The organism is Fervidobacterium sp. 2310opik-2 (assembly GCF_011057735.1).
Lineage (GTDB): Bacteria > Thermotogota > Thermotogae > Thermotogales > Fervidobacteriaceae > Fervidobacterium > Fervidobacterium nodosum.
Map to the genome: position 1 here is coordinate 115,343 of NZ_LNGG01000012.1, position 92,106 is coordinate 207,448.

The following is a 92,106-nucleotide window of genomic DNA, read 5'->3' on the forward strand; positions in this document are numbered from 1 at the left end:
AAAAGGAACAGGGAGTGCATATATATTATCTTTTTTAATTACACCTAATGAGACTGTCTGAAATTCATAAACCGAAGACCTCTCAAACACATTTACAGTGATCCTAACTCCTTTTGGAATAGGAACAAACCTTCCTTTGAAAGAAGGTATTGAAAGGAATAGTATTTTCCTATCCATATCTATATCTATTATATTACTTTTATAGGTTCCTTCCAGCTCTTTTACAAGAGTAATTATTACGTTAGCAGGCAAACCTATTTTTAATACCTTTGTAGCTTCAACAAGTTCAATGTAAGGCATTACAACAGCTCCCCAATGTTAAAGTATCTTAGATATAATTCGTTCCACTTTAGTGAAGGTTCAGGTATCCAAATACCATACCTATAATTTTCCTCTTCTTCGACAAACCACATTACTTTGCCATTCTCAGAGTGGTCACTTATAATAATTTCAATAGTCTCATTTAGATTTGGTTTGTAATCGGATAGTATTTGGCATCCATTTTCAGATATATCTATTATTATACCTTTAAAATTGTTGTATATTGAGCAATTTTCAAATGATGCATATCTTGGTTTAGTCCTTCTTTGCAAAATTCCAGCTTTTTCTATAGCAATATACACATACGTATTTTCCTCAACATTTAACAATTTTCCAACAAATGTGATTACATATCCCTCAACCGGAATATCCACACGCAAAACTTCCGGTATATTCGTAAATTTTATAAACGAAACGTAAAATTGTCGACCATTCAACTTTTTTAACTTTAATGCCACTTCTCCATCTTTAGTGAATCCTTTTAACACAGCACCAGATAGATTATTGTTCACGTACTCTTCAATAGTCATATCAAGCACCTCTGAACAATTTGATAAATTTATCAAATAGATTTTCGCGTTGTCTAGTACTTTGTGAAAGTTTTAATATATTCGACGCTATTCTTATCACAGAAAAAGTTGGTTGAATATTTCTGTACTTTTTTACAAATAGTTCTCTATCGTATACACTCTTCAAAACAAGCGGATGATCTTTTACAATAGTTACCGAAGATATTTTACTGTTGATAAATTTTTCTGTAACTTCTATAAATCTTTCTAAAAGTTTTGTTGCATCTTTCACATCCTGAACCATGTTTGCTACAACATGTATATTTTCACCTGTAACTCCTTTTACAGTTAAAAGCTTTATGATTGTATAAGTATTAACAACTGATGTAGGTTCGATAGTTGTTAAAACTACAAAATCTTGGACAAGTGATAAAAATGGCATGTAAAATTCTGAAAAACCCGGTGGCATGTCCATGATGACAATATCATAGCTATCTAGTAATTTAAGAAAATTTATAGCAAAGTCTCTTAATACTATCTCATTTGCTGTTATTATATCCCCAACATCTCCACCTAATGACACAAAATCTATTCCATATTTTGTTGGAGTAATTAAATTATCAATTGAACATTTATGATTTACAAAATCTTTCAATGTGTACTTCGGATGACTACCCAAAAGTATGTCAGCGTTTGTAAATCCAACATCAGCATCAAGAAGAAGAGTTTTTTTACCATATTCTAAAAAAACTGCGGAAAGGTTCGTGGCTAAAATTGTCTTTCCTACACCACCTTTTCCGCTTATGACAGCTATAATTTGACCACTTTTCAAACTGCTAGCTTGATTTTGCATATTTCAACACCTCTCGGGAAAGCAAGACAGCAAGCTCTCTGTTATTAGCTTCCAATATGTCATCAGGTACTCTCTGTCCATTCGTAATAAAAGCAATAGGCGCTTTCAAAAAATTCGGAACATTTACAAAGTGACCCAATGCCGATGTTTCGTCCATTTTTGAAAGGATAACATGCGTTGGGGAAATCATCGAAAATTTTGTAAGAACTTCTTTAACATCCTCACTTCTATACTGCATTCCAATTACCAAAAACGTGAAATCGGGGCTTACGATCTCAGACATTGCCTTTATTTCTGACATATGTAGGTCATTTTTTTGACTCCTACCAGCAGTATCAATTAAAATAACATCATAATCAGAAAGAGCTTCAACTTCAAGTTTTGCCTCTTTAGGTGTATATGCCACTCTTATGGGAACATCTAAAAGCATTGCATAAGTCTTGAGTTGATCAACAGCTGCTATCCTGTAAGTATCTAATGTTATAACCGCTACTCTTTTCTTTTCAGAAAGCTTCAATTTTGCAGCAAGTTTGGCAAGCGTTGTTGTTTTACCAACACCTGTTGGACCAGCGAATAACACTCTTCCTTTTAAGTCAGGAACAGACGTGTTTATGAAAGGTAAAAACATCTCAGATAATATCAATCTTGTATTTTCATTAGAAAAGTCTAATTCTTGATATTTCATCTTTGAGTACTCGATAAGCTTATCTGAGATTTCATCATCGATATCTTGTTTTTTAAGTGCTTTCCTGAAACTTTCAACCCATTGAGGTTCGTTTGTTCTCTGCGATGAAATCATTGATTTTAACTCTACCATCATTTTCTTAATTTCACTTATTTCTTCAACATTTTGAGAGTTATTTGCTTTACTCTTCGATAGTATCTCCTGGAGTTTGTAAATTTGACCTTTTTCCTCAGATTGTTGTTCTTTTTTATCTGATGCAGCTGCAGTAACTTCTATATAGGTTTTTGCACCTATTCCTAAAAAACCACCTTTTTTAATTTTCCTTGTACTAAGTATCACAGCATCTTTTCCAAGTTCAACTCTGATTTTTTCAAACGCCTCTTTAATATCAGTAACCACGTATTTTTTTACAATCATAACCTCACCACACCTTCAATTGAAAGGTTAATATCTTCCGGAATTTCTTCGAAAGAAATGATTGTTACTCCAGGAATAAACCGAACAACCATTCTAGAAATGTAAGGTCTAATTGTACCAGATACAACAAGTATTGGAATATACCCCTTTCTCATAAGTGCCTCCAACTCTATTGATATCTTTTCAATTAACTCTCTCATAATCTGAGGGTTTATGCTTATGTATTTTCCTTCTTCACTCTCCGAAATTGATTCTGTTAGAGTTTGTTCTAACTCACTGTCTAAAGCTATCGCGTGAATTTGTTTATCCATAGCAAGAAGCTTCGAAGCAATTTGCCTTTTTAAACCCCTTCTAACATACTCAACCAATGTTTCAACATCTCTTGCTTTGTCAGCATTATCAAGTATTAATTCAAATATGTAAGGTAAATTTCTTATGGAAACCCCTTCTCTAAGCAATTCTTGAAGCACTCTTTTCACAGCTGACGGTTTTATAACATTGAAAACATCATCAACAAGTTTATCGAACTTGTTTCTTAATCCATCAACAAGTAATTGGAATTCTCTATTCCCAAGGAGTTCAGGAGCGTATTTTCTAAGTATTTCTGTTACGTGTGTTGCAAAAACCGTTGGAGCGTCAACTACTGTAAAGCCTTTTTGTATTGCCTCATCTTTTTTACTCTCGTCTATCCAAAAAGCTTGCAAACCAAATGCAGGTTCTTTAACCTCTATACCAGCAATCCTTTCGGTAACAAAACCCGGGTTTATTGCAAGAAGACGATTTGGCACCAATTCGTATCTTGAAACTTCCGCTCCTCTTATAAAGATTGCATATTCATTAGGCTTTAAAATAACGCTATCTCTGACTCTTATAGGTGAAAGAACAAGTCCAAGTTCCTGAGCTAATTGTCTTCGTATCATTGTAAGCCTTTCTAACATATCGCCGCCTTGAGATAAATCAGCAAGTGGTAATAATCCGTATCCAATATTTATTTCAACAGTATCTGACTGTATCACTTCGGATACTTCTTCTGGTGTTGAAAGAATAGGTCCCGCTGGTACCGAAGGAGCAGGCCCCTGAACCATACCAGGAGCAGTACCAGCGCCAACTATCTGTGGCTGCTCTAACTCTTTTCCTCTGATTAATAAACCAACGGCTAAAAAAAGACCTCCGATTAGTAAACTTGTTAATGTTGGGAGCGGAGTTACTACTCCAAGGAACATTATAACGCTTCCAGTAAGTATTATAACCTTCTTTTCACCTGCTAATTCTTTAATTAGTTCCATTCCAAGGTTGTCTTCTGCTGCACTTCTGGAAACAATTATTCCAGTTGCTGTAGAGACCATAAGAGCTGGCAACTGACTTACAAGCCCATCACCTACGGTGTAAAGTAAAAACTTTTGAGCAGCATCTCCTATTCCCATTTTGTGCATAAGTATACCTATTATTATACCACCAAGGCTGTTGACAATTGTTATTATTATACTTGCTATAGCATCTCCACGAACAAATTTTGAAGCACCATCCATTGCACCGTAAAAGTCTGCTTCCCTTCTTATTTGTTCTCTTCTTCTTCGTGCCTCTTCTTCTGTAATAAGTCCTGCATTCAAATCTGCGTCAACACTCATCTGTTTACCAGGCATTGCATCTAATGTAAAACGTGCTGCAACTTCCGCAATACGTTCTGAACCTCTTGTTATGACTATAAATTGGATAATTACAAGAATCAAGAATACTACTATACCTACAACATAATTACCACCGACAACAAAGTTTCCAAATGTGAGAATTACTTTTCCACCGAATTTTGGTCCCTGAAGAAGTATTGCCCTTGTCGATGCGACGTTCAATGCCAATCTAAAAATTGTTATTATTAAAAGTAACGTTGGAAAAGAAGCAAGTTCAAGAGTATTCTTAATATACATTGTAGAAAAAAGCAACACAAGAGATATTGAAATATTGAGAAGCTGAAAAAAATCGAGTAAGAAATTTGGAATAGGAATAATCATTAAAAATATAATTGAAACTATTAACAGCGCAACAGCTATATCCGCCTTCATCAAATCACCTCTTAAAAAACCTAAAAAATTTTTGAACGATTTTTATGTATACGTTGTCTAAATGTATAGAAAGATGGGAAAAAACTAAAAATATGTACAAAAACCTAATTTTTACTACATTAAAAATAACTTAACACAATTGTATTTGGATATTATAAATTAAAGAGCTAATAATTTAACAAAAAAGTGATAAAATTATTCCAGAGAACCCCCTATCCCCCTTGAGATACACCCCCCACGGCTTTATGCGGGCAGAAAAAGCCCGCTTTTTTTATTACTTTCCAACACAAAAATTTGAAAAGATATTGTCCAGCAAGTCCTCTGTAAAATTTCTACCCATTAGTTCATCTAATTGTTCTAAACCATTTCTTATATCTATTGATATTATATCTAGTGGCATATTTTTTTTCAGAGCATTTATGGCTTTTATAATATTGTATTCGACGCGTTTAAGATATTCTAATTGTCTTTTTGACGTGACATGAGACAATTCGCCATCTTCTACTAAAACTTTAACAGATTCAAGTATCTTTTCTTCAAGCTCTCTCATTCCTCTACCAGTTTCAGCACTTATCACTACACTATTTCTCAAGAATACTATGTCTTTGTCTACTTTCTCAGCTATATCAATTTTATTCCAGACAGGTATGAAATTACAATCTTTGATTAAATTATATATATATTCATCTTCCTTAGTAAAACCGGTTGTTGCATCTAACAAAAACAGAACGACATCTGATTTTTTTGCTTCATTTAGAGCTTTTTCAATACCTATTTTTTCCACTTTATCTTCGGTCATTCTTATACCAGCGGTATCTGATATGATAAAATGGACGCCTTTTATCTTCAATTCACCTTTTATAACATCACGTGTTGTACCTGGCATATCCGTTACTATGGCACGATCTTCAACTAACAATCTGTTTAATAAAGTACTTTTACCGACGTTAGGTTTTCCGACTATTGCCATAGTTACACCAGTTGAAATATGTAAACCTTTATCGGCATGCTTAATCTTTTCTTTCAAAAAAGATTGAACATTTATAAGATCGTTAAGTATCTCTTCTTTGGGAACGTCTATGTCATCACCATAATCAATTGAAACTTCAATCTTTGACAAAACGTTTATTAAGCTGGAGCGTAAATACTCAATTTCATTTGAAAGTTTACCTTTCAGATTATCAAGAGCGAGTTTAAGACTCTTTTCGCTCTTTGCTTCAATTATTTGGAGTATAGATTCTGCTTTGATTAAATCAATTTTACCATTAAGAAATGCTCTTCTAGTAAATTCACCGTTTTCTGCAAGTCTTGCGCCAAGTTTTAATAGTGTATCTATAATTTTATTTGTTACAAGTATCCCACCGTGACAGTATATCTCTACCATGTCTTCTCCTGTGTAACTTCTTGGAGATTTAAAATAAACGAACATTATCTCATCTATAATTTCACCATTTTCATCGTAAAAATATCCATGATTAATTCTTCTTTCTTCCAATGTTTTTATGTTTATTTTTTTATTTTTTATTGTTTTTTCAGTTAATTCCAGACTTTTATTACCGCTTATTCTAATTATTGCTATAGCTCCGATTCCTGGTGGTGTTGAAAGTGCAACTATAGTATCTCTAGTATCTCTGTTCAAATTATCACCTCTCAAAATATTCATTAAACAATTCTCATTTTAGATTATATCATAATTTTCCACGATAAAAAAGATGGTCCTAGGTTAAGATTATTTTCCCAGGACCATCATTAAATCCATAAAAATTATTTAAACCATTGCGCAATTTGTTGCATTTTCAACGAAATTTCCTTGAGTTTAGTAAAACTACTAGATAAATCGCTAAATAGTTTTGTTAAACTTTCAAATTCATTATTGAAAGTTATAAGTTCTTGAGAAGATTTTACCACAGATTGCGATATTTCATCCATAATTTCTTCTATACTTCTAAAAGCTTCTGTGTTTTGACTAATCTGACTGCTTAATTGAGCACTCAAAGAACCAATATTTTGAATTTTTTCTATAACAGTGTAATAATTTGTCGAAAATTCGTTCTTTGCTTCATTGAGCTTTTTAAATTTATCCTGAGAGCTCACATAAAGTTCATCTAATTCTTTCAAATCATTTGTATACATATCCACTTCTTTTACAAGATTTTTCGATAAGCTATTTATTTCCACAGAAAGTTTCATTACCTCATCGGCAACTACTGCAAAACCTCTTCCTACCTCACCAGCTCTTGCAGCCTCAATTGCAGCATTTAACGCTAACAAATTCGTTTGTGAAGCCACATTCTGGATTTTTGTTATTGCATCTTTTATAGAAGAAAATTTATCGATTGTCCTTTTAACCGTTGAACTGAATTTTTCAAATATTTCAGAATTCGCATTTACTGAATCGTTCATTTCTTCTATCAAAACAACGTTTTTGAGTATTTCCGCCTGGGTATTTTCTATATCTTTAAGTAAATCGGTTAGTTGTAACGACATACTGTTCATATTCTCGACAGATTCTTCGACAGTATTTCCCAACATTATTATTTTATTTTTTATTTCGTCTACACTTTCTGTGTAACTTTGAGAAAATGCCTGGAATCTTGCTACTGCATCGCTTAGAGTCTCATTAATTTCAGTGATTTGTTCCACTTCGTAATTAAGCTCTATGGAACTCTTTTTCATATCATCTGCGTAATTTTTCAAATTTTCTGATAATCTTCTCAATGAGGAAATAATTCTTTGAAACTCTCCGGATGCTTTTATGTCCACATTTATAAGCTCACCATTTGAAAACTTTTCAATTATCTGAGCAGAGTTGAGTATCTCTTTTGAAATAGAGTTAACAAGTGGAATTGTGATAACAATAGCTATTATTAGTATAACAATGCCTATAATTATATTTGTAATTATAACTCTTCCTAGCTTTAAGTCTACTTTTACATCAATTTCGGGCAATTTAATCTCTGGTAAAGTGAATTTTTCAGGTTCAGGTATTTCAATTTCTGCTTTTACACTCTCTTTCTTTACACCTATTTCTAAATTTCCTACTGAATTGCCCATAACTGAAAAATCGTATTTTTAGCAAAGTAATCTTCGTTTCCTATACTAAATGAATATTTCTCCTCACTTGGTTCTTCTATCCCGATTGTTCTTTCACCGTTCTCATTAACCCTTGTTGTTGCAAATGCCTTTTGTTTAGTATACAAAGTTAATTCTGCATTTGTGAGTCTTTTTACTTCATCTAAAAAATTTTCTCCTAATTTACCAAACGCAACTATGAATCCGTTAATTGTGTTACCAAGTTGCGGATGCATAACCGGTTGAATAGATATCGAATACATATTTTTTTCACCAATGTATACGAAAGTATCTGTGTACGGATTCGAAGACGATAATATTTTTTCCATCCTATTTTTAAGTTCGTCAGCAAATTCAAAATTTTTGTATTCATTTCCAGAAAGACCAGGGGCTAACGAATAGGCATACTCAACTAAGTATCCTTGGTTTACTTTATAAAATGGCCTTATTTTCAATTTTGGCTCACTTTTATCAATCGTCCAAAGACCAATGTAATCAAAGATTCCTCTTTCAACATAGCTGTTTAGAAGCCCTCTTTTCCCTGCAACATCGAGATTTTTGTTGTTGGCTGCATTCACGACATCTTTTGAAGAGGCACTAACTTTAACTATATTCTCAATAAAAGATAACCTATCTTTAACAAGATTTTCCACTATATTTTTTATAGATTCCGTTTCTTTTTCAAGTGTGGAAAGGTATACATTTTCAAAGGCCTTGTCAACAGACTCTTTTTGTTTCTCAACGGAAGACTTCAATTTTTCGTTGTAACTTTCAATATGTTTAGTTAATTCATTCGAAAAAGAATCAAAAAATCCTTAAATATAACTTTTGGATCACCTATTTGTTTTTTAATGTCTTCTTCAACTCGTTTTGTCTCACCAGAAAGGTTGAATATTATGAATATAAGAGAAAGCGTTAGTGGAATCGTTACCAATAATATTTACAAAACAATGAGACGAGTTCTAATTGACATTTCCCGTCACCCTTTTTATTCTTGCTTTTACTTATATTCGTTTAACAACTTCCGAAAGTATCTTTGCTATCATTTTCCCGGTTCTATTAGCTACTTCAAGAACTTCTTCAGCTGTTAATGGTTTTAAATCATCAGGCACAGCTCTATCTGTAATTGCCGAAATTGCTAAAACTTTTGTGCCAGAGTGGGCTGCTGCGATAACTTCAGGAACTGTTGACATTCCAACTGCATCTGCGCCCATCCATCTAAGCATTCTTAATTCTGCTGGAGTTTCAAAGTTAGGTCCAGCAACTGCAACGTAAACTCCCTCATAAACAGGTATATCAAGTTCTTTCGCAACTTGCTTTGCAATTTCTCTGAGTGATTTATCGTAAGCGTTTGACATATCTGGGAATCTTGGTCCCCATTCTTCGATATTTGGACCAATAAGAGGATTATCTCCCATCATATTTATATGGTCAGAAATAATCATAGGTCTTCCAACTTCAAAGTCTGGATTCAAACCACCCGCAGCGTTTGTAAGGAAAAGGTATTTAACTCCCAATTGTTGCATGACTCGAACCCCGAACGTTACATCTCTCATATGATAACCTTCGTAATAATGAAATCTTCCATTCATTAGAACTACGTTTTTACCATTCAACTTTCCAAAAATTAACTCTCCTTTATGACCAGGTGCTGTTGAAATAGGAAATTCTGGTATGTCTTTATAAGAGACTCTAACAGGGTTTTCAACACTTTCAGCGATAACATGTAAGCCTGAACCAAGAACAATACAAATCTCTGGCAATTCTGAAATCTTGTTTTTAATGTAATCAGCTGCTTTTTTTACTCTTTCAACGTAAAGCTTGACATCTTCATTAACCATACATCCTGCCTCCTTTGTTTGTTTTAAGATTTGATGAAAAGTTCTTATTGCGTATCAATTATATGATATACCTTACATATTTTCTTAAGAATATACTTATAAAAATTGTTCCAACAAGAAGTAACGTAGATATAGCATTTATAACAGGGGAAATACCAAATCTAACCATGGAAAAGATTTGTAATGGTAATGTCGTTGAACCTGGCCCGGCGACAAAGAATGTTATGACGAAATCATCTATAGATAAAGTAAAAGCCATAAAGAATGCAGCTACAATACCAGGTAGTGCTATGGGTATTATAACTTTTCTGAGCGCGACAAAACTTGTTGCACCAAGATCGTAGGCAGCTTCTATAACGCTTTTATCAAAATCTTCTAATCTTGTCAAAATAATCATCATAGTGTAAGGAATCGAAAACGTCACGTGAGCTAAAAATATTGTGAATAAACTAAGCTGAAGCTTTATTGCGCTGAAAAATACTAAAAGTGAGACACCAATTATAATATCAGGTATGACAAATGGTATATAAGTGGTTGTCCAAAGAATTTTTTTGAATTTTTTCGAACCGAGATACATCGATATAGCTCCAAGCGTACCGATGATGGAAGAAATTAAACTCGCTGAAATTCCTACTATTAGCGAATTGAAAAAAGTCCTCCAAATATGTCTAGAAGATGTGAATAATTGGTAGTACCATTTTAAACTAAATCCAGTCCATTCTGGAGATTTGGAAGAGTTGAATGAGAAAATAACTAATATAAATATCGGAATATAGAAGAAAAGCAATATTAAAATAAGAACTAACCTAGCAAAACTACCTGGTTTCACGTTTTTCGCCTCCATACATGAAGAAAAGCACAGCAATTATAGTTATTACTAAAAGTATAGAGGATATCGCCGCAGCGGCTGGCCAATTTTTGGCAGTTGTTAATTGCCTTGCAATTTCATTACCAATCATTCTGGAATCTTTGCCTCCAACCAATTCTGGTACAGCGTAAGTCCCAAGTGAGGGTATAAAAACAAAAACAAAAGCAGATACTGTACCTTGCTTTATATTAGGCAATAAAACTTTGAAAAACACTTGTCTTTTTGTACAGCCAAGATCCATAGCCGCTTCAAAAATCTGTTTGTCGAGCCTTTCTATTGAAGAGTAAAGTGGAAGTATAGCAAAAGGAAGATAAGTGTAAACAAGAACAAGTATTACTGCGAAATTATTGTACATGAATTTTATAGGCGTTGAAATAAAGCCAATTTTTAAAAGGGTTTGGTTAATCAATCCGTTATTTCCTAATATAAATATCCATGCGTATATCCTTATAAGTGAATTTGTCCAAAATGGTATTATAACCAAAAGTAATAGAAAATTTTTCAATTTGCTGTAAGCTATGTAATAAGCAACAGGCACAGCAAGGATAATTGAAACAACAGAAGATGCAAAAGAAATCCAAACAGTTCTAAAGAATACAGTTAAATAATTAACGTTCAATATATCTTTATAACCTTGAAGTGAGAATCTGTGAACAATTCCACCTTGAAAATCCCTTGTGTAAAAACTGTAAGCGAGTATTACAAAGACAGGTATTACAAAAAACAAAACAAGCCACATAAAATAAAAATATCCATATTGCTGAAATTTTTTTAAAGTCCTGCTTGTTTTCAATCTTCTTCTACCTCCACTATGAAACTGTCATCCGGATTCCAATATAAAAACACTTCATCTTTCCATTGAATTATCTTTTCATCTAAAAGGTAGCTTACATGTTGTTTGTAAACTCTTAGTATAAAGCCATTGTCAGTTTTAACAAAGTATTTTGTTTGGTATCCCATGTATATCGTTTCATCTACAATTCCGTGGATAACATTCGTAAAGGAATCTTCCGACAACGTTGGTTTAGTGTGGGTTATCCTTATCTTTTCTGGTCTTAAAGTAACGAGTACGGAATCTCCTTCTTTTACCGGTTTATCTCTATAGCAAATTATTTCACCAAGTGATGGAAATTCTATTAGCACGTAATTCTCTGAGATTATATTTTTTACAATACCTTTCATAAGATTACTTTCACCTATAAACATCGCTACAAATGGGTCGGCTGGGCTTTCATAAATTTCGTATGGTGTACCGTATTGAACAATGATACCGTTATTCATTACAGCCACATGATCTGAAACACTTATTGCTTCTGATTGATCGTGAGTTACATATATAAAAGTGATGCCAACTTTGTCATGCAAATTATCAAGTTCGATGAGTAATTCTTGCCTTAATTTGGCATCAAGTGCACTAACTGGTTCATCTAACAGCAAAACTTTTGGTTCGTTAGCTAACGCTCTTGCCAACGAAACTCTTTGCTTCTGCCCTCCAGAAAGTTGGGATGGTTTCTTTCTGGCATGTTCTTCAAGTCTTACAAGGTTTAAAAGCCATTCTACTCTTTGCTTTATCTCATTTTCACCTAATTTTTTTAATCTTAAAGGAAAGGCTATGTTTTCATATACATTCAAATGGGGAAATAATGCATAACTCTGGAATATTGTGTTCACAGGTCTTAAATTTGGTGGAATATCGACTATACTCTTACCATCGAGAAGTACATCACCACTATCAACATCCTCAAAACCGGCGATTATTCTCAAAAGCGTCGTTTTACCACATCCTGATGGACCAAGGAGGGAAAAGAATTCGTTCTCCTTTATCTCAAGATTTATATTCTTTAAAACGTGAAAATCATCGTAAAACTTCTCAACTCCAGATATGGTAACACTACTTCCAGGCAATTTTAGTCACTCCCTAAAAGAATTTAAATCAATGCCTCAATAAAAACTTACAATCCAAACATGTAGAGCATAACTAAAAAGAATATTACAATAAAAACTATTGAAGTAGTTAAAAAAGCGTAAGATAAGGAAAAAGATGCAAGCAAATGAAAAACCAATGAAAGGACAAAGAAAATATTAGAATATCTCATTTTCAATGGAAGTATTTTAATTCCTATGTACACAAGAAGCAAAAAACCAACGATTATGAGTAATGCCTTCAGGGTAAACACCTCCGTGATTGTAAATTTATACTAATCACAAAAATAATCATAGAACTATATTTAAAAACTTTAATCTAATTTTGTTTGGCATAACTTCTAAACCAGATATAGAAGCATTATCTAAAGAAAAATTCAAATGGTGCGGAGGAAAAACGTTTAAAACCTTACTTATTAACATTCTTAAGGCAATTGCGTGCGAAACAATTATAACATTTTTATCATGAAATTGAATCTTTTTTTCTTCCAAAAATTCATACATTCTTTTCTGCACACTTTTAAGAGATTCCACGTTATCTATTTTAGAATCTAAATTATTTTGCCATTCGATAAATTCTTTATAATGAATTTTCAAAACATCTTTTATATTTTTCCCGTTCCAAAGAACGATTTCGCACTCTCTCAGCCTTTCATCAACAAGTATATTCTCAGTATCGTAACCTATCTTCAACGCTATCTCTTGGGCAGTTTGAATGGCTCTTTTCATGGGACTAGAATAAATAATGTCTATTTTAATATCGTTCATTTTAAAAAAATGACCTATTTTTCTCGCCTGCTCAATACCTTTCTTTGAAAGGTCAGTATCAACTACACCTTGCCAAAGTTGCTTCTCATTCCATTCAGTTACCGCATGTCTGATTAAGTATATCACTTATTTTTTGCTCCTTTCTAAATCCTTGTTTATAACAATTTTCATAGAAAAATTTTTGAAATTCTGATGATAATTCTTCCAATTTCCTTATTTTCATAACCTTATCTCTAAAATCACGGGCTCCTAGCATATTTTTTGTGTATCCTGCAACAAATTTTCTAAATACAACTGCACCGTAGTCTTTGTATTCATCGTATAAATATTCCAAATGTTTTAGAATAGTACATAATCTTTGCTCACAATTTGGTTCGCCTATTTCACTGAATATCCAAGGGTTACCGATACTTCCTCTTGCAACTATAACACCTGTTGCCCCGCTTTGTTCCATTGCATTTTTTATATCTTCTTTCGTATAAATATCACCACTTATATACAAAGGTACAAAGCCAGGATTATAAATTTTCCAAGTTGCCTTTCCTGAGTACATTTGTTTTGCCGTTCTTCCGTGAACAAATACTGCATCCACATTTTCTTCAAGTAAGATATTGTATATCTTCTCAAATTCGTCTTTTTCCCAACCTATACGGGTTTTCACGGTAAATCTTTTTAGGACCGAACGCATAGCCCTGACAACTTTTCTAAATTCTCCAAGATCTTTTAACAGTGCGCTTCCTGCACCTTTTTTTATCACTTTACTAACAGGACATCCGGCATTCAAATCTACCCATAGCCCTTTCTCTTGAACTATAGCCGCCGCTTCAGATAATTCTGCGTAATCTGAACCAAATAACTGTACACCAACTCTATCTTTTTCGTCTTGTCTTGGAAAGTAAATTTCATTTATTTTAACATTGATAATTACACTCTTAGCACTTATCATCTCAGTGAAGGCAAAGTACGCGCCATGTTGTAAGCACAATTTTCTAAACGGATAATCTGTTACACCAGCCATCGGCGCTAAGCCTATATTACCAGGTAAAAAATTAGCCTTACTCATTCCAATTTCCTCCATGACTTTTATGATGCATTAGATATGTGTTTGTCACATCTTCTAATATTTCGCCGTCCACAAATCCTATTATACTTTTCCCTTCAACAATGCGTTTTCTTATATCCGACGATGAAATTTCGATAAGTGGAAAATCTCTAAGCTCAATAACATTTGAATAAAGATTTCCGAGAATTTGTTGCCCTCTTTTATATAAGCTCCCATCTCGTGTTCGCGGATAAATAGCAAAAGTGGTGATATTCAGCAATTCTTCGTATTTGTACCACTTTTCTATGTTTCCAAGAGCATCTTCTCCGACTAAGATTATTGTATTTGAGTAATATTTTCTGAAGTACTCAACATTTTTAATAGCGTAATTTACACCAAAAATATGTTTTTCAAGGTCCCACAAAAATATTTGATTTTTCTTATAAGTATCAAAACATTTAAACGATTTCATCACCCACTCAAATCTTTTGTCAAAATCAATATCCACCACTTTATGTGGTGGGGTCTTTGTCGGAATTATGTAAAAATCTGCATTGAAATAGTCAAGAGCGTAAGAAAGTATCACTGTATGTCCTATATGTGGGGGATTAAAAGATCCACCAAAAATGACACATGTGTCACTCTTTGAAAATGAAGTCAACTCCTTCAACCCATACAGTATCTCCATCTTTCGCACCAGCTTTCTTCAACTTTTCATCAAGTCCGTTTTTCTGAAGAATGTCAAGCACATCCTCCAACATAAACTTGGCTTCCATTTTGTACTTTTCCAAGTAACTCTTTATATATTCACTTTCCACTATAAATTCGCCTTTGTCGTTCTTTAATATTTTAATGTCAACTCTATCCGGAAGAACAAGTCTTACAGGACTTGGTTTTTCAAATTCGATTTTCGTTATATCTATAGTTCCAACGTACATCTTCTTACTCTCTTTTATTATATCCCACATTGCGTATTTTAACTCATTTATTCCTTGACCAGTCACTGCAGAAATTAACAATATACCTTCACCAATTTCTTTTAAAAACCTATCTTTCACAGCATTTATTTCCTCTGGTGTGAGTAAATCTGATTTATTTCCCACGATTAATTCTCTCTTTTTTGCCAAATCTTTACTGAAGAATTCTAACTCTTTTCTTATATCAAAATAATCTTGAATAGGATCTCTTCCTTCACTTCCAGATACGTCGATTACATGTACGATAACACTACACCTTTCAACATGTTTTAAAAATACATTTCCCAGACCTTTACCTTCACTGGCACCTTTTATTAATCCAGGTATATCTGCAACTACAAAAGAAGTTTCCGGTGTACCATTTATAGAAACAACTCCTAAGTTTGGAACAAGTGTGGTAAATGGATAATTTGCAATTTTCGGTCTAGCATTGCTTATTTTAGATATAATAGAACTTTTACCCACATTCGGGTATCCTATTAATCCTACATCTGCTAGTAACTTCAATTCCAACTGAATATGCTTCTCTTCACCTTTTGCACCTTGTTCAGCAAATTTTGGCGCTTGGTTTGTTGAAGATTTAAAATGTGTATTTCCACGTCCACCTTTTCCACCACGTGCAACACAACAGTACTTTCCAGGTTCATCAAGATCTGCAATTATCTCCCCTGTATCATAATCTTTAACGATTGTTCCAACTGGTACTCTCAAAACTAGATCTGCACCGTTTTTACCATTTTGCTTTCTACTTCTACCATTTTGAGCGTTTTCGGCAAAGTATTTTTTCTTTTCAGTTAAGTGATACAAAGTAGATAATGTTGGGTCAGCAACTAAGAAAACGTAACCACCATCCCCACCATCTCCACCATCTGGACCACCAAATGGTATGTACTTTTCTCTTCTAAATGTAACTGCTCCATTGCCACCGTCACCTGCTTTAACGTATATATCCACCACATCTATAAATTCTATCCTTTCCATAATTCCAACTCCTTTTTTCAAAAATACGGGGACCCTCAAACTTAGGGTCCCCTGCACCTTCTTTTTCATAGACTTTACTACCTTTGGAGCCAGCGGAGGGACTCGAACCCTCAACCTGCGCATTACGAATGCGTCGCTCTACCGATTGAGCTACGCTGGCATAAGGAAAAAAATAATACAAGGTATATTTAAAAAAACTGGTGGCGGCGAAGGGACTCGAACCCTTGACACGATGATTATGAATCATCTGCTCTAGCCACTGAGCTACGCCGCCACTCCTAAACGCGATAATGATTTTATCATACTTGTTTTGAACTGTCAAGAATTAAATTTTCCTAAATTTTGTATATACTTTTACACATTTTTTGTGATATAATAATAAGCTCTAACAAAATCAAAAAATTAGAGGGAGGTCAAAAGTTATGAGTTTTAAAAGGTTTTCCTTTACTATTTTTTTAGCCTTTTTTATACTTACTTTATTAGTAACAGTCGGTTTTGCTGAAGAACTCAAGATATTTTATGGTAATTTACACTCACATACTTCATTTTCAGACGGAAGAGGTACTCCAGAAGAAGCTTATGATTATGCAAAAAAATATGGTGATTTTCTAGCCGTAACTGATCACTGTTATTTTTTGAAAATACCGGTTGACGGTCAGAAGAAGACAGTAATCACTCAACAGGCCGCACGAAATGCAACAGAACCAGGAAAATTCGTTGGTCTTCAAGGATTTGAATGGACAGCAGGTTCTGGTCACATCAACGTTTTTGAAACTATCGATTTTATAAGCAGGGATGAGAAAGGCGATTTAAAAGATTTTTACGAATGGATTGTAAAGTCCAAAAAACTTGCTCAGTTTAATCATCCGGGTATGACTTTTGGAAACTTTCAGAATTTTTGGTTTGTTCCAGAAGCTGATAAATATGTAAATTTAGTAGAAATTGGAAATGGAAACAGTACGAGCAATGATACAATATCCGAAGAAATGTACAGTAACTTTATACTTGCACTAAACCGAGGTTGGCATGTAAGCCCAACGGCAAATCAGGACAATCACAAGCAAAATTGGATAGGAGCTAACGATTCACGAACAGGTGTATTAGCTAAATCCTTGACATACGATGATATAATGGATGCGCTTTGGAATAGAAGAACTTTCGCAAGTGAAGATAAAAACGTTAAGTTATACGTTTTTGGAAATAATAGAATTATGGGAAGTATATTGTATGATTCAACACAGATTACGTTAGCTGTAAAATATGAAGATAAGAATGACCCTGTTGAGCAATTTTCTATAGTGACACAATCAAAAGTTTTTGAATTTAAGGAAGTAGTTGGCAAGGATTCATTTGAAATCACAAAAACTTTTGATGTATCAGATGGTTACGAATGGTATTTTGTTTATATACGTCAAAAAGATGGAAACGAAATTGTTTCAGCACCAATTTGGGTTGAGTCATCTGAACCTGTTAAAGCTAACTACGTAAGAATTGGACCCGAAAAACCAAGATACGGTCAGCAAGTTATAGTTAACTTTGATTTATACAATCAAAGTGAATCAGATGCTTCTGGGGAATTGAATATATATTTAAATGGCAATTTAATTTCATCCGAAAAAGTAAATCTCAAACCTTACGAGATCATTTACGATAAATCAATATCTCTAAACAATATTCCTATAGGTAATAACAAAATAGAATTTTACTTTAATAACAAGAATATACAATCTTCCTACTTTGAAGTACTTGAAGACTCAGGAGTAACAGTCCTAATTGATAGATTACACGAAAATGATATAAGTGAGAATTTTAAAAAATTTCTGAAAGATTTAGAGAATGAAGGTAATCAAGTTACCTATTCTGAAACTGTACTTGCTGGATACGAGAACGTAAACGCAGTTTTAATTTCTACTCCAAAGCTGGATGGATTAAGTTTCTTCAAGGATTTAACACCAGAAGAAGTAGAATGGCTTAACGAATTCAAAGGTGATGTGTACCTTATACGTGGTAGCGATGATGAATACTTTGAAATGTACAAATCTCTCCTGAAAAACGCCATAGTGATTGAAAGTATAGATGAGTTATACAAAATTTTCAATATAAACAAATCAAGTGAGGCTGAAAAGAAAAGTTTAAGTAAAACAGTTTTCATCGATCAAGGTCATTCAAACGATTATTACAAAGATAAGCTTACGCTTCTTGAAAAATATTTAAGAAGTATAGATTACAAAGTTGAGTACATAAACAAAATTGAAAAATTAGATGGAAGTTATCTTGTCATCATGAACGGCAAAGGTTACACCGATGAAGAAATTAAAAATATCGCCGATTTTTTAAAAATGGGCGGAACTCTTATAATTACTTCAAAAAGCGATTACCAAAATGGTGGAAATACGGAAGATTTGAATACGCTTTTAGATTATATCAATTCACCTGTTAGATTTAACGACGATCAAGTAATAGATGAAATCAACAATTACGGCGCAAATTTCAAAGTAATCGCTAATAACATTAGGTTTTATTCAGCTTGTTCATTAATTTTGTACGGTAAAGCTGATATATTAATATCATCTGATACTGCAAAAAGTATAGATTCTGATGGGAAAAACGATGCCGAAACTGTTGATAAGGTAATTCTCGCTGCTTCATTTAATTTTGTCAATGGTAAGGTAATTCTTTTGGGAAAGGCTATATTCTCTGACTATGATTTCACATTAAACGTAGATTTTATAAAGAGTTGTTTATTTAAATAATTGCACAACTATGCATTTACATAATTATGTTAGCTTTACATTCACGTATTCATGCGGGGAATAAATGCCCCGCTTTATTTTTTTTATTAGATATGGTATAATTGAATTGAAATTTTGGAGGTGAGCATATGTTTGATAGGTTTTCTGAACGATCTGCAAAGGTATTTGTAACCGCGCAAGAAGAAGCGAAAGATTTAGGTCATTCTTACGTTGGAACCGAGCACTTGTTGCTTGCAATTTTGAAATTGAATGATAAACCATTATCAACTATTCTTGAAAGATATGGTTTAACATACGCGCGTGTTAAAAATGAGGTAATATCTATTGTTGGACTTGGAATGCGCGGTTTTATAATGTCTCCTCAAATGACACCAAGGGCAAGGAAGGTTACAGAAATAGCTTTTGAAGAAGCTCGGATCTCAGGGAGTGATAAAATAGATCCGGAACATTTGCTTTTGGGAATTTTACGCGAAGGAGAGGGCATAGCGATACACATACTAAAGAAATTGAATGTAAATGTACAAGCACTTAGAAAAGAAATTGCAGACAACATAAATTCGGAAGAGGATTATTACGAAGAAACACAGCCTTTACCTTCGATCGAAGAGCCTGTTTCTTCACCTGCAGTTAGACAATTGGAAGGATTTGGTGTTGATCTCACCGCACAAGCAATGAAGGGTGAACTTGATCCTGTAATTGGTAGGGAAAATGAAATAGAAAGGTTAATGCAAATACTTGTAAGAAGAAAGAAAAATAACCCAGTGTTGATAGGCGAACCTGGTGTTGGAAAAAGTGCTATAGTTGAAGGACTTGCACAAAAAATCGTATCAGGCGAAGTACCTGAACCATTGAAAGGAAAGACTATCTTTTCATTGGATGTCGCAGCGATAGTTGCAGGTACAAAATATCGTGGTGAATTTGAAAAAAGAATGAAAAAGCTACTCCAAGTTGTTAAAGGCAATAAGGACATAATACTATTCATAGACGAACTTCATATGATTGTTGGTGCTGGCTCGGCCGAAGGAGCTGTAGATGCTGCCAATATCCTTAAACCTGCACTCGCACGTGGCGAATTACATTGTATTGGTGCAACCACACCAGATGAGTACAGAAAATACATAGAAAAAGACGCTGCACTCGAGAGAAGATTCCAAAAAATATACGTTCAGGAACCAACACCACAAATGGCTCTCGACATACTTAAAGGTCTTAAAGCTAAATATGAATCTCATCACAAAGTAAAATATACAGACAAAGCACTTGAGGCAGCTGTTTACCTTTCACAAAGATACATAACAGATCATTTCTTACCAGATAAAGCTATAGACGTAATAGATGAGGCTGGTTCAAGGGCAAGACTAAAATTGTTTGTTATGCCAAGTGAATTGCAGTTGCTTAAACTCCAAATTGAAGCTGTAAAAAATGAAAAAGAAGAAGCTGTAAATAACCAAGATTACGAAAAAGCCGCTGGGTTAAAAGAGAAAGAACAGGAATTAAGAGAAAAATTCAATGAAGATTATAACAAATGGAAAAGAGAAATAGAATCTGTGATAGCCATTGTTGATACACCAGACATCGAAGAAGTTGTTGCCGGATGGACAGGTATACCGCTGCAAAAACTCGAAGAAACTGAAAGAGAAAAACTACTTAAACTTGAAGAAGCGTTACATGAAAGGGTTGTTGGGCAAGATGAAGCAATTAACGCTATATCAAGAGCAATAAGAAGGGCGCGGAGTGGCTTAAAAGATCCAAGAAGACCTGTTGGCGTATTTTTATTCCTCGGACCAACCGGAGTTGGTAAAACTGAGCTTGCAAAAGCATTAGCTGAATACTTATTCGGCGATGAAAAGGCTTTGATAAGATTTGATATGAGCGAGTATATGGAAAAATTCTCTGTCTCAAGGCTTATCGGTGCACCTCCTGGATACGTCGGATACGAAGAAGGTGGAACTTTAACGGAAAAAGTGAGAAGAAGACCATTCTCTGTCATATTATTTGACGAAATTGAGAAAGCACATCCAGATGTTTTTAACCTGCTATTACAGATTATGGATGATGGTAGACTTACAGACTCACAAGGTCATGTGGTTGATTTCAGAAACACGATAATAATCATGACAAGTAATATTGGCGGCGCAGAGATCGTTACTTCTAGAAAGAATCTTGGATTCGTTGATAATGAATCTCACGAAAGAGAATTTAACGAGATGAAAAACAAAGTCATAGAAGAAGTTAAAAGAGTATTCAAACCAGAATTTATTAACCGTATCGATGAATTAATAGTATTCCATAAACTCACAAAAGAACACATTGAGCAGATAATCGACATATTACTTAAAGATATAAGAGCAAGGCTTGCTGAAAGAAAAATTACGCTTACACTTTCTCAAGAAGCAAAGGATTTCTTAGTAAGTATGGGCTACGATTCCGTTTATGGCGCGAGACCTTTAAAAAGAACAATTCAAAAATACATAGAAGACCCACTTTCAGAAGAGTTGTTGCGTGGCGAAATAAATGACGATAGCGAAGTCTATATAGTACCAGAAGATAACAAATTAGTTTTCATCAAACAAAAAAATGAGGTGCAAAAAGTTTAACTCATATAAGGAGTAAACCATGGCAAAGGCAAAAACAATATACGTCTGTGACAAATGCGGTTACGAATCTCCAAAATGGTTCGGAAAGTGCCCAGTTTGTGGTGAATGGAATAGTGCCAAGGAATTCAGTTTAAAAGACCATTCTGAAACAAAATCAATAAGGGCAAACGAAGCGGGGATGGAAGCACCTCATCCTCGCTTTTTTGATATAAATTCTGCAACAAAACTTTTAGAAGAAGAAGAACGTATAAAAACCGGTATAAATTCTATTGATGAACTTTTGTCTGGAGGGCTTGTAAAGGGGCAAGTAATATTACTTGGTGGAGAGCCTGGGGTTGGAAAAAGCACTATCGCACTTCAAATATGTGATTCGATAGCTCGAAATTCTAATAATGACAAGAGAATTTATTACATATCTGGTGAAGAAAGTGTTGGACAAGTTGGATTACGTGCAAAACGTTTGGGAATAAATAATGAAAAATTGTTAATTTCTTCGGAAACGCAAATCGAAGATATTTTAAACGAGATCGATCCAAACAAAGCTCAACTCATCGTTGTAGATTCAATACAAACACTGTGCAGTGTTGATATTGATTCCCCAGTAGGTGGTATCGTACAAATAAAAGCTGTAGTTGAGAAAGTTAGAATTTTCTCTAAGAAATATGGTATACCTTCTATTTTGATAGCGCATGTGACAAAAGAAGGTACGATTGCGGGTCCTAAACTAGTTGAACACGTCGTAGACACTGTAATTTATTTTGAAGGCGAAAGAACAACGGATTATAGAATACTAAGGGTTCAGAAAAACAGATATGGTCCAAGCGGAGAAATAACCGTTTTTCAAATGACAAGTAATGGCTTGCAAGGTCTCTCTGAAGATACGTTTTTAACCTACTCCAACACACCTGGCAATATTTTTACAAGCATATACGAGGGTACCAGACCTTTTAATGTACAGATTCAAGCTTTGGTTTCAAGAGTAAAAACGACGTCTGGTAGAAGAATATCCCACGGAGTGGATGTCAGGAAAGTCATAATAATTTCAGCCGTATTGTCAAAACATCTGAATTTACCATTAGATTTTCATGATATATACATGAACGTTTCTGGTGGCGTAAACATAACAGATCCAGGTTGCGAACTTTCTATCGCTGGAGCAATATTATCCTCATTCTTGGATGCTTACATAGGAAACGTATTTATGGCAGGTGAGATAGGACTTGATGGAAGTATTAGACCTGCCGTAAATATACAAAAAAGAGTTGAAAACGCTAAAAAACTCCCTATAGATTTAATTGTAATACCAAAAGCGAGTATAAAAAACACAAACGTTAAATCTACACAAAATATAAAGATTGAAACAGTTGATAATATAAGGCAATTGTTTAATTTAATATTAGATCTTAAGAAAGGGGATTAAAGCATGGAAAAGATAAAAATATTGGTAGATAGTACTTCCGATTTCCCTAAAGAGCAAATGAAAGAATGGAATGTTGATATTGTGCCTTTGTATGTTAATTGGCCTGATGGTACAAGTGAAAAAGACGATACGAGAGATTTTGAAGAGCTGAAAAGATTTTACGAGAAACTGAAGTCCGCTCCGGAACTTCCTAAAAGTTCACAACCATCGGTAGAAGACTGGAAACAAAAGTATAACGAGTTAAAAGAACAAGGTTACGATGGTGTTTTGGTAATAACGATTTCAACAGCTATGTCTGGAACGTTTAACAGCGCATCTCTTGCGGCAAAAGAAGTTGATATACCTGTGAGAGTAGTAGACTCAAAAATGGCTTCCACAGCTATATCACCAATGGCAAGATATGCAAGAGAATTAATTAATTTAGGTGTCGACTTAGAAACAGTAGCACAAGAATTAGAAAAAAAGATTGCTGCAAAAGGTTTCGGCGCATTTTTCTATGTTCAAGATTTCAATTTCCTTGTCAAGGGTGGAAGAGTAAGCAAATTTGCAGGATTTGTTGGCTCATTACTAAAAATCAGGGTTGGGATATACATAAATGAAGAAGGGAACATGGTTCCATTTACAAAGACACGAGGTTTCAAAGCTATCGTTGATGAATTAATCAAAAAAGCGGAGAGTGAAGGTTTTACAAAAGATAGTGTTGTTGACCTTTACATGGTAAGTTGCGATAATATGGAAGAATTGAAAGAAATAGAAAAGATTCTTAGAGAACATTATAGAGTCAACAATGTGTACTATACACCTACTGGAAAAGTTATTTCAACACACGTGGGACCTGGACAAGCCGGATTTGGGATTGAAAAGTATTAATCATTTTTCTGATTATTTCGATTGTATAGTGCTTTTATATAGTGCTTTGGGAGGGATTTCTGTGTCTGATAATCAATTCAATACCCTTGAAGAGTTCAAAAAATTCCGCGAAAAAATGAATGAAGAAATACTTAAAAGAGGAACAACTAACACAAAACGCTTTTGGGCACTTGATAGCGCAGTATACAAAGAGGGTGCAATTGATAGCAAAACAAAAGAATTAATGGGACTTGTTGCTTCTATGGTATTAAGATGTGACGATTGTATAACTTACCATATGATAAGATGCGCAGAACTTGGCACAAGTGATGAAGAATTTTTCGAAGTATTTGATGTGGCACTTATAGTCGGTGGGTCAATAGTTATACCACACTTAAGAAGGGCTGTAAACACATTGTTAGAAATCCGGAGGATGCAATTGAATGGCGAGAGTATTTCTATTTGATGGTACAGGATTATTGTACAGAGCATATTTTGCAATAGACCAATCATTAACAACTACATCTGGCGTTCCTACAAACGCCCTCTATGGTCTTTCAAGAATGCTTGTAAAATTTTTGAAAGAACATGTGATTATAAATGAAGATTATTGTGCTTTCATGTTAGATGTTAAAGGTGGAAGCACATATCGTAAAGAACTTTATGCTGATTACAAAGCGCATAGACCAGAAACCCCAGAGCCATTGTTAAAACAAATATCTTTAGCTGATGAACTAATCGAAGGCTTTGGAATAAAGCTAATAAAAGTCCCTGGTTATGAAGCTGACGATGTCATAGCAACTCTCGCAAAGAAATTTGAGAAAGAAAAGCAAAAGTATAATATTTCAGAAATCAATATAATCACAAGCGACAAAGATATGCTCCAGCTAGTTAACGAAAACATATTCGTATGGCGTGTTGAAAAAGGTGTTACAGACTTAAAGAAGTACACAAACAATGAAATTATAGAAAAGTATGGCATAACTTCTGAACAAATAAAAGATTATTTGGCTTTAGTTGGTGATGTATCAGATAATATACCTGGCGTTAGTGGCATAGGTGAGAAAACGGCTGCAAAAATCCTTAACGAATTTGGAAGCGTTGAAAATGCATTGAAGAATATCTCAAAATTACCTGAAAAAATAAGGAATGCTATCGAAAATAACATAGAAGACTTTGAATTGAGCAGAAAGTTGGTAGAATTAAATACAAACGTCGAAATAAAAATAGATATCGAAGAGTTACTTTATAAAGGTTACGATCAAAAAAAGCTTTTGAATGTGCTCAAAAAATTTGAATTTTCAAGTGTAATAAAGGAACTTAATCTTTCAGCAGAGCTTACTAATAAGGTTGAATATAAAGTTATTGAAAACGAACGAGCGCTTAGTGACTTACTTGAAACAATAATGAAATCAAAAAAAATTGCATTAGATTTGGAAACTACATCACTTGATCCATTCGAAGGAAAAATTGTAGGTATTTCTATAGCCGTTGATGAGGGCAAAGCTTTCTACATACCAATTGCGCACGTTGGAGCTAAGAATATACCTATAGAATCTGTTAAAAAATTTCTAAGAGATTTATTTAACAGTGGTAAAACTGTTGGCGGTCACAACATAAAATTTGATCTTAAGTTCATCTCAAGATTGGGAATTGAGCCACAAATACCATCTTTTGACAGTATGATTGAAGCATATCTACTTAATCCAAATGAGAAAAAATTTAACCTTGATGAATTATCGTTAAAATTGCTTGGACATAAAATGATTTCATATGAAGATCTGGTCAAAGACACAATCCCACTTTTCGCAGGAGACTTTTCTTATATTCCTGTAGACACAGCGGCTAAATATTCTTGTGAAGATGCAGATATGTCTCTTAGGATACATAATTTGCTCCATCCTTTGATTTATTCAAATGAAATGAATGAATTATATGAAAAGATAGAATTACCTATGATTTTAGTCCTTGCAAATTTGGAACTAAATGGTGTCTATTTTGATATACAGTATCTAAACAATTTATCACAAGAAATGGACAAAAAACTTTTAGCACTTTCGAATCGAATCTTTGAAATCACAGGCGAGGCATTCAATCTAAATTCTCCAAAACAACTTGGATACATACTATTTGAAAAATTAAAGTTACCAAGTGTAAAATCCACATCAACCGGTGCGTATTCAACGGATGTCGAAGTACTTGAATATCTTGCCAACGAATACGAAATTGCAAAGCTTATTCTTGAATACAGAAAGATACAAAAGTTAAAGAGTACTTACGTTGACGCAATTCCGAATATGGTCAACAAAAATACAAAACGAGTCCATGCTTCTTTTAATCAAACAGGTACGGCAACCGGTAGATTGAGCAGCTCTGACCCCAATTTACAAAATTTACCTGGAAGAAGCGATGAAGGAAAAGAAATCCGAATGGCTGTGAAACCACAAAAAGACGGTTGGTATATATTAGGAGCTGATTATTCACAAATAGAACTACGTGTACTTGCGCATATAACCGAGGATCCAAATTTAATCAATGCATTCAAAGAAAACAAAGATATCCACCTTGAAACTGCTAAAAAATTATTCGGTGTCAGTGAAGAATTCATAACTGAAAACATGAGAAGGATAGGCAAAATGGTCAATTTTGCGATTGTATATGGTGTTTCACCTTATGGACTTGCAAAAAGAACAGGATTGGACGTAAAAGATACGAAAAAAATGATAGAGGCTTACCTTGATTACTATAAAAATGTTCAAGAATACATGGCTAATATAAAGGAATTCGCAAAGAAAAATGGATATGTAAGAACTATGTTTGGAAGAAAAAGAGATATACCACAAATTAACTCAAAAGACCAAAATATAAGAGCAGAAGGTGAACGAATAGCTATTAATACTCCTATCCAAGGCAGTGCTGCTGACATAATGAAAATTGCGATGATAAGGATATATGAACGACTAAAAGACGAAAAATTGCAAAGTATGATGATACTTCAAGTGCATGATGAACTTGTCTTTGAAGTACCAGAAAACGAGGTTGAATATGTTAAAAAACTTGTTAAAGAAGAAATGGAAAACGCTGTGAAGCTTAAAGTTCCATTACTCGTAGATATTTACGTGGAAAAGTATATGCTTTAAAGATTAAAATCAATATATTAAAATTACTCCAACAAATATCAATAAAGCTGCTATAACCCGAATTCCGATTTTTTCCCTTAAAAATATCCTAGCGAAAATCATAGTTACAAAAACAGAGAGCATCGATAAAGGTTCGGCAACACTAACTCCAAAATAATTAAATGCTTTGAGTAAAGCAACATAAGAATATGCATTGCAAATTCCACCAAGTATAAGGTAAATAAATCTTTCTTTTACAATCTTTGAATAATCCTTAAGTTTGTGACCTGAAATTAAGCCATATATGAATATATAAAAACTTATGACAAGGTAAATCCCAACAGAATAACCAATTGGAGAGAGTTCAGAAGTTATTTTTCTATCAATTATCCTTCCAAATGCCATCAAAATTGATGAAACAATCATAGATAAAGAGCCTTTACTTTTTATTAGGTTTTTGTATGAAATTACAAAATTCTCACCTTTTTTCAAGTAACTAACACCGTAAATCATAAGAATAGCACCTAATAATTTTTTTAAGCTGAACGATTCACCGAGGAACAATGCGGATAAAATAACCAAAAAAATAGCATTTAAATTATAGAGTGGTGCAACTACGGATGCTTCTTCATGTCCAAGCGCGTATGTGTATAACGAAAACGACAGAGAATATATTGTACCACTGATTAGCGACTTCAATAATATATTAAGTGATAAACTACCGATGAAAGGAGCAAATGAGAGAAAAGAAAAGAAGAAAAACGCCCAAGCTGCAACAAAAGTTGGCGCATTTTTTGAAATTTTGTTACCAGCAATTCGTTCGTAACCAAGTAATACTATACGCAATGTCATCCACAACAGTCCCATGAACAATCCCCCTAATTCACCAAAATTTAAAGATATTATACCAAGGAGGCATTAATTTTGGTTAAACGCGAAATTTCTATTTGGGAAATATTTTTAACTACTGCAAAAATAGGTGCAGTTACTATCGGCGGTGGATATGCAATGGTACCAATCATCAAAGATGAATTTGTAAGAAAGAAAGAGTTACTTTCAGACGATGAATTTACAGCTCTCTTAGTTATAGCACAATCTTTACCAGGACCAATCGCGGTCAATACATCAACTTTGGTTGGCTATAAACTGAAAAAAGTACCAGGGTTGATTGCTGGAGTTTCAGGTGCAATATTTTTTCCAACGATTATAATAGTAGTAATTGCGTCGTTGCTTTCTAAGTTTTACAACTACATGGAACCTTTTTTAAACGGAATGAAAGCACCCTTATTTGCTGTTTTATTAGTCGCCGTTATTAAAATGTGGAAAACAAATATTAACAGTATAGAAGATTTCATAATATTTATTGTCTCATTTTCTTTGGTAAGTTTTTTGAAGTTAAATCCTGTGTATGTAATCTTACTTGGAATTTTGTATGCGATTTTAAGAAATAAAAAACAAAAAAAGGATGATGTGAAATGATATACATTAAACTTTTTCTAACATTTTTGCAAATTGGTGCTGTAAGTTTTGGAGGAGGATACAGTATTCTCAAAGTAATCAATCATTACACAGTTGATATAAATAAATGGATAAGCACAGATGAATTCAATGATATCGTTGCAATATCACAATCAACGCCGGGACCTATAGGTATAAACGCAGCAACATTTGTTGGATACAAAGTTGGAGGATTATTTGGTTCAATTACTGCCACTTTTTCTGTTATTCTAATACCAATAGTTCTTTCTCTAACTGTATATCTTTTCTACAGAAAGCACCGCGAAAGTGGAAAAATTCAAAACATAATTCTTCGCTTAAAACCTATAATTTTAGCGCTTATAGCTTCAGCTGCATTGAGTTTTTTAAAAAACGCTTTTGGAAATTATCTATCAATTGCTATAACTTTAATTTCAACATTTGTTTTATTATATCTAAAATTTGACGTGGTTCTTTTACTTTTGATTTCGGGCACCATAGGATATTTTTTCTTCAAATGATTTTTTGAATTTTATTTTTAAAGTGATATAATTTAAAGTGTTAGAGATTTACGAACAGAAAGGGGGAGAATTATGTCAAATAAAGAGGGTATAGAAAATATAACATTATACGATGATGGTGTTCATAAATTCATATTCTTGGCGTGGGAAGAGACAGAAGAGGAAGGTATAGTACAAACAAACCAATACATAATAATAGATGGTAACGAAGCTATGCTTCTTGACCCTGGCGGCGCGCATGTTTTTCCAAGAGTTCTTGCAAACGTTTCCGAGATAATAGAACCAAACAAGATAAAGTATATATTCTTCACGCACCAAGATCCAGACGTAACTTCCGGTATAACACTTTGGTTATCAATAGCTGAAAATGCCAAGATATATGTATCTGGTCTTTGGACAAGGTTCTTACCGCACTTTGGTGTTTACGACCAAAGAAGGGTGGTTGCTTTACCAGATAAAGGGGATAAATTAAGATTGCAATCAGGTACTGAACTTGAGTTTATACCTACTCATTACCTACATTCGACTGGTAATTTTACACTTTACGACCCACGCGCTAAGATACTTTTCTCTGGAGATTTAGGTGTTGCAGTTTTCCAAAAAGGACAAAGGTATGTCTTTGTTGAAAATTTCAACGAGCACGTTAAGTTAATGGAATTATTCCATAAGAGATATATCACATCGAGTATCGCTCTAAAAAAATGGTTGAGTATAGTTGAAAAAAAGGAGATAGATATCGTTGCACCACAACATGGTGCTATATTCAAAGGAGAAAATGTAAAGAAATTATTCGATTGGTTTAGAAATTTAAAATGTGGAATTGATATTATAGATGAAATATATGGCAGGTGATTTCAATGCCAAAAGTTGATAAAAACACTTTAGAAACTATGTCTTCTGCTTTCTTTGCAGAAAATCTTATGACTTCGTTTATGTATCAACTCGATGAAGCTCTTATTTCAAGGGTAAAAGATGTTCAAGAAGGCATTAGAGATATAACCAAAGTTTTTGGAGAGATGCAAAAAAGGCTGAATAAACTTGCTGAAGAATTTGATAAAGAAGTAAAAGACCTATTTTTCAGTATAAACGAATCACAAAAAGTAAACGATGAAATCACTAATGAGCTAAAGAAATCCGGAGCAGATATAAATAAAATAAATGAAGTAGTTATGAGTTCTGTTAACACGACAACAAAGACTCTGGAAATGTTTAATAACATAGAAAACATGGTCAATGAAATAACTAAAATTGCCAAACAAACAAATCTCTTAGCTCTAAATGCTTCGATTGAAGCAGCTAGAGCTGGCGAATTCGGTAGAGGCTTTGCCGTAGTTGCTTCAGAGGTTCAAAAATTAGCTAACGAGTCTAACAAGGTGGCAAAAGACATCACAAACCAAGTGAAAGAACTTTCAAAATCTGTTTCAGATGCTCTTGAAAGTATAAAAATAGTTGGCGAAATATTTGTTACCGTCCAAAATTCATTCCAACAATTGCTAGCTTTTATGCAGCAAAATTCAACGCTTTTATCACATGTTGCTGGGCTTTTGGTTAATACAAAGAATGACTTGTTATTAGAAAACGATAATTTCGTCAAAGCAACTGAAGTTATGGATAGCGCAACTGAAAAATTCGAAACACTTTCAAGAGTCATAAACTCTATAGTAAAAGCGCAGATAAAATTGAAAGATTTGAAACTTTGACCTTTGGAAGTGATGATTATTTTGGTATTAAGAAATGTTCAGAAGTTTTTAGTAATACTCTTAATTTTATCATTTTGTAGCTTAAGTTTTCCAATTTCTCAAATAGCTATAGAATATTATTCCGCTGGAGAACTTTCTTATAAATCCGGCGATTATGTTAGTGCGCTGAGAAATTACGAAATGGCAATTTCAAATGATCCAACAATCGAAGGGTACGATCCTTACATAAAATTCAAAATGGGTATATCCGCATACATGATAGGAAACTACGACAAAGCCAAAAGTTATCTTTCTGGTTACAATTCAAATTTTGTAGAGGAATTACTACAATCTATAAATAAACGTCAGGCTCAAGATGAGTGGAAACGATGGATATTAAAAAATAGGCCTCTTTCATCGGAAGTTTCAACCACTGTTACTAATTATAATTTACCTCAAGGACAAAGTTCGGCAAAAACATATTTAATTGTTATAATTGTATTTATTACTATTTTTTCGATACTAATTTTTACAGAGTTAAGAATTTTAAAATTAAAGAGGGCAATAATAGAATTACCTAAACCTGTACCTGGTGAAAATTTAAGTGATGGTTCTAAAGGAATAGAAATGCCTATAGAAAAAACTAAAGAAGAAACTAAAGAGGACGAAGTTCTTAAATTAATACCCAAAGACGCCAAAATTATTGACTTTGAAAAGCTTATTAATAGTGAAATTGATATATTCAAAGATTTACTTGAAGAAAATGTAACTAACGAAGATAATAAAGTTGAAGCTGAGGAAAGAGTTGAAACTGAAGAAGAGAGAACCGCCGTTGAATCAATATTTGAAGAACAAGAAAACTTGGAAGATGTGCTTCAAGAAAGCCGAGAGATAATAAACGAACTTGAGAAAGAAAATGGGACAAAAGTTGAAGCTAATCCAATCAATGTTACCAACGAGTTATCTATAATAGAAACAGAATTAATTGAAAGGTTGCATAAGTACAGTGAAACAAACCCTTCTGAAAGTAATCTAAGTGTTGAAATTTTTGAGGAGCTACAACGTGATTTTTCTTATTTTGATGATATAGATAAAATAACACAAGAAGTTACAGAGGTTCTTGTTGAAAAGCTTATTATAATGAGTAGAGGTGAAAATAGTTGAACTTCTTAGTTTTCTTATTGTACATACTCGCTTACCTCCTGATAATATTCCGCCCCAAGACAGCTTCCGTTACAACTTTTTTGATTGCTATATCATCCTTGATAGTTTTAAATAATACCAATTTTGAAAATATAGGTGAAATTGTTGATTTTAATACACTCTTGATACTTTTTGGGATGATGGTTATTGTATCCGTAATGAAAGAAAAAGGTGTATTTATAGGTGTTTCAAATGCTATAATAGATTTTAGCAAAGGGAACTTTTTCAAAATGCTTGTGCTAATTAACGTCGGTGTTTTCTTTCTTTCTGGATTTTTAGATAACGTTACAACAATTCTTATATTTTTCCCTATATTATTTTATTTATCAGATGTGCTGAATTTAGATTCAAGAGTATTAGGCCTTAATGCCATTTTATTTTCAAACATCGGTGGAATGTCAACTGCAATAGGAGACCCTCCTAATATAATTATATATTCCGTTTCTAAAATCCCCTTTTTAGATTTTATTGCGAACATAATGCCTATCGCTTTAATCCTTCTCATTATTCAACTAGTAATTTTGAGAAAAGGTATAAAATTTGAACAAACATCCTTTCAAAGGCAAGAAAGAAATGTTGTAAATAAAAACTGGAAGTATTATCTTCTTTACTTCATCGGAGTCATTTTTCTAATGGCATTTCACGATAAATTTAAACTAGAATTAGGATTTATAACCATATTGTCTGGTTTAACCTTGCTCTTTTTTGAGAGTGAAGATTTTAATTCTAGGATTCAGGATATAGATTGGGACATGCTATTCCTCATCTCTGGACTTTACATTCTTAACTGGTCAATTGAACACACAAAAATATTTGACATACTTGTTTTTTATTTAATGCCATTAAAAGGAAGCGTAATTCTACCTTTGTTAATACTATGGGTTTCAATCTTTTCAAGTGGGTTCATCGGAGCTTTACCAACTACACTTATTTTTATCACAATAATAAAGAAATTAACATATCATATGCCAGTATCTTTACTTTATTGGTCATTAGTATTGGGGGTTGGAATAGGAGGCAATCTTACACCAATAGCTTCCATGTGTAATATTATTGGTAACAATTTAATAAGAAAATTAAAAAATGAGTACATAAGTTTTTCAGAGTTTACCAAAAATATGTTGAAGCCCGTTTTATATGGTGCTATAATCTCAAGTGTCTTTATAGTTTTTAAATGGTATATTTAAATCGCTACCTTAAAATATTATTGATATTGCTGAGGTGAGTTTTGTGAAATTAGTGGTGGCATTGATTTTTGGTTTGGTGCTCTACTTTGTTATAACGGGTAAATTGAATAAGACCATTGCAGCGATGGTTGGTGCGTTAGCACTACTTGCAATAAGGGTTTTCCCAGATCCGTATGAGGGACTTAAAAATTCTATAGACATCAACACAATATTATTTTTAATAGGAATGATGATATTTGTCAGAGTAATCGAAGTTTCTGGGATATTCCAATATATAGCTATCAAAACATTAAAACTAACAGGTTCAAATTTGAAAAAGTTGTTTTTTTCCATGACCTTTATAGTTGCTTTAATATCATCTTTCATTGATAACGTAACAACTATTTTAATTTTTGTCCCTGTTACTTTTGCTATAACCGATATTTTGGAAATAGATCCTGTGCCATTTATTCTCGGAGAAATATTCGCTTCTAATATCGGTGGTACAATGACCCCAATTGGTGACCCACCAAACATTTTAATTACCTCTGCAGCGAGAATACCATTTGCCGAATTCGCGAAATACATGGTTCCAGTTAATTTAGTTATATTAGTTATCGTTGACCTTGTTATAATATCTATTTTCAAATCTTCTATGAATAAAGTATTTTCGAAAGAATTCCTTAGTGGTTTCGACGAACAAAAAGTTGTTACGAACAAAAGAAGATTTATCATGTCTGGAATATTTATGATATTTATAATAAGCCTTTTCCTATTTCAAAAGCAGCTTAAATTAGAAAGTGCAATAATTGGTCTCATAGCTGGTTTCTTTGGACTACTATTATTTGAACAACATGAGATAACACCGTTCTTAGAAAAGGTCGAGTGGGATGTTATTTTTTTCTTCCTTGGTTTATTTATAATCACTGGTGCTATGGAACATGTAGGATTGATGAACGATATAGCTAATTTTTTGGTAAGGATATCAAAAGGCTCAAGCGTACTTTTGGTTTCAATAATAGTATGGGCATCTGGAATCCTTTCTGGATTCATTGACAATATACCATTTGCTGCTACTATGATTCCTGTAATTCAAAATTTGCCAAAGATAAATCCTCAAGCATTTTCAAATATCACACCATTCTGGTACGCACTTTCTCTTGGAGCATGTTTAGGTGGTAACTTAACCCCAGTTGGTGCTTCAGCTAATGTCGTTGGATTATCCTTACTGAAAAAATATAAAGGGAAAAATATTTCATTCGCAAGTTTTATGAAGTATGGTATCATAGCTGTCATAATAAGTCTTGTTATCTCGAATATATATACAATCATCCTTATGAAAATACTCTAAGAAGCACCATGAGGAATGAATTTATCAGTGAAGAGTTAATCCAAAAATTAAAAAAAGAACAGAACAATCTGAGACAAAAAGTTACCATAACAGAACTTGATATATCTAAAATAAATATCATTGCCGGTGTTGACGTAAGCTATTTTGAAGACAAAGCTCTTGGTGTAGTTGTAGTATTAAATAAAGATTTAGAACTTATCGATGTTGTTTATAGTATAGATAAAGTAACTTTTCCTTACATACCAGGTTTTCTTGCTTTTAGAGAAGCACCTATTATTTTTAAATGCTTTGAAAAGCTGAGAGAAAAGAATATAGTCCCAGATATAGTTTTATTTGACGGACATGGAATTGCACATCCACGCGGTTTGGGAATAGCAAGTCACATAGGTGTGCTTCTTAATATCCCAACAATAGGAGTGGCCAAAAGAAAACTTTATGGCAAATGCGTCGAACCTAAGCGCGTTGGTCAATCTACACCTTTATTTGATGAAGAAGGCAAAATAATTGGATACTGTTACCTTCCAAAGAAAAATTCCCATCCTATCTATATCTCGCCAGGTCATCTTTCCAGTCCTGAAACTTCTTTAGAATTCGTTAAAAGCCTGATTAAGAAACACAAACTTCCAGAACCCACAAGGTTGGCACATTACTATACTCAAAAATTAAAAGAAAACAAAAATATTTAATTTGATTTTGTAAATCTTATCCTGACGAAAAATTCTAAGGATTTTTTAAGTTTGAATTTAATACAATATGAATAGATAAAAAATACTCCAAAATCTCAAACTCGGGAGGTGAGGAGTATGAAAAAACTTTTGAGTACCTTGTTTCTAATTACTATTCTTATACTAGGTTTCTCTATAACAACACTTTCTAAACCTTTCGAACCTCTTAAATCTATACTAACATTGGAAGAAAGTCAGTTTGAGATTTCGGGTGATATAAAAGAAGTTGTTATGAACTTCCGTGGGAATGGATATATAGTTGTTTCTACAGGTGAAGAAGATATCAGAGTTTCACTTTCATTTGCTAATCCCACTGCAGTAAAAACTGGAGAAAGAGTAACAGTCAAAGGAGAGAAATTAACATTCTTAGTACCATTGTATATTGAAACTGGTGGATATAAAATCCAGGTTCAAAAACAAATTATTGGAGAAGATACGATAAGTATCGAATTCGAAATCAAGAATATAGAAATTACAAAAACATCATCAACAATTGTACTTATAGACTCAGAAAATAAAGAATACAAAATTCCTGCCCAAATAATACCGATATGGAAGAATTTGAAAGCTGGCGATTCATTTAAAATTACAGGAGTAAAAAAGACAGTGAATATACCTACAGAATTGACAATCAGTGGAAAAACATTCAAAATTAATACTCAGTTAGGCTTCAGAATAGAAAAAAAATAATTTCTATCCAAAGTTTTTAAGCAACTTCGGCGGGTTTTTGTTCCGAAATTTGAAAAGAAATTTAGGAAAGTAAAATCAAACCTTCTAGAAAGAATGAGGAGTGACCTAAATGGGTACTCCTCTTAATTTTTTATATATTTTAAAATTTTTGATTAGGGCCAAATTTTAATGATTAAAAAAATTAAGCACATTGAATTGTCTTTTAAAACTCTCAAATTTATATTGCAGAAATTTTTAAATATGTGGTATAATAATAAAGGTTAGAAAAATTTTTGTAAAAAATTTTTCCCAAATCACATCCTTTTTGAAGGGGGGATTTTTGTGAAAAAGTGGTTAGTAGTTATCCTTGGTATTTTTGTGGCAATTTTGGCACTTGCGGCATTTGACCCAACAGTATACGTTGAAGCAACGATCGGTGAACCAGATACCCTCGACCCACATCTTGCTTACGATACGTCAAGTGGTGAGGTACTTTACAACGTTTACGAAAACCTTATTGCTTACAAGGGTAGAAGCGTTAGCGAATTCGAACCAAGATTGGCAACAGAAGTTCCAACAGTAAAGAACGGACTTGTCAAAGACGGTGGAAAGACATACGTATTTCCTATTAGAAAGAACGTAAAGTTCCACAACGGTAACCTACTAACACCAGAAGATGTTGAGTACTCATTTGAAAGAGGATTGTTGTATGATCCAGAAGGCGGTCCAATGTGGATGCTCTGGTACGCTATTTTCGGTGTTCATTCAAGAGATGAAGCACTTGAAGAATTCGTTGGTAAACCTGTCAGTGAAATATTTGATGCAAAAACCGGAGAACCAAAAGCAGATTACAAGCAAAAAGTTATCGATTTCTATAAAAAAGTAGTTGACCCAGCAATTGAGGTCCAAGGTGACAATGTAGTAATTAAACTTGTCAGACCATACGCACCATTTATGAACATCATAGCGCAAAGTGCACACTGGGCAGCTATTCTTGATAAAGAAACATGTATAAAACTTGGTTTGTGGGATGGAAAAGCTGAAACATGGTGGAAATGGAAAGGCATGCAAAAAGAAGAATCACCACTTTACTCATACGCGATGGGTACAGGACCATACAAATTCGTAGAGTGGGATAGAAAGCAACAAAAAGTTACATTGGTAGCAAACGAAAACTACTGGAGAGAACCAGCAAAGATTAAGAAAGTTATCATCTGGGGTATCGATGAATGGTCAACAAGAAAAGCAATGCTTGAGAAAGGTGACGCAGATTCTATAGCTGTTGTTCTTGAATACCTCGATCAACTCAGAGGAAATAAAGATATTCAAATCATCGAAAATATACCAACACTTTCCGTTACAGTTTTAGCATTTAACTGGTCAGTTAACACATCAAGTAAGTACATCGGTAGTGGTAAACTTGATGGAAATGGTATAAATCCAGACTTCTTCAGCGATATATATGCAAGAAAAGCAGTTGCCGCAGCAATTAACTACGATGCACTTATTAGAGATGTTTTGAAAGGCTTCGGTAAGAGAATACCAACAGCTCTTCCAGAAGGATTACTCGGCTTTGATCCATCATTACCACTCTACAAATTTAACGTTAAAACTGTACAAGACAACTTGAAGAAAGCATGGAATGGTCAAGCTTGGGCAAAAGGATTCAAATTCAGCGTTGCATATAACCAAGGTAATGTTGGAAGACAAAGAGTTGCCGAAATGGTTAAGATGTACCTCGAAATGGCAGCGCCTGGAAAAGCAAAGATAGATGTGCAGCCATTGCAATGGCCAACATTCCTCGATGCAACAAAACGTGGTGAGTTGCCAGTATTCATCCTTGGATGGCTTGCCGATTATCCAGACCCAGATAATTTCATCTTTACATATTATCACAGCAACGGTGATTACTCTGGCAGACAAGGTGAAGGATTTAGAAAATTTGTCAGCACACCAAGAAAAGAACTTGGCGGCAAGAGTTTAGATCAACTTATTGAACAAGCAGCCGCAGAGACAGATCCACAAGCACGTGCAAAACTTTACGTACAGATTCAGAAATTTGTAGTTGACAATTGTATCAGCGTACCAGTTTATCAACCAGTTGGCGTACGTGTACAAAGAACATGGGTCAAAGGTTGGTACGATAACCCAATGAGACCTGGTATGGACTTCTACTCAGTATACAAACAACAATAACAACTTTAAAAAGTAAAATAAGTAAAAAATAATCCGCCGGATTAAACCGGCGGATTATTTTTTATGTTTATAATATTTTTGCCTTTTTCCCCTGATAAGTATCTTTTTCTTTCAAAAGATTTTCTATCTCCAAAATAATCTCGCTTTTTGTCTTCCCCCAATTCCCAAAAAGTGTACCATTTAGTGGAGGATCAGCCACAAGCCTGTGAATAACTATATGAGGCGACAACCATTCAAGAAAAGTTATAACTCTATTAACATACTCATCGAAAGTACATATATTCAATTTGCCTGATTTATACATCTCTCCAAATATTGTACCTTCTACTATGTAAAGTGAATGTATTTTTACACCATCAACTTTCAGCGCAGAAAGTATTTTTGCACTCTCTATAACATCCAGCATATTATCTCCAGGCAAGTTGAGTATAACATGCGAAACAACTTCAAAACCATAATTTTTTATGAGATTAACCGCGTATATGTATTCTGCAAGGGTATGGCCACGATTAACTTTAACCAACGTATGGTAATTTGCACTTTGAAGACCAATGTCTAGAGAAATACTTACATTGTATTGTTCACTAATTTCTTTCAAAAGTTTTAGCACATTTTCATCAATGCAATCTGGCCTTGTAGCTATATCAAGCTGTACAATATCATCATCGATGGCCTGAATGTAAATTTGCTTTAAAATATCTATAGGTGCGTATGTATTTGTATAGTTTTGAAAGTATGCAATAAATTTTGTTATGCCTTTTTTCTTATATTTTTCTTTCATAAGTTCAATTTGTTTTTTTATATCGTAACCCGCAAATGTACTAAATCCACTTCCTGTTTCGTCACAAAATAAACATCCTGGTCTTCCGTTTGTTCTATTCGGGCATGTGAAACCTGCGTTTAGTGGTAACCTTTGCACGCGTTGGCCATATCTTTTTTTCAATTCCACACTTAACTTTCTATACCTGTAACCTTCCTCGAGAAAATCGAAAATTTTTTAAGCACCTCCTGAACATCTATCGTTGGAAATTTTCCATCTATGTATACAAATTTTCCATTAACCATTGTTGCATAAACGGTATCTGTATAAGAATGTATTACGTTTTTCAAAATATTATCCAAAGGTTGTAATTGTGGATGAGCTGTATCTAAGAAAATCAAATCAGCTGGATAGCTTTTTTCTACCTTACCACCTTTTAATTTAAGTGCTTCATAACCATTTACAGTAATACTATCAAATGCTTCTTTAACACTAAATTCAGCTGGAGAAAACATCTTTTGACTTAAAACAGAAACCCTAAGGTCGAAAAGTACACTTTGAGAATTGTTGCTTGCAGGACCATCTGTTCCAATTGTTATCTTTATACCATTTTTGAGCATATTTGAAATAGGTGGTATACCATTTCCAAGTTTCATATTACTCACAGTGTTTATAGATGGATAAGAACCATTTAGAAGTTTCATAGATTCTTCATCAAGCTGAGTGCAATGAACTGGTATAAAGTGAACATCGTTAAATCCGATTTTTAATATCTCTTGCGGTGTATATTTTTCCCACTCCCATTTATTTTCAAAAAAGTGCATTGTTACTGGAACATCGTAAGTCTTCGCAATATCAATCACTCTAATTAAATAGTCTTTTGAACAACTGTAAGGAGCATGCGGACCTAATCCAATATAGATTCTATTATCATATCCATGCCATTTTTTATAAAGCTGTATATTTTCTTCTAACCTCCCGTTATCATCTCCGTTCTTATCCACAAGTCCCCTTGTAAGGAGAGCTTTCATACCAAAATCTGCCACCGCTTTTGCAACCATATCTTCGTGAAAGTACATATCACAAAAAGCCACAACACCGTGTGAAACCATTTCCATCATAGATACGATACTACCGTAATAAACTGCTTCTGGAGTTAAGCGTTCTTCAGCTGGGAGTATTTTTTTAAATAGCCATTCGTTAAATGGTATATCTTCGGCAAAACCTCTAAAAAGTGACATAGCAACGTGAGAATGAGTATTAACAAAACCAGGCAAAACGATCTTTCCTGAAAAATCATATATTTCTTCATTTAATTTAGGGAAAATCCGGTCTGAAATCTCCTTGATTACGCTATCTTCAATACGGATATCTCTTTTTACTAATTGCTTATCACTTAATATGTAAACATTCCTTATTAACATTTCACCACTACCTTCCACAAAATCAAGTACATAATGCTAAATTACACTACAAACTAATCCTCTCGGCATCTATCCACAAATGCTCGATATCATAAAATTCTCTTGCGCTTTTTGTGAAGATATGCACGACGATATCACCAGCGTCAACTAAAATCCAGTCGTAACCTTCACCACGGTCGTAGTAAATAAGTTCTTTGCCGATTTCATTGAAAAAATCAACGATTTCATCTCTTAAACTTTTCATGTGTATATTGCTATTCGCAGTACATATTACAAAATAGTCTGTTAAAAGTCTTGTTTTGGACATATCTAATACAACAGGCTCAATTGCTTCTTTCTTTTCCAACAGTTTAATCAAATTTCTCAGAACGTCGCTTATTTTTTTCTCACTCAGAAAAAATCACCTCCACAAATACTTATCAATTACTTATGGTTAATTCCTCACTAACGCAACCATTTTTCAAATAATCTCTTATCAATCCTATTAGATAGAAAGAACCCGTAATGAATTTAACATCACCATCAATTTTTTTAAGTAATTCAACACCTTTTATAGGATCCGGTTCTAAAATAACGTTTTTACAGTATTTTTTGGCTATTTCGTATGTTTCATCAATTTTTTGAGCCCTTTTGTTTGGTGGCCTTGTTATTATCAAAGTGTCAAATTGTGGACCTATCTTTTCTAAGACACCCATTTTGTCTTTGTCATCAACGATGCCAAATAAAGCCACGCGTTTTTTGTTAGAAAAGTAAAGTTCAATGTTTGAGACAAATGCTTCCGCAGCTTGTGGGTTATGAGAGCCATCAAGAATAAGCCCATCAAATAACTCAAATCTACCTGGTATAAAAGCATTACTGAAAGCATTTTGAACTTTCTCTTCGTAAAGTTTTTCAACAGTTTCATAAGCTTTCAAAGCTATGGCCAAATTGTAAAGCTGATGAACTCCGTTTAATCGAACTGGTATATTCTTTACTGTTGAGTCTCCGTAATAATTGTAGATATTGTTGTTAAAATCATATTTTACAACTTCAGCTGAAAAATCTTTACCATACTCGTAAACCTTTGAACCACGTTCTTTGGCAATGTTTTTGATTACAATTTTCGCTTCTTCTGGCATTTCACCTATTACTACAGGAACTCCGGATTTTATTATACCAGCCTTTTCAAAAGCAATTTCTTCATGCGTGTTACCAAGTACGTTAGTGTGCTCTAACGAGATGGTTGTGATGACTGAAACAACAGGTGTAATTACGTTTGTTGAATCAAACCTACCTCCAAGTCCTACTTCAACACTTCCAAACTCTGCATTTTTAACTTTTGTTAAGTGAAAATACATAGCGGTCATATATTCAAAAAAGCTTGGTGAGAATTCTTCGCCAATTTTATCCATTTCTTCCGCATATTTTTTGACGTATTCCGCTGCATCGACAAATTCTTCTTGATTTATCAAATTTGTATTCCAATGAAATCTTTCAAGTATAGTTGAAAGATGTGGTGAATAAAATCCCGTAACGTTGTGACCATGGTAATACGTTAAGTTTTCAAGAAATGTTGTTACGCTACCCTTACCATTTGAGCCTGTTACGTGAAAAAATTTAACTCCAAGATGGGGATTTCCCATCTTGGAGAGAAGTTGTTCTATTCTGAAAAGCCCTAACTTCATTGTATTGTAAGGCCTTGTTTGATAAAGATATTTTAGTATATCTATGAATTTATTCTCACTCACGCTTTTGCCTCCAAATCCGAGATAATTTGTTCAATTCTTGCAATTTGTTCTTGGAATAGCCTTTGCTTTTCTTTGGTTTCTTCAACAATATCTTCTGGTGCATTCTTCAAGAAATTCTCATCTTCGAGCTTCTTAGCAAATTTTTCCATATCGCTTTTGAGTTTTTCAACTTTTTTCCTAAGCCTTTCAACTTCTGAATTCACGTCGATTAATGTTCCAAGTGAAACATAGACTTCGTTTTCCAAAGAAATGTAAGCGGTTGCGCTAAGTTCTGGCCTTTTTTCAACAAACTCAATGCTCTCAACATTGCCAAGGAATTTAATATATTCCTGCTCTTCATCCGTTAAAGTACCTTTGACAAATGTTTCAACCTTTGTAGATTGAGGTACATTGACTTCAGCTCTTATATTTCTAATTCCTCTGATAATATTCATTAATTGCATAAATCTCTTCTCTGAATTTTCGTCAATAAAGTTTTCTTCAATTTCTGGCCATTGAGCAACAACTATCGATTCTCCACTTGTCGGTAACTTTGTCCAAAGTTCCTCAGTTAGGAATGGCATGAATGGGTGGAGAAGCCTAAGGCTCATATCTAGAACGTAAACTAAAACGTTTTGTACAACTTTTCTTTCTTCTGTCTTTAGTCTGTTTTTAACGGCTTCGATGTACCAATCGCACAACTCATCCCAGAAGAAATTGTAAATTTCATTTGCCGCGATGTTGAAATCGTAACTGTCAAGTGCTTCCGAAATTTTTTGAATAGTTTTCTGCAGCCTTGAAAGTATCCATTTATCAGATAATTTAAGCTTAGAAAGTTTGATATCAACTTTCTCAAAATCTTCAAGATTCATCAGCACAAATCTTGTAGCATTCCATATTTTATTTGCAAATTTCTTGTATGTATCAAAAAATCTTACGTCAAGTTTCAAATCTCTACCTTGCGCAGCTAGAATAGCGAGTGTAAATCTCATCGGATCGGCACCATATTCATCTATAACCTCTAAAGGATCTATTCCGTTACCGAGAGATTTACTCATCTTCCTACCGTATTTATCTCTTACAAGCTGGTGTATGTATACTTCTTTAAATGGTTTTTCGTCCATAAATTCATAACCCATCATAATCATACGGGCAACCCAGAAGAATATTATGTCAAATCCCGTAACAAGAACATCTGTTGGATAATACCTTTCAAGGTCAGGAGTCTTTTCTGGCCACCCCATAGTACTGAATGGCCACAATGCTGAGCTGAACCAAGTATCTAAAACATCCTCGTCTTGCTTAAGATTTGTACTTCCACACTTTTCACATTTCACAGGTTCATTTTCAGACACATTGTAATGTCCACAATCTTGACATTGCCAAACAGGTATTCTATGTCCCCACCACAACTGTCTGCTTATACACCAATCCCTTATTTCATACATCCAATTTAAATAAACTTTCTTCCATCTATCTGGTATGAAAGTTACTTCTCCATTTTCAACCGCTTCGATTGCCCTTTTTGCAAGTGGTTTCATACTTACAAACCATTGGTCCATTAACCTTGGTTCGACAACAGTATCGCATCTATAACATCTTCCAACAGAATGCTTTATTTTTTCAATCTTAACTAAATACCCTTGCACTTCTAATTCTTCAACAACGGCCTTTCTGGCTTGTTCTGCAGTCATTCCTTTGAATTTTCCACCATTTTCGTTAATAATGATATTTTCGTCAAATATATCAACAAACGGTAAGTTGTGTCTCTGACCAATTAAGTAATCGTTAGGATCATGCGCAGGGGTAACTTTCAGAGCACCTGTACCAAAAGATGGGTCAACATAATTATCAGCTATAATTGGAATTTCTCTCCCAACTAACGGTAGTATCGCAACCTTTCCGACGTATTTCTTATACCTTTCATCCGATGGGTGGACTGCAATAGCCGTATCACCCAACATTGTTTCAGGTCTTGTTGTTGCTATAACTATGTAATCATCTTCACCTTTAATTGGATACTTGATGTGGTAAAGCGCTCCTTCTTCCTCATGGTAATCGACTTCCTCGTCGGAAAGAACGGTACCACATCTATGGCACCAATTAACAATGTATTTACCTTTATAAATCAAACCTTTTTTGTACAATTCAACAAAAACTTTTCGAACCGCTTTTGAAAGTCCTTCATCTAACGTGAATCTCTCACGAGTCCAATCAACGGAAGCACCTATGGACATTATTTGGTTTTTTATCTCTTGCCTGTATTTATTTGCCCACTCCCAAACTATATTCAAAAATTCTTCACGAGAAAAATCTCTTCTGCTTTTTCCCTGAGTTGATAAATATTTTTCAACGGCTGTCTGCGTAGCAATACCAGCATGGTCTTCACCAGGCAACCATAAAACATCAAAACCTTTCATTCTTTTGTACCTACTGAGTATATCTTGAATTGTAATATTCAAAGCATGTCCCATGTGAATTTTACCAGTTATATTTGGTGGAGGAATAACTATCGAATATTTAGGTCCAGTCCCTCTTGGTGTGAAATAGCCCTTTTCCAGCCAATGTTTATACCATTTCATCTCAATATTTTTCGGATCATACCGTGTACCTATCTCCATCAAATGCCACCTCCAATAGTCTCTATTTCTATCTGACAATTAATTTGAATTTTTTCATTACCATATGTTAATAGTAAATAATGAAGTGAATCTTTTATTCTAATTGCAATTTTTTGTACTTCGCTTTCCGTTATTCCATGAACAACTATGCAAAAATCATTTCCATCTAATTTACATACAAAATCTTTAGGAATTCTTACACTATGCTTGATGACTGATGAAATCCTGGATAGAACAAATGCTGTTACATTTTCATTTGAGGCAGGAAAATCTATAATTAGTTTTAAAACATAAAATGTGTCTGAAGAATTCTTGATTTCCTCAAATACCTTTTCTGCAAATTCTTTATTAGGCAAACGTGTGATTGTATCGATCCATTTTCCATTTAAAAGATTATAAATTTCTGGCATAACTTCCAACCTCCTGTTTTTTTATTATTTTATCATATTTACCCTTTTGTGAGAATATATATTATCACTTTATTATTAGAATTCACAATATGCCAACTGTTGAACTTAAACAATAAATATGATAAAATTTTTAAAATTCGTATATCGAACTAAATGAAAGTTATAAAAATCTATCGACTGGAAAAAATAGCTAAAAATATTTTTTTGAAGAGGTGATTTGCTTGAGTATATCTGTACTTTCTTTTCTTTCCATAGCATCACATTTCCTATTGGATTTTTTAGTTTCGTTTTTCAACCCATTAGGACCATATTTGATTCAGAAATTTGGTATAGAAATAAAACTTTTTACAACTTTTTTAACCTTGTCTTCAGCAACAGCGAGTTTATTACAGATTTTTTTTGGATTCTGGTTTGATAGAGTCACTTCAACAAGAAAATACTTGATAGCGATGTACTTTTTAGAAGCTCTTGGTATTGCCATACTTGGTATTGCAACGAATTTTTGGATAGCATTGATATCAATATTCGCTATAAGAATAGCTAATTCGGCATTTCATCCACTTGGTGCGGCAATGGCTGGTGAAGGTACAGGTAAAACGGTGGCAATATTTTCTATAGCTGGGACGTTTGGTGCTGCCTTAGGACCTGTGTTTATTTCGTATTATGTATCAAAATTCAATTCTACGCAAACACTCTGGATTATATCTATTCCATTCGTAATTATAGCTTTTATAATTCTTCGGATAAACTTACCGCAAAAAACTTCCAAGAAGAATGAAAAGATAACTTTAAAAGAGGCATCAATATTGCTTCCAATACTATTGGTAGTTACGATTAGAAGTTTTCTAATGTCGATCGTGCACACGTACACTCCTATTTTTGTGACAAATGTCTTGAAATTTCCGATAACCGTATCCGGAACGTTAATAACATCAGGCATGATAGCTGGTGTTCCTGCAAACTATATAGGGGTTTTACTAATGGAAAAAATAGGTGTCAAAAAACAAGACTTAGTAGCCTTTGCGGGAATGGCACTTTCAGTTTTCTTCTTAGTTTTTTCAAAAACATTAATAGCAATCTTCGTTTCTTTTATAATGTTTGATTTCTGCGGCTTTCTCTTAATGTCAGCTAATGTTGTCCAAGCTCAAAAGATAATGCCTCACAGAAAGGCATTTGCATCTTCAGTCGCCATGGGATTTGCTTGGTCAATTGGTGATTTCATTGCTTCAGGATACAATTCGATATTCGGAAATAATGTTAAGCTCTCGCTGATACTTGTTATCCCCATAGCTATAGTTTCTTCTATCTACTTTGGAATAACCCAAAAATTTGACACAAAATGATTTAAAAGATATACTAATTTGATAGAACAAATCAAAAAAATGAGGTGAAAAATCTATGAGTGAAAATGTCAATACTATATATATAGAAAAATGGGCTTATGGCGGTTACGGCCTAGGAAAATTGTCAGGTGGAAAATTAATATTTGTTGAAGGGGCTTACCCAGGAGAGTTAGTAACTGTCAAAATAACAGAAGAAAAAAGCGATGTTGCGTTTGGAAAGGTGGAGGAAATATTAGAACGAGCTAATTACAGAAGAGTTCCTAAATGTAAATATTTTGGTGTCTGTGGTGGATGCCATATAATGGATATTGACTACAAAAAGCAACTTGAATTAAAAAGGGAAGTTGTTGTTGACCAACTCAAGAGAATTGCAAAATTTGATGGAAAAGTTAGCGATACAATTGAAAGCGATATCGAGTTTGGCTATAGAAACAAGATGGAATATACTTTTACTTATGAAAATAATAAAGTCAAGCTTGGATTAAAAATGAGAAATTCAAATAAGGTAGTCGATATAGATGATTGCCCAATTTCGCCAACTTCGTTTAACAAAGCGCTGCAAGAAATACCAGAAATAGTTGAGATAAGCAAAGTAAAGATATACAATCCTAAAAGTCGTGCTGGAACTCTAAAGCACTTGGTTATGAGATATTCTCATTCAAATAATCAAACAATGGCAATTTTTGTAACGAAAACCGAAAGATTCGAAGAAGCAGAATTCATACGCACTCAAATTTTAAATAGAATTCCTCAAATTAACTCAATTATCCACGTTATGAATTCATCAGATGAGATAGTACTCAGAGGACCGTATAAAACTTTATATGGTTCTGGTGTACTTGAAGTAGAAATGGACTATGAAAAATTTCAAATTCCACCGACAGCTTTCTTTCAGAACAACTACAATGTTGCGGTAAAGATGGTAGATTTTGTAACCAAAAATCTAAATTTAACAGGTTCGGAAAATATTTTAGACCTTTACGCTGGTATAGGAACGTTCACTATGCGGCTCGCAATGCTTTCAAAAAGTGTTGTTGCGGTTGAGAGTTCGCATATATCTGTTAAAGCGGGGAAAGCGAATGCAAACATAAACAATTTAAGGAACATAAGATACGAAGAATCTGACGTTGTAGAATTTTTGAAATCGTACACAGGAAATGCAGATATAATTATTCTTGACCCACCAAGAAGTGGTGCGGGAAAAGAAGTATGTAAAGAAATATTACGTATTAAACCTCACAAAATAGCTTACATTTCTTGTGATCCTTCAACACTTGCAAGGGATATAGCATTGTTAAAAGAAGACTATAACATAATTGCAGTACAACCGTTTGATATGTTCCCACAAACTTATCATGTTGAGACTGTAGTTTTGATGGAAAGAAAAGAAAGATAATCGTACAGTAATTTTTAATCTTAATCCAAAATACGAATACGTGGGATCATCCCCACGTATTTTTGTTTTTCATTAAGAGTGAGTTATAATTATTTATGTAATATATCTTTATACTTTTCAATTGACCAAAATTATACTTGATATATTTTTATAAAATGTTAAAATAAAAAATGAAGTAAAATAGTTTATTTACATCAAAAAGGGAGGGTATCATTATGGAAATTGTTGCAAAAATCGTGGATGGTGTTTACTACGTTGGAGTAAACGATAGAGATACTCATCTATTTGAAAACATTTGGCCACTCACAAAGGGTGTTTCGTACAACTCCTATCTAATAGTAGATGAAAAAACTGCGCTTATCGATACTGTAAAAGTCAATAAAATGAAAGAGTACATCGAAAAGATAAACCAAATATTAGATGGCAAATCTCTTGATTATCTAATTATTAACCATATGGAACCAGACCATTCCGGTGCAATTTCTTCTATTGTCCACGCATTTCCAAATGTAAAAATTGTGGGTAACAAAAAAACGTTCGAATTCATAAAAGCCATGTATCATTTAGAAGGTAATTTTTATGAAGTAAAAGAGGGAGACGAAATTAATCTTGGAAACAAAACGTTAAAATTTTACATGACGCCGATGGTACATTGGCCTGAAACAATGATGACTTACGAAGTAAATAACAAAATACTTTTCGCCGGTGATGCCTTTGGTGGCTTTGGATCTTTAGACGGTGGAATATTTGATGACGAAGTTGACGTAAATTATTTCGAAAACGAAATCAGAAGGTACTATTCAAACATAGTGGGAAAATTCGGCCCAATGGTTCAAAAGGCTCTTCAAAAGCTTAGTTCTTTAGAGATTAAAATCGTATGCTCGACACACGGTCCCGTTTGGAGAACCAATCCCGGACATATCATATCAGCTTACGATAGATGGAGTAAATACGAATATGAAGAAGGTGTTGTCATAGCTTACGGTACAATGTATGGCAATACGGAAAAGATGGCAGATTATATAGCAAGGGTACTTGCTGAAGAAGGTGTGAAGAATATAAGAGTCATGAACACATCAACAACGCATGAATCATTTATAATCAACGAAATTTGGAGATTCAAAGGCATTATTCTCGGTACGTGTACATATAACAATTGGATATTCCCTCCAATGGAAAATTTAATTATAAACCTTTCCCACAAAGGACTTCCAAATCGCGTTTTCGGTGTTTTTGGAACATATGGATGGAGTGGCGGAGGAGTTAAAGGTATCGTGGAATACATTCAAAAGAATAAATGGGAAATGGTTGGAGAACCTGTAGAAGTGCAGTTTTCACCTAAAGAAGAAGATTTTGAAAGACTGAGAAAATTAGCTGTAGAAATGGCAAAAGCGGTAAAAAAATAATATTCAGTTCGGTTTCAATTAAAAAGCCGAGCTTTAAGCTCGGCTTTTGTTTTTTTCGAAGTATCGGTTTATTTTTCTCCCCACCATTCTATCTCTTTACCTTCGATAAACACCTTTTCAACCTTTGCCTGTGGAAGGAATGGGTCGTTATCCCAAATAACTATGTCCGCATCCTTACCTACCTCGATGGAACCAACTTTATCATCTATTCCAAGAATTTTTGCAGGGTTAATTGTGAGCATTTTGAGAATATCATCTTTATTCGCACCATATTTCATGGCAAGTGCAGCATGCATATTTGCGTACTCGAGATGAACCACAGGATGGTCAACCATTATAGCTGTCAAAACTCCTTTTTCATTAAGTATTTTTACATTTTCGTACGTCTGGTCTTTGAGTTCTATCTTTGTTCTAAAACCAAATGGTCCAACCACAACAGGTATATTATTTTCAGCCAAATAATCGGCAACCTTGTACGCTTCAGTACCATGTTCAATGACAAGTTTAAAGTTAAATTCTTTGGCTATCCTAACTGCTGTTACAATATCCTGAGCTCTGTGAGCATGTATTCTTGCAGGGATAACACCTTTAAGAACAAGTTCCCCGACTTCAAGTTTAGGGTCTCTATCTAGAAAAACTCCGTCTTTTTCAATTGCTTTTTTCTTTTTCTCAATATAATCTTGTACTTTCATAAAATACGATCTCATCAAAGCAGCAATTCCAAGTCTTGTTGATGGAAGTTTTTTAAGTTCTCCGTAAACTCTCTTTGGATTTTCACCTGTTGCCATCTTTAGTCCAGCTGGTGATTTAACTATACAATAATCAACGATGTGAGATTTAAACTTAATAATCGCCCCTTGCCCCCCAATGACATTTGCACTGCCCGGAACAATCATAACTGTTGTAAACCCACCATCTAGTGCCCTTTTGATGGCAATATCATAAGGATTAAAAGCATCTATAGCTCGCACTTCTGGAGTAATAGGCTCTCCTATCTCATTACCATCCTGCATGGCTCCAACTGCCTCTTCGTACAATCCAATATGTGAGTGAGCATCGATAAAACCGGGCAAAACATACTTCCCGGATAAATCTAAAACTTTATCCGCTTTCACCTTAATACTTTTACCAACCTTACTAATCTTTCCATCCTCAATTAATACATCTCCAACAAATGTACCATTTGTAACTGTAACAACTGTTCCACCTCTTAAAAGCATCTTTCCCACGATTACCCCTCCTCGAATTATGAAATACAGAACTCACGTATAATTATACCACAATCTTGTTCGTAAAGCGAACAATGACATACTTTGTTTTTGAAATTTAACATAAGAATTTAACCAAAAAATTCAAATCCGTGATAAAATTTCTTGTAGAATGAAAAATTTAAAATAGAAAGGTTGAGGAGCTGATGAGATGGGAATTAAGGCAGGTAGATGAACACCTTGTTCAAGAACTCTCTGAAAGGCTGGGTGTAAATAAGTTCGTTGCAAAGTTATTGGTACTGCGTGGTATAAAAACAGAAGAAGATGCCAAAAGATTTCTTAATCCAACGCGTCAAACACTACGTTCTCCATTTTTATTAAAAGACATGGAGAAAGCCGTTGAAATATTGTTAAGAGCAAGAGACAACGGCGAGAAAGTTATAATCCACGGCGATTATGACGTGGATGGTATTACTGGTACGGCTGTACTTTACACTTTTCTTTCAGAAAATGGATGGAACGTAGATTACTACATTCCAAAGCGTGTGGATAATGGTTACGGTATCCAACCACAATTTGTCGAAGAGATTGTTCTAAAGGGATTCAAAACAATCTTAACGGTAGATTGTGGCATAACCGCTTTTGAAGCCGTTGATAAGGCTAAGGAACTTGGTCTAAACATTGTTATAACAGATCATCACCAACCAAAAGAAACCCTTCCTAACGCCGATGCGATTGTTAATCCAAAAAGACCAGACGACGAATATCCTTTCAAGGAATTTGCAGGAGTAGGAGTCGCCTACAAACTTATTACCGCACTAGCAGAAAAAATGAATATCCCACCATCTGTAACCGATGAATTGTTAGATTTAGTTGCCCTTGGTACAGTTGCAGATATGGTTGAACTTTTAGACGAAAATAGGTACATTGTTCGAGAAGGCCTAAAAAGGCTTAACAATACAGCTAAACTCGGCATTGTTCGACTTATTCAAAAAATAGGTATTGCCACGATAAGTACGCGCGATATTGGTTATAGAATCGCTCCAAAACTTAATGCAGCTGGCAGGCTCGATTCTCCTGATGATGCATTTAAACTGATAGTCACCAAAGATGAGGCAAGTGCGACTGAGCTTGTAGAGATTTTGTTAGGATATAATGTAACAAGGCAGGGTATCGAAGCAAAAATATATAACGAAGCTGTACAGATGATTGAATCAAATAACCTTGATAGTTTACCAATAGTTGTTGCTTACGGTTATGGATGGCATCTTGGTGTTATAGGGATAGTCGCCACAAGACTTGTGCATTTGTATAACAAACCTGTTATGGTGATATCCATCGAAGATGGAGTAGGAAGAGGTTCTGCTAGGAGTGTTCAAGGTGTTAACATAATAGAATTACTTGAAAGATTTAGAGATATATTTGAAGATTTTGGTGGGCACACAATGGCACTTGGTTTCAGCTTGAAAGAAGAAAAAATTCCAGAGCTGATAAAAGCAATACGCGAAAAAATAAGAGAAGAAGATATAAAAGTAGAAGAAGTAATTGCCGTAGATGAAAAAATATCTGTAGATGAAATAAATGAAGATTTATTAAAATCAATAGAATTATTAGAGCCATACGGACATGGTAATCCTGAGCCAGTATTTTTAATACAAAACAGCCCAGTTGAACGATTTAAAATCTTTGGTGAAACAGGTTACAACATTCGATTAACTCTAAAAGGTAATAGCAATAGCATAGAAGGTGTAGGGTTTGGACTAAAATTCTCACCAAATGAAATGTATGGTATTCAACCACAATTTATACGAATGGACGTTGTTGGCAACTTAAGGACTGGAGAAGCTGGTCCTCAGCTTAATGTTTTGGATTTAAAATTTTATCATATAAGTGATGATGATGTTATGGATAGAGCCTTTTTGCATTCATTTAGCGTGAACTGGAAACAACAGAAAGAAGAAGAGTACAGTCAAAAACATATAGAAGATGATATATTCTCCAGAATTGAAAAAGTAAGCAATTTATACAAAATACAAAGGCCAGCAGTTATTAGATTTAAGATGCACTATAGGAATGCATTTTTATATGATTTAATGAGAAAAGGAAGAGTATTAATTATAAATCCGTCGAGTATCGAAGCCATGCATATCTATGAAAGTTTACAGAGACATAATATACAAGGCTTAGCATTACTTAATTCTGTTAACAGAGGTAATGGAAGACACATTGTGACAAACGCGGTTTACGCTGATAATTTCATCTCCAACCTAGATGATTTTGATTTTATAGTTTTAAACGAAATTCACTTCTTGAGAAATTTTGATGAAGAACTATTTGAAAGAATAATCTATAAATTTGGTAAGCAAGCATTTTACACAACAATATTTAATTTCGAAACCAATCTTCCAATTTATGAAGTTGAAGGTAAATCTGAATTCTCAATAGAAGATAAGAGAAATCAGCCAAAGTCTCTCAACAATACTGTTTCTTCACTTGTTTATCTATTCTCAACGCATAACTCTGTAGAAATTTTCTTCAACAATTACGTAAAAAAGATGTCCGCTCGAGATACGGTCTTTTACTCTTCACAGCTTGCCCCATTCCAAAGACTAATTATATCCAATCTTGTAAAGAAAAGAAAAATAAAGAGGCTTATTTCTTCAACGAATACAGATGGATTACCTGGTTTATTTGGAAAGGTCGAAGTGAGACTCTTTGACTTCCCTTATACTCTGAGTGAAATAATTGATGCAGTAAGTGGAGATGGAAATGTGCTGCTGCAGTTAAATTATTCAACACAAGACGTGAATAAAAGATACGAATCACTGAAAAAATTATTCCCTCCGCTTGAAAACTTGGAAAAGATAGTTGAAGAATTAAATATATATCTTCCGATGAAACAAGATGATTTTGAGGCTATATTATCAAATTACGATATACCAAAGGGGGTTGTAAAGAGCATTTACAAAGATCTCGGCGGAATAGTTGAAAATATAGTTAAACCTGTTGATTTTATTCCAGAAAAAATAACAAGGCTTAAAGAAAGAGAAATTGAATTACCTTATTTTGAAAGATACACTCTTCAACTCGAGGCCTTATCTATGAAAGAAATATACAGACTGATAGAGGAGAGATATATGCATGACTCAGAACTTAAAATATATTTTAAGGACTGAAAAACCTATTGAAAATCTCATTGAGCTAAGAAAAAAAGGAATACATGCAAAATTATTCCCCGATCCAAAAAATCCGTCAAAGATGGTTATAGCACTAGATGAAGTTACTGAAAACGAAAGCAAGATTGGAAATATCGAAAAACTTGGAGGAAATATTATAGATGAGTATTATAGCCATTGATTATGGAAAAAGTAAATGTGGCTATGCCATTGGAAACGTTTTTGTTTCTGAGAGCGGAACAATTAAAACCTCGGAAATACATACAAAGATATCGTCATTCAAAAAAATAATTTTAGGTATACCATTATCCATGAGTGGAAATTATTCTACGCAAACATTTGAAGTTATAAAGTTCGGTATAAAACTTTTAAAGCAGGGTAAAGAAGTACTTTTTATAGACGAAAGATTGACAACTCAGATGGCAAAAGCATACCAAAAAAAAGACGATGACCGCTTCAGTGCCGAACAGCTTTTATTAGACTATATTAATAATCCACAAAGGGCAAAGAAACTCGAAATAACCAAAATAAAACAACCACAAGAGATAAAAGCTGAATTTGCAATTATAATAGAAGTTCCATTCGATGATAAATTCAATATCTCATCTGGAATCGCGTTCTCCGAAGATCCGTACACAGCTTATACGTTGTTTTCAAAAGGTTTTTTTGTATATAGAATCTTTAAAGATTTTTTCAAATCACTTTCTGAGATTGAAAAAAAGCCAGAATGTATTATAATTAACAACGAAACTAGACAAATGCTGTCTAATTTAGAATTGAAAGATACGCAAATTGCTCAAATACCTGTTTATTCATTTAATGTTACAAAAGAATAGTTTTTTCAGTGCTCGTAGCTCAATTGGATAGAGCGTCGGACTCCGGATCCGAAGATTGCGGGTTCAAGTCCCGCCGAGCACGCCAAGTGTAAAATATTAATAATTTTTTTACCATAAATTTGAATGATTTTTGAAGGGGGTTACTTAAATGAATACACGTTTAGAAGAAGTCAAAGCAAAAGTTTTTGAGAGGAATGTTGATGGAATATTGGTTTTGAATATTGAGTCGTCAAACACTGTTACAACAAGATATCTTTCAGGTTTCACTGGAAGTTTCTCCGCATTGCTTATCACACCAAAAAGACATCTTATTGTCACCGATTCACGCTATTGGACACAGGTAAAAGAAGAAAGCACGTTTGAATTAGTTAAATACATACCACCCAAAACATTTTTAGATACCGTCGCTGAATTAATAAATTCTATGGAGTTACAAAAGCTTGCTATTGAAAAAGACAGGATATCAGCTAGCTATTTTGAAGCCTTGAGAGAAAAATTAAAAATCGAATTTGAAGATGTTTCTTCTTTATTGCTTGAGGTACGCTCAAAAAAAACAGAAGAAGAAATTGAAAAAATAAAAGTAGCAGTTGAAATCGCTCAAGAAGCGTTCAAAAAGATGCTTGAAATAGCAAAAGCTGGTATGAAAGAATATGAGCTAGCAGCTTATTTAGAATATCAAATGAAATTACTTGGAGCAGATGATAGAGCTTTTGATACAATAATCGCATCTGGCTATAGAGGGGCATTACCACATGGTAAAGCATCGGAAAAGGTTATCCAAAAAGGAGAGGTAATTGTCGTTGACTGGGGAGCAAGGTACAAAGGATACAACAGTGATTTGACAAGAGTATTTTCAATTGGTGAACCTTCAGATAAAGTGAAAGAGGTTCATAAAATAGTGTACGAGGCTCAACAAAAAGCACTCGATGCGATAAAAGCTGGAATTACAGGCAAAGAAATTGATTCACTCGCAAGAAATCATATTGCTGAAAGTGGATACGGTGAATATTTTGGCCATGGCTTAGGCCATGGACTCGGTTTAGAAGTACATGAAAATCCAAGTCTAAGTTATAGAAATGAAAAACCTCTTGAGGATGGACATATTGTGACGGTTGAACCTGGAATATATCTCGAAGGAGAGTTTGGAATAAGGATAGAAGAGGATGTTGTGGTTAGGGAAAATGGATGTGAAATATTATCAACTCTACCAAGGGAGATAATAATTATTTAAATTAAACGCTTCTCAGGTGAATTTAATGTCGAAGAGAAAAAATAACAGTGTAGGTGCTAATATAGGAAAAGAAATATCAAAAATGAATATAGTCACAGGCTTTGGATTTACGATTATCGCGAACATATTAGTTAGTATTATAATAGGGATGTTCTTAGATAATATGTTTGGTACGGGTAAAATTTTTCTGATAATATTTGTATTCTTAGGTTTAGCTTCAGGTATCTACAATGGTATAAAGTATATACTGAAAGAAGTTGAAAAATATGAAAAAGAAGAACAAAGAGAACAAAAATCAAAAAATGATGAAAAGTAATGAAAAAGTACCACTAAGAGTCAAAAAGTCAAAAGCTTATCAAGAATTACTAAAATTGGCTCAGGATAATGATAATGAAGTAAACGAAAATAATAACAATAATATTGAAACAAATTATCTCATCACAGATATAAAATTTGATGAAAATTTACGTAAAACATTAAAGGGAATATTAAAAAACATAATAAAGTATTCTATACCTTTTATAATAGTTGAGTTAACATTATTCATAATATTTGGTCTTTGGAGCGCAATAATTGGGCTTTTCTTTGGGACTATAGGTTCATTGCTCGGACTTTTGTTTATTGCAAAAAGTTACGAGAATTATGATATAATAACTTTAGGTTCATTTAAAATTCCAAAAATGTATGGTTTAAGATACATATTTTATGCTTCGCTCTTTCTTTTATCCACTCTTATAACAAAAGAGCCTATGTGGGGAATAATAGGTACTTTCATAGGAATGATTAATTTAAAAATGGTTATCTATTTGTTCTCTTGGAGGTGGTAAAATTGACAAAAAAAAGGAAAATGAGCACAAAAGCTAAAGTTCAATTGCTGTTTTTTTTGGTCGCTTATGTAACCATTGGAATACTTAACATAAAATTAGGCGGACTTCCACCCACTCCAGGTGATGCCCTTAAAAATGTTGCAAATAGATGGATCGTTGGTCCATCTACAGGTGCATGGTATCAAAGGATAAATCCTATGACAATTGTCATGTCATTTGTAATTATCGGAATTATCATTTGGTTCGCAAAGCAAGTTAACAAGGACTATTCCATTGTTCCTACAAAGAAACAATCATTTGCTGAGTCGATAATGGAATTTATTTACGATATTGTACAGAGTAGTATTCCTGATGAAAAGTACGCAAATATAACTTTTAAAATTGCTACAACACTTTTTATATACATAGCCGTTTCGAACTTGATAGGTGGTTTTATACCAGGTATCTCAGTCGATGTATCCAAAACAATTACAGATGGTGGAGAAGTAATAAGAAATGTTAAATTCGTCTTATTTAGTGACACTTGGTTCCCTCCAACATCGGATCTTAATACAAATCTAACATACGCTGTAATGGTATTCCTAATTAGCCAATACTTTGGAATAAAAGCAAAGGGCATAAAAGAATGGTTCAAAGGTTTTCTTGAACCAGTACCATTTCTTTTACCAATGAATATAATTGGAGAACTCGCAAAACCAGTTTCACATTCTCTACGTTTGTTTGGAAATATAACAGGCGGAGGAATACTTGTTTTAACACTAAGCTACTTTGTAAAATACTTATTCCTACCACCATTTTTATGGGGATATTTCGGAATATTCTCTGGGTTAATTCAAGCGTTTGTTTTTTCAACGTTGACTGTTGCATATATATCTTCTCAAGTGTCGTAAATTTGAGCAAATATCATTACACTTAACACTTAAAGAGGGAGGTATTTACGATGGATCAAGAAAGCGTAAAGATTATTGCGGATGCTATTATAACTGCTGGTAAAGCTATTGGGGCAGGACTTTGTATGGGACTTGGTGCAATTGGTCCTGGTGTAGGTGAAGGTCACGTTGGTGGACACGCAATGGATGCTATCGCAAGGCAACCAGAACTTACAAACGTTATTGTTACAAGGATGTTGCTTGCAGACGCTATCGCTGAAACAACAGGTATTTACTCATTGCTTATTACCTTTTTGATACTATTCGCTTTGTGAGGCGAGGTATATGGACTTTTTTGAAATTAACTTAACTGCTGTAGTACAATTATTAAATTTTCTATTTTTACTATGGATTCTTAATAAGCTTCTTTATAAGCCTTTCCTGGGAATGATGGAAAAGAGGAAAGAGAAAATTGAAGGAGAAATTGTAGAAGCTGAAAAACTTAGGAAACAAGCTGAAGAAATAAAGAAAAATGCCGAAGAAGAGCTTAAAAATGCTCGTATAAGAGCTGAACAAATAATCGCTTCTGCAAACTCAGAATCTGAAAAGATAGTTGAAGAAGCCAAACAAAAAGCCCAAAAAGAAGCTGAGAAAATTTTACAAAACGCTTACTTAGAAATCGAAAAGCAAAAACAAGAAGCGCTCGCGCAAGTACAGACAATTGCTACGGAACTTGCTATTAATCTTGCAATGAAAGTGCTCAAAGGCACACTTGATGAAAAAGCAAAGAGAGAATATCTTGCTAAGGTTATAAAGGAGTATGAAAAATGATGTACTCGGCAATTGCGAGCAAATATGCGTTGGCTTTGTACAACATATCTAAAACCAACGGAAAAACTGAGACTTACAAAGAACTCCTAAACATTCTTGGAGATATTTATAACTTAGCATCAGTATATCTAAACAACCAAGCGATTAAACCTGAAAATCGTGTTCAATTTGTTTTGAATATCATGAAAGAGTTGAAAATTGAATACGACGAAATTTTTCGTAAGTTTATTAACTTACTCATCGTAAATAAAAGACTAAAGTATATTAATCAAATAATTTCTTTCTTTGACTATACTATTCTTGAAGATAAAGGACTTATACCAGTTAATGTTACCTCGGCCATGGAACTTTCAAAAGAGGAAGAAGAAATTCTTTCAAAATTTGTCGAGAAATACACTAACAGAAAACCGGTCTTTAATGTTACAGTGGATGATAGCCTAATAGCTGGTGTCGTCATGGAATTCGCCGGTAAAACATTTGATGTAACGGTTAAGGGAAGACTTCAAAATATCGCAAGAAACGCTCTAAATAGAGAGGGGTGATACCTTGAGATTAAACCCTGGAGAAATCGTAAGAGTTTTAGAAACAAAAATATCTGATTACAAAGAAGAAATAAGACTGGAAGATACAGGAAAGGTTATACAAGTTGGTGATGGTATAGCAAGGGTATACGGTTTAAACAATGTAATGGCGAATGAAATGGTTGAATTCGTCGAGACAGGCACGAAAGGACTTGCATTTAACTTAGAAGAAGACAACGTCGGTATAATTATACTCGGTGATTATAAAGATATAAAAGAAGGACACACGGTTAGACGTTTAAACAGAATAATGGAAGTTCCAGTTGGCGAAGGTTTACTCGGCCGCGTTGTTAATCCTCTTGGTGAACCTTTAGATGGACTTGGACCAGTAGAATATAAAGAAACAAGACCTATAGAATTCAAAGCACCTGGTGTTATTTTCAGAAAACCTGTAGATACTCCTCTACAAACTGGCCTAAAGGTTGTTGATTCACTTATTCCAATTGGACGAGGACAAAGAGAGTTAATTATAGGTGACAGACAGACAGGTAAAACAGCTATAGCTATCGACACCATAATAAACCAAAAAGGTAAGGGTGTCTATTGTATTTATGTTGCAATCGGTCAGAAGGCATCCGCCGTAGCAAGAATCGTTGAAAAACTTAGACAAACTGGCGCAATGGAATACACTACTGTTGTTGTTGCCGCGTCATCTGATCCAGCAACATTACAATACATAGCTCCATATGCTGGATGTGCCATGGGCGAGTATTTCATGTTCAACGGAAAAGATGCATTAGTTGTATACGATGACCTCTCCAAACATGCGGTCGCATATAGACAAATTTCTCTGCTCCTTAGAAGACCACCGGGAAGGGAAGCTTACCCTGGCGATGTCTTTTACCTACACTCTAGACTTCTTGAAAGGGCAGCCCGATTAAATGAAAAATACGGTGGGGGTTCGTTAACCGCTCTGCCAATTATAGAAACGCAAGCAAACGATATATCTGCATATATTCCTACAAATGTTATTTCTATTACCGATGGGCAAATATATCTTGAACCAGGTTTATTCTACGCTGGTCAACGTCCAGCAGTTAATATCGGTCTCTCTGTCTCACGTGTCGGTGGTGCAGCACAAATAAAAGCAATGAAACAAGTTGCTGGTTCCTTAAAACTTGATTTAGCACAATTCCAAGAACTTGAAACGTTCGCACAATTTGCAACGGAACTTGATACAGCTACACAAGCGCAAATTACACGTGGGCAAAGATTGATGGAATTAATGAAACAACCACAGTACAGTCCTATGGAAGTAGAAGATCAAGTAGCGGTACTATTTGCCGGTATAAACGGATACCTTGATGATTTACCCATCAGTGCAGTTAGAGCTTTTGAAGAAGGGCTATTGAAGTTTATAAAAGAGAGATACGTTAATATTTTAAATGAAATAAGAACAACAAAGCAACTTTCAAAAGAAAACGAATCAAAATTACATGAAGCAATAAAGGAGTTCAAAGAAGAATTTGTTAAACTCTATGGGAAGTGATAAATAATGAGTCGTGGTAAACTATTACAAATCAAAAGACGCATAAATGCCACGCAATCTTTAAAGAAAATAACAAAAGCAATGGAAATGGTTTCAACCGCTCAAATAAAAAAAGTTGAAAAAAGGTTGAAGATGGCTCGTGAGTTTCTCAACGAAACAAAAAACATAGTTGAGAAAGTTCATTTTGATGTTAAGCATCCATTCATTAATGGCGAAGGTAAAAGTGCACTTGTTGTAATTGGTACAGATATGGGACTTTGTGGTTCTTTCCCATCGGAAATTGCTAAGAAAGCTTTAAGCTTGGATAAAAAAGAAAACTTTGACTACATATACGTAGTTGGTACAAAACTTGCTCCTATATTTAAGAAGCATGAAAAAATTCAACGTATATACGAGCATGCTTACGAGGTACCAACATTTGAATTCGCACAAACGCTAATTAGTGATTTAGTTTTAAATAATGTCTCAAAAGTAAAGGTAATTTACGGAAAGTTTAGAAGTAAGCTTGCACAAATTCCTGATGTTTTTCAACTTGTTCCATTTACTCAGGAGAATGAAAAAAAAGGTGATAGGTACGAATTTGAACCACTTGAAGATGAATTTCAAATTAAGCTTATAGAATTCTACGCTGCATCAGTATTGTTCTCTTTAGCATTTGAGACTAAGATAAGTGAGCTATACGCAAGGCAAAACGCAATGAGAAATGCGACAGAAAATGCAGAAGAAGTTGTTAGACTTCTAACGATAGAATATAACAAAGCGAGACAAGCGTCTATTACTCAAGAACTCATAGAGATAGTAACAGGAGCAGACGCACTCAAAGAAGATTAATTGAGAGTGATGGAGTGGTATACAAGCCACGAATCAGGAGGAGTGATACGTGTGTCCAAAAAATCTATTGGAAAGATTGTGAGAATAATTGGTCCTGTCGTAGATGTGAAATTTTCAGAAGGTGAGTTACCTGACATATACGACGCGCTTGTTGTAAATAATCCTCAAACAGGCAAAAAACTTATACTTGAAGTTGAACAGTTGATTGGTGATAATACGGTAAGAACAGTTGCTATGGATAGTACTGATGGGCTCATTCGTGGAATGGAAGTTGAAAACACAGGAGAACCTATAAAAGCTCCAGTTGGTCGCGGAATCCTTGGAAGAATGATTAATGTTATAGGCGAACCCATCGATGAAAATGGAGAATTAAAAGATGTAGAATACTGGCCTATCCATAGACCTGCACCATCTATGGCTGAACAAAAAACAGAAATTGAAATTCTTGAAACTGGTCTGAAAGTCATAGATTTACTTGCTCCATTCCCAAAAGGTGGTAAGATAGGTTTCTTTGGTGGTGCTGGTGTTGGTAAAACCGTTCTTGTTATGGAAATGATTAGAAATATCGCAATCGAGCACAAAGGTTTCTCAATGTTTGCAGGAGTTGGAGAACGTACAAGGGAAGGTAACGACTTATACCTTGAAATGCAAGAAGCTGGTGTTTTAAATAATACGGTTCTAGTTTTTGGCCAGATGAATGAACCACCGGGAGCAAGGTTTAGAGTAGCACTCACCGCACTTACCGTCGCTGAATATTTTAGAGATGTTGAAGGTAGAGATGTCCTATTATTTATAGATAACATTTTTAGATTTGTACAAGCAGGTAGTGAAGTTTCTGCATTGCTTGGTAGAATGCCTTCAGCGGTTGGTTACCAACCAACACTTGCAACTGATATGGGCGAACTTCAAGAAAGAATTACTTCAACCAAGCGCGGATCTATAACTTCAGTTCAGGCAATTTACGTACCTGCTGATGATATAACCGACCCAGCACCTGCAACAACATTTACACACCTTGATGCAACAATAGTCCTTTCAAGGCAGTTGGCTGCACTTGGTTTGTATCCTGCAGTTGACCCTCTGGATTCCACATCAAAAATACTCGATCCAAATATAGTTGGTAAGGAACATTATGAAGTTGCGCGTGGTGTTCAAGAGGTCCTACAAAGGTATAAAGACTTACAGGACATCATTGCGATCCTTGGTATGGAAGAACTCTCTGAAGAAGATAAATTAATTGTTCAAAGAGCAAGGAAAATTCAAAGATTCTTGACACAACCAACGCACGTTGCTGAAAGATTTACTGGAATGCCCGGTGTGTACGTTCCTATTAAAGAAACGATAAGAGGATTCAAAGAAATTCTTGAAGGTAGATACGATGACCTTCCAGAAGCCGCATTCTACATGGTTGGTACGATAGATGAAGCCGTTGAAAAAGCAAAGAAATTAACCCAGGCGGTTGTAATATAAAGCATTAAATATTCGGCAGTCATTGTTGGCTGCCGGTTCCTTGTTATTATGATGAAAGATGAAATACAAAAGATAGGAGTGTTGCTTTATGAAAATAAAAATTGTGACACCATACAAAATTATGGAATTTAGTAACGCAAAAATTCTTGTTTTCAAAACAGTTGAGGGGGAAATGGGTGTTCTTGATAAAAGGGCTCCATTAATTGCTAAATTGGCTGTAACAGACGTTAGAATAAAAACAGAAGATGGAGAAGAAAAATATAGGGTAGTAGATGGTTTCATCCATTGTGATGGAAATAGCAACGTTACTATACTTACTGAAGAGGTCGGGAAGCCTGAAGAATTTGATCCACACAAGTATCTTGGTGATGGTATAAGCAGCGGTAAAGCAGATTAAAGCTTTGGTTCGAAATTTGAGATATTTGCTTTGGAGGTGTAAATTAATTTGAAATATGCTGTTGTTGTTGACAGTACAACAAAGTTAAGAAAAGAATTCTTAAAGAAAATTGAAGATAAAGTAGAAGTGATTACAATACCCGTCAGAGTGTATATTGATGATAAAGAATACGAAGACAGTGAAGAAGTATCAGAAAAGATAATAGAAGCACTTAAAGAAGAAAAAAAGTTAGAAACATCTCTTCCATTGATAACCAAAGTTGAAGAAACTTTCGAAGAATTATCAAACAAATATCAGTATGTTTATGTTCTATCAGTTTCTTCGCTTTTGAGTGGAACTTATAACTTATTCAACACAATAGCGAGCAAATATGAAAATATTATTGTTTTCGACTCGAAAACGGTTAGTATTCAAAATACTTACATTTTTGAACGAATGATTACAGATATTTTGAATGGTAAAATATTGGAAGAAAATGATATAATATCTTATAGAGATGATTCTTTGTTCTTAATTTCGGTCTTTGATTTAAAGCGACTCAATAAAAGCGGAAGAATTGGAAAAATTAGTTCAATTATAGGACAAATGATACACATAAAACCAATACTAACTGTTGCACGTACAGGAGAAGTAGAATTAGTCGGTAAATCCTTGAGCACGAAAAAATTGATTGAGCTAATGATAAGTAAATTTGAAAGTTTCATCGAAAAGAATAAAGTAGAAGGACAAGAAAATTATGTACTTTATGCTGCTGTTGGTTCAGATGATTACAAGCAATATGTGTATGAAATCTTTAATCACTTTAATATAAAACCTGTGTTTTTAGAAATCGGACCTGCGATTATGGTACACGTTGGTTTACACGGTTTTGGTATTTTGATTGCCAGGGGTGTTTAAATATGAATAACATTTACATTTTCGACAGTTCTGCTGATTTTCAAAATGATTTAAAATTCAATGTTCCAACAGATATATTTCCACTAAGAGTATATGTAAACGATAAAGAATATATAGACAAAATTACTATAACTGATGAAGAATTTTATAAACATTGTCTTTCTGGTGCAAAAATCGCTACATCTCAACCCAAAACCGAAGAAATGCGTGAAAAACTTTTAAAGTATTCAAAAGAATACGATAATGTTTATGTCGTAACAATATCATCAAAATTAAGTGGCACTTACGATACCATAAATTCTATAATTAAAAACGAGAATTTAAAAAATATCCACTTGTTTGACTCAAAGAGCGGAAGTGTTAAAACAACTTATGTTCTCTATAGAATTATAAACGCTGTTGAAAATGGCATAAAAGTTACTCAGGAATTAGTAGACGAGTTTGTAAAGAAAAGCCTTTTAGTTTTCACTGTTTCATCACTCGAGTACTTAGAACGTGGTGGTAGAATCGGTAAAGCCAAAGCACTAATTGGAAAATTACTGAAAATCAAGCCTATTTTATCCACAGATGAAGAAGGTTACACATTTTCTATTGACACATCACGTACGCTAGATGGTTGTGTTTCAAAGATGAGAGAAATTGCCCAAAATTTTGCTCAAAATATAAATAACCCTATTGTAATTGGAGGGTTAGGTGTTAGTACAATGAAACCATATTTTGATAAGCTTTTGGATGGCTTCCACGTCCATTCAATAGCTAGGATAGGGCCCGCCATTGCTGCTCACGTTGGCCCTGAAGTATTTGGATTTGTAATTGGGGAAAAAATTTAACATATAATTACTGATAGGGAGGTTCAGCGATGATAAAAGACTACTTAAACAGTATCGTCGAAGAAAAATCTTCAAAGGATTTCATAATATTCTCTTCTTTGTTGTTTTCGATTGGGTTTATCATGTCTATAATTTCAAACGCATTTTTCTTTATAGATCACGTTGCCGTCAAGGTATTCATAGGCATTGCAAACACTGCATTCTTCATTGGAATAATAGGACTTACCATAGTAATAAGCAAATGGTTTAACGTCGATGATGAAAAACTTCGTGCATTATCAAACCTTTACATGATATTTATGCTCATTTTTACCTTTATTGGTTATTTCATACCATTTCTATTTTTGATTTCGACAGCTCTTTTGATTTCTCTTATTTTGACAGCGAAAAAATTTGTTTTATCGGATGAGAAATTAGTGATATCAAAAGTAGTAAGTTATTTCCTTATCACTTTGTCTTTCTACACAATGGAGCTTGTGACGGAGCTAAACGAGGAAATCACTCGGAGGTGATTATATGGAGATTAAGACTTTTTCCAAAGGTATCGAACTTTCAGATGCTGTTGTTTCTTATCTTGAAGAAAAGTTAGAAAAAGTAAAGAGAGTGCTCAGCTCTTTTAAAGACAAAGCAAACATCAACATCGAAGCGCGTTTTGACAAAGATGGTCCATATTATACTCTCTTACTTAAAACACATTTTAACGGAAAAGATATTGTTGTTCAAGAGAAGGCAAATGATATTTACGGTGTTATTGACAGTGCATCGGACAGTTTTGAAAAATCGGTAAAAAAAGAAAGAGAATATTACAAATCTCACCACAAATCAAATGTAAAAAGTGCAATTGAAGTAATTGCTGAAGAACTAACACCAAGAGACCTCTCAGAAGAGGAAGAAGAAAAGATAGACACAGTAAAAAGAGTATTTTTAGCAAATATCTCTCTTGAAGAAGCACTTGCCCAAATGGATGTTATGAATCACGCTTTCTTTGTTTTTAGAAACGTAGATACAGGTGAAATCAATCTATTATACAGGAAAAATGGTAAGTACGGATTAATAGAGTTCCAAGACTAAAAACGCTAAAAAATAAAAATAAATTTCTATAAATCACAAGTGCCCCGATTTGGGGCACTTGACTTTTTTTATCCAAGGTATTATCATAGAGCTGGAATTATCGTGAAATAATTAACGAAACAAATCAAAAATTTTTGGAGATGGGAGAGCATATGGAAAGTGAAAAAGATTTAAAAAACGAAAAATTCGTAGTTAGTATATGTTTTGGTAGTTCATGCCATTTAAAAGGTTCGTACTCAATAGCAGAAAGACTCAAAGAATTTATCGAAAAAAATAAATTAGAAAACTCAGTTGAACTCAAGGGTTCACTATGCCTCGGGATGTGTGTAAATGGGGTAAATATACTAATTGATGATAAACTATTATCAAATATTAATTGTGAAAACATAGAAGTTGTATATGAATATCTAAGAAATAAATTCATAAACGAAGGTGATAAATAGTGAAGGAAAGTCTATATATTATTTCAAATCGTGCCAATTGTAAATACTGTTACAAATGTCTTAGAAATTGCCCTGTAAAAGCGATAAGTTTTCAAAATGATGTATCTTTCGTCATAGAAGATGAATGTATTTTGTGTGGAACATGTGTTAATGTATGTCCACAGAACGCAAAAAATTACCGTGATGATATAACAAAATTTGAATCTTTAATAAATAAACCTTTCATTGTTTCTATCGCACCGTCATTTTATGGAAATGAGGATGCTCCATTAAAGATTTTATCTATTCTAAAGTCACTGGGCGCCGTTTACATCTCCGAAACAGCTGTCGGTGCAGAGTTTGTTACGGAAGAATATATTAGAATATACGAAAATTCTAATCACTCGTTGATTACAACATCTTGCCCGGTAATTGTAAATCTAATAGAAAAACACTATCCGCATTTGATACCGTACATGATGCCGATTGTATCACCTGCAATTGCACATTCTCAGTTTTTAAACCAACTTTTTGGCGACCTTCCAAAGCTTTTTGTCGGACCGTGTATAGCAAAAAAAGAAGAACTTGAAAATTATTACGACGTTGTTCTAACATTTGAAGAACTTGAAAAATTTATAAAAAAAAGAGAAATAATTGTTGATGATTACAAAGAAAGGTTACCAGATTTCCCTTATCCAAAAAGAACACGTTTTTATCCAACATCCGGTGGAATATTATTTTCAGCTCAACAAAATACTTATAATCATTTGATTTTAGAAGGCGTAAACAACATTATCGATTTTCTTGAACACTTCAATGAAAATATAAATGAAAAAGTAATTATAGAAATGTCTGCTTGTCACGGTGGATGTCTAAATGGTCCAGCAACCGATAGAAATGTTAATATTCTTGAAAAACGCTTCAAATTAAATAGTGTAATCAAACAAATTAACAATACATCTATTCAGCCTAAGTATATAGATTTAAAGGAGTATAATTTTAGTTTAAAAAAACAATTTATAAATAAATCTAAAAAGGTAGAAATCAGTAAAGAAAAGATAGAAAATATTCTGAAGTCTATGGGAAAAGATTCTCCAGAGAAGGAACTAAATTGTAGCGGTTGTGGATACGACACTTGTGTTGAGAAAGCAAAAGCTGTTTATCTTGGTAAGGCAGAAAAAGATATGTGTTTTGCTTACCTTATTGAAAAAGTTTCATCAGTTTCCAACAAAGTTGTCGATGAATCACCCAATGGTATATTGATATTCAAAGATAACGATTTACTTTACATCAACGAATCAGCTAAGAAGTTATTTGTAAATTACGAAAAGGAAAGACTCATTGAGATTTGCGAAAGAATATTCAACGATCCAAACAGAATCCACGAGATTTATATAAATGGGAAAAAGTTTTATTTCTATCCAAAAGCGTTCAGTTTACCAGAAGATAGTGGAAACGTTATATTACTTGTCGACATAACTGAGTTAATAATCCAAAAAGAACGAATGAATGAATTAAAAAGTAAGACGATAGAAAAGATAGAAGAAGTTTTAAATAATCAAATGAAACTCGCGCAAGACATTGCAAGCATTCTCGGTGAGTCTATAGCTGAGACAAAAGCCCACTTTTTAGAATTTAAAAAGTACATGGGGGAAGAAAATGCTGACGTGTGAGATACATTATGCGCAAAAAAACAAAGCAGGCGAAGAAGTTTGTGGTGATACGATAAAGATAAAAAGAGACGAAAAAAAGACAGTTGTTAGTGTTTCAGATGGTCTCGGAAGTGGCATAAAGGCAAGCATACTATCCACACTCACCGCTTCGATGGCAACAACTATGGTATTTAAAAATGTCCATATTTCAGAAGTTTTCAAATCCATTATCTCGACGCTTCCAACGTGTAAAGTACGTGGAATAAGTTATGCAACATTAGCAACTTGCCATGTTGACCATGAAACAGGTGAATGTGACATATACGAATACGATTTTCCTGTTGTCTTGGTATACAGAGGAAACGAGATGGTAGAGCTTACTAAAAAACATATTGAAATAGAAAATAGAAAAGTGTATTGTTCACAATTTAGCGTCCAGCCGGGTGATTTCATATTTTTAATGACCGATGGAATTACTCAAGCTGGAATGGGAACGAAAAGATTTCCTTTTGGGTTCGGATTAGAGAATGTAAAATTCGAATTGATTAACTTGATAAAGCACAAAGTTGATCCGCAAAGCATTGCTTTACACCTTGTAAGACTCGCAGAAGCTCTTGATACTGGAACGAAAGGTGATGATGCAACAGTTTGCGTAATTAAAATCAGAGAGAGAAGGAACTTGACAATAATGATTGGTCCACCAGAAAGGAAGGAGTTAGACGAGATTGTTGTAAAAAGATTAATTGAATCAGAAGGTAAGAAAGTTATCTGTGGCGGAACAACAAGCCAAATTGTTGAAAAAGTTCTTGGAAGGAAAGTAGAAATAGATTTTTCGAGTATCTCTGAAATTTCACCACCAATAGGATATATGGAAGGAATAGACCTTGTAACGGAAGGCATAATAACTCTTTCTCAAGTTTTCAGATATTACGAATCTCAAGAAACTCAATTGGGAGTTGGAGCTCAAAAATTAATAGATATGTTCGAAGAATCCGATGTTATAACTTTCTTGGTTGGGCGCGCTATAAATCCTGCTCACCAAAATCCTCTATTTTCACATGACATATCACTCAAATTCAGATTAATACATGACTTGGCACAGATATTAGAAAAGAAAGGAAAAATAGTAAATATAGAATATTTCTAATTCAAAATCGGTTTAAATAAACTCTAAAAACAGGCAATGGCTTCTGTTACCCATTGCCTGTTTGTTTTTGTTAACACAAATTGGAATTTATAATTCGTAAGCTTCTTTATGATTTGAGTTTCCTTTGCAATTTCTTCATAAGGTGATATAATTAAAAAAGAACATCAAAGAAATTGTTAAAAAATACCAAATGGAGAGTGTTTAAATGATATGGAATTGAATCATTATATTCAAAAAATCGATGAAAAGATAGAAACTCTTTGCGAAGAACTTAAAAAAATTGCACCAGAAAACTTAAAAGAGTTAATAGAAAACTTCAATGAATTCACTCTAAGACCTGGAAAGAGAGTAAGGCCACTTCTTTTGTTACTCTCTTACAACGGATACAAAGGGAAAAATATGGACGATGCCATTACATTTGCCGCGGCAATTGAAATTATGCATTCATTCCTTTTGGTCCACGATGATATAATCGATAACGCTGATTTGAGAAGAGGGAAACCTACTTTACACAAAATCTATGAAAAATCATACAACTCAAGCAAGTTAGGAACCGACTTAGCAATAGTTGTCGGTGATATAGTTGCTTTTTACATATTTGGAATACTATCTGAATTGAAAGTAAGCGAAAGTACATTGAAAAAAATCGTAAAAAATTTCTCTAAGTGCTATGTTAACACAGGCTTTGGACAATTACTGGACATTTTATACGCTGGCAGAATAGATGATAAAATCGTAAACGAAGATATTCCAGAAAAGATAAGCGAGTTAAAAACCGCTTATTATACTTTCGTTTATCCTATGTTATTTGGATACTATCTTTCTGAAAATAATATAGAAAAAGAAGAAGAAAAGATATTAATTGTTGGGAAAAATGCGGGAATTGCATTCCAATACAGAGATGATATAATAGGCATTTTTGGAGGGGACGCAAAAACTTTAAATGACTTACACGAAGGGAAATTCACCTCAGTAATTAAATTAACTTACGAACTCTTAGATGAAAATGACAAAAAAATATTTTTAAATTTAATCTCTAAAAATCCAAAAAACGAATCAGATATAGAGAAACTTTACGAACTCATTAGAAAAACAAATTCAGTATCCGTTTTACAAGATAAAATAAATACATTGATTGAAGCAAGTCTTAAATACACAGAACAACTTACTATGAACGAAGAGTCAAAAAGCTCATTAAGACAACTGATTTCTAAGATTAAAAGTATTCCATTGTAATTTTCTAACTATTGTAATTAGCCTAAAAAATTTAGGAGGGATAATTTTGGCAGATTATCCACTTCAGTATAAGAACCCTCCAGCGTCAGAACAGTTAAAAACCAAAAGAGGCTATCCAAGGCTTGGTGCAACGCCTGATGAAACAGGTGTTAACTTTGCTATATTCTCAAGAAATGCAACAAGTGTTACGCTTGAGCTATACCAAAACTATTACGACCAATCACCATCGCACGTTTTTGTTCTTGATCATATTAAGAACAGAACAGGTGATATTTGGCATATTTACGTGTATGGCGTGGGGCACGGACAATACTATGGGTGGAGAATAGATGGTCCGTATGACCCAATAAATGGGAAGCGTTTTAATAAAAACAAATTGCTCATAGATCCATACGCAAAAGCTATAACAACATTTTTTGATTGGGATGACGATGCGGTATATGGATACGATAGAAAATCCCCTCTTCAGGATTTGTCGTTTTCAACAATTGATTCGGCTCAAAGCATGATCCGTTCAATTGTAATAGATGATTCAAAATACGATTGGGAAGATGATAAACAATTACACATTCCTTGGAACGAAACAATAATATATGAAATGCACGTTAGATTATTTACAGTAAGTCCAACCTCCAAAGTAAAATTCCCCGGTACGTTTTTTGGTATAATAGAAAAACTTGACCATCTTAAAGAATTAGGTGTTACAACGATAGAATTAATGCCCATATTTGAGTTTAACCTTGACTCAAATCCTAATATAAATCCACTAACAGGTGAAAATCTAAAAGATGTCTGGGGTTATAATCCTTTAAATTTCTTTTCGGTTACTGGAAACTATTCAGTTGGTTTGAAACTTGGTGAACAGGTATTTTTATTCAAAGATTTTGTAAAAACACTCCATAAGAATGGCTTTGAAGTAATTTTAGATGTCGTATACAACCATACAGGCGAAGGTGGAGAAAAAGGTCCCACGTTATGCTTCAAAGGTATCGATAACGAGATATACTATATGTTAAACCCGACGAATAAAAGGTATTATCTAAATTACTCAGGTTGCGGTAATACATTGAATTGTAATCATCCCGTTGTAAAAGAAATGATAATTGACAGTCTTAGATATTGGGCAACGGAAATGCACGTAGATGGATTTAGATTTGACCTTGCCTCTGTGCTTGGTAGAACACCGGATGGAAGATGGGTTGGCGATTTATCACTTCTTAAGGATATCGCTGAAGACCCTATCGTAGGAAAACTAAAACTCATCGCCGAAGGTTGGGATGCCGCCGGTGGCTATCATTTGGGATTATTTCCAGAAGGTTGGGCAGAGTGGAATGGCAAGTACAGAGACTGTGTAAGGAAATTTGTCCGTGGTGATAATGGAGTTATCCAAGAATTAATGCTTAGAATATCCGGTAGTCCTGATTTGTACGCAAATAGAAAACCACACGCGAGCATAAATTTCATAACATGCCACGATGGATTCACAATGAGAGACTTGGTATCATATAATCGCAAACATAACGAGGCAAATGGTGAGGGTAATAAAGACGGGACGGATGAAAACTTTAGCTATAATTACGGTGTAGAAGGTGATACTGATGATCCACAAATTCTAAAAATTCGAAAACAACAGATAAAAAACTTTTTTACAATTCTCATGGTTTCTCACGGAACACCTATGATACTCATGGGTGATGAGATGTTTAGAACTCAGAAAGGTAACAACAACGCTTATTGTATCGATAATGAAACAACATGGGTTGATTGGACATTGAAAGAACAGCACAGGGACTTGTTTGAATTTGTGAAAAAGATTATCCATTTCAGAAAAACACATCCTGCACTGAAGAGAGAATGTTTCTTTGAAAAATACGATAAATTTGGTAATTTGATAACCGATATAACGTGGCATGGTGTAAATCCGTTCGAACCAGACCTTGGCTATTATTCACACTCCATAGCCTTTATGATTTCTGGTTTTGACCCAATTAAAGGTGTCCAAATAGATAACGATATATACGTTATCCTTAACCAATGGAAAGAACCCTTACAATTTATTTTACCACCTCTGTATGGCAAGAAATGGTACAGGATAGTCGATACATCTTTAGAATATCCATATGATTTTTTGGATAATCCAATTCCAGTTGATGGACATTACATAGCCCAACCACATAGCTCCATCGTAATGATTTCTTATTAAGGAAGGTGAAAATATTGAAAACGCTGATAGCTTTAGTAATAACTATACTTGGCTCGTATTTTAGCAATAAAATAAATAACTTATTACTTTCTCGTTTGGTGGTTGTATGCGCTTTAATTGGAATCGGTTTTTTAATATCTAATCCTGTTCTTGGTTCATTGTTAACTTTAATCCTTCTTTTTTCAAGGGTCATTTACACTCAAGTGAGAAAAGATATAGTTGAAGATTTAAAAATGTACTTGTTCAATAAGGCGATTTTAAAAAGTCAAACGTACCTAATGTTACTTTTTACTGGCGGAATAATTCTTGGTTTTGTATTACCTGCAGTCAAAAATTACAAAATTAGTATATCGATAGTCATATTCGTTTTTGTAATGCTCATATACCTTGTCGAATATTCAAATTGGAAGAGCTTTGAGGATAAAATAAATAGGGCCAGAGAAATATCTGACCATATTGAATCATTAAAACATGCGTTCGAACTTATGATACCATTCAAAGAAATCAACGCAGACGAGATTGTTAAAAATAGATTGGAACTGTGGAAAAACGTCCATCAAAATAAAACAAACACTTAATCAATTAGCATTCAACGATGAATTCAATCTCAACTGTTGCACCTTTTGGGAGACTTTGAACACCAACTGTACTTCTCGCAGGATAATTATTTGTAAATTTACTAAAGAATTTCTCATAACATTCATTGATTTGAGCGAATTCCTCAAGTTTCGTCGTAAATATAGTCGTCTTAACGATGTTCTTTGGAGAGAGGTTAATTTCTGATAGCATATTTTCGACATTCTTAAGAATTTGCTCCGTTGCTTTTTTGATATCGTCTGTTATTAGTTCACCTGTTTCTGGTACAATTGGTAAAATACCTGAGAAAAATATGAGATTTCCACTCTTAACAGCTGAAGAATAAGGTCCAACTGCTTTAGGCCCAGTTAAGAATTTTAATGTTTCCATAAAGTGCGTACCCCCTTTTTAAAATTTAATTCTTTTAAACCTCTAAAAATTCTCTCTTTACCTTTTCTTTGTACAACTTGACACCATCGTGTACATCTCCATCAAAAACTATTTTTCCTTTATCTATGAATATACATCTATCGCAAACTTCCGAAAAAAGATTCAGTTCATGTGTCGCAACAAGAATCCCTTTTCCAATTTCTCGAAGCTTTGAGATAGCACTTAAAACTTCTTTTTTCCCGTTTTTATCTAACATTGCTGTCACTTCATCTAAAAGTAAAAACTCTGGCTCAAGCGCAAGTACTGAAGCTATTGCTAAACGCTGTTTTTGACCACCAGAAAGATAATACGGGTCGTAATCTCTCAATTTTGAAAGTTCAAGTAAATCTAAGACATAATTTGCTCGTCTCTCCATCTCTTCTATGCTTAACCCTATATTTTCCAAACCAAAAATAACATCTTCCCAAACAGTGCTTCCAATAATCTGTGTTTCTGGATTTTGAAAAACATAACCGGTTAATTCTGAAATGTCTTTGTACTTATCTGGAAGAAATATATTACCGCTTGTTGGCTCAAAAAGTCCAGCAAGTAACTTCAACAACGTTGACTTGCCTGAACCATTTGAACCAACAATCATAACAACTTCTCCATTACTAAAAGTTGTTGAGATATCGTTTAATATTACTCTACCGTTCAAAATTACTTGTATATCCTTTAAAATAATCTCCAACTACCACCACGCTCCAATTGTTCAATTTCTTTAAAATTTCACATAATTATGATATCATAAAATAGCGAAACATTCCACTGGTGAAAAATTTCAGCATAATAAAAATTATCAGCATGGGAGGGATGGTATGAAGAGGGAAAATTTAGACATTAAGGAACAAATTAAAGAGTATATCCTTTCAACGATAGGAGTACTATTGACCGCCCTTGGACTTGTTATATTCTTTATTCCTAATAACATCGCAGCAGGTGGGGCAAGTGGTATGGCGATGATACTCCACAGGTTTATACCTGCTATCTCCGTTGGAATATGGATGTATGTTATAAATATCATTTTATTTATCCTCGGTTTTTTACTTGTTGGCAAAGATTTTAGCTTTAAAACTATTTATTCAACATTTGCTTTGAACTTTTTCGTTGATTTATTCGATAGAGTTATAAACATTCCTAAGTACCAAGGTAACGATTTAATGCTTGCAGTATTTTTCGGAAACGTACTTGCTTCTGTTGGTATGGCTATCGCATTTGCAAATAATTCATCAACCGGAGGTACAGACATCTTAGCAAAGATAATCTCAAAGTATTTCCACACACCGTTGGGTACCACTTTGTTGATGGTCGATTTTTCAATAGGTATTCTCGCTGGTATAACCTTCGACGCACGAATAGGTATGTACGCGCTTTTAGCAATAATTATCAATGGAATCACAATTGATTTTGTAATGAAAGGTCTTGAACTTTCAACAACCCTAATGATAATTGGTAACAAAACTGAGGAGATAAAAAAGTACATACTAGAACATATGGAAAGAGGTGCAACCATACTAAAAGCTAAAGGAGCTTACTCAGGAAAAGATATTGATGTACTTTACGTTGCACTCAAAAGAAGAGAATTAGGAGAGGTTTTAAATGTTATAAAGCATATAGACCCTGATGCATTTGTTATAGTAACAGAAGCAAGGTATGTGTTAGGCGAAGGGTTCAGGAAAATAGATAAGGTTATATAAAATTAAAAAAGCTCGGGTTTAACCCGAGCTTTTGTTTTTTATTTTTCAATTTTAATATCAAACGGCTATATTTTAAACTTCTTAACTTCTTCTACTAATTTTTCCGCTATATCATCTAATTTTTCTGCTGTTCTTGCTACTGTACTTATAGCGTCCGCTTGTTGTTTTACCGCCATTGTTACTTCGTTCATCTGTTCCACTACTTCTACCATCGACCTGCTAGCACTATCCATCGCACTGCTCATCTCTTCAGCCGCTGCACTCTGCTCTTGCGCACTCGCCGCTAAGTTCTCCACCATTTGTGACATCTTTAAAATACTATTCAGTATCTGGTCAAATTGCCCTTTCACTAAATTTGATTGCCCAGCCGCTTGGTTCACTATCTCCACAGTTTCCCTCGTTGCTTCACTTGCTTTTACACTTTCATCAAGTATCCCTTTCAATATATTCGCTATATTTTGCGTCGCTTGTTTACTTTCCTCCGCCAATTTCCTTATTTCGTCCGCAACTACCGCAAATCCTCTTCCAGCTTCTCCTGCCCTTGCCGCTTCTATCGCTGCGTTCAACGCAAGTAAATTCGTTTGTTCTGCTATCGAGTTAATTGTATCCACTATCTCTCCTATATTCTTCGCACTATCTGACAATTTTTCAACCGTTTCAAACGTTGTGTTCGCTTTTTCTTTTGTTTGGATGATAACGTCGGCTATGTTTAATATAGCTTTTTGACCTTCGTTTGCAAGTGTTGAAACTCTCTGCGCTTCTTCGCTTAATTTCTGCGAAGCATTTGCAACGTTTTGCGCACTTGCTGCTACTTCCTCTATTCCACTTGTCAATTGTTCTATTGCTGCCGACGCGTTGTTCACATTTGAGCCTACACTATCAACCTGCGCTGTGAGCTCTTCAATTGTTGCACTAACTTCTTCCGAAACTGCCGCAACTTGACTTGCTTCTTGTTTCACTGTACTTGATTCCTCTTGTATTTTCTGCGCCATGCCTCTTAAGGATGTTACCATCGAAGAAAGAACATTTCCAAGTTTACCTATCTCGTCTTTTGTATCCAATGAAAAACTAACAGTTAAATCACCTTGCGCAATTTTTTCAGCAATACTTGAAAGTTCTTTGAGTGGTTTTACAACATATCTTCTTGATATGAGAAACGCGAAAACAATTGAAATTATGATGGCTAACGCGATTATTATAGCAAAAATCAAAGTAAGTTTGTTCACTTCGGACATTAACACCTTTTCGGGAACGATAGTTGCGTAAATCCAGCCATTTGGCAATCTTTTGTAACCTGTTATTCTTGGAACATTATCAAATACATACCTAAATACACCACTTTCTGGACCTGTTTGCCACTTTTTGAAAAATTCTGTGTCTTTTACACTCTTACCTACATAGTTTTTTACACTATGAAGAATAATTGTTCCATTTTCACTAACAACTGCATGCAGATAACCAAGTTCCTTACCTTTTTGGAGAAGCTGGTTAGCCAATTTTGAACAATCAAAGTCAATGGCAACTACACCAACAATTCCTTCATCTGTTTGAACTGTTTTAGCAATGGTTATAACGAGCTGTCCTGTTGACGCATCTTCGTAAGGTTCTGTGATAATAACTTGTCCTGGTTTTGCAACGGCATCTTTGTACCAGGGCCTTGCTGTTGGGTCATAGCCTTCTGGAAGCTCTGATTCTGGAATCAAATACATTCTTTTATCTTTTAAGCCAACGTAAACGAACAAAACATTTGGATAGCTCTTTATAACTTTGTCAAATAGTTTTTTCATCCATTCCTCTTCGTTGAACTCATTTTTATAAACACCTGTTACATTACTTTCTCTCGAAAGTAGTTCAACAAGCTGGACGTGACCCTGAATGAAATTCCAAAACTCACCCGCACTGTTTTCCGCAAGTGCTTGCAAATTTTGTTCAGTCTTTTCAATTGTTTTGCTTCTTAAAGTAATAACACCAAACACACCGATAAATACCATAGCGATACTAAGAATCACTACAATAACAAAAATCTTCCAAAAAATAGATAAGTTTTTCATAAAGTTTCCTCCTTTCTTTAGATTAAGAATATTACATTATCAATGTCTATCACAAAAATATTAACAACGGAAAAACTGTGATAAATAAGCTTTTATAAATGGTTAAATTTATAACCAAAAACTGAACACTTACAATTATATCATAACTTTTGTTTAATCAATGAATTTTTCTATTTCCATTTTTTAGATATACACCCAAAAGAATAATAAAACACCTTTTAAAATCTTAAAGCTCTTTCTATTGAGTTTATGTTTTATTTTTTTAGCTCATACTATTTTTGACATCGATATACTAAAAATGGTTTAATATATTATATGGCTAATCTGAAAGGTGATTCATTTATATTGTTTTATTGATTCACTTATAAAATAAGGAGGTGTGGTGCTTATGGTTTACATTCTTGGTGCAAAAAGGACAGCGATAGGTACTTATGGTGGTTCATTAAAAGATATTCCTGCAACACAACTTGGAACTATAGCAGCGAAAGCTGCTTTGAATCAGGCAAATGTTTCTCCTGAAGAAGTGGATGAAACAATAGTGGGTTGTATTTTGACTGCAGGCCAAGGCATGGGACCAGGTAGGCAGGTTTCAATTTATACAGGTGTACCAGCTGAAAAACCCGGTTACACTGTTAATATGCTATGTGGTAGTGGCATGAAAGCAGTTATGATAGGTGCAACGGATATCGAGCTTGGTGAAGCAGATGTTGTTTTAGCTGGCGGTATAGAAAGTATGTCACAAGCTCCTTTCTTACTGAGCTACAAATCAAGGTTTGGATTAAAATTTGGTACACAAGAATTACAAGACCATATGATTTTAGATGGTTTAACCGATGTATTTAACAAAGTCCATATGGGATTAACCGCCGAAAAGCTGGCAGAGGAATTTGGGATTTCAAGACAAGAGCAGGATGAGTTTGCATATAACAGCCAAATGAAAGCAAAAGCAGCTATAGAAAACGGAAAATTTAAAGATGAGATTGTGCCAGTTGAGATACCAGATAAAAAAGGCGTAAAAATTTTCGATACAGACGAACACCCAAGATTCGATACTACTTTGGAATCACTTGCGAAATTAAAACCTGCGTTCAAACCTGATGGCACTATTACAGCTGGAAATGCGAGTGGTATTAACGATGGTGGAAGTGCTCTCGTACTTGCCAGTGAAAGATATGTTGAAAAGAAAGGTGTAAAACCACTTGGAAGAATAGTTGCTTGGGCACAAGCTGGTGTTGACCCAATGAGAATGGGAATAGGCCCAGTGCCAGCAACTGAAAAGGTTCTTAAAAAAGCTGGTCTTTCATTCCAAGATATCGAACTTATAGAACTTAATGAAGCATTCGCCGCGCAGAGTTTGGCAGTAATAAAAGGTTGGGAAAAATTGTTTGGAGTTTCGAAAGAATGGATTTTGGAAAGAACAAATGTTAACGGCGGTGGTATAGCATTAGGTCATCCAATCGGTGCAAGTGGAAATAGAATAATTGTTACACTGCTTTACGAAATGAAGAAGAGACATCTAAAATACGGTCTTGCAACGTTGTGTATCGGTGGAGGAATGGGCACAGCGGTTATAGTTGAAAATATCGAGTAAATTTTTAAATGAAGGGGGAAAGATTTATGAGACTAGCAGGAAAAGTTTGTATAATCACGGGAGCAGGTAGTGGTATAGGTCGTACAGCGGCAGAATTATTCGCTAAGGAAGGTGCAATTGTAATAGCTTGCGATGTTGGTGAAGCAACTTACGATAACCCAAATATCCATTTTTATAAACTCGATGTCACCGATAGAGCACGGATAGCTGAAGTCGTAAAAGATGTTATAGAAAAATTTGGAAAGATTGATGTACTCATCAACAATGCAGGTATAACAAGAGACGCGCTCATTCAAAATATGACAGAAGAAGATTGGGATAAGGTAATTAACGTAAACTTGAAAGGTGTATTCAATATGACGCAAGCCGTTGTACCATACATGTTGGAAGCTGGAAAGGGAAGTATTATCAATACTTCGTCAGTTGTCGGTGTATATGGAAACATAGGACAAACAAATTATTCGGCAACAAAAGCCGGTGTAATAGGTATGACAAAGACATGGGCAAAAGAATTCGCAAGAAAAGGTGCACAAATTAGAGTTAACGCGGTCGCTCCAGGTTTTATCAAAACACCGATGACAGAAAAAGTTCCTGAAAAAATATTAACAGCTATGGCAGAAAAAGCTGCTCTGAAAAGACTTGGTGAACCAATAGAAGTCGCTTACGTTTATTTGTTCCTTGCTTCTGATGAATCGTCATTTGTAACGGGACAAGTAATTGGCGTTGATGGTGGGTTGATAATTTAGCAAAAATTTAAAATTAAAAAGCGGTGGTTTTTAAAGTTAACCACCGCTTTTTATTTAAATTATTTCCAACTTCCAACATAACTTGTTAAAACTCGTTTTACATAAGTATCCAAGAGCTTTTTGAGCTTTTCGTTGAATTCTTTTTCTATAGATTTGTTGAGAATTATATATCCAACATCAATTTTGTATATTAAATCTTTATAAACACTAAATCCATAAACTCTTGAAAAGTACAGTGCATTAATGTAATCAAAAAAAGCTGCATCGATTTTTTTAGTCAGCAAATTTGCAAGTATTTCTTCATTTGAGACAAAAATTTTGTATTTAACCTTTTTGCCCTCTTTCAGCCAATCCTGGATTACTTTTTGACCAGTTGCACTTTCTTTAACAGCAAATGTTATCTTTTCAACATCGCCATTCCATTGCAACCCATTTCTTAAAACAATAGCGAGTCCAGATTGAATATACGGAATGGAAAAAGAAAATGTTTTTTTGCGTTCTTCGGTCATATGTATTCCACCAGCCACGATATCCAAATTAAGAACATTCAAAATCTCAGGTTTTAAAGCGGTAAATGGGAGAATGTATATTTCAAGCTGATAATCCATATCGGAGACAACCTTTTTAAGAATATCGTAATCTATACCACCAAACTTTTCACCTTTCCAAAACGCGTAAGGTGAGCCTAGCAAAAATCCCACCTTTAAAAATTGAGAAAAAGTACTAAGAAATGTTAATAATATAACAATTATAACGATTAACTTTCTCAAATTTTAATCCTCCTTTCGATTTTTATAATCCTATTATTTTAGACCTTACCTATCTAAAGTTTGTTCATCATTTTATAAAACTAAATAAAAATGGGCTGCGATATTCAAAAGGCAGCCCATTAATTATGATTACCTAAACTTATTCATCTTCTAGCCAATCACAGCCTTTTCCCATTTTTTGAGTACTTCATCTATCCTGTCGTTGACATCTGGCTTGACTTTGAGAATTTTCTTAAATGTTGGTACATATTTGAAAACTTCGGGAAGCTCGACATTTATAACCGGCATCATCCATTGATTAAGAGGCACTTCTTTTTGAAAATCTGGTGTTAGTATAAACTCTAAAAATGTCCTTGCAAGTGCGAGATTCTTTGCACCCTTTACAATTGAGGCATACTCTTCAAGCACGTATGCTCCTTCTTCGAATATAACGGGCATATACTTTATTGAACCGTACTTGTACATGCTGTAAGCACCATCTGTGGCATAGCTTACTATTATATCTGCTTCCCCTGTTTCAATCATCTTAAACGCTGCACTCCAACCACTTGTAAACATTAAAACATTATTTTTTAATTGTTTCCAATATTCCATAGCATCATCTTCGCCGAATGCAGCGATAGTCCACATAAGAAAAGTTAAGCCAGTACTTGATGTTCTTGGATCGATAAGTACTATCTTACCTTTATATTCAGGCTTGAGTAAATCTTTAAAGGAACGTGGTGGGTTTTTAATCTTTTCTACGTTGTAAATCATGGCAAGTGCACCGTAATCGTAAACAGTACCATAATCTGTAACTAAAGACTTATAAACAATATTTTTTGAGTTAACTGGTCTATATTTCTCAAGAACACCTTCCTTAATGGCCTTTTGTAACTGTTGAGGATTTAAGCCTATCACTACATCAGCTTTAGGTGAATTTTTTTCGGCGATAATTCTTGCTAAGACATCTCCCATCGAACCAAAACTTATCATTTTAACTTTGCATTTGTAGACCTTTTCGAACTTCGGCGCTATAACTTTTCCTATACCTCCAGCAAAGCTATCGGACGTGTAAATAACAAGCTCTGCAGCAATAATCACTAAAGAAACAACTAAAAGTAGAGAAATAACCAAGAACTTTTTCATCCTCCCACCTCCAAAAATAAATCGTCCCTCCGCATTTTTTCGGAGGGACGATTTTTAATTGCTTATTCCAGAACTCAAATTTTTGAGTCACCTGGTCCCTCCGCCGGTATTACCCGGATCAGGTTCGAAGGGTCGAAGGATTGACTCCTTCCTCTCAGCCCCGCATTTTGGAGCTCCCCTCCAGGCATTATTAAATTCAATCCTATTATAACCCTTTGTTAGACTGTGTCAAGTATTAAATTGTATCTTTAAAAGATTCTTTTATAAAATTTCCCACTTTAATATTCCTTCTTCCCAAATAAACTTTACAGTTTGGCCTTCTTTTACTTTTTCATCAATTATGAGTTCTGCAAGCTTAAATTCTACAGTATTCTCAAATAATCTTCTCAAAGGCCTTGCTCCCATTGACGGAACGTACCCCTCAGTTGCAAGGTATTCTCTCATACTCTCATCAAGAACAACCTTTATATCTTTATCTGAATCGATGAGTCTTTCGTTTAATTCCTTTGTGTATATTTCGATTATCTCCTTGATGTGTTCTTTCTTAAGAGGCTTAAAGACTACAGCCGCATCTATTCTGTTTATAAGCTCTGGGCGGAAGTATTTCCTCATTTCTTCTTCTATATGTCTTGGTATCAAGTCTTCGAAACCCTCTTCAATGTCTTGCATTATAACATCTGAACCAATGTTACTTGTCATTATGATTATGGTATTCCTAAAGTCAACTGTCGTCCCTTTACCATCTGTAAGTCTTCCATCATCAAATAACTGTAAGAGTACATTGAACACTTCTGGGTGCGCCTTTTCAATTTCGTCAAAGAGCACTACACTGTAAGGTCTTCTTCTAACTTGCTCTGTTAATTGACCACCTTCTTCATAACCAACGTATCCCGGAGGTGCACCTATAAGTCTGGCTACTGAATGCTTTTCCATATATTCGCTCATATCGATTCTTATAAGCGCTTTTTCACTACCAAATAGTACATCCGCTAATCTCTTAGCAAGCTCTGTCTTACCAACTCCGGTTGGTCCGAGGAACAAGAACACACCAAGTGGTCTTTTTGGATTTCTAATACCTGCACGGGACATTTTGATTGCATTCGAAACAATCTTCACTGCTTCTTCTTGGTCAACAAACTTTTCATGTATTATCTTTTCAAGGTTCTTTATCTTTTCCTTTTCATCACCCATTATTTTACCGACGGGGATACCCGTCCATCTTTCAATAACACTTGCGATATCTTCTTCAACTATTTCTTTCTTTCCATCAATTTTTGCCCTTGCCGCAGCTTCGTCTACAAGATCAACTGCTTTGTCTGGCAAAAATCTGTCGGTGATATACCTTGCGGACATCTTCGCCGCAAACTCAATTGCCTTATCACTTATAGAGACGTTGTGGAATTCTTCAAATTTGGCCTTCAAACCTTTCAAGATTTCGATGGTTTCTTCTATACTTGGTTCTGGGACAAAGATTACTTGGAATCTTCTTGCTAACGCTTTGTCTTTTTCAATATGTTTCCTGTATTCTTCAACTGTAGTCGCACCGATAACCCTTAACGTTCCACGGGCAAGCTCTGGTTTTAGAATGTTACCTGCATCAAGTGCACCCTCAGCGGCACCAGCACCAACAACTGTGTGTAATTCGTCGATAAAGAGTATAACGTCTGTTCTCTTCTTAAGTACGTCTATAAGTTTTTTTAGTCTTTCCTCGAATTCCCCTCTGAATTTCGTACCAGCAACCAATCTTGCAAGGTCTAATTTAAGTATTGTTTTATTCTTCAAGAATTCTGGCACGTCCTTATTAACAATCCTTTGCGCAAGCCCTTCAACAATCGCTGTTTTACCAACGCCTGGGTCACCTATCAGAACGGGGTTGTTCTTAATCTTGCGTCCAAGTATCTCAATCATCCTGTTGATTTCATTTTCACGGCCAACTACAGGCATGAGTTGTCCGTTTTTTGCCATTTCGGTGAGGTTTTCAGTAAACTTTGCAAGAATGTCGATGTTTTCTTCTTCAGAATAAGTCCTTTGCATTCTTAATTGTTTTATAGCACTGTAAAGCGCATCTTGTGTTATTCCATATTTACTCAATAACCTATAAGTTGTTGTCTCTGGTACAATAGCCATTGCTAAAAGTAAGTGGTCTGTACCAACCTTTTCATCTCCCATTCTTTTCGCTTCGCGCTTTGCCTCGTTAATAACTTTTGTTGTATCTGGGGTTATGTAAATTTGGTTTGTACCACTGCTGCCAGAATAGTAATAACCACCTTTTGAAGAAATAATCCTTTCAACGTCTCTTCTCAACGCATCCGTATCAACATTGAGGAAAGTAAGAATATCTACAGCTGCGTTTTTAGTGTTTTCAAGCATAGTTAATAAAATATGCTCAGGCGCCAACTGGTTTTGTCTGTAACGATTTAAGATGTCGTTAACAGACTGGAGTATCTCTTGAGCATTTTCCGTGAAGTCCTCCATGTTAAACACCATAAAATCATCTCCTTTCTTCTATTTTTTCTTTTTCCTTTCGTTTTGAATTTTACCATATTATCACTTATATGTCAAGAGTGATAATTTTTAATTTTGTGTTACTTTGAATAAGTTGGTTTTTTGTTTAGTTGTTGAAGTTTTCTGGCCTAATGGTACAATTGAATTAGAATAGTTTGAAATACGAACAAAATAGGTAAAAAAGGAAGATGGTGTATAAATGTCTCAACCTTTGCTTATAACTTTATTTACCCTTATTGACGGGCTTGCTCAGGGTATATATGGAACACTATTTAATTTAGTTTTAAGACAAAGCGGAGTTCCAACAAGTATTGTTGGAAGAATAACCTCTACTAGCTTGTGGGGAGCGGCATTTTTTGGATTGGTATTTGGCTTTTTTGCTGATAAGTTCGATAAGAAAAAACTGATAATATTTTCGCAACTTTTAGGTATATTTTTTGGCGTATACCGTGTAATCACCAAATCTTATTTTCAACTGATTATCACTTCGTTCTTTTTTGGTGGATTCACTTCAGCTACTTCCATAATTTTATCGACTCTCTTAGTTCTTAAAACTGATAGTGACAACAGAGCAAAATTTTTTGGTTTAAATTTCGGAGTTGGAATGTTTACCGGAGTTATAGGAAATGTTTTGGGTGGAGTACTTGGCGATATGTTTCCAGCAAAATGGGTTCTTATCACTGCAAGCCTTTCAAGAATTTTTGCTATAATTCCTTTAAGAAAATTGAGGATTCAAAATGAAGTAAATCTTAAAAATTCCAATGTTATTGATTTTCAAGAATTTATATCTGTATTTTCTCCTAAAAAATCTAAAGTAGTTTTCTACTATATGCTATCAACGATAAGTGTTGGTTTCGGGGCTGGATTGTTCGTTAGTTTTGGAAATGTCATATTTTACGATTTATTCAAAATGAGTGCTTCCGTTATAGGTATAATTTTAGCTTTGGCGCAATTGGCAACAAGCCTTGGGGCAGTGTTTTCTCACAAACTTGGTAAGAGGTTCGGCGATATGAATATACTTATCTTTTCTTACGTAGTTGTACCTATACTTATAGTCTCTTTAAGTTTTGTGAGAGAACCGATAACATTTACAAGTGTCTATATAGTTAGATTCGCAGTTATGAACATGGTTAGTCCTTTGCTAAGCGCACTCGTTTATTCAAATGTTAGGCGTGATAAGATTGCAACTATAAACGGCGCTAATAATTTCGTTAATAATGTATCACGTGCTCTGTCTGCTGAGATGTTTTCACTTCTAACTGCTTTTAAAAATGGTTATACACTTATATTCGTAATAAGTTCCATTTTCTACTTTGCAAACGCTTATGTTATGATAAAGATGTACAAGCATATTAAAAATTCCGTATAATACAGAATTTGGAGGTGCTTTTCTGAATTTTGATAAATCGAAGTTCCTTGATAATTCCAGACAGTTGTTTAAATTAGCCCTTCCATCGATTGTTGGTAGTGTTATGCAATCGATGTACGATATAGTGGATTTATTTTGGATAGGCAGGCTATCGTCTAAGGCGATAGCCGGTGTTACTTTATTTTCGACAGTTTTTTGGATAGTCGAGATACTCAACGAAATCATAGGGACATCCTCCGTTTCTATGATTTCACAGTCTTACGGAAAAGGAGACAAAAAGCTAACAAGTAAGATAATCGAGCAAACTCTTATATTCAAAGGTTTCGTCGCTGTTTTAGCCTCTGCAATACTTTTGGTTGTACTAAAACCGTTGATGAATTTTTATACGAAAGACACCGAAGTTGTAAAGGCAGCAATTGATTATGGATACATAAGAGTTTTCTTTATGTTTGCGTTTTTTATGACTTATTCCACATTTACCGCCCTTAGAAACATCGGTAGCGCGCATCTTGCTATGGTTAATATGGTTGCCGGTTCTATTGTAAATATCTTTTTAGATCCGATTTTCATGTTTGATAGGGTTCCTTTTATCAATATCCGAGGTTTCAATTTGGGAATTTCTGGTGCCGCATGGGCAACAGTTGTTTCTACTTTCATTTCCCTAGGATTAGGTTTATTCTTTTTATTCAGAGGGGTTAAGGATGTTAAGATATCCCTTAAAGGTTTGTTTGTTTTAGATTGGAAAATAGATGCAAAACTAATGACGATAGGCCTTCCCACCGGCGGTGAGATGTTACTTAGAACGCTTTCTTACGCGTTTTTGATAAAATTTGCCTCTGGATTCGGTTCAGAATATATAAGCACAATCGGTATCCTTGAAAGAATAATTGGTTTTTCAAATATACCTATCTTTGGTTTATCAATGGCAACTAGCACACTTGTCGGTTTTTCTTTGGGTAAAGATGATGAAAAAGAGGCAAAAAATATTGTGTTTGTTTCGTTATTGTACGGTTTATTGATAATATCCATAGCTGTTGTTGTGTTAATTACACTCAGAAGTAATATCTATTTATTTTTCACAAATGATATGAATGTAATTAGAATTGGAAGTCAAGGCTCTTTAATTGTAGTTCCAACATTACTTTTCACAACAGTGAGTTGGCTATTATCAAGTGGTTTTTTCGGCGCGGGGCTAACGATTTTTACCTTCATATCAAGCTTTTTAAGTAGATGGGCTATTATGATCCCATATCTTTTCATTACTGTAAATATACTTAAATTAGGCGCGATTAACTTTTGGCTTTCTTTCATGATAGCTGAATTGTTTGAAATGTTTCTTGTTTTGTACTTTTTCATAAAATATCCGTGGACGAAAAAAAGGGTGGTGTAGTATGATATAATATATAAAGCAAATTAAAGTGTGGGGTGATTAAATGCAGTTCGAATTACTAAATATAGGTGGTAGTATTCGTGTTCCAAAATCTGTAGAGATCGCGTACTCAACAGCTTGTCTTTTAAAAAACGAAAATAGATTAATCTTAATTGACCCAGGAGATTACACATCGTTTCATACTTTAGAAGAAGCTTTGGAAAACAGAAATATCAAATTAGAAGATATCACCGATATTTTACTGACTCATCTCCATCTAGACCACGCATACGCAACCAAAATCTTTCCGAATGCCACTATATACATACATCCTGCCTATAAGAATAAACCATATGATAAATTTGGCCTTATTAAAAGTAAATTGTATAGAGAAATAATGGATTCATGGAAAAAAGTCATTGAGATAAATGCAGGGGATATTCTTTTTGATAAAATCAGAGTTTTTCATACACCCTGGCATTCAAAAGAACATTGCTCGTTTCTCATAGATACGGAAAATATGGGAAGAGTTTTTTATACCGGCGATATAGTTATGAACCGCGTGGAATTTTATGATATAATTAGATTATTAAGAAACGACAATTGCTCGAGATTCGTCAATAAAATTAGAAAAAAATGCGATTATATAGTATTTACACATGATGAACCGGTAGAATCTTCCAGATTTTGACTTTATAATTTTTTAAATTAAAAATCATTGGGAGGTGAAGCAAATGAGAATAGCAATGGTATCTTATGAAGTGTACCCATTTGCAAAAGTTGGCGGTTTGGCGGATGTTGTTGGTGCTTTGCCTAAGTACTTGGAAAGACAGAATATAAACGTCGATATCTATATGCCATACCATAAAAAAGTTAAACAAAATGCTGAAAAATATGGATGGGCAATTGAAAAAATCACAGAAAAAGTAGACGCATCAATGTTGAGAACAGAAGAAAAGTTCGAAATTTATAAAACAATGTTACCCGGCACAAAAGGAGTTAACGTTTTTCTTATTAACAATGAATATTATTTCAACGCTGATGAAGTTTACGCTGGTCCAGATCTCGCAGAACAAGCTATATTTTTTTCATATAGTGTAATAGAAGCTATAAGAAAGCTGAATTTTGAATATGATATTGTCCACGTAAACGATTGGCAAACTGCTTTGATACCTGTTTATTTAAAGACTGTATTCAGAGATGATCCTTTACTATCGAAAATAGCTACTGTATTAACAATTCATAATCTTGGATACCAGGGGATATTTGAACCGGAATATTTAAGATTTGCGGGATTGCCTGATTATCTGTACAATATAGATGGTATAGAGTTTTACGGTAAAATAAACTTTTTAAAGGGTGGAATTATCTTCTCGGATATTATAAACACTGTAAGCCCAACTTACGCGAAGGAAATCCAGCAAAAAGAATATGGTGAAAAATTGGAAGGGGTTTTAAGGGCAAGGTCTTCAGACTTGTATGGAATATTAAATGGCATAGATTACGAAGAGTTTAATCCACTTACAGATAATAAGATTTACGTAAACTATGATTTAAATACCATCGAGAAAAAGAAAGAAAACAAAAAACTCCTACAAAAAGAACTTGGATTACCTGAAAGAGACGTTCCAATGATTGGAATGATAAATAGACTTGTTGACCAAAAAGGTCTTGATATAATGGCTGAAATAATGGATTATGTTTCATTATTTGATATCCAATTTGTACTATTAGGTACAGGTGAAGAAAAATATGAAAATATGTTCAAAAAACTTGGAGAAAAGTATCCAGAAAAATATTCCATAAATCTTAAGTTTGATATTGTGCTTGCGCAAAAAATATACGCTGGCTGTGATATGTTCTTAATGCCTTCAAGATACGAGCCATGTGGATTGGGTCAAATGTACAGTCTCAGGTATGGTACCATCCCTATTGTCAGATACACTGGAGGCTTAGCTGACACTGTCAAAGAATACAATCCAGAAACAAAAGAAGGAAACGGTTTTGGATTTGAAGGATTTGATCCCGCGCACTTACTTAAAGCTATGGCAAGGGCAATTTACTTCTACAATAGTAAAGAAGATTGGAACACTTTGATAAAGAACGCAATGACAATGGATTTAAGTTGGGATAAATCGGCGAAAGAATACGTAAAACTTTATCAAAGAGCTAAATCCAAGGTACAAAGATAAAATAGATAGAAACAAAATATAAAGGGAGGATTTTTCATGCCTGAATATAGAAAAGACCCTGTTGTAAAAAGGTGGGTAATTATCTCCACGGAACGTGCAAAGCGTCCTCATGATTTTCAAGTTCAACCCGAAGAGACAAAAGTTGGGTTCTGTCCTTTTGACTATGGTAATGAACACACAACTCCGCCTGAAATCCTTGCGTTCAGGCCACCAGAGACCCAACCAAACACCCCGGGTTGGTGGGTTAGGGTAGTGTCTAACAAATTTCCAGCTGTTGACTCTGAATTACCAGTGGATAGATACGGTCACGGAATGTACGATGCGATGACAGGATTTGGCTATCATGAGGTAATAGTCGAAACACCTGACCATAATTCAACTTTCGCACTGTACGATTACAAACAAACAGAGGAAGTTATCTGGGCTTACCTAACAAGATTCAGAGCTATGGCGCAAGATGAAAGAGTTAAGTATATACTTATATTTAGAAATCACGGTAAAGATGGAGGAGCCTCACTTGCACATCCACACAGCCAGATAATTGCAACTCCAATAGTGCCAAAAACCGTCCAAGAGGAACTCGATGGTGCAAAAGATTATTATTCATACAAAGAAAGATGTGTATTTTGTGATATGATAAACCAAGAAAAAATTGAAGGTAGAAGAGTGATTGAAGAAAATGAACACTTTATAGCTTTTGAACCATACGCTGCAAGATTCCCATTTGAAACCTGGGTACTGCCAAAAAGGCATTCGCATAACTTTGGAAATATATCTGAACAAGAAGTAAAGGCATTTGCGCAGATTATGAAAGATGTTTTGCATAGGATCCATGTTGTTCTCAATAATCCACCATACAATTTTCTAATTCACACAGCTCCTGTTGGTGAAGAAGGGAAGCTCTATTATCACTGGCACGTCGAAATTATTCCAAGGCTTACAAGAGTCGCAGGATTTGAATGGGGTTCAGGATTTTACATAAACCCTGTTCCACCAGAAGATGCAGCGAAGTATCTTGTGGAAAATTACAAAGAGATAATGGAAAGTCAAAACAAGTGATTTTCATCTTGTAAAGTAAAAAAGGAGAGGAAGGAAGATTATGGATTTTAAGCTATCAGAAGATCAAAAGATAAGTACACTGAAGGAAAACGTGAAACATTTCATAGCAGTACTCAGCGGTAAGGGCGGTGTTGGCAAAACGACCGTATCTGTGAATTTGTCAACCGCTTTGGCAGAAAGTGGTTACAACGTTGGCATCCTTGATTTAGATATACACGGTCCAGATATAGTTAGAATGCTAGGTGGCAATGCTATACCAGGTGTCGATGAAGATGAAAGAATTGTTCCAGCCCAAATATTGCCAAATTTGAAGGCGCTTTCCATTTCAATGCTTGTTGAAGAAGGTAAGCCTATTATATGGCGTGGACCACTTAAACATTCTGCAATTAAACAATTTTTGGGTGATACAAATTGGGGACAACTTGACTTTATGATTTTCGACCTTCCACCCGGAACAGGTGATGAAGCGCTGAGCTTATTGCAAACGCTTGGAAATATCGATGGAATTATCGTAGTGACAACCCCTCAAAGGGTTGCGCTTGATGATGTGAGAAGAGCTATCGCTTTTGTTCATTCAATGAATCAAAAAGTTTTAGGCATAGTAGAAAACATGTCTTACATGAAATGTAAAGACGAAATTGTATATCCATTTGGAAAAGGTGGAGCGGATAAACTTGCTGAAGAATATAACATTCCAGTTTTAGGTAGAATTCCAATGGATCCGAAAGCTCTTGAATTATTAGATGAGGGGAAACCTATAACACTTTATTACCGGGGAAGCGAAATTGAGAAATCGTTTAGGGAATTAGCTGAAAATGTTGCAAAAATCGTTGAGAAACAATAAAATTTTAAGGGTGTGAAATATTGAGAATTGAACCACCTTCAAATGACCCCAAACTGAAGAGTACATCTATAAAAGGCAAAAAAGCAAATAAAAAAGAGAGTGTTAATAGAAAATCAGAATCAAGCTTCTTTGGTATATTTGAAGAAGCTGAAGTTGAAGCAATAAGAAAAACCATCGAGGAATTAGTAAACGAAGTCGTCGAAGCGGGTAATGATTTTGTACGTTCACCAACTCAAGATAATTTAAAAAAATACAAAGAACGCATTAAAAATGTTCTAAAATACGTTGAAAAGAATCTCTACAAAATCGCAGGAAAGTACGATTTTAATGTTTCCCAACCAAGGCTTCACATAATCGCAGAGCAGATTGATGAAAGATTAATGCAAATATCCTCGTTATTGATGGAAGCAGAGAAAGACACTATTAAACTCGCTCAAAAAGTTGGAGAAATAAATGGCTTACTATTTGATATCTACAAATGATCTCTGAAAAGGAGTGAATTCGATTGAAAGAATTTTTTTTGGGAATTATTCAGGGATTAACAGAATTTTTGCCAGTCTCAAGCTCAGGTCACCTTGCTTTATTCTCAAAGATCATAAGTTTTCCATCTGACCTTGCCTTATTTGCATTTTTTCACATAGCAACCTTTTTTGCCGTATTTATACTACTTTTCAATGATATTTGGAACATCTTATACGGTCTAGTGAGATTGGATAAAAATATGTGGAATTTAGCCTTAAAAATAATTATTTCATCAATACCTGCGGGGATTGTTGGACTTTTTTTTGAATCGAAGATAGAAGAAACTTTTTCTTCACAAAAATTGATTGGTGTATTCTTTTTAGTAACAGCTGCTGCATTATGGTTTTCTGACAGATTTTCTGGAAATAAAACAATGAACGATATAACATATTTGGATGCTCTACTTATTGGGCTTTTTCAAGCAGTTGCTGTTTTACCCGGTATCTCAAGAAGTGGTTTTACACTAATCGGTGCTCTATTGATAGGAATGACAAGGGTGGATGCTTTCAAATATTCGTTTTTACTTAGTCTTCCAATAACCTTAGCTGCGGGATTACTTGAGTTGAAAAACGTAACTTTTACAGCTGCTACATTATCTGGTTTTGCCAGTGCTTTTATATCTGGGTTAGTTGCGCTCATATTCGTTAGATTTCTTACCATTTCTGCTCATCTGAAGTATTTTTCTATATACCTTATAATTCCTGCAATTGTAAGTTTTTTCATGAAGTGAAAATATAAAATTGAGTATTTTAAGAAATTAGCCTCGGATTATCCGAGGCTTTTTTACATTATTTTCATCGAAATAATTTTTTAGGTTTTCACATTTGATGTGGTATAATTAATTTGCAGAACAAACATCTTGATATTTAAGTTTTAAGATTTCCGGTAATAAGTCAAGAGGAGAAAAAATAGAAAAATAAAAAACCTAGTCAACACTTTGACTTTCA

84 protein-coding genes, 3 tRNA genes and 1 riboswitch (1 of these 88 running past the window's edge) are annotated in these 92,106 nt (G+C 34.3%); of the genes, 55 read left to right on the plus strand and 32 right to left on the minus strand.

Annotated elements, in window-relative coordinates; genetic code table 11:
* From AS161_RS06010 to AS161_RS06095, 18 genes are all read right to left on the minus strand, one after another.
* Positions 1-300: the 5' end (the start) of a flagellar brake domain-containing protein gene (locus tag AS161_RS06010; RefSeq protein WP_011993565.1), read on the minus strand. 387 nt of this gene lie to the left of the window's left edge; 300 of the gene's 687 nt are visible here — the first part of the coding sequence; it begins with the start codon at positions 298-300; the stop codon falls past the left edge of the window.
* On the minus strand, positions 300-851 hold the full coding sequence (locus AS161_RS06015) for a PilZ domain-containing protein (RefSeq protein ID WP_164542128.1): 552 nt from the start codon (positions 849-851) through the stop codon (positions 300-302). The genes AS161_RS06010 and AS161_RS06015 overlap by 1 nt, the downstream gene beginning before the upstream one ends.
* A gap of 1 nt (position 852) precedes the next feature.
* Positions 853-1,683 carry a P-loop NTPase gene (locus tag AS161_RS06020; protein ID WP_164542129.1) on the minus strand — a complete coding sequence of 277 codons (831 nt, stop codon included), beginning with the start codon at positions 1,681-1,683 and terminating at the stop codon, positions 853-855.
* A complete protein-coding gene (flhF, locus tag AS161_RS06025; protein ID WP_164542130.1) occupies positions 1,667-2,785 on the minus strand; it encodes a flagellar biosynthesis protein FlhF in 1,119 nt (372 codons plus the stop codon). The genes AS161_RS06020 and flhF overlap by 17 nt, the downstream gene beginning before the upstream one ends.
* Positions 2,782-4,848: a flagellar biosynthesis protein FlhA gene (gene flhA / locus AS161_RS06030; protein WP_164542131.1), complete on the minus strand. Its 2,067-nt coding sequence runs from the start codon at positions 4,846-4,848 to the stop codon at positions 2,782-2,784. Before flhA ends, flhF begins: the two co-directional genes overlap by 4 nt.
* A 271-nt stretch (positions 4,849-5,119) precedes the next feature.
* On the minus strand, positions 5,120-6,508 hold the full coding sequence (gene mnmE, locus AS161_RS06035; RefSeq protein ID WP_164542132.1) for a tRNA uridine-5-carboxymethylaminomethyl(34) synthesis GTPase MnmE: 1,389 nt from the start codon (positions 6,506-6,508) through the stop codon (positions 5,120-5,122).
* A 101-nt stretch (positions 6,509-6,609) separates the two neighbouring features.
* Positions 6,610-7,899: a methyl-accepting chemotaxis protein gene (locus AS161_RS06040; RefSeq protein WP_164542133.1), complete on the minus strand. Its 1,290-nt coding sequence runs from the start codon at positions 7,897-7,899 to the stop codon at positions 6,610-6,612.
* A complete protein-coding gene (locus tag AS161_RS06045; protein ID WP_164542134.1) occupies positions 7,884-8,672 on the minus strand; it encodes a hypothetical protein in 789 nt (262 codons plus the stop codon). The genes AS161_RS06040 and AS161_RS06045 overlap by 16 nt, the downstream gene beginning before the upstream one ends.
* 249 nt (positions 8,673-8,921) lie before the next feature.
* Entirely contained in the window at positions 8,922-9,758 is an 837-nt protein-coding gene (locus tag AS161_RS06050; protein WP_164542135.1) for a purine-nucleoside phosphorylase, read from the minus strand.
* Between the two features lie 58 nt (positions 9,759-9,816).
* Positions 9,817-10,587, minus strand: a complete 771-nt coding sequence (locus tag AS161_RS06055; RefSeq protein WP_164542136.1) for an ABC transporter permease — start codon at positions 10,585-10,587, stop codon at positions 9,817-9,819.
* A complete protein-coding gene (locus AS161_RS06060) occupies positions 10,574-11,365 on the minus strand; it encodes an ABC transporter permease (protein ID WP_164542190.1) in 792 nt (263 codons plus the stop codon). Before AS161_RS06060 ends, AS161_RS06055 begins: the two co-directional genes overlap by 14 nt.
* A 50-nt stretch (positions 11,366-11,415) precedes the next feature.
* Entirely contained in the window at positions 11,416-12,531 is a 1,116-nt protein-coding gene (locus AS161_RS06065) for an ABC transporter ATP-binding protein (protein ID WP_164542137.1), read from the minus strand.
* A gap of 309 nt (positions 12,532-12,840) precedes the next feature.
* Entirely contained in the window at positions 12,841-13,443 is a 603-nt protein-coding gene (locus AS161_RS06070) for a histidine phosphatase family protein (protein ID WP_011993554.1), read from the minus strand.
* Entirely contained in the window at positions 13,412-14,380 is a 969-nt protein-coding gene (locus AS161_RS06075) for a tRNA-dihydrouridine synthase family protein (RefSeq protein ID WP_011993553.1), read from the minus strand. The genes AS161_RS06070 and AS161_RS06075 overlap by 32 nt, the downstream gene beginning before the upstream one ends.
* Positions 14,373-15,047 carry a nicotinate-nicotinamide nucleotide adenylyltransferase gene (locus AS161_RS06080; RefSeq protein WP_238374600.1) on the minus strand — a complete coding sequence of 225 codons (675 nt, stop codon included), beginning with the start codon at positions 15,045-15,047 and terminating at the stop codon, positions 14,373-14,375. Before AS161_RS06080 ends, AS161_RS06075 begins: the two co-directional genes overlap by 8 nt.
* Complete coding sequence (gene obgE, locus AS161_RS06085; protein WP_164542138.1) at positions 14,998-16,317, minus strand: GTPase ObgE; 1,320 nt, start codon at positions 16,315-16,317, stop codon at positions 14,998-15,000. Before obgE ends, AS161_RS06080 begins: the two co-directional genes overlap by 50 nt.
* Positions 16,318-16,401: 84 nt before the next feature.
* Positions 16,402-16,477 (minus strand) — tRNA-Thr (locus AS161_RS06090).
* Between the two features lie 38 nt (positions 16,478-16,515).
* Positions 16,516-16,591, minus strand: a tRNA-Met gene (locus tag AS161_RS06095).
* Between the two features lie 148 nt (positions 16,592-16,739).
* Between AS161_RS06095 and AS161_RS06100 the strand changes: the two genes are divergently transcribed.
* The 6 genes from AS161_RS06100 (at position 16,740) to polA (ending at position 27,076) form a co-directional block, all read left to right on the plus strand.
* Entirely contained in the window at positions 16,740-19,070 is a 2,331-nt protein-coding gene (locus AS161_RS06100) for a DUF4350 domain-containing protein (RefSeq protein WP_164542139.1), read from the plus strand.
* Positions 19,071-19,198: 128 nt separating this feature from the next.
* Positions 19,199-21,667, plus strand: a complete 2,469-nt coding sequence (locus AS161_RS06105) for an ATP-dependent Clp protease ATP-binding subunit (protein ID WP_164542140.1) — start codon at positions 19,199-19,201, stop codon at positions 21,665-21,667.
* 19 nt (positions 21,668-21,686) lie between these two features.
* On the plus strand, positions 21,687-23,087 hold the full coding sequence (gene radA / locus AS161_RS06110) for a DNA repair protein RadA (RefSeq protein WP_164542141.1): 1,401 nt from the start codon (positions 21,687-21,689) through the stop codon (positions 23,085-23,087).
* Positions 23,088-23,090: 3 nt separating this feature from the next.
* On the plus strand, positions 23,091-23,957 hold the full coding sequence (locus AS161_RS06115) for a DegV family protein (protein ID WP_164542142.1): 867 nt from the start codon (positions 23,091-23,093) through the stop codon (positions 23,955-23,957).
* Between the two features lie 115 nt (positions 23,958-24,072).
* Positions 24,073-24,402, plus strand: a complete 330-nt coding sequence (locus tag AS161_RS06120; RefSeq protein ID WP_041257060.1) for a carboxymuconolactone decarboxylase family protein — start codon at positions 24,073-24,075, stop codon at positions 24,400-24,402.
* Positions 24,380-27,076 (plus strand): DNA polymerase I, encoded by a 2,697-nt coding sequence (gene polA / locus AS161_RS06125; protein WP_164542143.1) that lies wholly within the window; start codon positions 24,380-24,382, stop codon positions 27,074-27,076. Before AS161_RS06120 ends, polA begins: the two co-directional genes overlap by 23 nt.
* A 9-nt stretch (positions 27,077-27,085) precedes the next feature.
* Here the strand turns inward: polA and AS161_RS06130 are convergent, their stop codons facing one another.
* Positions 27,086-27,922 (minus strand): DMT family transporter, encoded by an 837-nt coding sequence (locus AS161_RS06130; RefSeq protein WP_164542144.1) that lies wholly within the window; start codon positions 27,920-27,922, stop codon positions 27,086-27,088.
* Positions 27,923-27,979: 57 nt separating this feature from the next.
* On the opposite strand from AS161_RS06130, the gene AS161_RS06135 reads away from it, so the two are divergent.
* The 10 genes from AS161_RS06135 to AS161_RS06180 all read left to right on the plus strand — a co-directional run bounded on the left by AS161_RS06135 (position 27,980) and on the right by AS161_RS06180 (position 38,041).
* Positions 27,980-28,534, plus strand: coding sequence for a chromate transporter (locus AS161_RS06135; protein WP_011993543.1), 555 nt, complete (start codon positions 27,980-27,982; stop codon positions 28,532-28,534).
* Complete coding sequence (locus tag AS161_RS06140; protein WP_164542145.1) at positions 28,531-29,052, plus strand: chromate transporter; 522 nt, start codon at positions 28,531-28,533, stop codon at positions 29,050-29,052. The genes AS161_RS06135 and AS161_RS06140 overlap by 4 nt, the downstream gene beginning before the upstream one ends.
* A gap of 72 nt (positions 29,053-29,124) precedes the next feature.
* Entirely contained in the window at positions 29,125-29,904 is a 780-nt protein-coding gene (locus AS161_RS06145) for an MBL fold metallo-hydrolase (protein ID WP_164542146.1), read from the plus strand.
* Between the two features lie 5 nt (positions 29,905-29,909).
* Positions 29,910-30,752 (plus strand): methyl-accepting chemotaxis protein, encoded by an 843-nt coding sequence (locus AS161_RS09375; RefSeq protein WP_164542147.1) that lies wholly within the window; start codon positions 29,910-29,912, stop codon positions 30,750-30,752.
* A gap of 12 nt (positions 30,753-30,764) precedes the next feature.
* Positions 30,765-31,895, plus strand: a complete 1,131-nt coding sequence (locus AS161_RS06155) for a TPR repeat-containing protein (protein WP_011993539.1) — start codon at positions 30,765-30,767, stop codon at positions 31,893-31,895.
* Positions 31,892-33,121: an SLC13 family permease gene (locus AS161_RS06160; protein ID WP_164542148.1), complete on the plus strand. Its 1,230-nt coding sequence runs from the start codon at positions 31,892-31,894 to the stop codon at positions 33,119-33,121. Before AS161_RS06155 ends, AS161_RS06160 begins: the two co-directional genes overlap by 4 nt.
* A 43-nt stretch (positions 33,122-33,164) precedes the next feature.
* Positions 33,165-34,451 (plus strand): ArsB/NhaD family transporter, encoded by a 1,287-nt coding sequence (locus AS161_RS06165; protein ID WP_164542149.1) that lies wholly within the window; start codon positions 33,165-33,167, stop codon positions 34,449-34,451.
* Positions 34,452-34,459: 8 nt separating this feature from the next.
* Positions 34,460-35,137 carry an endonuclease V gene (locus AS161_RS06170; RefSeq protein WP_011993535.1) on the plus strand — a complete coding sequence of 226 codons (678 nt, stop codon included), beginning with the start codon at positions 34,460-34,462 and terminating at the stop codon, positions 35,135-35,137.
* Between the two features lie 117 nt (positions 35,138-35,254).
* Positions 35,255-35,866: a hypothetical protein gene (locus AS161_RS06175; protein ID WP_011993534.1), complete on the plus strand. Its 612-nt coding sequence runs from the start codon at positions 35,255-35,257 to the stop codon at positions 35,864-35,866.
* A gap of 321 nt (positions 35,867-36,187) precedes the next feature.
* Complete coding sequence (locus AS161_RS06180; protein ID WP_164542150.1) at positions 36,188-38,041, plus strand: ABC transporter substrate-binding protein; 1,854 nt, start codon at positions 36,188-36,190, stop codon at positions 38,039-38,041.
* A gap of 67 nt (positions 38,042-38,108) precedes the next feature.
* Here AS161_RS06180 and AS161_RS06185 read toward each other — a convergent pair whose 3' ends face one another.
* The 6 genes from AS161_RS06185 to AS161_RS06210 are packed head-to-tail and all read right to left on the minus strand — an operon-like array spanning position 38,109 to position 44,962.
* Positions 38,109-38,990 carry a TIGR01212 family radical SAM protein gene (locus AS161_RS06185; RefSeq protein WP_241241346.1) on the minus strand — a complete coding sequence of 294 codons (882 nt, stop codon included), beginning with the start codon at positions 38,988-38,990 and terminating at the stop codon, positions 38,109-38,111.
* Positions 38,991-38,992: 2 nt separating this feature from the next.
* Positions 38,993-40,225, minus strand: a complete 1,233-nt coding sequence (locus AS161_RS06190) for an amidohydrolase (RefSeq protein WP_041256788.1) — start codon at positions 40,223-40,225, stop codon at positions 38,993-38,995.
* Between the two features lie 46 nt (positions 40,226-40,271).
* The gene (gene rsfS / locus AS161_RS06195; protein WP_041256786.1) at positions 40,272-40,604 is read right to left on the minus strand and encodes a ribosome silencing factor; all 333 of its coding nucleotides are present in this window, start codon (positions 40,602-40,604) and stop codon (positions 40,272-40,274) included.
* 40 nt (positions 40,605-40,644) lie between these two features.
* A complete protein-coding gene (locus tag AS161_RS06200) occupies positions 40,645-41,952 on the minus strand; it encodes a folylpolyglutamate synthase/dihydrofolate synthase family protein (protein WP_011993529.1) in 1,308 nt (435 codons plus the stop codon).
* Positions 41,949-44,555, minus strand: coding sequence for a valine--tRNA ligase (locus tag AS161_RS06205; RefSeq protein ID WP_164542151.1), 2,607 nt, complete (start codon positions 44,553-44,555; stop codon positions 41,949-41,951). The genes AS161_RS06200 and AS161_RS06205 overlap by 4 nt, the downstream gene beginning before the upstream one ends.
* A complete protein-coding gene (locus AS161_RS06210; RefSeq protein WP_011993527.1) occupies positions 44,552-44,962 on the minus strand; it encodes a diguanylate cyclase in 411 nt (136 codons plus the stop codon). The genes AS161_RS06205 and AS161_RS06210 overlap by 4 nt, the downstream gene beginning before the upstream one ends.
* 212 nt (positions 44,963-45,174) lie before the next feature.
* Between AS161_RS06210 and AS161_RS06215 the strand changes: the two genes are divergently transcribed.
* The 3 genes from AS161_RS06215 to AS161_RS06225 all read left to right on the plus strand — a co-directional run bounded on the left by AS161_RS06215 (position 45,175) and on the right by AS161_RS06225 (position 49,107).
* On the plus strand, positions 45,175-46,305 hold the full coding sequence (locus AS161_RS06215; protein WP_241241347.1) for an MFS transporter: 1,131 nt from the start codon (positions 45,175-45,177) through the stop codon (positions 46,303-46,305).
* Positions 46,306-46,360: 55 nt separating this feature from the next.
* Positions 46,361-47,701: a 23S rRNA (uracil(1939)-C(5))-methyltransferase RlmD gene (rlmD, locus tag AS161_RS06220; protein ID WP_164542152.1), complete on the plus strand. Its 1,341-nt coding sequence runs from the start codon at positions 46,361-46,363 to the stop codon at positions 47,699-47,701.
* Between the two features lie 215 nt (positions 47,702-47,916).
* Entirely contained in the window at positions 47,917-49,107 is a 1,191-nt protein-coding gene (locus AS161_RS06225; protein ID WP_011993524.1) for an FprA family A-type flavoprotein, read from the plus strand.
* Between the two features lie 68 nt (positions 49,108-49,175).
* Here AS161_RS06225 and AS161_RS06230 read toward each other — a convergent pair whose 3' ends face one another.
* Positions 49,176-50,327, minus strand: coding sequence for an amidohydrolase (locus AS161_RS06230; protein WP_041257055.1), 1,152 nt, complete (start codon positions 50,325-50,327; stop codon positions 49,176-49,178).
* 194 nt (positions 50,328-50,521) lie between these two features.
* On the opposite strand from AS161_RS06230, the gene recJ reads away from it, so the two are divergent.
* The 25 genes from recJ (at position 50,522) to AS161_RS06355 (ending at position 72,889) form a co-directional block, all read left to right on the plus strand.
* Positions 50,522-53,491: a single-stranded-DNA-specific exonuclease RecJ gene (gene recJ, locus AS161_RS06235; RefSeq protein ID WP_164542153.1), complete on the plus strand. Its 2,970-nt coding sequence runs from the start codon at positions 50,522-50,524 to the stop codon at positions 53,489-53,491.
* The gene (locus tag AS161_RS06240; protein WP_041256782.1) at positions 53,457-53,672 is read left to right on the plus strand and encodes a hypothetical protein; all 216 of its coding nucleotides are present in this window, start codon (positions 53,457-53,459) and stop codon (positions 53,670-53,672) included. The genes recJ and AS161_RS06240 overlap by 35 nt, the downstream gene beginning before the upstream one ends.
* The gene (gene ruvX / locus AS161_RS06245) at positions 53,653-54,327 is read left to right on the plus strand and encodes a Holliday junction resolvase RuvX (RefSeq protein ID WP_164542154.1); all 675 of its coding nucleotides are present in this window, start codon (positions 53,653-53,655) and stop codon (positions 54,325-54,327) included. Before AS161_RS06240 ends, ruvX begins: the two co-directional genes overlap by 20 nt.
* 8 nt (positions 54,328-54,335) lie before the next feature.
* Positions 54,336-54,412 (plus strand) — tRNA-Arg (locus AS161_RS06250).
* Positions 54,413-54,475: 63 nt separating this feature from the next.
* Positions 54,476-55,558 carry a Xaa-Pro peptidase family protein gene (locus tag AS161_RS06255; protein ID WP_164542155.1) on the plus strand — a complete coding sequence of 361 codons (1,083 nt, stop codon included), beginning with the start codon at positions 54,476-54,478 and terminating at the stop codon, positions 55,556-55,558.
* 25 nt (positions 55,559-55,583) lie between these two features.
* Positions 55,584-55,874, plus strand: a complete 291-nt coding sequence (locus tag AS161_RS06260) for an AtpZ/AtpI family protein (RefSeq protein ID WP_164542156.1) — start codon at positions 55,584-55,586, stop codon at positions 55,872-55,874.
* Positions 55,825-56,385: a hypothetical protein gene (locus AS161_RS06265; protein ID WP_041256779.1), complete on the plus strand. Its 561-nt coding sequence runs from the start codon at positions 55,825-55,827 to the stop codon at positions 56,383-56,385. Before AS161_RS06260 ends, AS161_RS06265 begins: the two co-directional genes overlap by 50 nt.
* Before the next feature lie 20 nt (positions 56,386-56,405).
* Entirely contained in the window at positions 56,406-57,275 is an 870-nt protein-coding gene (gene atpB / locus AS161_RS06270; protein WP_164542192.1) for a F0F1 ATP synthase subunit A, read from the plus strand.
* 50 nt (positions 57,276-57,325) lie between these two features.
* Complete coding sequence (locus AS161_RS06275) at positions 57,326-57,589, plus strand: F0F1 ATP synthase subunit C (RefSeq protein ID WP_011993516.1); 264 nt, start codon at positions 57,326-57,328, stop codon at positions 57,587-57,589.
* Between the two features lie 10 nt (positions 57,590-57,599).
* The gene (gene atpF, locus AS161_RS06280; protein WP_011993515.1) at positions 57,600-58,085 is read left to right on the plus strand and encodes a F0F1 ATP synthase subunit B; all 486 of its coding nucleotides are present in this window, start codon (positions 57,600-57,602) and stop codon (positions 58,083-58,085) included.
* Complete coding sequence (locus AS161_RS06285; protein WP_164542157.1) at positions 58,082-58,627, plus strand: F0F1 ATP synthase subunit delta; 546 nt, start codon at positions 58,082-58,084, stop codon at positions 58,625-58,627. Before atpF ends, AS161_RS06285 begins: the two co-directional genes overlap by 4 nt.
* 4 nt (positions 58,628-58,631) lie before the next feature.
* Complete coding sequence (gene atpA, locus AS161_RS06290; protein ID WP_164542158.1) at positions 58,632-60,155, plus strand: F0F1 ATP synthase subunit alpha; 1,524 nt, start codon at positions 58,632-58,634, stop codon at positions 60,153-60,155.
* Positions 60,156-60,161: 6 nt separating this feature from the next.
* A complete protein-coding gene (atpG, locus tag AS161_RS06295; protein WP_011993512.1) occupies positions 60,162-60,986 on the plus strand; it encodes an ATP synthase F1 subunit gamma in 825 nt (274 codons plus the stop codon).
* A 51-nt stretch (positions 60,987-61,037) separates the two neighbouring features.
* Entirely contained in the window at positions 61,038-62,456 is a 1,419-nt protein-coding gene (atpD, locus tag AS161_RS06300) for a F0F1 ATP synthase subunit beta (RefSeq protein WP_011993511.1), read from the plus strand.
* An 88-nt stretch (positions 62,457-62,544) separates the two neighbouring features.
* Positions 62,545-62,853: a F0F1 ATP synthase subunit epsilon gene (locus AS161_RS06305; protein WP_011993510.1), complete on the plus strand. Its 309-nt coding sequence runs from the start codon at positions 62,545-62,547 to the stop codon at positions 62,851-62,853.
* Positions 62,854-62,901: 48 nt separating this feature from the next.
* Positions 62,902-63,750 carry a DegV family protein gene (locus AS161_RS06310; protein ID WP_164542159.1) on the plus strand — a complete coding sequence of 283 codons (849 nt, stop codon included), beginning with the start codon at positions 62,902-62,904 and terminating at the stop codon, positions 63,748-63,750.
* 2 nt (positions 63,751-63,752) lie between these two features.
* Positions 63,753-64,580: a DegV family protein gene (locus AS161_RS06315; protein WP_164542160.1), complete on the plus strand. Its 828-nt coding sequence runs from the start codon at positions 63,753-63,755 to the stop codon at positions 64,578-64,580.
* A 29-nt stretch (positions 64,581-64,609) separates the two neighbouring features.
* Complete coding sequence (locus AS161_RS06320; protein ID WP_164542161.1) at positions 64,610-65,092, plus strand: hypothetical protein; 483 nt, start codon at positions 64,610-64,612, stop codon at positions 65,090-65,092.
* A 4-nt stretch (positions 65,093-65,096) separates the two neighbouring features.
* Positions 65,097-65,651, plus strand: coding sequence for an HPF/RaiA family ribosome-associated protein (locus AS161_RS06325; protein ID WP_011993506.1), 555 nt, complete (start codon positions 65,097-65,099; stop codon positions 65,649-65,651).
* 152 nt (positions 65,652-65,803) lie between these two features.
* Positions 65,804-66,094 carry an NAD(P)H-dependent oxidoreductase subunit E gene (locus AS161_RS06330; RefSeq protein WP_011993505.1) on the plus strand — a complete coding sequence of 97 codons (291 nt, stop codon included), beginning with the start codon at positions 65,804-65,806 and terminating at the stop codon, positions 66,092-66,094.
* On the plus strand, positions 66,094-67,746 hold the full coding sequence (locus AS161_RS06335; protein ID WP_164542162.1) for a [Fe-Fe] hydrogenase large subunit C-terminal domain-containing protein: 1,653 nt from the start codon (positions 66,094-66,096) through the stop codon (positions 67,744-67,746). The genes AS161_RS06330 and AS161_RS06335 overlap by 1 nt, the downstream gene beginning before the upstream one ends.
* The gene (locus tag AS161_RS06340; RefSeq protein WP_011993503.1) at positions 67,733-68,872 is read left to right on the plus strand and encodes a PP2C family protein-serine/threonine phosphatase; all 1,140 of its coding nucleotides are present in this window, start codon (positions 67,733-67,735) and stop codon (positions 68,870-68,872) included. Before AS161_RS06335 ends, AS161_RS06340 begins: the two co-directional genes overlap by 14 nt.
* 210 nt (positions 68,873-69,082) lie before the next feature.
* The gene (locus AS161_RS06345) at positions 69,083-70,108 is read left to right on the plus strand and encodes a polyprenyl synthetase family protein (RefSeq protein WP_164542163.1); all 1,026 of its coding nucleotides are present in this window, start codon (positions 69,083-69,085) and stop codon (positions 70,106-70,108) included.
* A gap of 46 nt (positions 70,109-70,154) precedes the next feature.
* Complete coding sequence (glgX, locus tag AS161_RS06350; protein WP_164542164.1) at positions 70,155-72,311, plus strand: glycogen debranching protein GlgX; 2,157 nt, start codon at positions 70,155-70,157, stop codon at positions 72,309-72,311.
* 14 nt (positions 72,312-72,325) lie between these two features.
* Positions 72,326-72,889 carry a hypothetical protein gene (locus AS161_RS06355; RefSeq protein WP_164542165.1) on the plus strand — a complete coding sequence of 188 codons (564 nt, stop codon included), beginning with the start codon at positions 72,326-72,328 and terminating at the stop codon, positions 72,887-72,889.
* Positions 72,890-72,893: 4 nt separating this feature from the next.
* Here the strand turns inward: AS161_RS06355 and AS161_RS06360 are convergent, their stop codons facing one another.
* Positions 72,894-73,277: a Rid family detoxifying hydrolase gene (locus AS161_RS06360; protein ID WP_164542166.1), complete on the minus strand. Its 384-nt coding sequence runs from the start codon at positions 73,275-73,277 to the stop codon at positions 72,894-72,896.
* A 34-nt stretch (positions 73,278-73,311) separates the two neighbouring features.
* Entirely contained in the window at positions 73,312-74,007 is a 696-nt protein-coding gene (locus tag AS161_RS06365) for an ABC transporter ATP-binding protein (RefSeq protein WP_164542167.1), read from the minus strand.
* A 127-nt stretch (positions 74,008-74,134) separates the two neighbouring features.
* Between AS161_RS06365 and AS161_RS06370 the strand changes: the two genes are divergently transcribed.
* Entirely contained in the window at positions 74,135-75,013 is an 879-nt protein-coding gene (locus AS161_RS06370) for a YitT family protein (RefSeq protein WP_164542168.1), read from the plus strand.
* Positions 75,014-75,078: 65 nt separating this feature from the next.
* Here AS161_RS06370 and AS161_RS06375 read toward each other — a convergent pair whose 3' ends face one another.
* Complete coding sequence (locus tag AS161_RS06375; protein ID WP_164542169.1) at positions 75,079-77,064, minus strand: methyl-accepting chemotaxis protein; 1,986 nt, start codon at positions 77,062-77,064, stop codon at positions 75,079-75,081.
* A gap of 388 nt (positions 77,065-77,452) precedes the next feature.
* Between AS161_RS06375 and AS161_RS06380 the strand changes: the two genes are divergently transcribed.
* Complete coding sequence (locus tag AS161_RS06380; protein ID WP_164542170.1) at positions 77,453-78,655, plus strand: acetyl-CoA C-acetyltransferase; 1,203 nt, start codon at positions 77,453-77,455, stop codon at positions 78,653-78,655.
* A gap of 26 nt (positions 78,656-78,681) precedes the next feature.
* Complete coding sequence (locus tag AS161_RS06385) at positions 78,682-79,401, plus strand: beta-ketoacyl-ACP reductase (protein WP_164542171.1); 720 nt, start codon at positions 78,682-78,684, stop codon at positions 79,399-79,401.
* Positions 79,402-79,460: 59 nt separating this feature from the next.
* Here AS161_RS06385 and AS161_RS06390 read toward each other — a convergent pair whose 3' ends face one another.
* The 3 genes from AS161_RS06390 to AS161_RS06400 form a co-directional block, all read right to left on the minus strand.
* Entirely contained in the window at positions 79,461-80,171 is a 711-nt protein-coding gene (locus tag AS161_RS06390; protein ID WP_164542172.1) for a transporter substrate-binding domain-containing protein, read from the minus strand.
* A 150-nt stretch (positions 80,172-80,321) separates the two neighbouring features.
* A complete protein-coding gene (locus AS161_RS06395) occupies positions 80,322-81,299 on the minus strand; it encodes a thiamine ABC transporter substrate-binding protein (protein WP_011993498.1) in 978 nt (325 codons plus the stop codon).
* A 78-nt stretch (positions 81,300-81,377) separates the two neighbouring features.
* A riboswitch (TPP riboswitch) is annotated at positions 81,378-81,489 on the minus strand.
* Between the two features lie 71 nt (positions 81,490-81,560).
* A complete protein-coding gene (locus tag AS161_RS06400; RefSeq protein WP_164542173.1) occupies positions 81,561-83,786 on the minus strand; it encodes an ATP-dependent Clp protease ATP-binding subunit in 2,226 nt (741 codons plus the stop codon).
* A 217-nt stretch (positions 83,787-84,003) separates the two neighbouring features.
* Here AS161_RS06400 and AS161_RS06405 point away from each other — a divergent pair, with 217 nt between their 5' ends.
* The 8 genes from AS161_RS06405 to AS161_RS06440 all read left to right on the plus strand — a co-directional run bounded on the left by AS161_RS06405 (position 84,004) and on the right by AS161_RS06440 (position 91,889).
* Positions 84,004-85,173, plus strand: a complete 1,170-nt coding sequence (locus AS161_RS06405; RefSeq protein WP_164542174.1) for an MFS transporter — start codon at positions 84,004-84,006, stop codon at positions 85,171-85,173.
* Positions 85,174-85,237: 64 nt separating this feature from the next.
* The gene (locus AS161_RS06410) at positions 85,238-86,563 is read left to right on the plus strand and encodes an MATE family efflux transporter (protein ID WP_164542175.1); all 1,326 of its coding nucleotides are present in this window, start codon (positions 85,238-85,240) and stop codon (positions 86,561-86,563) included.
* Positions 86,564-86,606: 43 nt separating this feature from the next.
* Entirely contained in the window at positions 86,607-87,233 is a 627-nt protein-coding gene (locus tag AS161_RS06415) for an MBL fold metallo-hydrolase (protein WP_164542176.1), read from the plus strand.
* 43 nt (positions 87,234-87,276) lie between these two features.
* A complete protein-coding gene (locus AS161_RS06420; protein WP_164542177.1) occupies positions 87,277-88,734 on the plus strand; it encodes a glycogen/starch synthase in 1,458 nt (485 codons plus the stop codon).
* Positions 88,735-88,770: 36 nt separating this feature from the next.
* Complete coding sequence (galT, locus tag AS161_RS06425; protein ID WP_011993492.1) at positions 88,771-89,793, plus strand: galactose-1-phosphate uridylyltransferase; 1,023 nt, start codon at positions 88,771-88,773, stop codon at positions 89,791-89,793.
* 40 nt (positions 89,794-89,833) lie between these two features.
* Positions 89,834-90,637 carry an Mrp/NBP35 family ATP-binding protein gene (locus AS161_RS06430; RefSeq protein ID WP_164542178.1) on the plus strand — a complete coding sequence of 268 codons (804 nt, stop codon included), beginning with the start codon at positions 89,834-89,836 and terminating at the stop codon, positions 90,635-90,637.
* Between the two features lie 20 nt (positions 90,638-90,657).
* Positions 90,658-91,119, plus strand: a complete 462-nt coding sequence (locus AS161_RS06435) for a YaaR family protein (protein ID WP_164542179.1) — start codon at positions 90,658-90,660, stop codon at positions 91,117-91,119.
* 23 nt (positions 91,120-91,142) lie between these two features.
* Positions 91,143-91,889 (plus strand): undecaprenyl-diphosphate phosphatase, encoded by a 747-nt coding sequence (locus tag AS161_RS06440; RefSeq protein WP_164542180.1) that lies wholly within the window; start codon positions 91,143-91,145, stop codon positions 91,887-91,889.
* The last annotated feature ends 217 nt before the right edge of the window (positions 91,890-92,106 follow it).

Excerpts from the sequence above, each read along its gene's own strand:
- AS161_RS06130 (WP_164542144.1), bottom strand. The coding sequence starts at position 27,922 with ATGGGACTGTTGTGGATGACATTGCGTATAGTATTACTTGGTTACGAA.
- AS161_RS06140 (WP_164542145.1), top strand. The coding sequence starts at position 28,531 with ATGATATACATTAAACTTTTTCTAACATTTTTGCAAATTGGTGCTGTA.
- polA (WP_164542143.1), top strand. The coding sequence starts at position 24,380 with ATGGCGAGAGTATTTCTATTTGATGGTACAGGATTATTGTACAGAGCA.
- AS161_RS06430 (WP_164542178.1), top strand. The coding sequence starts at position 89,834 with ATGGATTTTAAGCTATCAGAAGATCAAAAGATAAGTACACTGAAGGAA.
- AS161_RS06210 (WP_011993527.1), bottom strand. The coding sequence starts at position 44,962 with ATGCCAGAAATTTATAATCTTTTAAATGGAAAATGGATCGATACAATC.
- AS161_RS06315 (WP_164542160.1), top strand. The coding sequence starts at position 63,753 with ATGAATAACATTTACATTTTCGACAGTTCTGCTGATTTTCAAAATGAT.
- recJ (WP_164542153.1), top strand. The coding sequence starts at position 50,522 with ATGAGATGGGAATTAAGGCAGGTAGATGAACACCTTGTTCAAGAACTC.
- AS161_RS06020 (WP_164542129.1), bottom strand. The coding sequence starts at position 1,683 with ATGCAAAATCAAGCTAGCAGTTTGAAAAGTGGTCAAATTATAGCTGTC.
- AS161_RS06420 (WP_164542177.1), top strand. The coding sequence starts at position 87,277 with ATGAGAATAGCAATGGTATCTTATGAAGTGTACCCATTTGCAAAAGTT.
- AS161_RS06015 (WP_164542128.1), bottom strand. The coding sequence starts at position 851 with ATGACTATTGAAGAGTACGTGAACAATAATCTATCTGGTGCTGTGTTA.
- AS161_RS06170 (WP_011993535.1), top strand. The coding sequence starts at position 34,460 with ATGAGGAATGAATTTATCAGTGAAGAGTTAATCCAAAAATTAAAAAAA.
- AS161_RS06405 (WP_164542174.1), top strand. The coding sequence starts at position 84,004 with ATGTCTCAACCTTTGCTTATAACTTTATTTACCCTTATTGACGGGCTT.
- galT (WP_011993492.1), top strand. The coding sequence starts at position 88,771 with ATGCCTGAATATAGAAAAGACCCTGTTGTAAAAAGGTGGGTAATTATC.
- AS161_RS06190 (WP_041256788.1), bottom strand. The coding sequence starts at position 40,225 with ATGTTAATAAGGAATGTTTACATATTAAGTGATAAGCAATTAGTAAAA.
- AS161_RS06050 (WP_164542135.1), bottom strand. The coding sequence starts at position 9,758 with ATGGTTAATGAAGATGTCAAGCTTTACGTTGAAAGAGTAAAAAAAGCA.
- AS161_RS06080 (WP_238374600.1), bottom strand. The coding sequence starts at position 15,047 with ATGGAGATACTGTATGGGTTGAAGGAGTTGACTTCATTTTCAAAGAGT.
- AS161_RS06040 (WP_164542133.1), bottom strand. The coding sequence starts at position 7,899 with ATGGGCAATTCAGTAGGAAATTTAGAAATAGGTGTAAAGAAAGAGAGT.
- AS161_RS06060 (WP_164542190.1), bottom strand. The coding sequence starts at position 11,365 with ATGTGGCTTGTTTTGTTTTTTGTAATACCTGTCTTTGTAATACTCGCT.
- AS161_RS06260 (WP_164542156.1), top strand. The coding sequence starts at position 55,584 with ATGTCGAAGAGAAAAAATAACAGTGTAGGTGCTAATATAGGAAAAGAA.
- AS161_RS06305 (WP_011993510.1), top strand. The coding sequence starts at position 62,545 with ATGAAAATAAAAATTGTGACACCATACAAAATTATGGAATTTAGTAAC.
- AS161_RS06230 (WP_041257055.1), bottom strand. The coding sequence starts at position 50,327 with ATGCTTTTAAGAGGTGGAACAGTTGTTACAGTTACAAATGGTACATTT.
- AS161_RS06380 (WP_164542170.1), top strand. The coding sequence starts at position 77,453 with ATGGTTTACATTCTTGGTGCAAAAAGGACAGCGATAGGTACTTATGGT.
- AS161_RS06400 (WP_164542173.1), bottom strand. The coding sequence starts at position 83,786 with ATGGTGTTTAACATGGAGGACTTCACGGAAAATGCTCAAGAGATACTC.
- AS161_RS06320 (WP_164542161.1), top strand. The coding sequence starts at position 64,610 with ATGATAAAAGACTACTTAAACAGTATCGTCGAAGAAAAATCTTCAAAG.
- AS161_RS06385 (WP_164542171.1), top strand. The coding sequence starts at position 78,682 with ATGAGACTAGCAGGAAAAGTTTGTATAATCACGGGAGCAGGTAGTGGT.
- AS161_RS06115 (WP_164542142.1), top strand. The coding sequence starts at position 23,091 with ATGGAAAAGATAAAAATATTGGTAGATAGTACTTCCGATTTCCCTAAA.
- radA (WP_164542141.1), top strand. The coding sequence starts at position 21,687 with ATGGCAAAGGCAAAAACAATATACGTCTGTGACAAATGCGGTTACGAA.
- ruvX (WP_164542154.1), top strand. The coding sequence starts at position 53,653 with ATGAGTATTATAGCCATTGATTATGGAAAAAGTAAATGTGGCTATGCC.
- AS161_RS06370 (WP_164542168.1), top strand. The coding sequence starts at position 74,135 with ATGAAGAGGGAAAATTTAGACATTAAGGAACAAATTAAAGAGTATATC.
- AS161_RS06155 (WP_011993539.1), top strand. The coding sequence starts at position 30,765 with ATGATTATTTTGGTATTAAGAAATGTTCAGAAGTTTTTAGTAATACTC.
- AS161_RS06340 (WP_011993503.1), top strand. The coding sequence starts at position 67,733 with ATGCTGACGTGTGAGATACATTATGCGCAAAAAAACAAAGCAGGCGAA.
- rlmD (WP_164542152.1), top strand. The coding sequence starts at position 46,361 with ATGAGTGAAAATGTCAATACTATATATATAGAAAAATGGGCTTATGGC.
- AS161_RS06375 (WP_164542169.1), bottom strand. The coding sequence starts at position 77,064 with ATGAAAAACTTATCTATTTTTTGGAAGATTTTTGTTATTGTAGTGATT.
- AS161_RS06415 (WP_164542176.1), top strand. The coding sequence starts at position 86,607 with ATGCAGTTCGAATTACTAAATATAGGTGGTAGTATTCGTGTTCCAAAA.
- AS161_RS06075 (WP_011993553.1), bottom strand. The coding sequence starts at position 14,380 with ATGAGTAAGGCTAATTTTTTACCTGGTAATATAGGCTTAGCGCCGATG.
- AS161_RS06395 (WP_011993498.1), bottom strand. The coding sequence starts at position 81,299 with ATGAAAAAGTTCTTGGTTATTTCTCTACTTTTAGTTGTTTCTTTAGTG.
- AS161_RS09375 (WP_164542147.1), top strand. The coding sequence starts at position 29,910 with ATGCCAAAAGTTGATAAAAACACTTTAGAAACTATGTCTTCTGCTTTC.
- AS161_RS06120 (WP_041257060.1), top strand. The coding sequence starts at position 24,073 with ATGAATGAAGAAATACTTAAAAGAGGAACAACTAACACAAAACGCTTT.
- flhF (WP_164542130.1), bottom strand. The coding sequence starts at position 2,785 with ATGATTGTAAAAAAATACGTGGTTACTGATATTAAAGAGGCGTTTGAA.
- AS161_RS06225 (WP_011993524.1), top strand. The coding sequence starts at position 47,917 with ATGGAAATTGTTGCAAAAATCGTGGATGGTGTTTACTACGTTGGAGTA.
- AS161_RS06105 (WP_164542140.1), top strand. The coding sequence starts at position 19,199 with ATGTTTGATAGGTTTTCTGAACGATCTGCAAAGGTATTTGTAACCGCG.
- obgE (WP_164542138.1), bottom strand. The coding sequence starts at position 16,317 with ATGGAAAGGATAGAATTTATAGATGTGGTGGATATATACGTTAAAGCA.
- AS161_RS06255 (WP_164542155.1), top strand. The coding sequence starts at position 54,476 with ATGAATACACGTTTAGAAGAAGTCAAAGCAAAAGTTTTTGAGAGGAAT.
- AS161_RS06360 (WP_164542166.1), bottom strand. The coding sequence starts at position 73,277 with ATGGAAACATTAAAATTCTTAACTGGGCCTAAAGCAGTTGGACCTTAT.
- atpG (WP_011993512.1), top strand. The coding sequence starts at position 60,162 with ATGAGTCGTGGTAAACTATTACAAATCAAAAGACGCATAAATGCCACG.
- atpB (WP_164542192.1), top strand. The coding sequence starts at position 56,406 with ATGAGCACAAAAGCTAAAGTTCAATTGCTGTTTTTTTTGGTCGCTTAT.
- AS161_RS06240 (WP_041256782.1), top strand. The coding sequence starts at position 53,457 with ATGACTCAGAACTTAAAATATATTTTAAGGACTGAAAAACCTATTGAA.
- AS161_RS06330 (WP_011993505.1), top strand. The coding sequence starts at position 65,804 with ATGGAAAGTGAAAAAGATTTAAAAAACGAAAAATTCGTAGTTAGTATA.
- atpF (WP_011993515.1), top strand. The coding sequence starts at position 57,600 with ATGGACTTTTTTGAAATTAACTTAACTGCTGTAGTACAATTATTAAAT.
- AS161_RS06175 (WP_011993534.1), top strand. The coding sequence starts at position 35,255 with ATGAAAAAACTTTTGAGTACCTTGTTTCTAATTACTATTCTTATACTA.
- AS161_RS06345 (WP_164542163.1), top strand. The coding sequence starts at position 69,083 with ATGGAATTGAATCATTATATTCAAAAAATCGATGAAAAGATAGAAACT.
- AS161_RS06285 (WP_164542157.1), top strand. The coding sequence starts at position 58,082 with ATGATGTACTCGGCAATTGCGAGCAAATATGCGTTGGCTTTGTACAAC.
- AS161_RS06100 (WP_164542139.1), top strand. The coding sequence starts at position 16,740 with ATGAGTTTTAAAAGGTTTTCCTTTACTATTTTTTTAGCCTTTTTTATA.
- AS161_RS06265 (WP_041256779.1), top strand. The coding sequence starts at position 55,825 with ATGAAAAAGAAGAACAAAGAGAACAAAAATCAAAAAATGATGAAAAGT.
- AS161_RS06275 (WP_011993516.1), top strand. The coding sequence starts at position 57,326 with ATGGATCAAGAAAGCGTAAAGATTATTGCGGATGCTATTATAACTGCT.
- AS161_RS06145 (WP_164542146.1), top strand. The coding sequence starts at position 29,125 with ATGTCAAATAAAGAGGGTATAGAAAATATAACATTATACGATGATGGT.
- AS161_RS06325 (WP_011993506.1), top strand. The coding sequence starts at position 65,097 with ATGGAGATTAAGACTTTTTCCAAAGGTATCGAACTTTCAGATGCTGTT.
- mnmE (WP_164542132.1), bottom strand. The coding sequence starts at position 6,508 with ATGAATATTTTGAGAGGTGATAATTTGAACAGAGATACTAGAGATACT.